The sequence below is a fragment of the Herbaspirillum sp. C7C2 genome, from assembly GCF_022627865.1.
In the GTDB taxonomy this organism is placed as follows: Bacteria; Pseudomonadota; Gammaproteobacteria; order Burkholderiales; family Burkholderiaceae_D; genus Herbaspirillum; species Herbaspirillum frisingense.
In genome coordinates this window covers 113,920-228,784 of sequence record NZ_JABXGI010000004.1, presented here as the reverse complement: position 1 = coordinate 228,784, position 114,865 = coordinate 113,920, and the positions used below count along the sequence as shown (strand labels likewise).

Below are 114,865 nucleotides of genomic sequence, written 5' to 3'. Positions count from 1 at the left end.
GCGAGCGCGGTAGCGCGCCGCATCTGGCCAATGTCGAACAGGTCAGGCAAGCCTTCGAAGGGCTGGCCGGCCGCATTCCCGGCCTGCGCCATCTGGAGGTCGGCACCGACGTCAGTGGCGTCGATTACGCCTGTGACGTGGTGCTGGTCACGGAATTCGACAGCGCCGAGGCCTTGCGCGCCTATGCCGATCATCCCGCCCACCTGGCCGTGCGCCAGCAACTAGGCAGCCTGCGCATCGCGCGGCACCAGGTGGATTATCCGGTGCGCTGAAAAGCGACCAAAAGCCGGGCTGAAAGGCTGCGCAAAAGTGGCAGACGCGCCACGCCCATCGATCAGCGCAGCAGCAGGTGACCGATGGCGGCGCGTTCTTCCATCAGTTCATCGACGGCCCCCTGCAGGCGTTCACGTGCGAACGCGTCGATCGCCAGGCCGGTGATACGTTCAATGCGACCTTCTTCGCAGCGCACTGGCACGCCAAAGAAAATCCCTTCCGGAATATCGTAGTCGCCATTGGAGGGCAGGCTCATTGATACCCACCGGCCGTGGCTGCCGCAGACCCAGTCACGCATGTGGTCCACCGCCGCACTGGCGGCTGATGCCGCTGATGATTTGCCGCGGGCTTCAATCACCGCACTGCCACGTTGTGCCACGCGGGGAATGAAGACTTCCCGATTCCATTGCTCATCCTGGATACGCAGGGGCACCGGCTCGCCTCCGACCAGCGCGAAGCGATAGTCGGCATACATGGTGGGTGAGTGATTGCCCCACACCATCACCTGCTCCAGGCTATCCACCGGTTCGCCCAGGCGCGTGGCCAGCATGGCGCGAGCCCGATTGTGGTCCAGTCGCATCATCGCGCTGAAGCAGGCGGGGGCGAGGTCGGGGGCGGCACTCATGGCGATGAGGGCATTGGTATTGGCCGGGTTGCCGACCACCAGCACCTTGACCGAGCGGCTGGCAACGGCATTGAGTGCGCGCCCCTGCTGGGCGAAGATGTTGGCGTTGGCTGCCAGCAGGTCGCGCCGTTCCATGCCCTTCTGGCGCGGCTGTGCGCCGACCAGGATGGCGTGATCGACCTGATCGAAGGCGCGCTCTGCGTCATCCGTGCAGACGATACCCCGCAGCAGCGGGAAGGCGCAGTCCTGCAATTCCATTTCCACGCCGCGCAGTGCCGGCTGCGCCGCAGGGACATCCAGCAAGCGCAGGCTGACCGGCTGGTCTGGCCCCAGCATGTCGCCGTTGGCGATGCGAAAGACCAGTGAATAACCGATTTGACCGGCGGCGCCGGTGATGGCGATGTGCTTGATTGGCTTCATGATGGACTCATAGTTGATGAATGGGAGGCCCGGTGCAGCAGAAATCGAATCTGAAGCTTCGACCTCCACCGCCCGTCTTGCCTGGACTGTTCTCGCAGACCGTGAATCCACTTTACGCACGTCTGATGAAGCTGTAAAACAACTTAATCTGTTTTGATCAACCTACAAAAAAGGTAGATATTTGCCTCGGTATTGCTGTCTCCCGACCGCTTAGACCATGCCGCCATTGGCGCGGATGGTCTGGCCGTTGATCCAGCCGCCGGCCGGGCTGACCAGGAAGGCCACCACCTCGGCGATATCGTCCGGCTGCGCCAGGCGTTCCAGCGGCGGCAGCTTGGCCAGGTGTTCGATCTGGGCCTCGGTCTTGTCCTTGAGGAAGAGATCGGTGGCGGTCGGTCCCGGCGCCACGGCATTGACGGTGATGCCGCGTCCGCGCAGTTCCTTGGCGAAGATGTTGGTCATGGCCTCCACCGCCGCCTTGGTGCCGGCATAGACCGAATACCCGGGCAACGCCAGGGCTTTCACGCTGCTGGAAAAGTTGACGATGCGGCCGCCGTCGCGCAGCCGTTTGGCGGCGATGCGCATGGTGTTGAAGCTTCCTTTGAGGTTGATGGCGATCAAGCGGTCGAAGAGCTCGTCATCGGTATCGGCCAGCATGGTCAGGCCGGGCTGGATGATGCCGGCGTTATTGACCAGGAAGTCGACGCCACCGAAAAGCGTGCAAGCCTGATCAACCATGGCGGCCACCTGTGCCGGGACGGCGACATCGGCCTGGACGGCGGCAGCCCGTCCGCCGGCGGCTTCGATCCCGGCCACGACCGCGTCTGCGTCGGCCTTGCGACCGGCATAGTTGATGATGACGGCGATGCCGTCGGCCGCCAGGCGCCTGGCGATGGCCGCCCCGATGCCGCGTGATGCGCCGGTGACGATGGCGACCTTGTTGCTGGAACGGGAGCCGGAAGCGGTATTGGCGATACTGGTCATGGTTTTTCTCCTGAATGGAAAGTCATTGGGACGGAACGGCATGGAAGAATCATCTCACCGGTATCGCTTCTGCTGTAGTCGTATAATCGACATATCGCTTATCCACTTATTGCATAGCCATGTTCGATGATCTGCTCCTGTTGCGCAGCTTCGTTGCCATCGTCGAATGCGGCAGCATCTCCGCGGCTGCACGGTCGCTGCAGATGGCCCAGCCGACCCTGAGCCGGCAGTTGAGCGCGTTGGAACAGCAGTGCGGCGCCGAGCTGCTCAGGCGCGATACCCATCGCATGAGCCTGACCGAGACCGGCCAGCGCTTCCTGCACGATGCCCGCGCCATCATCGAACTGGCCGACGCAGCCCAGCAACGACTGAGGCTGGAACAGGGCGGACTGCAGGGCAACATCCGGGTGTTTTCCACCATCGACTTCGGGCAGACCGTGGTGAGTCGTCTCATCAGCAGTTTCATCCACGCCCACCCCGGCGTGACGATGGAACTGGCCTATTCGAACCGTCCGCTGCACATGATCGAGGAGGGCTGCGACGTTGGCATCATCGCTGGCGAGCTGACCGACGACCGGGTGGTGGCGCGCTCCCTGGGACAGATCCGCCGTCATGTGGTGGCGTCGCCCGGGCTGGTGGCGGCACACCGCCGCTGCCGTCGTCCGGAAGACCTGCAGGAATGGCCGTGGGTGATCCTCTCGTCCGCTACCTTTGGCGGTACGCGCGAGGTAACGCTGTATCGGGACGGGGAAGAAAGTCGCCTGCAGGTACGCCCGCTGCTGCAATCCGAAGGCGTGACCAGCCTGCGCGAAGCAGCGCGCATGGACCTCGGCGTGGCGGCGTTGCCGACCTGGCTGGTCGAGGAGGATCTGGTCTCCGGCCGGCTGGTGCGACTGCTGCCGAAGTGGGAAGCCAGCACGCTGCCGGCGCATGTGGTCTATCCGGCGCGGCGCAACCTGCCGCTGCGGGCCAGGACCTTCGTGGACTTTGCGCTGGAGTACATGTCCACGGTCCTGACCTCGCACAGGCGCTGAAAAGCCGCGCTGAAGGATTGCACGGAAGAGCTGCGTCCGCTCTGCCTCAGGAGTGCAGGGCCTCGCTCCAGAGATCCACCGGACCCAGGCGATCAGCACTTTGCGTGGCCAGCATCCAGCCTGGATATTCCGGCGCTGCCGCTTTCCTCCCGCATCCGAGCGGGCGTTTCTGTGACGACATATTGCTGAGTTAGAATCGTTCGCCAAGACGTTATCAATACGTTGCTGAAAAAATTCACTTGGGGGGAAGAATGAGTTACTTCGAAAACCTGCCGCGTCGCAAATTTTTGCAGGCCGGGGCGGCATTGCTGTATGCGGGCAGTGTTCCTTCGGCGCTGCTCGCCGCGCCCGCGCTACATTCCCCCAGAAACCTGCGAGCCCTGCGCAGCAGCATGCACGGCCGTCTGATCTTCCCGGGTGAAATGGGCTATGCAATGGCCGCTGCACCCAACAATGCCCGCTATGCCGACATCCTGCCACGCGCCGTGGCGATGTGCGCCGACGCGCATGATGTCCAGCTCTGCCTGCGCTGGGCGGCCGACCATCGCGAGCCGTTTGCGATCCGCTCGGGCGGCCACAACTACGCTGGATTCTCCACCACCCGGGGCTTGCTGATCGACGTCAAGGCGATGAACAAGGTGTGGTACGACCTCGACAAGAACCGTGGCTACATCCAGGCCGGTGCCTGCAATCAGGATATGGCCGACGCTTTCAGCGGTACCAATTTCGCAATCCCCTCAGGCCGTTGCCCGACCGTGGGTGCCAGCGGCCTGGTGCTGGGCGGCGGCTGGGGTTTTTCCGCGACCCACGCGGGCCTGACCTGCGACAGCCTGGTGCAGACCGACCTGGTGCTGGCCAGCGGCAAGCAGGTCTCCGCCGATGCCGGCGGTGATTACAGCGACCTGTTCTGGGCGCTGCGCGGCGGGGGTGGCGGCAACTTTGGCGTCAACACCGCATTCAGCTTCGAATTGCATGAGGTCAAGGATGATGTGACCATCTTCAACATCGTGTGGCCGGGCGAGAAGCAGGTCGAATTGCTGCTTGCCCTGCAAGCGATCCAGAACGAGCACGCGCAGCATATCTCCACCCGCACCAAGGCCTATCCCAGCGCGCCAGGTGCGTATCCGAAGCGCGACCAGCTGCTGGTGACCACCTTGGGCCAGTTCTTCGGTCCGCGCGAAAAGGCGCTGGAAGTGCTGGCACCGGCGCTCAGTATGGTCAAACCGATCAAGCAGGACATCCGCCAGATGAGCTACTGGCAAGCACGCGACTACCTCATCACCGATGATCCGAATGGCATGTACGATCTGCGTTCGAGCTACGTCGCCGACAAGCTGCCGCCGGAAGCGCTGGAAACCATGCTGCGCTGGATGATGAAATGGCCCGGCGGCTCGCTGCTGCCGCAGAACATGGGCATCCTGTTCGCCATCGGCGGCAAGGTCAGGGAGGTGGCGGCGGACGCCACCGCGTATGTGCACCGCAATGCCAATTACATCTTCGAGATGGAGAGTGCCTGGGCGCCGATCGATCATCCTGACACGGTGCGCCGGCAACAGGCATGGCTGGCCGCTTACTTCGAGGACATGCAGTGCTATATGCTGCCGCAGTCCTACGTGAATTTCCCCAGCCGGAACCTGCCCCACTGGGCCAAGGCCTATTACGGCGGCAATCTGACACGACTGATGCGGGTGAAGAGAAAGTACGATCCCGAGAAGCTGTTCACGTTCGAGCAAAGCATACCGTCAGCTTGAAGAGGGAATCGCCTGGACCTGATCCACCCCGGGTCCGATCGAGGCCCAGGCATGCTATCTGTGAAGCATTCGTGCAGGTTCAACCCAGGTTACCGGCGAAGCGTCGTGCGTAGTCTTCACGTTTAAAGGCCTCGATCACGAAATCGATGAAGAATCGCGTCTTGGCCGGGAGCAGGTGGCGGCTCGCATAGTAGAGAGAGATTGCGCCCGCATCGGCCCACCAGCGCGGCAAAACCCGCACCAGCTCCGCCGACTCCAGTCCTGCCAGGATATCAGGAACGGCCACCATGGCCATACCCAAGCCCAACTGCACCTCGCTCTTGCATCAACCATAACCGGACCAGCCGGGCCGCCGCGTTGCTGGTGCAGCGCTGCGGCCACTTCGGACAGGGAGGCAGCTTGCACTTTGGTCAAGACCCTCGGCAAAGCGCGATTGCTGTCGCCCTGCTTGTTCAGGTTAAATCTGGCAGGCGCACGCCATTGCCTTTGTCTGTCACGACCTCGACAAGTAGATTCCGAATCCAGCGATGGCCAGCGTGTCCGTGGCTGCGCTCGTGCCAAATCAAGCTGACGTCGAACTGCTCCGAGAGCCAAGGGATATCGATCAAGACGAGCCGGTCCGCCTGGCCTCGTAGTTGCCGCCTCGGCACAAGGGCGACAAGATCGCTAGACGAAACGATCTCGGGGACGAAGAGGAAGGACGCTGCCGACATAACGACTTGGCGGCGCTGCCCAAGCGCTGCCAGTGCCTCGTCGATCGGCGTTGTGAAGGCGCCGCCCGATGGTGACACGATTACATGTTCCAGTTTCGCGAACTCTCCGGGCGTAAGTCCGGGCCTGAGACTTGGATGATCTCGTCGACCGATGAGGACGTAGGTCTCCGTGTATAGGTGGCAGGTTCGCAGATGCACGTGACTGGGATCAGGCGTGGTGAGAGCCAGGTCGATCTCGCCGCGACTTAGCTGTTGCTCCATCGACGCAGGATCCCAATGGCGAACGGCCAGGCGCACCCCCGGCGCGCGCTGCCTCAACGTCACAGCGAGCGGTATCAGGACCGCAGCCTGCACATAGTCCGTGCAAGCCACCGTGACTGTCAGCTTGCCCCGTGCCGGCGAGAAGTCTTTATGGGAATGGAGGGTAATTCGCAGTTGATCGAGCGCTTCTCGCAGCGGGCCGATTAGGTCGAGCGCCTTGGCCGTAGGCGTCATCCCGCGGTGGGCCGGGACAAGCAAGGGATCGTCGAACACATCCCGAAGGCGGCTCAACTGTGCGCTCACTGCTGGCTGACTAAGGTGAAGTCGCGCGGCCGCCTTTGTCACATTCCGCTCTGCCAGGAGAGCTTCAAGAGTCAGCAACAAATTGAGATCGATGCGTCCGGTATCCATGTGGTGGATTGTAGAGTAAAAAATAATCGATTTCACATATACCATGGCCAGAGGCCATCATGCGGTCATTGCAAACCACTTGGAGAACCGCACCATGACCAAGAAAGTCCTCATCGTCTACGCCCACCCTGAGCCGGCCTCGCTGACGCGGCAACTGGTCGATGTCTCGATTGAAGCCCTTACCGCCCAAGGGCATGAAGTCATTCAGTCGGACCTCTATGGCATGCGCTGGAAGGCTGTCTTCGATGCAGAGGATTTTCCGAGCAGGGTTAATCCTGATCGCCTCTCGTACATTATGGAATCAGGTCATGCCTATGCAACTGGGCAGCAGACGGCGGATGTCGCCGCAGAGCAGGTGAAGCTGCTGGCGGCCGATGCGGTGATCATGCAGTTCCCCCTCTGGTGGTATGGCTTGCCCGCCATCCTGAAAGGCTGGATCGATCGTGTCTACGCCTTCGGCTTTGCCTACGGGTACAAGAATGGCACCAACGAATATCGCTTTGGGGACGGCATCCTGAAGGGCAAGCGGGCGCTGGTTAACGTTTTGGCAGGCGGCCCGGCTGCGGACTATGGTCCGCGCGGCATCAACGGCCCGATTGATCAGCTGCTCTTTCCGCTCACCCACGGCGCGCTTTTCTATCCAGGCATGGACGTGCTCCCCGTCCATCCGGTGTACGGCGCCGCCCATGTCGGCAAAGCGGAAGAGATCGAACTCATCCGGGCGGCGTGGCGTAGTCGCGTCGAACGCCTGTTCGACGACGCGCCGATTCCGTTTCGCTCGCAGAACGGAGGCAGCTTTCCCGATCGCCACACCATGGCCGACCATGTTTCGCCAGGCCAAACCGGCATCGCCGCGCACATTGCCGACCTGACCGACGCATAAGGACATGGTAATGGATATGGCCCTCATCGGGCTTGGGCAAATGGGCTCGGGTATGGCCGCCAGGCTGGCCTGGAACAATCGCGACAAGGATGTCTTTCCGGACATCCCTGGCGAGGCCGAATGGATCCCGCTGCCGGCGCACCCAAAGAACACGGATGTCAACGAACTCGCTTGGACGACAATAAACAAAAAACCCGCTATCTCCTAGGAGATAAGCGGGTTTTCCGGATGTCCTTGGATTTCAAAGGACTGATGTTTGGTGGAGCCGGCGGGAATCGAACCCGCGTCCAGAAGCACTCTACAGACAGTTCTACATGCGTAGTGCAGTCAATTGGTTTTGATCCTGGCGACGCGGACGCACACGCTTCGACAGGACGAGTTACCTTGGATTTAATGACGTATCAAGTAACCCGATACGCCACGATTCCCTGTAAATGACTCTACCGCTGTTGCCAGCACACCCCAGGGAAGAAGTGCTGTAGAGCTAGAAGTTTCTTAGGTTTCTAGGTGCGATTTACGCTGCGAGAGCGTAAGATTCGTCGTTTGCATTTAAGCAGTTCCGGATGGATTAACGAGGTAACCAGTCCTCGGCATGCCCTGTTCCGCTTTGCAACCCCTGTCGAAACCAAGTCGGCCCCGTGAGTGTTGAAGCTTCGCAAATCCAGCTGGGCGCTTGAACCTGCGTATTACGCTTGCCTCCCGCTAGAGAGGCGCCCGCTTTTCGGCGGGAGGTAAATTATAACCTACTCCTTGTTGTATGGGCGTGGCCGCGCTTTTCAAGGTCCGGCGTCCACTCCGTTCATCCATTCATCCATCCGTTCATTCATCCAGTCACTGGATCGTCAGTTCCACCCGCGCCTTGGGCTCCTTGGCTGGAATACCGGTGCCGTCCAGCCTGGGGGCGATCAGGAAGATACGCGCCGGGTCGATCACACTTTGCTCCTGCAGGTAATTGCGCACCTGGTCGGCACGACGCTGGGCCAGATTGCGCAGATCATCCTGGGTGACCTCGGTATGTTCCAGGATCATCTTTTCCATCTCTTCCGGCGGTAAGGACTTGGACAACCCGATCATGTTGCGCGGCTTGTCGAACTTGCTGTCCTTGTAGACGCGCTCCAGATACTTGCCGCGCTCGGCCGGGCTGATGCGCACCGGGCCGGAGGGCTGGCCTTCGCGGGCGATCAGGTCGGCGCGTTTCAGGCCGCGCATCTTGCGTTCCAGGGCTTCCTGGCGCAGGCCCTGGTCATCGACCTGAGGATCGACGCGGCCGGTGATGTCGAGCTTGATGCCGGGGCGTTCGTGCAGGACATAGCCCAGCGCATCGAGCTTCTTGCGGACCTCGTCGGTGACCTCGGAAGAGCCCGGCGCGAACTCGATATAGCGTAGTTCGCCGATGTGCTCGTCGGCACGGAACATCGATCCGATGAGGGCAAAGGGCGAGGTAACGGCCTTGACGATCAGGTTCACGAAGACCCGTACGATGATGCCGCCGACCGAGAACTCAGGGTCGGAGAGCGAGCCTGAGATCGGCAGGTTGAGATTGATATTGCCGTCACGGTCCTTGAGCAGCGATACCGCCAGCATGACCGGCAGCTTGGTGGCGTCGGGGCTGTCCACGCGTTCGCCGAAGGTCAGCTGTTCGATGCGCAGGTCGTTCTGGGCGACCAGCTTGTCGTTCTCGATCTTGTATTGCACGTCCATGGACAGCTTGCCCTTGGTGATCGGATAGCCGGCGTACTTGGCGGAGTACGGCGTCAGGCGCGGCAGTTGCACGCCGTTGGCGCTGGCCTTGAGATCCAGGTACATGGGCTTGAACAAGGGATTGAGCGAGCCGGAAATCTGCAGCGGGGCATCGTTGTCGATCTTGCCGCTGATGTTGACGGGAGCGGGCTGCGGTTTCTCCGAGGAGATCTGGCCGATGGTGCCGGCCAGGCCGGTCATGTTGGCGGTGTAGTTGGGTTTGACGAAGTTGTCGGTGTAGTTGATGTTGCCGCCTTCCAGGACCACCTGACCGATGCGTACGATGGGGGCATCAGCGGAGGCGGCCGGCGTGGTCACCGGGGCGGTGGAGGTGGTCTTGCGGGAGCTGCCGATGTTGCCGGGCGTGGCGTCCTTGCTGTCCTTCTTGCTGTCGTCGGTGATCGAGCCCTGTTCCTGGGCGTCGGCCACGACGATGTCTTGCAGGTTCAGGCGGCCCTTGTCGGAAAGGATGGCGCGGGCGTAGAAGTTGGACAGGGTGATCTTCTCCAGCGCCACTTGCGTGCGTGCACCCAGTCTGGCCTGGATGCCACTCACGGCCAGGGTGCGCCAGCGCAGGAAGTCGGTGGAGGTGACCTTGTCCTGCATGCGCAGGTTGGTGACGGCAGCCTCGCCCTTGTAGTCCAGCGCGAGCTTTTGGCTCTCCAGCGGCGGCGTGACGGCCAGCTTGCCCTTGGCGCTGACCAGGCCGCTACTGAAGGTCACGTTGAGGACATTGGTGAAGTAGTGCTGGAAGGGCGTGATGGGCAGGTCCTTGACGTCCAGGTCGAGGTCCAGCTGCTTCAGGTGGGACGCAGCCTGGCCGCTCAGTTCGGCACTGCCGGCTTTGTCGAAGCGTGCCTGCAGCTTGAAGGGGATGGGCTGGTCCAGCGTGTCACTGAGATTTTTCGCCTGCAATGACAGGGACTGCAGGCTGATCGGCTGGGCCCCCTTGCCGGGCGGCGTCAGGCGCAGGTCGGCCAGGTCCACGCTGGTGTCGTCGAGCTTGATGTGCCCATCGCGCAGTTGCAGGGTGGAGTTACCGGAGAGCTTGCCGGCGATGTCGGTGACGGGGCTGCGCGCCAGGTAATTGCGGTAGGCGGCAAGGTCGATGCGTTCCAGCTTGAGCTTGCCACTGACCTGTGCCTTGAGCGGCTGGACCTGACCGTCGAAGGCCAGCGTGCCGTGACCGTTTTCCGTCACCGACAGGTTCAGTTGGGCGGGCTTGGCATCGACGGCGGTCGACAGGCCGGTGGCATTGATCTCCAGTTTGGAGAGCTTGATGTCCTGCGCCGGGCTGGCGTTGGCCTGGTCACGCCAGTGGATGTCGCCGCCGCTTACTTTCAGTTGTTGCAGGACGATGGGGGCCGCTGGTGCGGGTGTCGCTGGTGCAGCCGGAGTCGCCGGAGTCGCCGGTGCCGGCGTGCTGGCCTGCGCTGGCGTGGCGCCCGGTTTGGCCGGCGCCTTGCTGTTGCTGGTACCGCTGCCGAGGGCGCGCAACCAGTTGATTTCGCCGCGGGCATTCATGTCGACCCAGACTTGCGGCTGTTCCAGGCTGACCTGGCTGATCTCGCCGCTGGCGGCCAGCAGGTCGAATTGTCCGAGCTGCACGGCCAGTGACTTGGCCTTGAGCAGCGGGGCCTTGGCCTTGTCCTGCAAGGAAATGTCATCGATCCGGATATCACCGGCCAGGGTCACGGTGGGCTTGTCTTCCTTGCGACTGAAGCCCAGGTCCAGCCTGGTGGTGAGCTTGGCGCTCTGCACGGCCAGGGGCAGTTCGGCGGGGACGAAGGGCAGGTAGCTGACCAGGTCCAGCTGGTCGATGTCGATGGCGAATGCCGATTCCTGCGACGAGGTGAAGGGTTTGCTGCGACCCTTCAGGTGCAGCGGCGTGCCGTTGATGGTGGCGGCAAGTTGCGGCTGCACGAAACTGTCGATGTTGCCGGGCAGGTTGGAGATGAAGGGCAGACCGAGTTGTAGGGCGGCGATGTCGATGTTTTTGCCGCTGACCTTGTCTTCGAAGTGGATTGCGCCATCCTGCAATTGCACGTTGGCAAGCGAGAAGCGGGCCTGGCCTTCGCTCTTGGGCTGTGCAGCCAGACGGTCGAGGATGTCGGAGAAGTTGTAGTGGCCGCTGCCGTTGGCGTCCAGGCGGATGACATGCAGTTGCGGAGTGGTCAGCTTGATCTCATCAAGTACCGGTGCCATGCGTAGCAGTGAGGCCGAGGAGGCGTCCACCAGCAATGATTGGGCGCTGAAGAAGGCACTCTTACCGTCGGCTTCGAAGAGCGTGATATCGGAGGCCCGCAGCGCCAGCCGGAAGGGATTGAAGCTGATCTCGCCGATAGAGAGCTTGCGGCCGATCTGGGCCTGGGTCTGATCGACGGCGATCTTGCGCACCAGCGCCGGCAGGGCGGCCCAGCTGAGGGCGGCCAGCACCAGCAGGACGACCAGGATCCAGCCCAGCCATCTGAGGGGGCGGCGCAGACGCTGCCATGCGGGGTGCTGGGTGAAAGAGGCGGTGCCCGGCTTGGTCATTGCGGTTTTCCCTTGTCGGTGCCGGCCCGTCGGCTGCATTGGCTGCAATGGCTGCAATCCTTGCAAGGGAGGCCGGTTCTGATTGTGATGTGTCGGCGGTGAGCCTGTCTGCCGTCATTCTAATGCGAGGCGTCGTCACTGTGACACGTGAGGCTGGCGCAGGCTAGGAGGGGAAAGCGGCGCCAAAGTTTCCGCTGGGCGCCGCTGGGAAATCAGGAGAGGAGGGTGAGGATCTGCAGTGGGGCGTGCAGCAGGACGTCGGCATCCCATCCGGTGGGCTCGCTGTGACCGCAGTAGCCCCAGGCCGCAGCGATGGTGGGCATGCTGGCGGCACGGCCGGCCTGGATGTCGCGCAGGTCGTCGCCGACGTACCAGCAATCCTCGGGCGCCAGTTGCAGGCGCCGTGCGGCTTCCAGCAGCGGTGCGGGGTGGGGCTTGGGGTGCGGGGTGGTATCGCCGGAGACGATGCAGGCAGCGTGGCCCAGGCCGATCTGCGGGGCTAGCACGTCGGTGAAGCGCGCAGCCTTGTTGGTGACGATGCCCCAGGCGATCTGGCGCGATTCCAGCTGTGCCAGCAGTTCGGGGATGCCGTCAAACAGGCGGCTGTGCTGGCTCATGTTGGCTTCGTAGCGATCCAGGAAGCGCACGCGCAGCGCTTCATATTCGTCGTGCTCGGGATGGATGCCGAGCGCTGCCCCGATCAGGCCGCGTGCACCGGCCGAGGCGACCGGGCGAAGCTGCTCATAGGGCGCATCGTCCAGGCCGCGCTCCTGGCGCAGGAAATTGGCGGCCGCCGCAAGGTCGGGCGCGGTATCGGCGAGGGTGCCGTCAAGGTCGAACAGGATTGCGCGCGGGGGGCGTAATGGCATGGGGTCTTGTCTGTGATGGCGGTGGAGAGGAGCGGCCGCAGCAGGGCGCTGCGGCGCGATGGCGGATCAGGCCAGCTTGGTACAGGCGACCAGGTAGTTGACGCTGGTGTCTTCGTTGAGGGAGTAGATCTTGGTCAACGGGTTGTAGCCCATGCCCTTGAAGGCGTCGATCTGCAGGTCGGCCTCGCGGGTGTAGCGGGCCAGTTCGGCCGGGGTGATGAACTTGGCGTAATCGTGCGTGCCCTTGGGGAGCAGGCGCAGGACGTATTCGGCGCCGATGATGGCCATCAGGTAGGACTTCATGTTGCGGTTGAGCGTGGAGAAGAACAGCTTGCCGCCCGGCTTGGCCAGGGTGGCGGCGGCGCGCACGATGGCGGCCGGATCGGGTACGTGTTCCAGCATTTCCATGCAGGTCACCACGTCGTACCGGCCGGCTTCGCGTGCGGCCATGTCTTCGGCGGCGATTTTCTCGTAGCGCACCTGTACGCCTGATTCCATGCTGTGCAGGTCGGCCACTTTCAAGGCCTTGTCGGAGAGGTCGATGCCGGTGACGTCGGCGCCCTTGATGGCCATGGATTCGGCCAGGATGCCGCCACCACAGCCGATGTCGATGACTTTCTTGCCGGCCAGCGGAGCGCGGGCATTGATCCACTCCAGGCGCAGCGGGTTGATTTCGTGCAGGGGACGGAATTCGGAACCCGGGTCCCACCAGCGATGGGCCAGTTCACTGAATTTCTGGATCTCTTGGGGATCGGCGTTCATGGTCGCGTTGGTCGCATTGGTCGTGTTCATGGGCCTAATGATAGCCCAAACGGACAGTCCCGGTTGGCGGCGGCAGATCAAGTGATGCGGCAAAAAGGGGCTGACGCGCAAATGCCGCAGCAATAAAAAAACCCCGCCGAAGCGGGGTTCATTGAGCCTTGTAGCGTCAATCGATTACTTGCGGGTACCCACAACTTCGATTTCCACACGACGGTTCTTGGCGCGGCCAGCAGCGGTCTTGTTGTCAGCGACCGGTTGCGACTTGCCCTTACCTTCGGTGTAGACGCGGTTGGCTTCAACGCCCTTCGAAACCAGGTAGGCCTTGACGGACTCAGCGCGGCGAACCGACAGCTTCTGGTTGTAGGCGACGGAGCCGATCGAGTCGGTGTGGCCGACGGCGATGATGACTTCCAGGTTGATGGCCTTCAGGTTACCAACCAGTTCGTCCAGCTTGGCCTTGCCAGCCGGCTTCAGGGTTGCCTTGTCGAAGTCGAAGAATGCGTCAGCAGCGTAGGTGACCTTTTCCGAGGTCGGAGCAGCGACAGGAGCCGGAGCCGGAGCAGGAGCAGCAGCGGCAACCGGAGCCGGTGCCGGCGGTTCTTCGCACGGACCGTTCACGTAAGCGGTTTGCCAGCACAGACCGTAACCGCTGCGGGTCACGACGTCACGGCCATCTTGCAGGTACAGGCTGCCGGGACGAACCTTGATGTCCTTGGTTTCCTGAGCGGTGGCAGACAGTGCGATGGCTGCGGACGCAGCAGCGAAGACGAGTTTTGCTAATTTGTTCATGTTTCTCCTCTCGGGTGAGATATCCGCAGATAAACTGCGCTACAAGATTACGACATCAAAAAATGAATAATATCATGTGTTCAGGTCGTCACAGGCCCTTGTTCCATGGGGCTAGTAATGAACTTAGCCGCCATTCTGCCACACGGATTGCCCTTGAGCGATGCTTGCCAATTGGTCCAGACAACGTTTTTGGGACTGTGTTGTTTCTTCGCAACGGGATATTTTTGAGCCATTTTTGTTCCATCTGAGCCTGAAAAACCCCGATTTTTTCTAGAAAATCCTTATTTTTCATACAGTTCGCGCATTTTCGTCTCGGCAAGTAGTTGTCATTTTCTCCGAGGCATTGTCGGCGGCGATGTGGATCATTTTTCGGAGCCGGGGCACGGGAATGATCCCGAGAAAGTTTTTGGCGCTTGTTATTTTGGCATCAGGTAGGCCAGCGCAAGGAAAACAATGCCTTCTGGTAATGCTTCCGTATCCATCTCCCCAATCTGGTGCGTCAACGGCCTGGCTGCCGGATGCCGCCACTAATATATATAGCGAGTGCGACCACAAGGCCAGCCGCTCTCGCAGGCTGGGAGCGGCTGTGCGGCGGGCATCTGAAATTTGCGTCACTTCCCTGGCGGGCGGTGAAGCGCGCCGTTGGAGGCGTTTTGAGGGCGGTTGAAGGGCTTTTGACCCTCCTGGCGTGCTAGAATCCACTGTTCTGATCAGTCCAAGGGCCACGCCCGCCCGGCAGGATTTTCTGGCCGGGAAACATCTTTCGACTCTCCAATGGATCAATTCGCTAAAGAAACCATCCCCATTTCCCTCGAAGAAGAGATGCGCAAGAGTTACCTCGATTACGCCATGAGCGTGATCGTGGGTCGGGCACTGCCGGACGTGCGCGATGGCTTGAAGCCGGTGCACCGCCGCGTGCTGTACGCGATGCACGAGATGAACAACGTCTGGAACCGTCCCTTCGTGAAGTGCGCGCGCGTGGTCGGTGAAGTGATGGGCAAGTATCACCCGCACGGTGACGCTTCCATCTATGACACCCTGGTGCGTATGGCCCAGGACTTCTCGCTGCGCTATACCCTGGTCGACGGCCAGGGCAACTTCGGTTCCATCGACGGCGACGGCGCTGCGGCGATGCGTTACACCGAGTGCCGCCTGGACAAGATCTCCAACGAATTGCTGGCCGACATCGAGAAGGAAACCGTCGATTTCGTGCCCAACTACGACGGCAAGGAAAAGGAACCTTCGGTCCTGCCGACCCGTATCCCCAACCTGCTGGTCAACGGCTCCTCCGGCATCGCCGTGGGCATGGCCACCAACATCCCGCCGCACAACATCACCGAGGTGATCAACGGCGCGCTGCATCTGCTGGCCAACGAGCATTGCACCATCGATGAACTGATCGAACTGGTGCCGGCACCGGACTTCCCGACCGGCGGCATCATCTATGGCGTCTCCGGCGTGCGTGACGGTTATCGTACCGGTCGCGGCCGTGTGGTCATGCGCGCAAAGACCCACTTCGAAGAGTATGGCCGCGAAGGTCGTATCGCCATCATCGTCGATGAGCTGCCCTACCAGGTCAACAAGAAGGCCTTGCTGGAACGTATCGCCGAGCTGGTGCGCGACAAGAAGCTCGAAGGCATTTCCGACCTGCGCGACGAGTCCGACAAGTCGGGCATGCGCGTGGTCATTGAATTGAAGCGCGGCGAAGTGCCCGAGGTGGTCCTGAACAACCTCTACAAGCAGACCCAGCTGCAGGACACCTTCGGCATGAACATGGTGGCGCTGGTCGATGGTCAGCCCCGCCTGCTGAACCTGAAGCAGTTGCTGGAATGCTTCCTGTCGCACCGTCGTGAAGTGGTCACCCGCCGCACCGTGTTCGAACTGCGCAAGGCGCGCGAACGTGGCCACGTGCTGGAAGGTCTGGCCGTGGCACTGGCCAACATCGACGACTTCATCGCCATCATCCGTGCCGCACCGACGCCGCCGATCGCCAAGGCCGAGCTGATGACGCGTGCCTGGGATTCGTCCATGGTGCGCGAGATGCTGGCCCGCGCCGGCGAAGCCAACGAAGGCGGTATCGAAGCCTTCCGTCCGGAAAGCCTGCCGTCCCACTACGGCATCCAGTCCGATGGCCTGTACAAGCTCTCCGACGAGCAGGCCCAGGAAATCCTGCAGATGCGTCTGCAACGCCTGACCGGCCTGGAGCAGGACAAGATCGTCAACGAATACAAGGACGTCATGGCGCAGATCGCCGACCTGCTGGACATCCTGTCCAAGCCGGCCCGCGTGACCGCCATCATCACCGACGAGCTCAACGCCGCCCGCAACGACTACGGCATCGGCGCCAAGGACGAGCGTCGCTCCACCATCGAGCACAATGCCACCGACCTGGCCACCGAAGACCTGATCACGCCGCAGGACATGGTGGTCACGCTTTCGCACACCGGCTACATGAAGTCGCAGCCGGTCTCCGAATACCGTGCGCAAAAGCGCGGCGGTCGCGGCAAGCAGGCCATGGCGACCAAGGATGACGACTGGATCGACCAGCTCTTCATCGCCAACACGCATGACTACATCCTGTGCTTCTCCAACCGTGGCCGCCTGTACTGGCTGAAGGTCTGGGAAGTGCCGCAGGGCTCGCGCAACTCGCGCGGCAAGCCCATCGTCAACATGTTCCCGCTGCAGGATGGCGAGAAGATCACCGTGATCCTGCCGGTGTCGGGCGCCAACCGCAGCTTCCCGGATGACCGCTACGTCTTCATGGCCACCAGCCTGGGCACGGTCAAGAAGACCCCGCTGTCGGACTTCTCCAACCCGCGCAAGGCCGGCATCATCGCCGTGGACCTCGATGAAGGCGACTTCCTGATCGGTGCCGCGCTGACCGATGGCGCCCATGATGTGATGCTGTTCTCGGATGCCGGCAAGGCCGTGCGCTTCGATGAAAACGATGTCCGTCCGATGGGCCGTACCGCCCGTGGCGTGCGCGGCATGAACCTGGAAGAAACGCAGCAGGTCATCGCCCTGCTGGTGGCAGAGAACGAGCAGCAGTCGGTGCTCACCGCCACCGAGAACGGCTTCGGCAAGCGTACCCCGATCACCGAGTACACCCGCCATGGCCGTGGCACCAAGGGCATGATCGCGATCCAGACCAGCGAGCGTAACGGCAAGGTAGTGGCTGCGACCCTGGTCGATTCCAGCGACGAGATCATGCTGATCACCACCGGTGGCGTGCTGATTCGCACCCGCGTCTCGGAGATCCGCGAGATGGGTCGTGCCACCCAGGGCGTGACCCTGATCGCGGTGGAGGACGGCACCAAGCTGTCCGGCCTGCAACGCGTGGTCGAGTCCGATGTGGAAGACGTGATTGACGGCGAGAACGCCGAGGGTGCCGGCAGCGAAGCTCCTGCCGCTGGCGAGTAAAGCAAGTCCCGGGCGGCTGGCGACATGCCGGCCGCCTTTTTTGATGGCGAACGCAGAAATGGTCTATAACTTTTCCGCCGGACCGGCGGTATTGCCCAAGGAAGTGCTGCAACAGGCGGCCGACGAGATGCTGGACTGGCATGGCAGCGGCATGTCGGTCATGGAGATGAGCCATCGCGGCAAGGAGTACATGTCCATCATCGAAGCCGCGCTGGCCGACGTGCGCGCGCTGATGAACATCCCCGCCAACTACAAGGTGCTGTTCCTGCAGGGCGGGGCGATTGCAGAAAACGCCATCATCCCCATGAACCTGGCGGCCCTGCGTTCACCGGCCGGCAAGCATGAAGTGGGCGTGGCCGACTACATCAACACCGGTTCCTGGTCGGCCAAGTCGATCAAGGAGGCAGGGCGCTATTGCACAGTGAACGTGGCGGCTTCCTCGGCCGACCGCAAGTTCGCCAGCATTCCGGCACGCAGCGAATGGAAGCTCTCGCGCAATGCCGCCTACGTCCACATCTGCAGCAACGAGACCATCGACGGCGTCGAATACCAATACACTCCTGAGGTTGCAGCCGATACCGATGGCGCGCCGTTGGTGGCCGACATGTCCTCGCACATCCTTTCGCGCGAGGTCGATGTCTCGAAATACGGCGTCATCTATGGTGGTGCCCAGAAGAACATCGGCCCGGCCGGCGTGACCATCGTCATCGTCCGCGAAGACCTGCTGGGTCACGCGCTGCCGTTCTGCCCCTCGGCCTTCGACTGGAAGATCGTGGCCGACAACGACTCCATGTACAACACTCCGCCGACCTACGCGATCTACATCGCCGGCCTGGTGTTCCAGTGGATCAAGCGCCAGGGTGGCGTGGCCGCGCTGGAAGCGCGCAACATCGCCAAGGCCGGGCTGCTCTACGGTTACCTGGATAGCACCGATTTCTACAGCAACCGTATCGCAGCCGATTGCCGTTCCCGCATGAACGTGCCGTTCTTCCTGCGCGACGAGTCGCTCAATGACACTTTCCTGGCCGGCGCCAAAGAGCGCGGCCTGCTGCAGCTGAAAGGCCACAAGTCGGTCGGCGGCATGCGTGCATCGATCTATAACGCGATGCCGATCGAGGGCGTACAGGCCCTGGTCGATTATCTGAAAGACTTCGAAAAGCAGCACGGCTGAGCCGCACCTGACCGGGCATCCAGCCCGAGCGGTGCCGGCCTTCGGTCGTGCGCCATGCCAATGCCATGCCAAGAGCGCCGCAGGCCGGTCTTCGCGCCGGAATGCGGCTGCAGACACTGAAAGAGCAAGATGAGTGACGACAAGTTGCTGCCCCTGCGCCAGAAGATCGATGCCATCGATGCGCAAATCCTCGACCTGCTGAACCAGCGCGCCCGCGTCGCGCAGGAAGTGGGCCACGTCAAGGCCGAGACCAATGCCCCCGTGTTTCGCCCCGAGCGCGAAGCCCAGGTGCTGCGCCGCGCCGCCGACCGCAATCCCGGTCCCTTGCTGGGGACCGATATCCAGACCATCTTCCGCGAAGTGATGTCGGCCTGCCGCGCGCTGGAAAAGCGCGTGGTCGTCGCCTATCTCGGCCCCGAGGGCACCTTCAGCGAACAGGCGGTGTACCAGCAGTTCGGCCACGCCATCGAAGGCCTGCCCTGCGTGTCCATCGATGAAGTGTTCCGCGACGCCGAAGCCGGCACCGCCGATTTCGGCGTGGTGCCCATCGAGAATTCTTCCGAAGGCGTCATCAACCGCACTCTCGATCTGTTGCTGCAGACCACCCTGACCATCAGCGGCGAAGTCTCCATCCCGGTGCATCACAGCCTCATGACCGCCGACGGCAAGATGGATGGCATCACCCGCATTTGTGCACACTCGCAGGCTCTGGCCCAGTGCAATGCGTGGCTGAATATGAACTATCCTTCCATCGAACGCCAGGCGGTGGCCTCCAACGCCGAGGCGGCGCGCATGGCAGGTGAAGACAAGAGCGTGGCGGCCATCGCCGGCGAGATCGCTGGCCAGAAGTACAACCTGCAGACCGTCAATGCCCACATCCAGGACGACCCGCACAACCGCACCCGCTTCGCCATCATCGGTCGTCTGCGCACGGCGCCCTCCGGTCGCGACCAGACCTCCATCGTGCTGTCGGTGCCCAACAAGGCGGGGGCGGTCTACAACCTGCTGGCGCCACTGGCGCGTCATGGCGTGTCGATGACGCGCTTCGAGTCGCGGCCGGCCCGCATGGGCGCGTGGGAATACTATTTCTACGTCGACCTGGAAGGTCACGAGCAGGACGAGAAGGTCGCCCAGGCGCTGGAGGAACTGCGCCAGAATGCCGCCTTCTTCAAGCTGCTGGGTTCCTATCCGCTGGGCCTGTAAGTGCCGGCTGTCCTGACACCTTTACCGTCCGAGTCCACCGTGTTCAAGAAAGTCGTCATCTTCGGCGTGGGCCTCATCGGCGGCTCGTTTGCCCTGGCGCTGCGCCGTGCCGGCCAGGCCGCCCACATCGTCGGCGTCGGTCGCTCCCCGGCCAGCCTGGAGCGCGCCTGCGAACTGGGTCTCATCGATAGCGTTGCCACCGACCCGGCGGCTGCAGTCGATGGGGCCGACCTGATCCTGCTGGCCGCCCCGGTGGCCCAGACCGAAGCCATCCTGGCCTCCATCGCGCCCTACCTGGCACCGCGGGCCATCGTTACCGACGCTGGCAGCACCAAGGGCGACGTGGTCGCCGCAGCCCGCAAGGCGCTGGGTGCGCGCATCAGCCAGTTCGTCCCCGCCCATCCGATCGCCGGGCGTGAGCAGCATGGTCCGGAAGCCGCCCTGGCCGACCTCTACGAAGGCAAGAAGGTGGTCATCACCGCCTTGCCCGAGAACGCCGCGCAGGACGTGGAAACGGTCGCCGCCGCCTGGCGCGCCTGTGGTGCCGTCATTCACCGTCTTTCGCCGCAGGAGCATGATGCGGTGTTCGCCTCGGTCAGCCATCTGCCGCATGTGCTGGCATTTGCGCTGGTGGACGATATCGCCGCCAAGCCGCATGCGGACACGCTGTTCCAGTATGCGGCCAGTGGTTTTCGCGATTTCACCCGCATCGCCGCTTCTTCGCCCGAGATGTGGCGCGACATCACACTTGCCAACCGCGATGCCCTGTTGACCGAAGTCGATGCCTATCTGGTGCAATTGCAGTCCATCCGCGAGATGATCGCCAATAGCGATGGCCCCGCGCTGGAACGGGTCTATGCCAGTGCCCGCGATGCGCGCCAGCAATGGGCCGCCGCCATCGAGGCTGCCGAACGCAAGAACGGCTGAGCCAGCCTGGCCGGCAGAATAATGAAACTTTGCGTGCCGCTGCGGCGGCCCGATTCATCCACCGAAAACGAATCACGATGAAACAGCCTTCCTACCCCCGTCATATCGACCTGGCTCCAGTGCACCACGTGCAAGGCACGGTCAAGCTGCCCGGCTCCAAGAGCATCTCCAACCGCATCCTGCTGCTGGCGGCGCTGTCCGGCGGCACCACCCGCATCTTCGACCTGCTGGCCTCCGACGATACCCTGGTCATGCTGATGGCCTTGCAGACCCTGGGCGTGAAGTGGGAGCAGATCGAAGGCACCCAGGATTACATCGTGCATGGCGTCAACGGCGTGCTGCCGGTGCACCAGGCCGATCTCTTCATGGGCAATGCCGGCACCGCCATCCGCCCGCTCACCGCCGCGCTGGCCGTGCTGGGTGGCGACTACACGCTGCACGGCGTGCCGCGCATGCATGAGCGCCCCATCGGCGACCTGGTCGATGCCCTCAATGCGGTCGGCATGCGCATCGACTACACCGGCAACCCGGGTTATCCACCGCTGCACATCCGTCGTGGCCAGCTGAGCTCCTCGCGCATGAAGGTGCGTGGCAATGTGTCCAGCCAGTTCCTGACCGCCTTGCTGATGGCGGCGCCCTTGATGGCGCGCGAAGAGGCGATGCAGATCGACGTGGTCGGCGAGCTCATTTCCAAGCCCTATATCGAGATCACGCTGAACCTGATGCGCCGCTTCGGCGTCGAGGTCGAGCGTGATGGCTGGCAACAGTTCATCATCCAGCCCGGCCAGCACTACCGCAGCCCGGGCAGCATCCACGTGGAGGGCGATGCGTCCTCGGCCTCCTACTTCCTGGCGGCCGGCGCCATCACCGGCGGCCCGATTCGGGTCGAAGGGGTGGGTCGCGACAGCATCCAGGGCGATGTGCGCTTCGTCGAGGCGCTGCAGCAGATGGGGGCCACCATCACCATGGGTGAGAACTGGATCGAGGCCTCGTCCAATGGCCCCTTGAAGGCCATCGAAGCCGATTTCAACCATATTCCCGACGCCGCCATGACCATCGCCGTGGCCGCGCTCTATGCCGACGGCCCCAGCACCTTGCGCAATATCGCCAGCTGGCGTGTCAAGGAAACCGACCGCCTGGCTGCCATGGCCACTGAGCTGCGCAAGCTCGGCGCCGAGGTGGAGGAGGGCGCCGACTACCTGAAGGTGACGCCGCCGGCCGAGATCGGCAGCGCCGCCATTGACACCTATGACGACCATCGCATGGCCATGTGTTTCTCCCTGGCATCGCTGGATGGTGCATTGCGGCGTGGCAACCGGGTGCGCATCAATGACCCCAAATGCGTGGCCAAGACCTTCCCGGATTACTTCGACGTCTTCAAAAAGATTGCCGAGCAAACCTTGATCTGATAAACCCTGTAGTAACGAGAAATTGCACTAAATTATTCACTGATAAAGGGTTCAGGCCATGGAAAAAGCAAAGATACCGGTCATCGCCATTGATGGTCCCACCGCCTCGGGCAAGGGCACCGTGGCCCAGAAGGTGGCCCAGCAACTGGGTTTCCATTACCTGGATTCGGGCGCGCTGTACCGCCTGACGGCGCTGTCCGTGCTGCGGCGCGGCATCGCCCTGGACGACGAGCATGCGCTGGCCAAGGCGGCCGAGCACCTGCACTGCCATTTCGATGGTGCCCACATCTTCCTGGCCAATGAAGACGTGACCCAGGCCATCCGTGCCGAAGAGGTTGGCAATACCGCTTCCCGCATCGCCGCCCTGATCACCGTGCGCCAGGCCTTGTACGGCCTGCAGTTGTCATTCAGGAAATCCCCCGGCCTGGTGGCCGATGGTCGCGACATGGGTACCGTCATCTTCCCCAACGCCCGTCTGAAGGTGTTTTTGACCGCCAGTGTGGAAGCGCGCGCCACAAGACGCTATAAGCAATTGATTGACAAGGGTTTTTCTGCTAATATCGAAGACCTCTCCAGAGATTTGAAGGAACGTGACGAACGCGACATGAGTCGCTCGTCGGCCCCCTTGAAGCCTGCGGAGGGCGCATATCACCTGGATACATCCGACATGACCGCTGACGAAGCGGTGCAGCAGGTACTCAGCTGGTACGCTGCCCTGGGGCATTGAAAGCGCCTGAATCTGCTTGAAAAAGCGCCTTTCGCTGCCATCATGGGCAAGTCCTTGTTGTACCCGTAGTGCCATTGGTGCCCGGCAGATGCAAAGTCTGACGGGTGTTGATAAACCTAACCCAGTATCCATGCCGTCGGCGGCAACGCAGGCGGCAGTGCAAGTCGGGACGATTGCATCGTACGGATACCGGCCAATCTTTCTTACTTTCTTTTATGTCTACCACTACCGTTATCGCTGCAGGTGTTGATACCTCCAGCGAATTTGCTGCTCTGTTTGAAGAATCGCTGTCGCGTCAGGACATGCGTTCGGGTGAAGTCATCTCGGCAGAAGTCGTGCGCCTGGATCACAACTTCGTGATCGTCAACGCCGGCCTGAAGTCGGAAGCATTCATCCCTGTTGAAGAATTCAAGAACGACAACGGCGAAGTCGAAGTCAACGTCGGCGACTTCATCTCCGTTGCGATCGAATCGCTGGAAAACGGCTTCGGCGACACCATCCTGTCGCGCGACAAGGCCAAGCGTCTGGCATCGTGGCTCTCGCTGGAAAAGGCGATGGAGTCCGGCGAGATCGTCACCGGTACCGTCAATGGCAAGGTCAAGGGCGGCCTGACCGTTCTGACCAACGGCATCCGTGCCTTCCTGCCGGGTTCGCTGGTCGACACCCGTCCGGTCAAGGACACCACCCCGTTCGAAGGCAAGACCCTGGAATTCAAGGTCATCAAGCTGGATCGCAAGCGCAACAACGTCGTTCTGTCGCGCCGTGCCGTGATCGAAGCCTCCATGGGCGAAGAGCGCGCCAAGCTGATGGAAACCCTGAAGGAAGGCACCGTCGTCACCGGTATCGTCAAGAACATCACCGACTACGGTGCGTTCGTTGACCTGGGTGGCATCGACGGCCTGCTGCACATCACCGACCTGGCATGGCGTCGCGTGCGTCACCCGTCGGAAGTGCTGTCGGTTGGCCAAGAGATCACCGCCAAGGTCCTCAAGTACGATCAAGAGAAGAACCGCGTCTCCCTGGGCGTGAAGCAACTGGGCGACGATCCGTGGACCGGTCTGTCGCGTCGCTACCCGCAAGGCACCCGCCTGTTCGGCAAGGTCACCAACCTGACCGACTACGGTGCATTCGTGGAAGTCGAACAAGGCATCGAAGGCCTGGTGCACGTCTCCGAAATGGACTGGACCAACAAGAACGTGGCCCCGAACAAGGTTGTCCAGCTGGGCGACGAAGTCGAAGTCATGGTTCTGGAAATCGACGAAGAGCGTCGTCGTATCTCCCTGGGCATGAAGCAGTGCAAGCCGAATCCATGGGACGACTTCGCCATGAGCCACAAGAAGGGCGACAAGGTCAAGGGTTCCATCAAGTCGATCACCGACTTCGGCGTGTTCATCGGCCTGCCGGGCAACATCGACGGTCTGGTGCACCTGTCCGACCTGTCCTGGACCGAAGCTGGCGAAGAAGCCGTGCGCAAGTTCAAGAAGGGCGACGAGCTGGAAGCCGTTGTTCTGGCCATCGACGTGGAACGCGAGCGCGTCTCCCTGGGCGTGAAGCAACTGGAAGGCGACCCGTTCAACAACTTCGCCGCCCTGAACGACAAGGGTGCGTTGGTGACCGGTACCGTCAAGTCGGTTGAGCCCAAGGGTGCTGTGATCCAGCTGAACGACGAAGTCGAAGGCTACCTGCGTGCATCCGAAATCTCCCGCGACCGCGTGGAAGATGCCGGTACCCACCTGAAGGTTGGCGATTCCGTCGAAGCCCTGGTCATCAACATCGACCGCAAGGCGCGCAGCATCCAGCTGTCGATCAAGGCCAAGGACAACGCCGAGACCCAGGAAGCCATGCAGAAGATGTCGGCTGACTCCAACGCTGCTTCGGGCACCACCAGCCTGGGCGCGCTGCTGAAGGCCAAGCTCGACAACAAGAACTGATCTTCCGGTCACGATGACGAAGTCGGAGCTGATCGCCCGTCTGGCTGAGCGTTATCCGCAACTTGTCGCCAAGGATGCGGATTACGCGGTCAAGACCATCCTCGATGCCATGGTCGACGCACTCGCGACCGGCCAGCGTATCGAGATCCGTGGTTTTGGCAGCTTCGCGCTCAACCGCCGTCCGCCGCGTATCGGCCGCAATCCCAAGTCTGGCGACAAGGTGATGGTTCCCGAAAAACGGGTGCCGCACTTCAAGCCCGGCAAGGAATTGCGCGAACGCGTCGATGCGATGGTCGGCCAGCCAATCCGCGAGGATTGAACCGGCTTGGCCTGTGACCAGGCAGTTCTTGTCGCCAGCTTCATTGATGGCGATGTCAGGCTGCAGTAATCGTTGACGCCTTGCACCTGCCCAGCGCACGCTGAGCGGGTGTAAAGGCAGATCAACAAAATGAACGGCATCTTTGGATGCCGTTTTTTTTCACGTACAATCCGCATTTGACCTGGATTGACCTGGAAAGCGAGCGAAACAGGCCCGATTTTTCCGGCCAGCGCAATAATTGCGATCCGGCACGCCCCGCCGCGAGGTGCGCAGGCGGCCTTCCGGGCAGCACACTGACCCGCCAGAAAGGATTACGCCATGAAAATACTCTCCCGATTGATCGCGGCCATCCTGTTCGTGTTCTTCTTTTTCTTCGCCCTGCGCAACACCCAGGAAGTAACCATGCACTTCTTCCTCGGCTATGAGCGCAGCGACCCGCTGGTGCTGGTCCTGCTGGCCTTCTTCGTGATCGGCGCGGTCCTGGGCGTGCTGGCCATGGTGCCGCTGGTCTTGCGCCATCGCCGTGAAGCCTCGCGCTACAAGAAGACCCTGGCCCAGATCCAGAAGGCCCAGGAAGACCTGGTCCAGGCACAGGCCCAGCCGCCACAGCCAGACAGCGTGATAACAGCGCAGCACATCCTCTAATTGCTCCTCTCTCTTTATGGAATTTGAATTTTGGTGGTTGCTCGGCATCCCGGTCTTCTTCGGACTCGGATGGATTGCCGCGCGGGTTGACATCAACCAGTTGCTGTCCGAATCGCGTACCCTGCCACGCGGCTATTTCAAGGGCCTCAACTTCCTGCTCAACGAGCAACCCGACAAGGCCATCGACGCCTTCATCGAAATCGTCAAGCTGGACCCGGAAACGGTAGAACTGCACTTTGCCCTGGGCAACCTGTTCCGCCGCCGCGGCGAGACCGAACGCGCCATCCGCGTGCACCAGAACCTGCTGGCGCGCCCGGACCTGCCGGCCGAGCACCACGGACATGCCCTGTATGAACTGGGCCAGGATTATCTGAAGGCTGGCCTGCTGGACCGCGCCGAGGAAACCTTCAACAAGCTCATCGACACCCCCTACAGCGCCCAGGCCGGTCGCGCCCTGCTGGAAATCTACCAGCGCGAGAAGGAGTGGACCCGCGCCATCGCCGCGGCCGAGATCCTGCAGGCCACCGGCGCCGGTGGCCGCCAGCGCGAGATCGCCCAGTTCTATTGCGAACTGGCTGCCGACGAACTGGTGCGCACCAATACCGATGCCGCCATGTCCCTGCTGGACAAGGCCCTGGCCGCTGACCGCAAGAGCGTACGCGCCACCATGCTGATGGGCGACGCGCTGCGCGCCCGTGGCGACATCGAGGGCGCGCTGGAAACCTGGCGACGTGTGGAGCACCAGAGCGTGCCGCATACTGCCCTGGTGGCGCAGCGCCTGATGGATGGCTATATCGCCGTGGGCCGCCCGCAGGAGGGTATCAACCTGCTGCGCGCCTACCTGGCCGAAGCGCCGTCGATCGACTTGCTGGAAGTGGTCTTCAAGGCCGTCCTCGACGCCGATGGCATCGACGCCGCCAACGTCCTGGTCAGCGACGAACTGCGTCGTACGCCCACGCTGCTGGGCCTGGACAAGTTCCTGGAAGCCCGCATGATGAGTGCGCCCCAGACCGTGCGTCCCGAGCTGGCGGTAGTCAAGACCCTGGTGCATGGCTATACCCAGAAGCTGGCACGCTACCAGTGCAGCCACTGCGGTTTCAAGGCCCGCCAGTTCTATTGGCAATGCCCGGGCTGCAGCCAGTGGGAGACCTATCCGCCGCGCCGCACCGAAGAACTGAACGTGATGAACTGAACGTGATGAATCAAGGCCGCATGGCCGTACCTGACACTCTGGATCTACCATGAAAATCACCATCATCGGCACCGGCTACGTTGGCCTGGTGACCGGCGCCTGCCTGGCCGAACTCGGCAACGATGTGTTCTGCCTGGACCTCGACCAGCGCAAGGTCGACATTCTCAACAACGGCGGCATCCCCATCCACGAACCCGGCCTGGAAGAAGTGGTGGCGCGCAACCGTGCTGCCGGCCGCCTGCAGTTTTCCACCGACGTGGCCGCCAGCGTGGCCCACGGGGATATCCAGTTCATCGCGGTGGGTACTCCGCCCGACGAAGACGGCTCGGCCGACCTGCAATACGTGCTGGCCGCCGCCCGCAACATCGGCCGTCACATGGAAGGCTTCAAGGTGGTGGTCGACAAGTCTACCGTGCCGGTGGGTACGGCTGACCGCGTCAAGGCCGCCATCGCCGAGGAACTGGCACAGCGCGGCAAGACCGATGCCAGCTTCTCGGTGGTCTCCAATCCGGAATTCCTCAAGGAAGGCGCAGCGGTAGAAGACTTCATGCGCCCCGACCGCATCGTGATCGGTCACGATCAGAGCGCCGATGGCCAGCGCGCACAGAAGCTGATGAAGAAGCTCTACGCGCCCTTCAACCGCAACCATGAGCGTACCTACTGGATGGACGTGCGCTCGGCCGAATTCACCAAATACGCCGCCAACGCCATGCTGGCCACGCGCATTTCCTTCATGAACGAGCTGGCCAACCTGGCCGATCGGGTAGGCGCCGACATCGAGTCCGTGCGTCACGGCATCGGTTCCGACCCGCGTATCGGTCACAGCTTCCTGTATGCCGGCTGCGGCTATGGCGGCTCCTGCTTCCCCAAGGATGTGCAGGCGCTGGAGCGCACCGCCCGCGACTACGACCAGGAACTGCTGATCCTGCAGGCCGTCGAGCGTGTCAACGATCGCCAGAAGCACGTGCTGGGCAAGAAGATCGTCACCCGCTTCGGCGAAGACCTGGCTGGAAAGCACTTCGCGATCTGGGGGCTGGCCTTCAAGCCCAATACCGACGACATGCGCGAAGCGTCGTCGCGGGTGCTGATCGGCGAACTGGTACGACGCGGCGCCAGCGTGGCCGTCTACGATCCGGTGGCCATGAAGGAAGCCGGCCGCGTGCTGGAACTGGACTTTGCCGACGATACGCAGTTGCTGCAGAAGATCCGTTTCGCCGCGTCGCCCAATGACACCTTGCAAGGTGCCGACGCCCTGGCCATCGTCACCGAATGGAAGGCTTTCCGCAGTCCTGATTTCGAGCGCGTCAAGGCGGTACTGAAGACCCCGGTCATCTTCGATGGCCGCAACCTGTTCGATCCGCAGCTCATGGCCGACAGCGGCATCGAATACTACGGCATCGGCCGCACTCTTCAAGCGCGTGGACAATAACGTGAACAAGGACCTCTCTTCCGCCTGGGATTCCGCCCGCATCCTCATCGTGGGCGATGTCATGCTGGACCGCTACTGGTTCGGCGAAGTCAATCGCATCTCTCCCGAAGCCCCGGTTCCGGTGGTGCGCGTGGAACGCCGAGAGGAGCGCCTGGGTGGTGCCGCCAACGTGGCACGCAATACGGCCAGCCTGGGAGCCAGGACGGCGCTGCTGGGCGTCACCGGCGACGACGAGCCGGCGCGCGTGATGGAGAACATGCTGCGCGAAATGGGCATCGACAGCCACCTGAACCGCGACCCCAGCATCGCCACCATCGTCAAGCTGCGTGTGATCGGGCGCCAGCAGCAGCTGGTGCGCATCGACTTCGAAGAGGCGCCTACCGATACCGTATTGCGCGACAAGCTGACCCAGTTCAACTCGCTGGTGGCCGATTACGACGTCATCGTCTTTTCCGACTACGCCAAGGGCGGGCTGGTCAACGTCGCTGAGATGATCGCCACCGCGAAGAAGCTGGGCAAGCGCATCCTGGTCGACCCCAAGGGCGATGATTTCACGCGTTACGCCGGCGCCTCCATCCTCACGCCCAACAAGTCGGAGATGGTGCGCATCGTCGGCCAGTGGAAGAACGAGGAAGACCTCACCGCACGTGCCCAGAAACTGCGTACCGAACTGGGCCTCGAAGCCTTGCTGCTGACCCGTTCGGAAGAAGGCATGAGCCTGTACCGCGACGGCGAAGTTACTCACTTCCCCACCATGGCGCGTGAAGTGTTCGACGTATCTGGCGCAGGCGATACCGTCATCGGTACTCTCGCCGTGATGCTGGGCGCAGGTGCTTCGCTGGTGGATGCCGTCACCATGGCCAATCGTGCCGGAGGCATTGTGGTCGGCAAGCTCGGTACCGCCACCGTGACCCGCGAGGAATTGCTGGCAGGGTGATTTGAGAGCGGTTTTCTAGCTGGATTACTGTCAACAGGCTGCTGTGACTTTCGTTGAGGATGGGCAGCGCATTTCCGGATGCGCTGCCCTTTGTTTTTTCCCTCAATCCAGAAAGTCGAAAGGACGCATCATGTTGAAGAAAACCCTGTTGTTCGTACTGAGCTTTTTCGTCGCTACCGGTCTCGCCCTGGCCGAGGTGGACGTCAACAAGGCCGATCAGGCCGCCCTCGACGGCGTACGCGGAATCGGTCCCTCCATGTCCAGGCGCATCCTGGATGAACGCCAGAAGGGCGGTAGCTTCAAGGACTGGAGCGACCTGCAGGCCAGGGTCAAGGGCATCAAGGACAAGGCCGCCGCGAAGCTGTCTGCCAATGGCCTGACGGTGAACGGTCAGCCTAAGTCCGGAGCGCCCGGCGACGCGGCGGCCCGCTCGGGTAAGGCTGCCAAATCCCCGCGCGCTGAGAACAAGGGCAAGGAGCCCGCCGCCAAGGCTGACAAGATGGCTGAAGAGCCGGCGGCCGCCAAGAAGTGACGGCTAAAAGTTGCTGATCTGAGGAAAGCCTTCGTAGCAAGGGCATCCGCAGGGTGGCACGACAGCGTCGATGGATCTGGCGCCTGACGGCGGGCCGAGGTAGGGGAGGCCTGCTGTTCGATGTCAGGCAATGGGAAGCGGGCGAGAGCGATGTCCGCGCTTCTTGTGCATAACTAAATCTTGTTTCTCGAAAAATTTGGGGTTAAAGTGAGCCGCAGCCTGCCGTTAACCTGGGCAACCACGTCCATCTGCGTTGATGAATCATGATAATTGCCGAGCTCCCCGTCAATGAAGCTGCCCGCATCGACGCCCTGCATTCGCTGCGCATCCTCGATACGCCCAGGGAAGAGCGCTTCGACCGCCTGACCCGCCTGGCGCGGCGTCTGTTCGATGTGCCGATGGCGGTGGTGTCGCTGGTCGATGTCCATCGCCAATGGTTCAAGTCCTGCGTAGGACTGGGCGATGCCACCGAGACCTCGCGTGACGTTTCCTTCTGCGCCCATGCCATCCTGAGCGAAGACCTGACCATCGTTCCCGACGCCCGGCTCGATGCGCGTTTCGCCACCAATCCCCAGGTCACCGGCGAACCCTTCATCCGGTTCTACGCAGGATGTCCCATCAAGAGTGAAAGCGGCTTTACCCTGGGTACCTTGTGCCTGGTCGATACGGTCCCCCGCAATTTCGATGTCGATGAGCAATCCCTGCTCAAGGACCTGGCTGCCATGGTCGAACAGGAACTGGCTGCCGTGAAACTGGCCACCATCGACGACCTTACCGGGGTCTCGAACCGGCGCGGCTTCGAGGCGCTGGCCCGGCATGCCCTGGCCAACGCCCGGCGCATCGGCCATGCCGCCTGCGTGCTCAACTTCGACCTGAATCATTTCAAGCAGATAAACGACCGCTTCGGGCATTCCGAAGGCGATCAGGCCCTGACCGATTTCGCCGGCCTGCTCATGGCCAACCTGCGCGAATCCGATGTCATCGGGCGCCTGGGCGGTGATGAATTCGCGGTTTTCCTGACCAATACTTCCCTGGACGATTCGGTCGTCGTCCTGCAGCATCTGCAGCAGGCGGTGCAAGCCTTCAACCAGAGCGGCCAGCGCCAGTATCAACTGGACTACTGCGTCGGTGCGGTGCAGTACGATGCAGCGCGGCACCCTGACCTGGCTGCCCTGCAGCGCGACGCCGATGCAGCCATGTACGAGCGCAAGAAGGCGCGCCGCGCCGCGCCCTGATCCAGTCAGCGGGGGCTGGCGGCGGCAGTGCATGCAGGCAAAGGCGATACGGGCGGCGAAATAGCTTAAAATGCCCCCCTGAGCCAAAAAGCCGACTGCAGCCACCTCATGTCCTATCAAGTTCTCGCCCGTAAATATCGTCCCCGCAGCTTCGACACCCTGGTAGGCCAGGAACACGTCGTGCGCGCGTTGACGCACGCGCTGGAACAGCAGCGGCTGCACCACGCCTACCTGTTCACCGGTACCCGGGGTGTAGGCAAGACCACGCTCTCGCGCATCCTGGCCAAGTCACTCAATTGCGTCGGCCCGGATGGCAACGGCGGCATCACCGCGGCTCCCTGTGGCGTGTGCGAAGCCTGCGTGGCCATCGATGCCGGCCGCTTCGTCGACTACATCGAGATGGACGCCGCCTCCAACCGCGGTGTGGACGAGATGGCGCAGTTGCTGGAACAGGCCATCTACGCGCCGTCCAACGCCCGCTTCAAGGTCTACATGATCGATGAAGTGCACATGCTCACCAACCACGCCTTCAACGCCATGCTGAAGACGCTGGAAGAGCCGCCCGAGCACATCAAGTTCATCCTCGCCACCACAGATCCACAAAAGATTCCCGTGACCGTGCTGTCGCGCTGCCTGCAGTTCAACCTGAAGCAGATGCCGCCCGGCCACATCATCAGCCATCTCGACAATATCCTGAACCAGGAAGGCATCGCGTTCGATCCCCCCGCGCTGCGCCTGCTGGCGCAGGGGGCCTCGGGCTCCATGCGCGATGCGCTGTCGCTGACCGACCAGGCCATCGCCTATGCCGCCGGCCGGGTCACCCTGGAAGCCGTGCAGGGCATGCTGGGCGCGCTGGACCAGTCCTACCTGATCCGCGTCCTCGACGCCCTGGCCGTGCAGGATGGCGCCGCACTGCTGGGTGTGGCCGACGACATGGCGACCCGCAGCCTGTCCTACAATGCGGCACTGCAAGACCTGGGGACGCTGCTGCACCAGATCGCGCTGGCGCAGGCCGTACCGGCTGCACTGGCCGAGGACCTGCCCAACCGCGAAGATATCCTGCGCCTGGCGACCCAGTTCAGTCCCGAGCACGTGCAGCTGTTCTACCAGATTGCCGTGCACGGCCGCAATGAACTGGGCCTGGCCCCGGACGAATACGCCGGCTTCAGCATGACGCTCTTGCGCATGCTGGCTTTCCGCCCGGTCAGCGCCACTGGCTCCGGCCCGGTGCCCGGCGCTGCAGCACCGACTGCGGCCCGCCCGGCCGCACCGCGCCAAGCGGCCCCGTTGATGGCGCCGCAAGCGGCCGTGACCAGCGCCCCGGTCACCCGCGTGCAGGCCCCGGCAGCAGCGCCAGCGCCGACCGTGCCGACTGCACTGAATGCACCGGCCGCAGCAAGCGCATCCGCAGCACCTGCAGCACCGGCTATGCGTGCTGCATCGGGAGCCCCGGCAGCCCCTGCTTCAGCCCGCGAGGCGGCGCTGATGGCAGCCCGCGTCGGCAAGAACGGCAAGGCTCCCGCTGCTCGTCCGACACCCGCGCCGACACCGGCATCGGCGCCTGCAGAGGTCGCTGCGCAGGCGGCTTCCGCCCCGGCTGCTTCGGCTCCCCGTGCCGCCGCGCCGCTTGCGTCGGACGTGCCGGACATGCCCGAACCACCGCCCTTCGACGCCATTCCGCCCTGGGAAGAGGATGCACGCGGCGACACGATGCCGCCCGCTGGCTTCGCGGCTGAAAAAAAAACTGAGCCCGCTGTCGCCGTCGCACCGGCCGCGCCCGTCGCACCCCAGCGTCCGGCCGCCACACCCGCACAGCAACAGGAAACCGCCCGCATCGCCGCTGAACTGGGCTGGGACGGCCATTGGCCCAGCCTGGCCGCCAGCCTGGCACTGCGCGGTGTGGCCCATCAGATGGCGTTCCAGAGCGAACTGGTGCGCTGCGAAGCGCTCAATGGCGGCAATGTCTGCTTCCACCTGCGCATCCCCCTCGATACCCTGCGTTCCTCGGGCAGCGTGGAAAAACTGGTGGCCGCCCTGTCAGAACGCTTCGGCAAGGAAATCCGCGTGGAAACCGAACTCGGCGCCGTCGCCGACACGGCCAACGCGGTGGCCGAAGCCGAACGCGCCGAGCGCCAGCGCAAGGCTGAACAGAAGATGACCAGCGACCCCTTCGTGATGACCATGATGCGCGAATTTGGCGCCACCATCGTGCCGGGGTCGATCCAGGCGTTGTGAAGCAGGAACGGAAGGACCGACCGGATTGCCGGGCGCTTCCGCAAACGCGATAGAATCCCGTGAAATTGAAACAAGGAGCATGAGCATGATGAAAGGTCAACTCGCAGGTCTGATGAAGCAAGCACAGGCCATGCAGGACAACATGAAGAAGGCCCAGGAACAACTGGCCAACATCGAGGTGGAAGGCCAGTCCGGCGCCGGCCTGGTGAAGGTCGTGATGACCTGCAAGAACGATGTCAAGCGTGTCTCCATCGATCCGTCGCTGCTGGCTGACGACAAGGACATGCTGGAAGACCTGGTCGCTGCCGCCTTCAACGACGCCGTGCGCAAGGCTGAAGCCACCGCCCAGGAAAAGATGTCCGGCGTCACTGCCGGCATGCCGATGCCCCCGGGCTTCAAGATGCCGTTCTGAGGTCGGTGCGGCCCGCGCATGCATGCCGGGCCGCCACGATCGCTGCGGTAAAGCAAGACATCCATGATGTTGACGGAATGCACGATTGTTTAGGGGATGCACCATGTTCATCGTCTCGATCACGTACACCAAGCCGGCAGGCGACATCGACTCCCTGCTGACCGCGCACAAGAAATTCCTGAACCAGCAATATGCCGACGGCGTGTTCCTGATGTCGGGCCGCAAGGTCCCGCGCACCGGCGGCATCATCATTGCCGATTGCGCCGATCGTGCCGAGATCGAAGCCATCATGGAGTCTGATCCCTTCTTCATCGGGGGCGTGGCCGAATACGAGATCATCGAATTCGTGCCTTCGATGACCGCCGAGGCGCTGGAAGCCTTCCGCTATTCCGTAGACCGCAATTGAAAACGCCCTCCAGTCTCACCGTCCTCACCGAATCGCTGCGCCGGCTTCCCGGCATCGGGCCCAAGACCGCGCAGCGCATGGCCTACCACCTGCTGCAGCATGATCGCGACGCCGCTGCCGAACTCAGCAAGTCGCTGGCGCAGGCGCTCGATACCATCCGTCATTGCGCGTTGTGCAACACCTTCACCGAGCAGGTCATCTGCGAGACCTGCCAGGACAGCCAGCGCGACCATACCCAGCTCTGCGTGGTGGAGTCGCCCTCCGACCAGGTCATGATCGAGCAGACGCTGACCTTCAAGGGCCTGTATTTCGTCCTCATGGGGCGCCTCTCGCCGCTGGACGGCATCGGCCCGCGTGACATCCATCTCGAAAAGCTGATCACCCGCGCCACCGATGGCGTGGTCACCGAAGTGGTGCTGGCCACCAACTTCACCAACGAAGGCGAAGCCACCGCCCACTACATCAGCGAAACCCTCAAGGCCCGTGGCCTCAAGGTCAGCCGCCTGGCACGGGGTGTCCCGGTCGGCGGCGAGCTGGAATACGTCGATGCCGGCACCATCGCCCGCGCCATGCTGGACCGCCGCACGACGTGAGGCCGGGCAGGTTTTCAGATGAAAAACTTGCAGGCATGAGGTCGACGATGAAGGTCAAAATGCGCGACATCCAGTCCATGCTGCAATAGAATGACGACTGCCAGCCGCCCGCTACCCCCGGGAGGCTGCCGCAGGCGACAGCGCAGCAACACTGCGCACCGGACTGCACACCAACCCACGCATTTCAGGACACTGGCCACTACCCGACAAGAGCCAGGTCCGGCATCACGATCAGGAGGAGATCACCGGATCGGCCGCGCCGCAGCGCGTCAGCCATCCGGTGCAAGTACGATGAGCACTGGCACATCCAAGCCCGGCCCGCTGGCCGGCATCAAGGTACTGGAACTCGGTACGCTGATTGCAGGCCCGTTCTGCTCGCGCATGCTGGCCGAATTCGGCGCCGATGTGATCAAGGTCGAAGCCCCCGGCAACGGCGACCCGCTGCGCCAATGGCGCGTGCTCAAGGATGGCACCTCGCTGTGGTGGTCGGTCCAGGCCCGCAACAAGAAGAGCATCACCCTCAACATGAAGGACGAGCGGGCCCAGGAAATCGCCCGCAAGCTCGCCCTGGAGGCCGACGTCATCATCGAGAACTACCGTCCCGGCGTGCTGGAGAAGTGGAAGCTCGGCTATGAAGACCTCAGGCAGATCAACCCTGCCACCATCATGGTGCGCCTGTCCGGCTACGGCCAGACCGGCCCCTTGCGCGACCTGCCGGGCTTCGGCGCCATCGGCGAATCGATGGGCGGTATCCGCTACGTTTCCGGCCACCCGGATCGTCCACCGGTGCGCATCGGCATTTCCATCGGCGACTCCATCGCCGCCCTGCACGGCGTCATCGGCGCCATGATGGCGCTGCGCCACCGCGACGTCACAGGCGGCCGCTGGAACGGCAAGCAGGGTGACGACTGCGTCGCCGGCCAGGGTCAGATGGTGGATGTGGCCTTGTACGAGGCCGTCTTCAACATGATGGAATCGATGGTCCCCGAGTTCGACTTTGCCGGCGTGGTGCGCGAGCGCACCGGTGGCGCGCTGCCCGGCATCGTGCCCTCCAACACCTACACCACGGGCGACGGCATGAACATCGTCATCGCCGGCAATGGCGACGCCATCTTCAAGCGCCTGATGACTGCCATCGGTCGCGACGACATGGCCAGCGACCCCGGTCTGGCACGCAACGACGGACGTGTCCCGCGTACCGCCGAGATCGACGCGGCCATCCAGCAGTGGTGCAGCACGCAGACCATCGACAATGCCCTGACCACGCTGCAGGAGGCCGACGTCCCGGTCGGCAAGATCTACTCGGTCAAGGACATGATGAGCGACGCCCAGTTCCTGGCGCGTGACATGTTCGAGCAGCACCAGTTTGCCGACGGCACGCCGGTCAAGCTGCCCGGCATCACGCCCAAGATGTCCGAGACACCCGGCCAGACCAAGTGGCTCGGTCCCGAGCTGGGCGCCCACAGCGATGAAATCCTGCAATCGCTGGGGTATGATGAGGCCCACATCAAGATGCTGCGCGACCACGGCGTGGTCTGAGCGGCACGCAACGGTAGCGCAATCTGCACGGGATTGCGGACCAACACTGCACTGGCTGCAGACAATAAAGCAGCAAAAACGCAGCAAAAACGCAGCACCCCCATCCACACACGGAGGAGACATAATGAAATTGAGCTGGAAGCAATTGCTGATCGCCGCGGGCCTGTTCCTGGCCGGCTACTTTTCCTTCAACGGCAGTGCCGGTGCGCAGGCACTGGAGAAGCCCAAGGTGTCCATCGCCGTCGGTGGCAAGAACCTGTTCTATTACCTCCCGCTGACGGTGGCCGAACAGCTCGGTTATTTCAAGGATGAAGGCCTGCAGGTCGAGATTTCCGACTTCGCCGGCGGTGCCAAGGCCTTGCAGGCGATGGTGGGCGGCAGCGCCGACGTGGTCTCGGGCGCCTACGAGCACACCATCAACATGCAGGCCAAGGGCCAGGCCATCGTCGCCTTCGTGCTGCAAGGCCGTGCGCCGCAGATCGTGCTGGCCGCCAACAACAAGACCATGCCCAACTACAAGAGCGTGGCCGACCTCAAGGGCAAGAAGATCGGCGTGACCGCACCCGGTTCATCCACCAGCATCATGGCCAGCTATGTGCTGGCCAAGGCCGGCCTGAAGCCCACCGACGTCTCCTTCATCGGCGTGGGTGCCTCGGCCGGTGCGATCTCGGCCATCCGCTCCGGCCAGATCGATGCCATCGCCAACCTGGACCCGGTGATCTCCATGCTGGAACAGCACAACGAGATCAAGACCATCGCCGACACCCGCACCCTGAAGGACACCAACGACGTCTTCGGTGGCCCGATGCCGGCCGCCACCCTGTACGCCCCGGCGGCCTTCGTCCAGAAGTATCCCAACACCACGCAAGCCCTGACCAACGCCATGGTGCGCGCGCTGAAGTGGATCCAGAAGGCTGGCCCCTCGGACATCATCAAGGCCGTGCCGGAGAGCTACCTGCTGGGCGACCGTTCGCTCTACATCGATGCCTTCATGAAGGTGCGCCAGGCCATTTCGCCGGATGGCTACTTCCCGCCAGGTGGTCCGGATACCGCCCTGCGTACGCTGAAGGCCTTCGAGCCCTCGCTGGCCGACAAGCAGATCGACCTCTCCAAGACCTTCACCAATTCCTTCGTGCAGAAGGCCAACGCCAAGTACAAGTAAGAAGCAAGGCTCCCACCCGATGCGAATGCACAGCAAATGCCCGGCAACGGGCATTTGCGCATCTGAACGGGGCGCTTGCCTGTGTCTCATCCAGCGCGGCCGTGCCGGCCCGTAATGCAGTGAAGTCCTGAATCCCTGAAGCCCAGACGCCATGACGCCAGCCCTCCAGTTCGACAACATCACCTGCACCTTCGTCTCCAAGGACGATCGTTCCCAGCGCTACACCGCCGTGGCCAATACCGACCTGTCCATCGCACCGGGCGAATTCGTCTCCGTGGTCGGCCCCACCGGCTGTGGCAAGTCCACCCTGCTCAACGTCGGTGCCGGCCTGCTGCAACCCTCCTCGGGCAGCGTCAAGGTATTCGGCGAAGAGCTCACCGGCATCAATCGCCGCGCCGGCTATATGTTCCAGGCCGAGGCGCTGATGCCCTGGCGCAGCGCGCTGCAGAACGTGATCGCCGGCCTGCAGTATCGCGGCCAGGACGAGAAGGCGGCTGCCGAACTGGGCGAACAATGGCTGGCCCGCGTGGGTCTGCAAGGCTTCGGCGACCGTTACCCGCACCAGCTCTCCGGCGGCATGCGCAAGCGTGTGGCCCTGGCGCAGACCCTGATCCTGGACCCCGACATCATCCTCATGGATGAACCCTTCTCGGCCCTCGATATCCAGACCCGCCAGCTGATGGAAAACGAGGTGCTGGACCTGTGGAACGCCAAGAAGAAGGCCGTGCTCTTCATCACCCACGACCTCGACGAAGCCATCGCCATGTCCGATCGCGTGATCGTGCTGGCCGCGGGCCCTGGCACCCACCCCATCGGCGAATTCAGGATCGACCTGCCGCGCCCGCGCGATGTGGCCGAAATCCGCATGCATCCCCGCTTCGTCGAACTGCACCAGCAGATCTGGGACGTGCTGCGCGACGAAGTCCTCAAGGGATATCAACAACAGAAGCGCGCAGCGTAAGCCGTACCGGAAAAGATCAGGGAAGAGAATCAGCACCATGTGGAAATTACTGAAACCGAATCACAAGAACATCCGTTTCTGGCAACTGATGGTATTGGCCATCGTCCTGCTGGTGTGGCATGTGGCCACCCGCAATCCGCAGACCGCCTTCTTCTTCGGTGAACCGCTGAAGGTGGCCCAGCGCATCTGGGAGTGGTTCACGGTGGGCAGCGGCTCGCTGGAAGTGGGCATAGGCGATACCACCTTCTTCACACTCACTTTCCCCGCCGAGATCTATTCACACCTGCTCATCACGCTGACCGAGACCGTGCTGGCCTTCGTCATCGGCACCGTCTTCGGCCTGGGCATCGGCCTGTGGCTGGCGCTGTCGCCGACCGCCTCGGCCATTCTCGATCCCTACGTGAAGGCCGCCAATTCCATGCCCCGCGTGATCCTGGCCCCGATCTTCGCCATGTGGTTCGGCCTGGGCATCTGGTCCAAGGTGGCCCTGGCGGTCACGCTGGTGTTCTTCATTGTCTTCTTCAACGTCTACCAGGGCGTCAAGGAAGTCAGCCCGGTGGTGTTGGCCAATGCCCGCATGCTGGGCGCCAACGCGCGCCAGCTGCTGCGTACGGTCTACCTGCCCTCGGCCACCTCGTGGGTGTTCTCCAGCCTGCACACCTCCATCGGTCTGGCCTTCGTCGGCGCGGTGGTGGGTGAGTACCTGGGCTCGGCGCGCGGCGTCGGTTACCTGATCCTGCAAGCCGAAGGGACCTTCGACATCAACACCGTCTTTGCCGGCATCGTCGTGCTGACCGTCTTCGCGCTGGTGCTGGACCTGGCCGTGGGCGTGATCGAGAAGCGGCTCATGAAGTGGCAGCCCAAGAGCGGAGAGACTGAAAAGCTCTGAATGCTTGGCCGGGAGGACACAGCGGATTGAAAAAACAACAAGTAAAGCAACCGGAACATCGATAGGGTCGTGTCAGACCGGAACCGGATATCGGAGAGGCGCCAGTGGCAACACCGGCGCCTTTTTGTTGCTCGCCGTCCTGGAGTTCATCCGTATCGGGAAATGCCCTAGATCCCCCAACCCCGCCTTTGTCTATAGTGAGTCACTACATGGATTGATTCACTCCGGATCGGTCGATGTCCAACAATCACATCCCGAGGGGGAACAATGAGTGTGTTCAAGAATATGAAAATCGGCACCAAGTTATCGCTGGGGTTTGCCGTCCTGCTGGTACTGACGGTGATCCTGGCTGCCGTTGCACTGGTCAGCATCCAGTCACTGACGACCTCCATCAAGGCCGCAGATGCCGTCCAGGACCGGCGCCTGGTGCCGCTCTATCTGGCGCGCGAGGCGCTGGACCAGACCGGCCTTGCGGCGCGCAATGCCTATGTATTCCGTAGCGACGCCGATGCTGCCAAGGAACTGGCCATCGTCGATGAACAGAAGAATATCTATCTCAAGGCACTGGCCGAACTCGAACCGGAAATGGCCGGCAACAAGAGTTTCGACAAGGTACGGACCGGGCTGCTGCAGATGGCCGAGGAACTCAAGCGTCCACGCATCTATCGCGAAAGCGGGAAGAACGAGGAATTCCGCGACTTCCTGGTCAATGAATGCAGCCCCCTGCGGCGCCAGATCGTGCAGGACATCAACAAGGTCATTGCGGAAGTGGACGCCGAAAACGACCGCGCGCATCACTCCACGCTGGAAATGGCGACCCACGGTTCCATGGTGGTCGCCGCGCTCACCTTGCTGGTGACGTTCATCTCGATCATCGTGGCCGTACTGATCACCCGCAGCCTGCTCAAGCAACTTGGCGGTGAACCCGCCTATGCTGCCGACATCGCCCAGCAGATCGCTGCCGGTGACCTGACCTCTGAAGTGGTGACGCGGCCCGGCGATAACGCCAGTCTGCTGCTGGCCATCAAGAAGATGCGAGACAGTCTGGTCGCCATTGTCGGCAAGGTGCGTGAAGGCACCCAGACCATCGAACAGGCTTCCTCCGAGATTGCCACCGGTAACCTGGACCTGTCTTCCCGCACGGAGCAACAGGCCGGTGCCCTGGAGCAGACCGCCTCCGCCATGGAAGAACTGATGTCCACCGTAAAACAGAACGCCGACAACGCCAGGCAGGCAAGCCAGCTTGCGGTATCGGCCTCTGAAGTGGCCAGACAGGGCGGCGTCGCCGTGGGCCAGGTGGTGAGTACCATGGAAGGCATCAATGCCTCCTCACGCAAGATCGTCGACATCATCAGCGTCATTGACGGTATCGCGTTCCAGACCAATATCCTGGCCTTGAACGCGGCAGTGGAAGCTGCCCGGGCCGGTGAACAGGGCCGCGGCTTCGCAGTCGTGGCGTCGGAGGTGCGCAACCTGGCGCAACGCAGCGCCACCGCTGCCAAGGAAATCACCGAACTCATCAATGACTCGGTGGGGCAGATCGGCCAGGGCAGCAACCTGGTCCAGCAGGCTGGCGCGACGATGGAAAACGTGGTCAACAGCGTGAAGCGGGTGACCGATGTGGTCGCCGAGATCTCGCACGCCAGTCAGGAGCAGAGTCACGGCATCACCCAGGTCAACCTGGCCATCACCCACATGGATGAGGCCACGCAGCAGAACTCGGCGCTGGTCGAGGAGGCCGCTGCCGCCGCCAATTCGATGATGGAGCAGGCGGCCACCCTGGCCAGCCTGGTCTCGACCTTCCGGCTTGATGCCCGCCAGCGTGCGTAGCGCCAACGCCACGGTACTGACGGTGGGCCAGCGTACAATGACGGCTTGAACAGCGCGCCGCCCGTGGCCCATGAGGGTTATCCGGCAGGACGGCATGCAAATCGGGGAGTGGGGGCAAGGGCGATGAGCCAGCAGAATGACTTGATCGAATTCGGTTCGGAAAACGCCTATCGGCTGCTGGTGCAGCGGATCAAGGACTACGCCATCTACATGCTGCGTCCGGATGGTGTGGTCGCCAGCTGGAATGCCGGCGCCCAGCGCTTCAAGGGCTATACCGCCGACGAAATCATCGGCCAGCATTATTCGGTCTTCTATGAAGAGCCTGATCGTCTCGCTGGCCTGCCCGCCACCAACCTGGCCCTGGCCCTGCGCGAGGGCAAGTTCGAGGACGAGGGCTGGCGCGTGCGCAAGGATGGTTCACGTTTCTGGGCGCACGTGGTGATCGATCCGATCTACCAGGAAAATGGACGCCTGCTGGGGTTCGCCAAGATCACCCGCGACCGCACCGAGCAACTGGAAACCAACGAAAAAATCCTCTTCATGGCCCGGCACGATGCCATGACCGGCCTGCCCAACCGTGTCCATTTCCTGGAACGCCTGGACGAAGCCATGTCCACCCTGCATGCCGGCCAGCAACAAGTGGCCGTGGTCAGCATCGACCTGGATGGCTTCAAGGAAATCAACGATGCCTTCGGTCATGGCGTGGGCGACCAGCTGCTCTCCGAACTGGGGAAGCGTCTCAAGAACACCGTGGGCGAGGGCGAGACCGTGGCGCGCTTCGGCGGTGACGAATTCGTCGCCTTCAAGGTATTCCGTCAGCAGCGCCATCTGGCGGACTTCATCAGCCGTCTGCAGCGCGCCCTGACCACCATGCTGCACCTGGCGCAGACCGACATCGTCCCCGGCGCCAGCCTGGGGGTGGCGATGTTTCCCGGCGACGCGGGTGACCGCGGACAATTGCTCAACAATGCCGATCTCGCCATGTATCGCGCCAAGAAGAGCATGGACGAAAAGATCTGCTTCTACGAAGCCAGCATGGACGAGGCTTCGCGCGCCCGTCGTGCCATGGCACGCGATATCTGGACTGCACTGGAACGCGGGGAGTTCTTCCTGAACTACCAGATACAGCGCGCCGTCAGCTGCGACGAGATCACCGGCTATGAGGTTCTCCTGCGCTGGCAACATCCGGTACAGGGACTGATCCCGCCGGCCGTATTCATCCCGGTGGCCGAAGAGTGCGGCGCCATCGGCGCCATCGGCGACTGGGTGCTGGAGCACGCCTGTCGCGAGGCGGCGCAATGGAATCTGCAGCCGCGCATCGCCGTCAACCTGTCGGCCCTGCAATTGTCCAATGCCGGCCTGGTGGAAAAGGTACGCTCGGTGCTGGCCGCCACCGGCCTGCCAGCGCAGCGGCTGGAACTGGAAGTCACCGAAACCGCCATCATCGCCGACCGCGAACGCGCCCTCTACCTGCTGCAGCAGCTCAAGGCCATGGGCGTGACCATTGCCATGGACGATTTCGGCAGCGGCTATTCCTCGCTGGAGACCCTGCGTTCCTTCCCCTTCGACAAGATCAAGCTGGACCGCAGCTTCATCAGCGAGCTGGAAACCAGCCAGCAGGCCAAGGCCTTTGTGCGTGCCATCCTGGCACTGGGCCACAGCCTGAATGTGGCGGTGCTGGCCGAAGGTGTAGAAACCGAAGCCCAGCGCGCCATCCTTGAGCAGGAGGGCTGCCAGGAAGGGCAGGGCTATCTGTTCGGCCGACCGGCGCTGCTGAGCGCCCTGGGTGAGCTGGCGCAGGCGGTGCCGCCCCATGAGGTGCCACGTCGCGCCTGATCGGGAATTGGAAATGCCCCGGCGGCCGACGCGCCGGACCGATTTCGCGTACGCTGCCGGTTGTCATTGTCCAGCGAGTTTCCCATGAGCCAGAGTCTGAGCCTGCCCGAGGACGGGGCGCCCACCGTCATCGCTACCGTCACTGCTACCGTCGCTCCCCATGCCGACCCCTTGTCGGCGCTGGCGCAGTGGCTGCTCTCCCATCGCAAGGTATTGGTACTGACCGGCGCCGGTATCAGCACTGCATCCGGCATTCCCGATTATCGCGATGACGCAGGCGTGCGACGTGGCCGCCTACCCATCCAGGGCAGCGAATTCCGCCAGTCCGAAGCCGCCCGCAAGCGCTACTGGGCTCGCAGCATGCTCGGCTGGCCACGCCTGGCCCAGGCCCTGCCCAATGCGGCCCACCAGGCACTGGCGCAGTTGCAGGCAGCCGGCCACCTGGGCGCAATCCTGACCCAGAACGTCGATGGCCTGCATCAGCAGGCCGGCAGCCGCGATGTGCTGGAACTGCACGGCAGCATTCATGCGGTGCGCTGTCTGGCCTGTGGCACTCCCTATGGTCGTGCCGGGATCCAGGCGCAGCTGGAACGCAGCAACCCCGCCTTTGCCCAGCTGCAGGCAGAAGTCCTGCCCGATGGCGATGCCCAGCTGGAGCCCGATGCCGACGACGCCGCCTTCCACGTTCCCGCCTGTACTGCCTGTGGCGGCATGCTGCAACCGGACGTGGTGTTCTTCGGCGATGGCGTGCCGGCTGCGCGCAGCGCCCAGGCCGAAGCACTCGCCCGTGACTGCGATGCCATGCTGGTGGTGGGTTCTTCGCTGATGGTGTTGTCGGGTTTTCGCTTTGCGCGCATGGCGGCCGCCGCAGGCAAGCCGGTGGCGGCCATCAATCGCGGTCGTACCCGTGCCGACGAACTGCTGGCCTTCAAGCTGCAGGAGGATGCCGAGTCGGTGTTGCCGCGTCTGGCGGCACGACTGCTGTCACAGCCGCTTTCCTGATCGACCACAGTACGATGGCCGCTGCCATCAGCGCCAGCAGCGCGGCCGCAGCAAAGGCATGCGCAAAGCCCTGGGCATAGGCATTTCGCGCCAAGGCCAGCACCGCCGCCTGCCGTTCGCCATAGCCCTGCGCTGCCTGCACCATGTCGCCGGCCATCGCCCGCGCCACGAACTGGGCCGCGTGTCCGGGCGCCTCTTGCATGCCCGCCATCCCCGTCAGCATGCGGCCACGCGCTGCCTCGGCCAGTACTGCACCCAGGCCCGCAAAGCCGGCCAGCACACCCGTGAAGCGCGAGGTGGTACTGATGCCGGAGGCCATGCCCGCGCGTTCTCGCGGCACATTGCCCATGATGGCCTTTTGCGTCTCGCCATTGAGCAGGCCACCGCCGCTTCCCAGCACTGCCATGCCGAGGATCACCAGCATCTGCGATCCCGATCCGGCCGCCCACATCATCAGCAGGTTGCCCAGCGCCGTCACGCCCAGTCCCAGCGCCAGCACCCGCGCCGAGGACAGGTAATGACCCAGTCGTCGCCCCAGCTGCGGCAACAGCAGCATCGCCAGTGCGAAGGGCAGCATGCCCAGGCCGGTCTGCAGCGTGTTCAGGCCGCGTGCATTTTGCAGGAACAGCGGCAGCAGCGACGCCATCACCTGGGCCGAGGCCGCATAGGCGAACATGGCCGCCACTGCCGCCACGAAACCGGCATGACGGAACAGCGACAGCTCCAGCATCGGATGCGCGCAGCGGCGCTCCCAGGCGATGAAGAGCAGGAATAAAAATGCGCCACCCAGACCACGGGCGACGCAAACAACGCTGGTCCACCCCTGTTCCGGACCCGTGATCAGGGCCCAGGTCAGGAGGAAGACCGCGCTGGAGAAAGACAGGATGCCCAGCGGATCCAGCGGACGCGGCAGCGGATTGCGTGACTCCGGTACCTGCCGTCCTACCGCCATGCCCAGCAACAGGCAGACCGGCAGGTTGATCCCGAACGCCCAGCGCCAGCCCAGCAGGGTATTGATGACGGCGCCGATCAGCGGCGCCAGCACCATGGTCAGGCCCATGATGACGCCCCACACCGCCCAGGCGCGTGCGCGCTCGCTCTCGTCATGGAAGGCATGGCCGATCACCGCCAGCGAAGGCGCCAGCAAAAAGGCTGCACCCACCCCCTGCAGCGCGCGGGCCGCATACAGGGCCTGTGCCGTGGGAGCCAAGGCACAAAGCAGCGAGGCCAGCGCGAACAGCGCCAGCCCGCCCCGCAGCACGCGCTTGCGGCCATAGCGGTCCGCCAGGGCACCGGCCGGCAGCAGCAGCGCGGCAAAGCACAGCACATAGCTGCTGACCACCCATTCCACCTCGCTGAAGGACGCCTGCAGCTCACGCGCCACCGTGGGCAGGATGATCCCGACCACGTTGGTGTCCAGTACCGTCATGGCACATCCCAGCGAACCGGTCAGCAGGATGCGGCCAGCGGTGGAGGAGAAGGGCGAACGCATGGCGGCGCGGGCGAGAGGGGCTTACTTCAACGCCGCCACGCCGGCCTTGGCGATGTCTTCATCATGCTGCGGGGTGTCGGCCGACACGCCGATGGCCCCCACCACCTGACCGTCGGCCACCAACGGCAGGCCGCCGCGCATCAGGACAAAGCCGCGTGCCGTGGCGGCCGCCGGGCGGTTGCCGTTGATCGCATCTTCCAGCGCGCCGCTGGGACGGCGAAACAGTGCTGCAGTACGCGCCTTGCCCGGCGCGATCTCGACTCCGGCCGGTACGGCCGCGTTGTCCATGCGCACCAGCGCCACGGGCAGACCGGCGGCATCCACCACCGAGATCACGCAGGGCCAGTTTTCCGCCTGCGCCTTGGCCTGGGCAGCCTGCAGCACCTGTTGTGCAGCGGCCAGCGTCAGCACCGGCTGGGTCGGCAGGGTGGCGGCAGCCGCTACATTGGCAGCCAACAGGCTGGAGAGGGCCAGGGCGAGAAGTCGGGTCTTGATGATCATGGAATTCCTTTTCTGAAATGCGAGAGGGGAGAGGGTTCATTGAACCAGTCTCTATAATTCACTTCAATAATCATCAACCGCGACTTAATTAGTTTTAAACTAATTCAAGACATCGCCGCCATCCCTCATGCCGGAGCAAGCCCGTGGACCTACGACACCTGCGTTACTTCCTGACCGTCGCCGAAGAACTGCACTTCGCCCGTGCTGCCGAACTGCTGGGCATTGCGCCACCCACGCTGTCGGTGCAGATCCAGGAGCTGGAACGCCAACTGCAGGTCCAGTTGTTCGCCCGCACCAAGCGCTCCGTATCGCTGACCTCGGCCGGTCGTGATTTCGTCGAGCAGGCACGCGCGGTACTGGCACGCTTCGACCAGGCCATCGACGTAGGTCGCCGTGCCGGGCGCGGCGAGCTGGGCCGGGTCGAAATCGGCTATGTGGGATCGGCGGTATTCGGCGGCATCCTGCAGCAGCAGATCAGCGCCTTCCGCCGTCAGTGGCCACAAGCCACGGTACATGCCCGCGAGTGGCCGATGGCGCAACTTTCCGACGCGCTGGAGGAGGGCAAGGTCGACATCGCCTTCCTGCGCATGCCGGTGCCGCTGGGCGGCACCCTGCAGTCGCAAGTCCTGTTGCGCGACCGCTTCTGTCTGGCCCTGCCCGCTGATCATGCACTGGCAAGCCCGGACGCTGCCGTGCGTTCACGGGCCCTGGCCGGAGAATCCTTCATCCTGCCCGAGCAGGAGCTGGGCAGTCGCGAGGTCTGGCGCCGCGGCGGTTTCGAGCCGCGCAGCATGAGTCGTCCAGGTGGACTGCTGGCGGTGCTGGCCGAGGTATCGGTGGGCGCGGGCGTGGCGGTGGTGCCGGGGGTATTGACCTCGGTGGTGCAACTGCCCAATGTCTGCTATCGGCCGCTGGCGGGCAGCGCTATCGTTTCCGAGGTGGCAGCCGTATTCCGTCGTCACGAACGCGCGCCGGCGGTGCGCAACATGATCGCGGCGATCCGCACCAGCAAGCCGCTGCAGGTTCACGGGCCCTTGAACACATCTCGCAACTGATGACGACATGAGTTCCGGCCAGGACACTGGCTTTGTATATTCTTATCCGTTTTCCTTCGTTCATTCGGACCGGTTCGCGGCCACATAATCCTTGGTCGGTTTCACCTCCCAAGGAAATCATCCGCATACGCCACCCGCCACATTTCCACGCCAATGTGATGCAAGTTGGCGGCGGGTATTTCCGCGATCCACTGAAGGAAGTCCATCATGCTCAAGCAACTTGCCGGCCTGCTGCTCATCGGCGCTGCCGTGATTGCCGGCGCCCACGCCGCGCCCCCTGCCACGCCCGAACGCGAACTGAAGATCGGCTTCGTCCCCGGCCCCTACATCGACGAATTCAAGCTGGGCGTGCAACCCGAGCTGCAGAAGAAGGGCTACAAGATCCGCTACTATGAGTTTTCCACAGGACTGGAAGCCAACAGCGCCGTCTTCAAGGGCGACATCGATGCCAACGTGATGCAGCACTCGGTATTTCTGGCTTCCTACAATGAGCGCAACAAGACCGACCTGGTGGGCATCGTGCAGGTGCCTACGCCCCCCATGGGCCTGTATTCGCGCAAGCACAAGGACCTGAACAACCTGAAGAAGGGCTTCACCGTCGCCGTACCCAACGACCCGGTCAATCTGCAGCGCGCCCTGTGGATACTGCAAAGGCTGGGCTGGATCCGCATCCGCGAGAACAAGCCGGTCGACGTCACCGAACTGGACGTGGTGGAAAACAAGGTCGGCCTGAAACTGGTGCTGCTGGAGAATGCCCAGGGTCCACGCGCGCTGGATGACGCCGATTTCGCCGCCGTCCAGGGCAACTTCGCCATCTTCGCCAAGCTCAAGCTGTCCGAGGCCTTCATCCTGGAAGACATGAAGCCGCCCTACATCAACGTGGTGGCCGTCAGGAAGACCCGCCAGGACGAGACCTATGCCCGCGATATCGTCCAGGCCTACCGTTCCGACTATTTCCAGAAGGCCATCCGCAGCGACCGCTTCTATGACGGTTTCACCCTGCCGGATTATTTCAGCAGCAAGGACCAGGACGACAAAAACCTCAAATTGGGCAAGAACTGATCGGCGCATTGTCCCGCCGTTGCCACCCGGCTGCCATCAAACAAAAGGCTCGCTCCCGGTCGTTCCAGGGCGAGCCTTTGCTCTATTGTGCTTGATCCGGAGGCTCAGGCCGCCCTGGCCTGGCCACCGGTGCTGGCAGGATGTACGAGTCCGAAATGGGAACGCAGGGTCTTGCCCTCGTAGTCGCGACGGAACAGTCCGCGTTGTTGCAGCAGCGGCACCACGCCATCGACGAAGTGCTGCAGGCCATCCGGCAGGGCATCGGGCATCAGGTTGAAACCGTCGGCGGCGCCGGCCTTGAACCACCGTTCGATGTCATCGGCAATCTGCTCGGGCGTGCCGACCAGTACCCGGTGACCGCCGCCACCGCACAGGGCACGGATGACATCGCGCACCGTGTGTGGCCGCCCCTTCACCAGCGACAGCGTGGCATGGAAGAAGGTGTGGTTGCCATTGCCGCCACCGGGCAGGGCCAGCTTGTCCGGCAGTGGCCGATCCAGGTCCAGGCTGTCCACTGGCACCCCGAGGATGCCGGCCAGGCGCTTCAGGCTATAGCTCCAGGGAATGTTGTCGATCAGTTCGTCGCGTCGGCGCAGGGCCTCGGCTTCGGTGGCCCCGATGATGGTGGCCAGCCCCGGCAGGATCTTGACCGCATGGGGGCCGCGTCCGAGCTGTGCGGCGCGGGTATTGATGGCGCGGCTGTAGGCCAGCGATTCTTCCACGGTATGGGCCGCCGAGAAGACCGCCTCCGCGTGACGTGCGGCCAGCTCCTGGCCATCCCCCGATCCGCCGGCCTGTACCAGTACCGGCTGGCCTTGCGGCGTGCGCGGCAGGTTCAGCGGGCCGTGCACCTGGAAGTGGCTGCCGCGATGGGCGATGGGATGCACCCGGCTGTCATCGATGAAACGACCGCTGAGCTTGTCGGCCACCAGCGCCTCGTCTTCCCAGCTGTTCCATAGCGACTTCACGACCTGGGTGAATTCATCTGCACGCGCATAACGCGCTGCATGGTCAGGAACCTTCTCCAGCCCGAAATTGCGGGCCGATGCGACATCGGCGGTGGTGACGATGTTCCAGCCGGCGCGGCCGCCGCTGACATGGTCCAGTGTCGCGAAGCGGCGTGCGATGTTGTACGGCTCGTTATAGCTGGTGGAGGCCGTACCGATGACGCCGATATGGGTGGTCGCGGCCGCCACCGTGGCCAGCAGCACCGTAGGCTCCAGCGCCGTGATGGGACGAAAGTCGATCTGCTCGATGATGGCCGCGTTATCGGCCAGGAACACCGCATCGAATTTGGCCGCCTCGGCGATGCGCGCCACCTTGACGTAATGCGCGGCATCGATGAAGGCCAGCGGATCGGCGTGCGGCAGGCGCCACGCCGACGGGATGAAGCCGGAATGCAGGATATTGACGTTCAGATGCAATTGCCTTGGGGGCTGGCTCATGGGGGCTCCGGGGAGGGGAACGACTCGTGACACGTGCACAGGCTCAGGCCATACGCAAGTAAGACCGACCGGTCGCGCTCCATGGAGGCATTCCTGATGATGGGAAACCCGACGATTCTGTGCCGGCCACCCCGGCGGCAGCCACGAATATATCCGCATAAACATATGCGCGCGGGACGGCTACAATGCCCGGGAGCGAGGGGGAGGGACCCCGACGCCAGATCAATAACAAGCGTGCGTGACGTCAATGAGCCTTCTTTTTATCGTATTGCTGATCGTGCTGGCCTGCCTGGTGCTGGGGCTGGCGGCCTGGGGTGGGTTTGCGCTCTGGTACCAGTGCCCTGGACCGCGCTGGGCGCGTCTGCTGGTGATGGCGACATGGAGTCTGCCAGCGCTGGTCACCCTGGCAAGCCTGGGAGCATGGGCCGGGCCAGGTGGCGCATCGCCCTGGGGGCCGCTGGCCTTCGTGCTGGCGCTGGTGGTGTTGCTGTGCTGGTGGCGCGGCATCCGTGCTTCCCATGATCGGGTCTGGGCCGACGATGTGGCCTGCATGCTGGTCTCGCAGGTCACGGGTGATCGCGTCAGACTGGACAATGTACGCAACTTCGAATGGCGCAGCGAGACCGATTACGATGTGCGCTGGGAGTCGCGTGACTACGATCTGTCGCAACTGGTCTCGGGCGACCTGCTGCTGTCCTACTGGATGGGGCCGGCGATTGCGCACACCCTGGTTTCCTTCGGGTTTGCCGATGGCCGGCGCCTGGTGTTTTCGCTGGAGATCCGGCGCGAACGCGGCGAATCCTTCTCGGCCCTGGGCGGCTTCTTCCGCAAGTTCGAGACCGTGATCGTCGCCGCCGACGAGCGCGACATCGTCCGTACCCGCACCAACGCCCGTGGCGAGGACGTCTACCTGTATCGCCTGCAACTGCGCCCCGACCAGTTGCGCAAGGTCTTCCTCGGATACCTGGAACGCGCCGCGCAGGTGCGCGCCACACCGCGCTTCTACAACACCCTCACCAGCAACTGCACCACCATCGTCTTCGAGTTGGCGCGCCGTCTTTCTCCCACCTTGCCGCTGGACTATCGCCTGCTGCTCTCCGGTTATTTCGCCCGGTACGTGTACGACCACGGGGTAATGACGCCCGGCTACCGCTTCGAGCAACTGCGCGAGGCCGGCCGGATCACCGGACGGGCTTTGCAAAGCGGCCCGGGGGACGACTACAGCAAGCTGATCCGGCGTGGCGTGCCGGGGGTGGGCGAAGACGAGCTCCGCTGAAGCTGCGCGACGAAGTCCAAATCCGTTTACCAACTATCCAAGCATAAAATCATTCGTATTCGCTCACCGCGAAGCTGATTAGCATTTCCTTCCTGCGCCACTCTGGTTGCGCATCCTGAAACGTCAGAGAAGGAAATCCCCATGTCCGAAGCGGTGAATCATTTCCCCCTGCCGGCAGCTGCCGAGTCCTCCCCCGTGCGCCGATCGAGGCGACTGCGTCCCTTGCAAGAACTCGGCAACCGCAGTCTGTTCCTGCTCTCCTGGGCCGCACCGCTGCTCCTGCTGCTGCTCTGGGAAGCCTTCGCCCGTGCCGGTGTGCTCTCGCCGCAAGTGCTGCCGGCGCCCAGCAAGGTATTGCAGACCGCCTGGAACCTGATCGGTCAGGGCCGCCTGCTCTCCGACCTCGGCGCCAGTCTTCTGCGGGCTGCCGCCGGCTTCGTCATCGGCGGTAGCCTCGGCTTCGTGCTGGGCACCCTGGTCGGCTTCTCGCGGCTGGCTGAAGCCCTGTTCGACCGTAGCGTGCAGATGGTGCGCGCCGTCCCCTTCCTGGCGGCGTTACCGCTGGTGATCGTGTGGTTCGGTGTGGGCGAGGGCGGCAAGGTGTTCCTGGTGTCGCTGGGCGTGCTGTTCCCGATCTATATCAATACCGTGCTGGGCATCCGCCAGGTCGATCCCAAGCTGCTCGAACTGGGCCGCGTGACCGGGCTCTCCAACTGGACCCTGATCCGTCGCATCGTGCTGCCCGGTGCCTTGCCCTCGATCCTGGCCGGGGTGCGCTATGCGCTGGCAGTGGCCTGGCTGGCATTGGTGATTGCCGAAACCATTGCCGCCAATACCGGCATCGGCTCACTTGCCATGGATGCGCGTGAATTCCTGCAGACCGACGTGATCGTGCTGACCATCGTCATCTATGCCGGCATCGGTGTGGTCTCGGATGCCATCGCCCGCCTGCTGGAGCGCCGGTTGCTGGCCTGGCATCCCAACTACGCCGCCAAGGGGAAATGATGAGCACCACCACCCAACCCATGCATCCGGCCGGCATCGATGAGATTGCCGTGCAGGTCGCCGGTCTCAAGCGCCGCTATGGCCAGCGCACCGTCATCCAGGGCTTGAACCTGCGCATCCATCGCGGTGAGTTCGTGGCCCTGCTGGGTGAGAGCGGTTGCGGCAAGACCACCCTGCTGCGCGCCCTGGCGGGGCTGGACGCCATCGATGGTGGCCGCATCGACGGTCCGGCGCAACCGGCCGTGGTGTTCCAGGAACCGCGCCTGATCCCGTGGGACCCCTTGTGGCGCAACGTTTCCCTGGGGCTCGATGACAAGAGCGGCAAGCCGCTCGCACAGGCGGCGCTGGAAGAAGTCGGCCTGGGTGGCCGCAGTGAGGATTGGCCCCGCAATCTCTCCGGCGGCCAGGCCCAGCGCGTGGCGCTGGCACGCGCCCTGGTGCGCGAGCCTCGTCTGCTGCTGCTGGATGAACCCTTTGCCGCCCTGGACGCCCTGACCCGCATCCGCATGCATGCCCTGGTGCGCCAACTGTTGGCGCGCCATCGACCCGGCGTGCTGCTGGTCACGCACGATGTCGATGAAGCCATCGTCCTGGCTGACCGCATCCTGGTCATGCGCGATGGTGCCATTGCCAGCGATCACCGCGTCGCGCCGGAAGCCGCCCACCATCGCGCCCACCCGGCGGCCGAAGCCCTGCGCACGCAATTGCTGGCCGAGCTGGGCGTGGCGGCTGCCGATGCGCTGCATTAATAGCGATCTAATGCCGATCTGATTTCCCTTCACCATCACTGAATGCTCATGACCCAAGACGCCAAGTCCGCCCATCACCATCATCGCCATCGTCGTCTTCTGTTGCAGGCGGCCGCAGGCGCCGCCGCCCTGGGTGCCGTCGGTGCTCCCACCGTGGCGCTGGCCGCCGGTTCCTCTCGCAATACCGATACCGTGCGCCTGGCCTGGGGCAAGGGCGGTCTGCCCGGTATCGCCCGCACCCGTGGCGAATTCGAAAAGACCCTGGCCCGCGATGGCATCAAGGTGCAATGGGTGGGGCCTTTCCCCAATCACGCGCCTTCGCTGCAGGCGGTCACCGGCGGTAGCGCCGACTTTGGTTTCGGCGGCAGCACCACGCCCGCGCTGGCGGCCATGATCGCCGGCTCGCCGCTGGTATTCACCCAGTTTGCCGTGGTCGAGCCACGCAGCACCGCCATCATCGCCAAGGATGGTTCGGGCATCACCAAGGTCAGCGATCTGGTCGGCAAGACCGTGGCGGTAAACCGCTCGGGCCTGGGCGAGTTCCTGCTGGTGGCGGCGCTGGAAAAGCATGGCATCGCCCGCGACAAGGTGCAGTTCGTCTATCTCAATCCGCCGGATGCCGGTCCGGCCTTTTCCCAGGGCAAGGTCGATGCCTGGTCGATGTGGAGCCCGGGCGTGGACATTGCGCGGGTCGAATACAAGGCGCATGACGTCTTCTTCGAAGGCCGCGATCTGGATTTCCTGATCGACTTCAACTCCTACGTCACCCATCGCAAGTTCGCGCAGCAAAACGCCGACATCGTGCGCGCCGTCAATGCCGCCTATCGCGCCGAGGGCGAGTGGATCAGCATGAATCCGCGCGAGGCCGAGATCCTGGTGCAGAAGGATGCCGGTTATTCGGACGCGGTACGCGATTCGCTCATCAAGCTGGCGCGGCGCTGGGAATTCCATGGCGCCGATGACGCGAAGTTCATCGCCACCTTCCAGGGAGCGGCCGATTGGTTGGCCGCACGCAAGATCCTGCCGCAGAAAGTGCAGGTGAGCGATTACATCGTCAAGGTCTGATTCATTTCAAGGAGAGAAGCATGAGCGTCAACTTCATCGGCATGGTCACCACCAACAAGAATTCGGAGATTCATGCTCCGGTGGGGCCCGCCATCGATATCGATTACCTGCAGCGTTTCGCGCGTGCCCACGAAGAGGCAGGTTTCGACCGGGTGCTGGTGCCGTATCACTCCAACGGGCCGGACGCCATCCTGACCATTGCCCAGGTGGCTGCCGCCACGCGACACATCAAGCTGATGCTGGCACACCGGCCCGGGTTCGTGGCGCCCACGCTGGCGGCCCGCCAGTTGGCCACGCTGGACCAGTTCAGCGGTGGGCGGCTGGGGGTGCACATCATCTCCGGCGGTTCCGACGTCGAGCAGCGACGTGACGGTGACTTCCTCGACCACGACCGGCGTTATGCCCGTACCGATGAGTACCTGGAAGTCCTGCGCAAGGTGTGGACTGCCGGCGAGCCCTTCGATCATCACGGCGAGTTCTATCGCGTCGAGCAAGCCTTTTCCGAGGTCAAGCCGGTGCAGCAGCCGCATATCCCGATCTTCTTCGGTGGCGCCTCCGAGGCCGCCATTCCGGTGGCAGGACGGCATGCCGACATCTATGCCTTGTGGGGCGAGTCACTGGACCAGGTGCGCGAGCTGACCGGGCGTGTGCGAACCGAAGCGGCTCGGCATGGGAGGGAGATCAGTTTCTCGGTTTCCTTCCGTCCCATCCTGGCGGCCACCGAAGACGCTGCCTGGGAGCGTGCCGAACGTATCCTGTCCGAGACACGCCGCCTGCGCTCCGGCAATGGCAGCCGTCATCCGGCCCAGACCGGGCCCCAGGAAAGCGTGGGCGCACGCCGCCTGCTGGCCGCCGCAGAAAAGGGGGATCGGGTCGATCGTCGCCTGTGGACCGCCATCGCCCGCGAAACTGGTGCCCGCTACAACTCCACGGCCCTGGTCGGTACGCCCGGGCAGGTGGCCGAGGCGCTGCTGGATTACTACGACCTGGGCGTAACGACCTTCCTGATCCGCGGCTTCGATCCGTTGGAAGATGCCCTCGACTACGGTCGCGAACTGATCCCGCGCACCCGCGAACTGGTGGCAGAACGCGTGCGCCAGAAACTGGAGAAACAGCAAAAGCAGCAAAAGCAGGCCGCCTGATTGTTCCGGCCGCAACGTGACAGTGGCTCCGCATTGCGGAGCCACTGTTTTTTTGCGGAGATGAAATGCCTGTCGTCAGGCCGACTGCAAAGCCTGTTCCAGATCGGCCAGCAGGTCATCGATATGCTCGATGCCGATGGACAGGCGCACCGTATCCACGGTTACGCCGGCCTTGTCCAGTTCCGCCGGCGACAGCTGGCGGTGTGTGGTGGACGCCGGATGCGTGGCCAGCGACTTGGCGTCGCCGATGTTGACCAGCCGCGTGAAGAGCTGCAGCGCATCCTGGAAGCGTGCGCCACCTTCGCGACCGTTGGCCACGCCAAAGGTCAGCACGCCCGAAGCGCGACCCTTGAAGTATTTCTGCGCCAGTTGATGATCGGGATGGCCTTCCAGCCCGGCATAGTTGACCCAGCGCACCTTGGGATGGCGTTTCAGGTATTGCGCCACGGCCAGGGTGTTGGCGGTGATGCGGTCCAGGCGCAGGGCCAGGGTCTCGATGCCTTGCAGGATCTGGAAGGCATTGAACGGCGACAGCGCCGCTCCGGTATTGCGCAGCGGCACCACGCGTGCGCGACCGATGTAGGCGGCCTCGCCCAGTGCTTCGGTATAGACCACGCCGTGATAGCTGACATCGGGCTCGTTGAGTCGCTTGAAGCGTTCCTTGTGCTGTGCCCAGGGGAACTTGCCGGAATCCACGATGGCACCGCCCAGCGTGGTGCCGTGGCCGCCCAGGTATTTGGTCAGGGAGTGCACCACGATGTCGGCGCCGTGTTCGAAGGGACGCAGCAGGTAGGGCGTGGCCACCGTGTTATCCACGATCAGCGGGACGCCATGTCGATGCGCGATGGCGGCCACGGCCGCGATGTCGGTGATGTTGCCCAGCGGATTGCCGATGGATTCGATGAAGATGGCCTTGGTACGGTCGTCGATCAGGGGTTCGAAGGAAGCCGGCTGGCGTGGATCGGCAAAGCGCGTGGTGATGCCGAACTGCGGCAGGGTATGGGCGAACAGGTTGTAGGTGCCGCCGTAGAGCGTGGAGGCCGAGACGATGTTGTCGCCCGCCTCGGCGATGGTCTGGATCGCATAGGTCACAGCCGCCTGGCCGGAGGCCAGTGCCAGCGCGGCGATGCCGCCTTCCAGGGCCGCCAGGCGCTTTTCCAGCACGTCCTGGGTGGGGTTCATGATGCGCGAGTAGATATTGCCCTGGACCTTCAGGTCGAACAGGTCGGCGCCATGCTGGGTATCATCGAAGGCGAATGCCACCGTCTGGTAGATCGGCACGGCCACGGCGCGCGTGGTCGGATCAGGGTCGTAGCCACCGTGTACGGACACGGTCTCGAATTTCCATTGTGGGTTGTCTGCCATGTTGTCTCTCTCTTATCGTTGAACGGGGATGCCGGAAGGGATACCACACCGAGACCCTAGCGCGACGGCGGGCGGGGCGCCAAGAAATGATTCGTCATATGCATATGCGGCGACGGATGATGCCGGTCGCAACAGCGTGCGATCTTGGTCATCATGCCGTTTCGCATTCCCATCGCGCATGCGTAAGATCAAATTAGTCGTTTGAACAGGTTTTGCTGCACTGCTTCAATGGCTTTACCAACAGCCATTCTTGAATCAGGAGCCAGTATGGAAACGACTACTTCCCACCTGCCCGCCGACATGAGTCACGCTGATGCCAGGCGCGGCGTGCGGGCACGCCTGAGCTATCTCGCCAGTCATGCCCGTGACCCGGTCAGCTATGCCTGTACGCCGCCCCCTGGCGTTCCCTGGGAGAGCGCCGACTACACCGTGCACGACACCTTCATCGCTGATGTCGGCGCCTGGCGCGATCTGGATATCGATATCAACGGGTTCGAATTGCGTGACGCCCCCACGGCCTTGCGCAATCCGGGCGATGCCGACGAGATCGAGGCGATCTGTTATGCCGAGGCGGTGGAGCTGGCATTGGAGGTGACCGGTGGCACCCATGCCTATGTCTTCGATCACCTGGTGCGCGAGCGCGACCCTGCACGCGCGACGCTGGATTTCGGGCGCGCCGCCCGTGGTGCCACGCCGGCAGCCAACGGTCGCATCCACAACGATTACACCGAGGTATCGGGGCGCAGGCGCCTGTCCATGGTCTTGCATGATTCGGACCTGATTCCCTTTGCCCGGCACTTTTCCATCATCAACATCTGGCGCAGCCTGCGCGGCGTGATCGAGGACACGCCGTTGGCCGTGGTCGATGCGCGCAGCGTGGCACGCGAGGATCTGGTGCGGGGCGAAGTACGCTATCCGCATCGCACGGGCGAAATCTATCTGATGCGCCACAACCCCGCGCATCGCTGGTGCTATTTCCCGCAGATGGATCGTCACCAGGCCCTGGTGTTCAAGCAGTTCGATTCGCGCACCAGCGGGGTGGCACGCTTCACCCCGCATACCGCTTTCGACCTGCCCGACATCCGGCCCGGGGCTCCCTTGCGTCAGAGCCTGGAAATCCGCTGTCTGGTGGTGCATGCATGAGCGTGTCAACTCCCGTGATCGAATACTGGTTCGACTTCGGCAGCAACTACAGTTACCTGAGCACGCTGCGCATCGAGCAGGCGGCGCAACTGGCCGGCGTATCCGTGCAGTGGCGGCCCTTCCTGCTGGGGCCGGTGTTTCGCGAACTGGGATGGAGCACGTCTCCCTTCGTGTTGCAGAAGGAGAAGGGCGAGTACACCTGGCAGGACATGGCCCGCCAGTGTCGCAAGTATGGTCTGCCGTGGCGGCGTCCCAGCCTCTTTCCGCGACCGGCCGTGCTGCCCACGCTGGTTGCCCTGGCGGGGTCCGAGACGCACTGGGTGGGTGGCTTTTGCCGTCTGATGATGCATCTGAACTTCGCCGAGGACCGCGACATCGACAGCGCCGGGACGGTCGCTGAAGTGTTGACGGCGATGGACCTGCCCGTGGCGTCCCTCCTGGAGGGGGCGCAGTCCGCAGACAATCGCGCCCGCCTGCGCGAGCAGACCGTGCTGGCCCGTGCGCGAGGCATCTTCGGCGCGCCTACCTTCTTCGTCGGCAAGGAGATGTTCTGGGGCAACGACCGGCTGGACGACGCATTGGCCGCCTGCAGGGAACCAGCCAGCTTCAGCCCGTGAGGCTGGTCCCGGCCTCGTTGCGTATCCAGGCGGCGACCTGCTGTACTTCGCGGCGGGCTGCAGGGGTGGCCTGGATCATCCAGTAGGCGTAGCCATCCTCGTCCTGCGCCCGTGCTTCGCCCAGCAGCACCAGCTGGCCGCTGGCCAGTTGCGGTCCGATCAGTTCGATGCGGCCCAGCGCCACGCCCTGTCCGGCCAGTGCCGCCTGGATCACCATGTCGTACTGGTTGAAGCGCAGCATGCGGTGCTTCTTCTTCCATTCGCCATGGTCCAGCCAATCCTTCCAGCGCAGGCGCGGGTTGGCTTGTTCGAATTCGATCAGGGTGGTATCGGCCGGCAGCTTGCCTTGCTTGAGCAGCAGGGGGTGCGCCACCGGTGCCACCGATTCCCCGAACAGGCGGATCGCTTCCGGCGGCGTCTGGGCGCGCGTGGTGTAGCGCAGGGCCAGATCGATGCCTTCGTGGCGCAGGTCGATCACGCTGTCACTGGCCGCCACCCGTACGTCTATCCCCGGCACCTGCTGCTGCAGTCGCGACAGGCGCGGCAACAGCCATAGCCCGGTCATGCCGATGCTGGCGGTGATGGTCACCGGACGGCTTGCCTGGGCGGCGCGCAGTTCGCCGATACTGTCCTGCAGTTGCAGCAGCATCGCATCACAGCTGCGGAACAGCCGCTCACCGGCGGTCGTGAAGGAGATTGCGCGGTGGTGGCGGTGCAGCAGGGCGGTTCCCATGAATTCTTCCAGCAGATGGACCTGACGGCTCACCGCCGACTGGGTCAGGAACAGGTCTTGTGCCGCCAGCGTGAAGCTCATGCGGCGGCCCACGGCGACAAAGCCACGGATCAGGTCCAGCGGCGGCAGCTTGGCGAGAGGGAGTGTCATGGCGGTCGGCAAGGGGAGCAGGTCGGATACGCTATTGAAGCATAGTCGTGCATCCTCGTGGGCATCCGGTGTCCATCATTTCGCATTCCATTTTGGAATGGGTAGTCGTGCCGAAGTCATTTGAATGCGCTCTCTTTTCAGAGTCAAATTGCATCATTCATCTATCCAGGATCGCCTCTTGCCATGAGCCATGCTTCTGTGAGCCACAAACGTCTCTGGGCCGTGCTGGCCGGTGCCGCCATCATGAGCATGGCGCTCGGATCGCGCCAGACCTTCGGCCTGTTCATCAGTCCCTTGTCCTACGATCATGGCCTGCCGGTGACCCTGGTCGCCTTCGCCATCGCCTTGCACAACCTGGTATGGGGTGCGGCGCAGCCGCTGGCCGGGGCCATGACCGATCGTCATGGCCCAGCGCCCGTGGTGGCATTCGGCGCGGTTTGCTATGCCATCGGCCTGGCGTTGACGGCACTCGCCCCCAACGGCGCCTTGCTGGTCTTGGGCATGGGGGTCTTCATCGGCGTGGGTATCAGTTGCACCAGCTTCGGCGTGGTGCTACCGGCGGTGGGACGCAGCGTACCGCCGGAACGGCGCAGCAGCGCCATGGGGCTGGTCAGTGCCGGTGGCTCACTGGGCCAGGTACTGATGTTGCCGCTGGTGCAGGCTTTGCGCGCTGCCTCGGGGATCAGTCTGGCGCTGCTGGTGCTGGCCGCGCTGGTCCTGATGGTGGCGCCGCTGGGGCTGGTGTTGCGCTCCCCAGCGATCCGTACGCCGGTCATGCCGCGCCAGGAGGGCGGTTTGCGGCGGGTGATGGTGCAGTCACTGCGGCACCGTGGCTTCCAGTTGCTGACCCTGGGATTCTTCGCCTGTGGATTCCAGCTGGCCTTCATCGCCACCCACCTGCCGGGCTATCTGGAGCTGTGCCACATGCCCACCGGCCTGGCGGCGACGGCGCTGGCGCTGATCGGCCTGTTCAACATGGCCGGCAGCTGGACCTGCGGCTGGCTGGGCGGTCGCTATCGTCCGCAGCAGGTGCTGGGCTGGCTGTACCTGGTGCGTAGCACCGCGATCGGATTGTTCTTCATCGCCCCCAAGAGCAGTCTGTCGGTGACCCTGTTTGCCGCAGTCATGGGGCTGACCTGGTTGGGCACGGTCCCGCTGACCACGGCGCTGGTGGCACGCCTGTTCGGTCCGACCCACATGGGCAGCTTGTTCGGCGTGTGCTTCCTGAGCCACCAGATCGGTTCCTTCCTCGGCGCCTGGCTGGGGGGCTGGATGCTGGAACTGAGTGGATCGTATTCCTTGCTGTGGATGGCCACCTTCGTGGTGGGAATCGTCGCGGCGCTGCTGCATTTTCCCATCGATGATGGCCAGCCCGGGCGACTGAAGGCCGCTTAGGACCGAGACCTTCACTGCACCTTTACGATGACATAGGCGGTCGAGAACACTCTTCCCGGTGTGACGGTCTGCCCCGGCAGTTTCTGCAGCGTCGCCGTCAGGCGCTTGTTGATCGTAAATTGTTCGACGGCTGCAGCGGGCGACGACGGGCTGGGAGGACATCGTTCCTCGGTTGCCCTCAGCCGATACCAGCCGGCATTGCGGCCGGACGGGAAGGACTGCGACAGCCACTGGCCGGTCACCGATGAACTCAGGAACTGCATCTCCTGTTGATTGTCTGCATCGCTCAGGCCTATCCCCACTCCCTTGGCCAGCGACGGGTCGGTGCCGTAGTTGTCCGAAAGCAGATAGCGTACCCCCTGACTCTGATTCACGTAGCCCAGCAAACGGGCAGCCGCCAGCGCCCCCGGTGAAACCTGGAGGCCGAAGGCGGTCTGGTTGTCATCCGTGCCGGCGGCGAAAGGCGGCTTGCTACCGATGCCCTCGTCGCAGCGGAATGAGAGCGTGAATTCCACCTGGCGCGTCTGCCCCAGATTGAGCTCGGTTTCCGAGATCGGCGGGAACACCACTTCCGGTGTCACATTCTGGACCACGCAAGAGGGCAGCACGCTCAGTGTTGCGCCCATGCGCATGCCGAATGCAATGCCATTGGCCGCGCCAAAGAACAGGTAGCGATAGGCATGGTCTTCACCATCGTCATCCATGTCGCCGCTGGCACGGTTATAGCCGGGACCGCGCAGCATCAGGTAGCCATTGGGCTGGGTGCACTCATACGCGACGGCGGCCCAGCGCGTGTTGTCCGGTGCGCCACTGCACCAGTTGCTGGTTCCGGTGCCCGGTGTCAGGTCCGATACCCTCGCCACCTCGGCCTTGATTGGACTGAGGTGACGGGCGCGGATCAGGATCTTCCTGGTGGCCTGATCGACATCATAGGTATCGAGCTTGCTGGACTGGTAATAGCGGGAAAGGATCTTGCCCGAGCGCAGATGCGTGAGGCGGATCGCAACCCCGGGAAACCATGTGCGATAGAAACCATGGAGGCCATCCTTGATACCTATTTCGGCATAGCCACCGACCCTGTCATCACCGTTGGTGGAAAAGACTTCATAGATCTGGTCGGCATCGGCCAGGTCGCAGGTCCAGAGCAGGGTATCGCCGTTGATGCCGGCCGCTTCAGCGGCGCTGGCCACCGCGCTGCCCAGTATGCTGCCTGGTGGCTGGATCGCCGTACTGGCCAGATTGATACGGCCGAACCAGAACTGGGCAGAGCCGCCGTCACTGAGCGGCGCGAACGGATAGGCGGCGCGGTTGTTGCGCTTGCAGATTGCTTCTGCCGTCGGTGCCAGTAGCAGCCACAGGGAAAGCGTCATCAGCAAAAGCTGCATCGTGCGCGCGCGATGGGGATAGTGAGGAAAGAGGGACATGGGCGATCGGGTGGGGAATGGGGAAAGGGAAAGGGTGGGAAGGAGACCCCAACCATCATCGCTCCCCGCGCTGCGTCGGTGAATGGGCCTGACCCGCAATGCGCATGGGCCGATGCCTAGCGCAGCATATGGGATTTCGCCCATGCCGCAATCAGACTTCGCCAGCCCGTCGATGGGCGTGCGCCGATCCTCTGGATGCCCGCTCTTGCCTAAGATGCGATCGGTGCAGGGCGCTTCGGTCGGCGTCTGCATTTTCTTTCGGTCGGCCGAATCCTTTTGGGGGTAAACATGAAAAAGTATCTTGCAATCCTGATGTTGGTCTCGCCATCCCTGGTGCTGGCGGCCGGCAATACCATCAGCTTCCGTGGCCAGGTCAGCAAGCAGACCTGCCAGGTGATGGTCGATGGCGCCACCAATCCGGTGGTGCTGCTGCCCACGGTGGCTGCCGGCGACCTGGTGGCCGCTGGCAGCGCCGCCGGTGAGACCCCCTTCGTGGTCAGCGTGAGCGGTTGTACGGCATCGGCTTCGGATTCACTGAAGATCAAGACCCAGTTCCTGGCCAGTTCCGCCACCGGTGGTAACAACATCCCCAACCTCGGCAGTGCCAAGAACGTGGCACTGCAATTGCGTGCCGGCATGGGCGGAGAAGCCATCAAGCTGGTCGGCGGAAGTGCCGTCTCGGTTGATGGCCTGGAGATCGCCACGGGCGCCACCAGTGCGTCGCATACCTTCTCCGTGCGCTACATCTCAGAGGCTGGCTCGGCGGGAGCCGGTTCGGTCATCGGATCGGTGCAGTACGCGCTGGACTACCTCTGACCTGCGGGCCGGGCCGCCCTTCGGGGCGGCTGCCTTGCAGCGTCGCCGCTTGTTGATCATCTCCTTCGCTACCTTCAGGCCCGGTGCAGATTCAATCCACGCGTCTCGCAGATTGAATGTGAACCGGCGCCAGCTTTGTCGCTTCACCTTCGCCGCCGCTGGATCGCCGCCGCGGTGCCTTTTCCGTTTTGAACATGAAAAAAGCAAGCTTGCTCGCAGGGCTCATCATGGTGTTGGTATTCATCGCAAGCGCCCAGGCCAGCGTGACCATGCTTGGTACGCGCATCATCTATCCGGCCGATGCCAGCGAACAGGCGCTGCGTTTCAGTAATCCGGACGATCACCCCAATCTGGTCCAGGTGTGGCTCGACGATGGTCGCAGCGGCGATGCCCATGCCTTGTCCTCGCCGTTCCTGGTGATTCCGCCGGTGTTTCGGGTAGAGCCGCATGGGGGGCAGATGGTGCGATTGTCGTATGTGGGTGCAGCGTTGCCACAGGATCGGGAGTCCCTGTTCTTCCTCAATTTTCTCCAGGTGCCGGCCCTGAAGGCTGATTCCGTCGGGGAAAACCAGCTGGTGCTCACCGTACGCAGCCGCATGAAACTGTTCTACCGACCGACGGCACTGGCCAGCGAGGCCGATGCTGCGCGGGCGCCGGATGGCCTGGCATTTTCCATCGATAGTACGGGCAGTGCTGCCACCGTCGTTGTCGATAATTCCAGTGCCTACCACGTCGTGGTGCAGCAGGCGACGCTGCTGCAGGGAGAGCAGCAACAAGCGCTGGCGCGGGCCACGGTGATCAGTCCGTTCCAGCAGTTGCGCTGGCCGCTGACACGTGTGCCGGTGGAACGCACGGACCTGCGCATGCAACTGCGCATCGTCAATGATTTCGGGGCGGAAGTCGTGCGCGACTACCCACTGCACTGACGAGACCGGTAGTGAAACCATGCAGATCAATGCTACGGGCGGGAGCCGGCTGGACAGCGCTGTCGTTGGGCGCCAGTCTGTTGGTCATGGCCCCGCCGGTGGCCGGGCAACCGGAGCAGAGCTATCGCTTCCTGGAGGCGCTGGAGATGGCCTCGCCTGTCAACAAGGGTAGCCTGTCGCGCTTCAACCGGGTCGGTAATGTGGAGCCCGGCACCTACAGCGTGGATGTGTTCGTCAATGGCAGTTTCAGTCACCGGCGGTCGCTGCGTTTCGACTTGTTCGAAGGGCAGGGCGTCGCAGCCTGCTTCAAGGCGCAGGATGCTGCCATGTTGAACCTGCGTCCAGATCTGCTGGCGCAACTGGGGCAGCGCGAGTGTGCGCGCATCGAAGAACTTGCGCCAGGCGCAAACGCGGTGTTCGATCTGGCCAATCTGCGCCTGAACCTCACCTTGCCACAGGCACAGCTCAAGCATGTGGCGCGGGGCTATGTCGACCCCGAACACTACGACGCCGGCGAAAGTATCGGCTTCGTCAACTACAGCATCAGCCAGTACTACGTTCGCACGGCACAGGTCAGCCATAGCGCGACCTACGGCTTTACCGACAGCGGCGTCAATCTCGGTCTTTGGCGCCTGCGCCAGCAGGGCAGCCTGGGCTATGACAACCATGCCGGGCTGGCCTGGAATCCGGTACGCACCTACGCCAGGCGCGCCTTGCCAGGCTGGACCAGCGAACTGACGGTGGGCCAGAGCTTCACTTCCGGAAAGCTGCTCTCTGGTCTGGCCTACCAGGGGCTGGAACTCAGTTCGGATGACCGCATGCTGCCTGACTCGCAACGCGGCTACGCGCCGGTCATTCGCGGCAGTGCCCGCAGCAATGCCCAGGTCATCGTCAGCCAGAAGGGGCGCGAGATCTATCGCACCACGGTGGCACCAGGCAGCTTTGTCATTGACGATCTGTATCCGACCAGTTACAACGGCGACCTCGACGTCACCGTGATCGAGGCTGACGGCACGCGTTCCGGCTTCAGCGTGCCATTTTCCGCACTGCCGGAATCGATGCGCCCGGGTCGCTCGCGCTACAGCCTGACCGCCGGGCGCACGCGTGATACCGACACGCCGGCGCTGTTCATGGACGCGCTTTATCAACGTGGTCTGAGCAATGCCTTGACCGGCAACGTCGGGATGCGACTGGCCCGGGCTTACCGGTCGGTGCTGATCGGAACTACCTTGGCAGGGCCGGCAGGGTCGGTCGGACTGGCGCTGAATCATTCTCACGCAGATACCGGGCGTGGGGCCCGCGCTGGCTGGATGCTGGGCTTGTCGTATTCGCACGCCTTCGAGGCCACCGGCACCAATTTTTCCATTGCCAGCTATCGCTATTCGACGGCCGGCTACCGTGAGCTGGCCGATGTGCTCAGCGAACGCCATGCCGGGCGCGGCAACCAGTGGGCGCTGGCCAATTCCAGCAGCTATCAGCAGCATTCGCGGTTCGACGTCTCGCTCAGTCAGCAACTGGGCAGCGTGGGGTCACTCTACCTCTCCGGGCTGACCCAGACCTTCTATCACAACCGCAGCCGCATCACCCAGTTGCAGTTCGGTTATTCAACCATGTGGAGCAATGGCATGAGCATCAATCTGGCATTCCAGCGGCAGCAGGTCAGTGCCGCCTCCAGCGTACAGTCGGGCCTGGACCCTCGCCTGCCGCAAGCGGGTCGACCAGGTGCCTCGGTCATGCTGTCGCTTTCCATTCCATTGGGGCAAGCCGGCGGTGATCGACCGGTCCTGAGCAGCTCGGTGGTCAAGGCGGCTGGACAGGATCTGTACCAGTCGCAGCTCTCCGCCATGGTGCCGGGCGAGCGCCACATCAGCTACAGCCTGGGTGCCAGCCACGCACCGGGCGGAGGACAGGACAGCCTCAATGGCAATGTCGGCATGCGCCTGCCGAAGGTCAACCTCAATCTCAACCTGGCGCGTGGCCATGACTACTGGCAGGCTGCGGCCAATGCCCGTGGCGCGCTGGCCTTGCATGGTGGCGGCATCACCTTTGGCCCCTATCTGGGAGATACCTTTGCGCTGGTCGAAGCCAAGGGGGCCGAGGGAGCCCGGCTCTTCAACGGTCAAGGTGCGGTGATCGACAGCAACGGCTTTGCGCTGCTGCCGTCCTTGTCACCCTACCAGCGCAATGTCGTGGAACTGGCGGACGCCGGGATGAGCAGCAAGAGCGAGATCCTTGAGAGCCAGCGCACCGTGATCCCCTACGCCGGCGCCACCCTGAAGCTGAACTTCCGGACCCGCTCCGGCCATGCCTTGTTGATCCGGCTGCGGCGGGACGATGGTCAGCCCCTGCCCATGGGGGCCGATGTGCTGGACCCGCAGGGCGAGCTGGTGGGCATGGTGGGGCAGGGTAGCCAGGCCTATATGCGCATCGCCCCGTTGCGCGGCAACCTGCTGGTACGCTGGGGGGATGGCCAGCAGGAGCGCTGCGCGGTCCGTTACGACTTGCACGGCCAGGATCTCAAGGCCGCCCTCCTGCGCCTGGATGCCGCTTGCATCGCCGCGCCCCGGCGCGAAGCCTTCCTCCCCGCCGACGCCGGCCCGCCCGCGGCAAGTGGAGCTACGCAATGAGGCAGTGGTCCATGTGGCGCTGTGCCTTCCTGTGGCTGAGCCTGACAATATGCAGCACCGGAGAGGCCGGGATCATGCCGGAACGCACGCGTCTGATCTTCAGCCAGGGCGTTGGCGAGATCAGCCTGCGCCTGGCCAATACCAACGATTACCCGGTGATGCTGCAGAGCTGGGTCGATCAGGGGGAAGGCAGCCAGGCGCCGGACACGGTGCTGTCTTCGATGTTCGTCATGCCGGCGGTGCAACGACTGCAGCCGCACGCCGTCAGCCAGGTGCGGGTGTTGTACACCGGTGATCCCCTGCCGGCCGGGCGCGAGTCGGTGTTCTGGCTCAATCTCTATGAGATAGCGCTGTTGTCGGCCAAGGCCCCGCAGCAGGATGCATCACGGTTACTGCTGGGGATCAACACGCAGATCAAGCTGTTTTACCGCCCACCTGGCCTGCCTGCCCCCGGTCCGCAGTGGCACCGCGCACTGCACTTCCATCTGGAACGCGACTCCGGGGAAGAAGGCGCATGGATGCTGGTATGCCGCAACGACAGCCCCTACTTCGTCTCCTTCGCCGCCTTGCAGCTTGGCGATGGCGCACATGGGTTCTCCGCACGTCTGGCGCCCGACCAGATGGTCCCACCCTATGGCCAGCAGCGCTATGTGTTGCAGCAGGATGGAAATGCCCGGACCGGGATGCCCGCCGCCTGGCAAGCACCGTACCTGCGGTACCAGACCATCAATGACGACGGCCGTCTCAGCGAACACGAAGTTGCGCTGACACCGCCCTCCCACCCCTGAACGGAGTACTTATGCTTGGCCTCACTTACCACAGCACCAGGAGTGACAGGATGCCCGCGATGACGCGCGCGCAGCTGTTGCAGGCGCTGCGTCGACGGCAGTTCCTGCCCTTCCTGCAAGCCATCGTCGGTACCGATGGCCAATGGCAGGGTGCCGAGATCCTGATGCGATGGCAGCATCCGCAAGCCGGGATGCTGCCGCCGGGCAGTTTTCTGCAGAGGCTGGAGGAGGAGGGACTGTTGGCGGCGGCCACGCGGCAGATGCTCAGACAGCTCAGCATCGGCTGGAAGCGGGCGCAGGTGCGTCTGTTGCAGCCCTTCTTTCTCTCCTTCAACGCATGTGGCCAGCAATTGCACGACGATACCCTGGTGGCGCAATGTCAGGCCCTGTTGCAAGACTTGCAGGAGGGGCAGCTACGCTTGATGATCGAGATGCCCGAACGCGGCGGCGATCTCGGGCCGGTGCATTGCCGTCGCCTGTTCGCCCAGTGCGAGCATGCCGATATCGCCATAGCGCTCGATGATTTCGGCGTCGGTGACGCTCGCCTGCACCAACTGGCCTGCGGCCGCATCAGTTGCCTCAAGCTCGACCGTTCATTTGTTGCTGCCATGCACGGAAATTCCATGTACAGTCGCCTGATCGAAAAGATCGTGGCACTGGCCGCGGTATTCGGTGCCTCCGTCACCGCCGAAGGTGTCGAGACCCTGACGCAGTGGCAGGGCCTGCACCGCATCGGGGTGAGACGCTTCCAGGGATATTACTTTGCCAGGCCGATGGCGCTGCCGGATTTTTTTGCCAGGTTGAATCACGTCAGGAGGCCGGTAAGCGGTCACGCCACACAAGCATCGACGATGAAGCCAGTTTCGGAAAGGGGGTGTTGCCGTGACGACTAGAGGGGTAACGATACGGGTCGGCATTGCCGATGATTTTCCGGTGGTTCTGCGCGGGATAGAGGCGATCCTGGCGCCCTGCACGGACATCGCACTGCACTTTTCCGCCGAGAGCATCGCCCAGCTCATGGCGGCGCTGGCGCAGACACCGGTCGATGTACTGCTATGCGACTATGCTTTCGACGACGACCCGCACGCCGACGGCCTGGACCTGCTCAAGCGGCTGCGTCGTCACCATCCGGCAATGAAGGTGATCTTCCTCAGCGCCCACGCCCAGCCGCAGATCATCTCCAGCGCCCTGGAGCTGGGCGCCGCCGGATTCATCGGCAAGAATCGCTGTGATTTCGTCAACCTGCCACAGGCCATCTACAGCGTGCAGGGAGGCCAGGTCTACCTGCCGCAGTCCCTGTCGTCGGCCCTGCTGGGCAGCCTGTTCAGCGTCAACCCGCGTCAAAGCGGCCTGGGCCAGCTGTCCGAGCGCGAGCTGGTGGTGGCGCGCATGATCTGCCAGGGCATGTCCATCACCGCAATCGCCGAACGACTTCACCGCAGCCCCAAGACCATCAGCAACCAGAAGGTGGCGGCGATGAAGAAGCTGGGAGTGAGCAATGACGTCGAACTGAGTCGCGTCTTCCAGAGCCTGGGCGACTGATCCAGCGCGCCACCGGACCCATGCCACGCCAGCTCCTCGCCCTTTCCGAGCGCTACTATCGGCGCCTGCTCTACAGCTGTGCCTGCCTGTTGTCGGCGGCCATCGTCTGCGCCATCCTGTTCCTTGGATACAGCGCCTTTTCCCAGTTTCGTGAACGCCAGATCGGCACCTTCACCAGCAAGCGCGAGCAGATCAAGTCCGAGGTTGACCGGCTGACAGCGCGTGTGGTCCAGTTCGCCGAAATGTACGCACGCCTGCAACATCTTTACAAGAGGGAATTGCTGACGCTGGAGGGTTATACCGGCAACGTCGGTGGCGGGCAGATCACCCGCAGTCCGGAAAACTTGACGGTGGTACCGTTCTCGCTCCTGGTCCGCAGCGATACGGCCGCCGACCGCCTGCGCTTGGCCAGCCTGCTGCTCCTCTTGCGTCAGGCGTCGGCCCTGCCGATGTTCAATCCTGCCGAGCCAGGGGTGACGCTGGACGGTTTCATTTATACGGCCGATGCCGGTTTCCTGGCGGTCTCGCCACCGCTGGAGGGGGCTGAGCTCGCTCTGGTGAGGCAACAGGGTATCGCGCGCTTCATCAGCGCCCTGGGGGCACCGGTCAACGCGGCCTTCGCCGCCGAACGAGAGCGTGCCGCCCGCGCCCAGGGCAGCACCGGACAGCGTGTGCTATGGATGAGTCCGGCCTTGAGCGCGCCGCTGGTGCGTAATGCGGTGACCAGGCTGGCCGTGCGTATCCAGCTGGACAAGGGCGATGAGGCCACGGCCGTCTTCTCGGTCCCGGCTAGCCAGTTCCGCCAGTTCTTCATGAAGAACGAAGATACCCCTGGACTGTTCGTCTTCGAAGGACAGGGTAGCGTCCAGTTGTTGAGCCAGCCGGACAGCCAGGTCGATCCGGGCCTGATGCAGCACATCCAGGAGCATGTGCGACGCGAGATGGATCCGCATGATCACGTCGGCCATTTCCATGACGATGGCAGCTTCTTCATCGCCCAGACCATCGAGGGGCCGGATTGGGTGGTGGTCTATACCTTTACCTGGCGTGACGTGCTGGCCGGCCTTCAGGGCAACTTCATCACCGGCGCTTTCTGGGGGCTGTTCTCCTTGCTTTTCGTGTGGGCAGCCACCTTGTACTTTGATCGTTGCGTGATCGGCCCGCTACAGAAGAAAGCGCTGGCGATGGTGGAAAGTCGCCAGTTCAGCCAGACCATCATTGACACCCTGCCGGTGGGTATCGCCGTCTATGCGCCGGGCTCCGGCGAGGTGGTGCTGCGTAATGCAGTGGCGGCACAGATGCTGGAGCAATCTGCACTGCCCAGCGCCGGCTTCTACGCCCAGATCCTCACGGCGGTGCGGGTGGGTGACGATCTGCGCCAGGCCATGATCGAAGCCGAGCTGCCTTTGCGCGACGGCGGCGTGAGCCACCTGGGGGCAGTGTGGTCGCGCACCCGCTTTTCTGGTCAGGATGTGCTACTGCTGGGCATGATCGACCTCAACATGCAGAAGGCGCATGAAGCCCTGATGCGCGACGCCAGGAGCATGGCGGACCGTGCCAACCAGGCCAAGTCCATGTTCCTGGCCCAGGTCAGCCACGAAATCCGCACCCCCTTGCACGGGGCCATCGGTCACCTGGAGTTGCTGACGCGTGAAGACCTGTCGGCGCCGCAGCGCCAGCGCATCGAGCTGATCCGGCATGCCTTCGACATGCTCATGAGCCTGGTCAATGACATTCTCGACATCACCAAGATCGAGTCGCAGAGCATCACGCTGGCTTCCGAGCAGTTGCAGGTCAACGAGCTGCTCGAAGAATGCGCCCAGCTGTTCGCGCCGCTGGCGCTGGACAAGGGACTGCAGTTCCGCTGTCTGCCGGATGTCGCGCTGGAACGTCCGCTGCGCGGCGATCCACGTCGGCTGATGCAGATCCTGCAGAACCTGGTTGGCAATGCGGTCAAGTTCACCAGCACCGGCAGCATCACGTTGTCCACGCGCCTGCTGCGCGTTGCCGAGGGGGTGAGCGTGGTGCGTTTCGAGGTGGCCGATACCGGCATCGGTGTTTCGTCCGGGGCGCGCCAGCGCATCTTCAAGTCCCTGCAACAGGCCGACGACAGCATCAGCCAGCGCTTCGGTGGCACCGGACTGGGCCTGTCGCTGTGCCGGCGCCTGGCCGAGTTGATGGGCGGCGATATCACCCTCACCAGCGAGCCGGGGAAGGGTAGCGTGTTCGGCGCCGAGATTGTGCTGCAGACCTTGCCGCAGGCGGATTTGCAGCATGCCGCCCCGCTGCGTGGACGACAGGTGGCGTTGCATGCCGGTGAGGCGAGCACCGCAGCCATGCTGCGCGCCTACCTCAAACATTGGGGTGCCGAGCCGGTCGAGCCGGAGTCGGCGGGCCTGACCACCATTCACCTGGTGGCGCCGGACAGCGTAGAAGCCTTCGTGGCTGCGCCTGTGAGTGTATCGAAGACGGCCGTGCTGATCCGCGCCGATGTGGTTCGCCACAGCAGCAGCGTGACGCACTGGCGCCAGGTCAGTGCCTTCGACCGCCATGCCTGGCGGATGGCCCTGAGCCAGCAGGATGGAATGATCGTACCGCCATGGCGAGGCCGGCCGCAGGCCGTGCAGCTGCCCGTCGCACCGGACATGCTGGACGTGCTGGTGGTGGAGGATGACTACGTGAATCTGACCCTGATCCAGCAACAGCTGCAGGCGTTGGGCTGTCAGCGCCTGCGGTTGGCACGCGATGGCCTGGACGCCCTGGCGCAATGGCAGGCGCAGCGCGCCGACCTGCTCATCACCGATCTGGACATGCCTGGGCTGGACGGCGTCGCGCTGGCCCGACGCGTGCGTCAGGAACATGCGCAGGCATGCATCATCGCCACTACCGCCGCCGGCCCGGACAGCCTGGCGCACTTGCCCAGCGGACTGTTCGATGCCCTGCTCTACAAACCAGGGTCGCTGCAGCAGATGCAGGAACTGCTATCCCGTTTCGGCCGCCCCGCAGCGCCGGTGCAGGACCAGGGTGACCCGCTGCAAAAGGTACTGCTGGAAGCCTTCCGGCACAGTTGGCCGCAGGAGCGGGACAAGTTGCAGCAGGTCCTGCAGTGCGGCGATGGCGAACGCGCCGCACGCATCCTGCATCGCCTGCAGGGTGGTCTGCTGGCCATGGGCCGTGAGCATCTGGCTGAACGCAGCCAGATGCTACAGACGGCATTGGCCGACGGCGAGCCGGATGCAATGCAGGCCATCCTGCAATGGATCGCCGTGGTCGACGCCGAGATCTGAGGGATCAAGCTCAGAAGGTATGACGTACACCCGTCATCACGCCGAACTGGTTCATGCCGACCCCGACCGTCCCGCCCACGTCCAGCGGGATCGCGGCGCTGCCGCCGTTCTTCATGTATCCCACCGAGCTATACAGCGCAGTGCGCTTGGAGAGGTTGTAGGTCAGGCGCGCCACCGACAGTGTGGAGTTGTTGGACGTGCCCTTGATCTTGAGCCGTGCCACCTGCGCATCCAGCACCAGCGCGACCGACAGCGGCGTGGAGAAGCCCAGGTAGTACAGGTCCGAATCGGTATTGGCGGTGGCCGCACGGGTCTTGCGGTCGATCACGCCGCCGCCGATCTTGCTCTGGCCCAGCATCACGTAGCCATTCAATGTGACGCGCTGATCGTGATTGTTGCTGCTGGTGAGGCCATTGGCGGCACCGGTGTTGCCGTACAGGATGTCGTAGGAGCTGGAGATGCCGTAGCTGCTGCCGTCATAGGCCAGCATACCGGTGATCTGGCGACAGGCCTTGGCATTGCCGGCCACTTCACCGGCACAGTTGGTGGCGCTGGCACCGCCGGCGCTGGAGGTATCGCGGCCGAAGCTGTAGGTGGCGCCGACGGTCAGACCGTTGAAGCTGCCCAGGTAGCCGATGGCATTGTCGCTGCGGGCGTTGGGGATGTACGAATCGATGCTGCTGATGGAAAAGATGTTGGGACCCATCACATCCGACTTGGCCGTGACCAGGTAGGTCATGTTGACCTGCCGACCCAGCATCAGGCTACCCCAGCCATTCTTCAGGCCGACGTAGGACTGCCGGCCGAACAGGCGATTGCCCTGGCCCATGGCACCGGTATCGACGGCGAAGCCGGACTCCAGCACGAACATGGCCTGCAGTCCGCCACCGAGGTCTTCGCTACCCTTGAAGCCTAGGCGTGACGGGAACGAGGCCGTCAGCGACGGCATCTTCAGGACCGAGTTGCCGGCAGCGTTGGCGTGGGTGGTATAGACCACGCCGGTATCGATGATGCCGTAGATGCTGACCTGGCTTTGCGCCAGCGCCTGCTGTGCACAAGTCATTGCCGTGAGCGCCATGGCGCCTGCGACCAGTTTTTTCATGCTCTTCCCCATGTTGATTGAATTGAGTGGACCGGATGTGGAGGTGGCAAGCGTGCAGACCGACCTGCCGTGACGCCGTGCGCGTGGACGCGCGACCTCATCGCTTGCTGCGGCGATCATAGGGAATCGGAACGATGAAAAATATCCGGCGCTTGCATCTTGCGGGCGCGCGACTATCCACTTTTTACGTGGGTTGGCGGCGCGCTGCATCAGGGTGCGAGATGTGGAAGGACATGATGTTTCGTGGTGCAGGGACGAAAAAAATGGCACCGTGACGATGCCATTTTTTCCTTCCCTGCAGACAGTCGCGTGATCGCAGGCTAACGCATCCCACCCCGCGTCTGCTTGGGCAGTTCACCAAACCGCTCCCGATAGTACGCAGAGAAACGTCCGAGGTGACCAAAGCCGAATTCGAAGGCGGTGTCGGTGATGTTGGCGCCGGGATGGGTCAACAGGCGTTCGCGTACCGCGTCCAGGCGGATGTTGCGCAGCAGGTCCATGGGCGCCACGCCATATTGCTGGTGACACAGCGCATTGAGCGCGCGTACGCTCACGCCGGCGGCACTGGCCAGATCGGCCAGGGCCAGCGGGGCGCACAGGCGGGTGCGGATGTAACGCTCCAGCATGTCCAGCCGCTGCAGCTTGCCGGCGCCTACCAGGCTGTCGCCGGATTCGCTGGCCGCGAGCTGCGCGCTGCCGGGAACACCCAGTACCGGCTGCACCGTGCTGGTCAGCTGAGAGAGCAGGAATTGCGCGGCACTGCGTTCGAAATGGCGAATCCACTCGCCATGCCCCTCGCTCTGCCCGGGCAGGGCCAGCACGCGCAGCAGCGACTGGATCAGCAGGTCCCAGTGCGGCGCGGCCTGCTGCGGCAGCAGGAACAGCGAGGGCATATTGGCCGGTCCGGGCTGGCCCAGTGCGCTCAGTTCCTCGAATAGCGCCAGGGGCACCTTCAGGATCAGTTGCTCGGAACCCGCCTGCCACCACAGGCGCAGATTCCGTTTTGGTGCGATCAGCGCGGTCTTGCCCTGCGGGATGCACACTTTCTGGCCGTCCGATTCGATCTCGGCCGTGCCGGAGAGCGTCATGTGGACCAGGGCGAAGCCATTGAACAGGCGTGGCCGCACGATGACTTCGGCGCCGTACTTCAGCATGAAGATCTGCAACTGCTGGATGGCGGCCTTGAAGAGCACGGTGTCGACGTCGTCACCCTTCCAGAACAGATCGTGTTCCGACAGTTCGTTGGCGACCTGGGCGTGGCAGTCGACCTTGCGGGTGGACTGGAACACGCGGCGACGATACAGCGGCTCCAGACTGAGCGCATGGACAGTGTTGAGCATGTTAACCTCTTAACGGTCCCGCCCGCGCAGTGCCGGTTGCGGGGGAGACGTTGGTACCGGGTGGTGATGCAGCGCGGGCGCGCCGGCCGATGGCCGGAAGTGCGCCGCACCTTCATGGATTGCAGGACCGGGAGGCGCGCTGTCTGCTTTCCCTTCAGTCAGCGAGGCTCGCGGTCAATGCAATGAGGTTGCAAGTTTCATGCCCGCCAGGAAGGCGGGCAGGGGCAAAGATGGGGCAGGGCGGTGTGGTTCATGTCGGTCTCCTCTACGGTCTTCTGGTCGGGCCTGCGCTGGCGTGGGCGCTGGCCTCGCTGTGGTGGTGCGCACGGCACGCGTGGAAGGCGTCGTGTGCTCGGCTCTGCGGCCGCTGGCCTTGGATTCTATGCCCAGGGCGGGAGAACGTACAATATCAAATCAGCATCATGGTATGCCCCGGAGGTATAGTGGAACTTCGCCATCTCAAGTATTTCAACGCCGTCGCCAGCACCCTCAGCTTCAGCCGTGCGGCCGAATTGCTGCACATCGCCCAGCCGCCCCTGAGCCGGCAGATCCGCCAGCTGGAAGATCTGCTGGGGGCCGAACTGATCGACCGTGCCTCGCGACCCATCGCCCTGACCATGGCCGGCAAGTTCTTCTACGAGCAGACCCTGCAGGTATTGGCGCGACTGGAGCAGATCGAGGAAGGCACCCGTCTCATCGCCAAGGGACAGCAGCACTGGTTCAACATCGGCTTCGTGCCGTCGGCGCTGTATGGTCTGCTGCCGGAAATGATCAAGCGTTTCCGGACCGAACTGCCGGATATCGAGATCGGCTTTTCCGAGATCGTCACCATGGAACAGATCGAGGCACTCAAGTCCGGCCGCATCGATGTCGGCTTCGGCCGCCTGCCCATCACCGATCCCGACATCGTCTGCGAGACCATCGTGGAAGAGCCGCTGGTGGCGGTGTTTCCGCTGGGTCACGCGCTGCTGGCGCGCAACAAGGTGACGCTGGCGCAACTGGCCGAGGAGCGCTTCATCCTCTATCCGGCGCGTCCGCGTCCCAGCTATGCGGACCAGGTGCTGGAAATCTTTTCCAGTCGCGGTCTGCGGCCCACCATCGTCAAGGAAGCCAACGAAATGCAGACCGCCATCGGCCTGGTCGCGGCCGGGGTCGGCGTGACCCTGGTGCCGCGTTCGGTGCAGGGGCTGCACCGGTCGGACGTGGTCTATCGGCCCTTGTCCAACAAGGGTGTGCATTCGCCGGTGATCATGAATTTCCGGGCCAACGACCGCTCCGTGCTGCTGGAGAAATTGCGCGCCACGGCATCAGGCATCGCGCGCATGCATGCAGAGGAATATCCCTGAGCTTGGCCGGAAAGACAACGGGCCATGCGCAAGGCATGGCCCGTTCCATCATGACGCGCTGCCTGCTCAGGCAGCCAGGCGCGGACGGTTGATGTCGGCCTTGGGCAGATCGCCCTGTTCCGGCAGCAGGCTGAAGTTGAACTCGATGGCATAGAAGGGCGCATCGACTTCGTGCTTGCGCAGTTCGGCCGGGTCGGTCACATGCGTCATCTCCGGCACCAGGCCCTCGCGGGTGGCGAAGGCGAAGTCATCCCACAGGTACGGATCGCCGGCGATGTTGATCTGCGTGGTCAGCTTGCGGTAGCCCGGCACGGTGACGAAGAAGTGGATGTGCGCAGGACGGCTGCCGTGGCGCCCCAGCTTGTTGAGCAGGCGGTCGGTGGCGCCGCCCGGAGGCACGCTGTAGCCGACCGGTACGCGGCTGCGGAAGCGATAACGGCCCTGCTCGTCGGTGCGGATGGAGCAGCGCAGGTTGAACGGGGTCTGGTCCGGATCGAAGAAGGAATAACGGCCCAGGTGGTTGGCGTGCCAGACTTCCACCAGTGCATTGGCCAGCGGCTTGCCGTGCTCGTCGCAGACCTGGCCTTGCATGAAGAGGGTGTCGCCCGGTTGCTCGTCCTTGTCCATGCGCGCAAAGCCCTTCTGTTCGGGCGCGCCCGAGACGTACAGCGGACCTTCGATGGTGCGCGGGGTGCCGCCCTGTACGCCACGACGCGCTTCGGCTTCGTCCATGCGCAGGTCGAGGAAGTGCTCGAAACCCAGGCCGGCGGCGATCAGGCCATATTCGCCGGACTTGCCGGCCGAGGTCAGATAATCCACGGCAGCCCAAAATTCTTCCGGCTGCACATCCAGGTCTTCAATCGTATAAAACATGTCGCGCACGATGCGGTTGACGATGGTCTTGACACGCTGGTTCCCTTCCGCGAGCTCGGTGCTCTCGATTTTCTGCAATACCGCGTCGATGGCTTTCTTGTCCACGTTGTCTCTCCTGTCTCTGGTTGGATGTGGTTGGCTTGCTCTGGCGTCGCTGGCCGGTGAATGTCAGGTCAGCGAGACCAGCGGGGTCTTGCGGTCGCGGCGCAGTGCGTTGACGCGATCCTGGTCGAGTTCGATGCCCAGGCCGGGGCCGGTGGGCAATTCGAGGGCGAAGTCGCGATAGCGCAGCGGCGTGGCGAGGATTTCTTCGGTCAGCAGCAGCGGGCCGAACAGTTCGGTGCCCCAGGCCAGAGCACTGAAGGTGGCGAACAGCTGGGCCGAGGCCATGGTGCCGATGGCACCTTCCAGCATGGTGCCGCCATACAGATCGACCTGTGCCGCGCCGGCGATGGCGGCGACCTGCTGGGCGCCGGCCAGGCCGCCGGACTGGTTGATCTTCACGGCAAACACGTCGGCCGCGCCCACGCGTGCCAGCTGGTAGGCGTCCTGCGGTCCGTGCAGGCTTTCATCGGCCATGATGGCGATGCGGTTCTTCTGGCGCAGGCGGCGCAGTCCATCGTGGTTGCTGGCGGCAATGGGCTGCTCCACCAGATCGACGCCGGCATCGGCCAGCAACTGCATGCCCAGCATGGCATCGGTCTCGGTCCAGGCCTGGTTGACGTCCACCCGCACGCTGCCGCGCTCGCCGATGGCGCGCTTGATCGCCGCCACGTGGGCGCAATCCTGCTGCACGGTGCGGGCGCCGATCTTGAGCTTGAAGATGTTGTGACGGCGCTGGGCCAGCATCTTCTCGGCTTCCTCGATGTCGCGGGTGGTGTCGCCGCTGGCCAGGGTCCAGGCGATGGGCAGGCTGTCGCGTACGCGGCCGCCGAAGAGGGTGGACAAGGACACGCCCAGGCGGCGCGCCAGCGCATCGCACAGCGCGGTCTCGATGGCGCACTTGGCGAAGCGGTTGCCCTGCACGTGCTCGTCCAGCAGGTGCATGCGTGCGGCGACCTGGTTGGCATCGGCGCCGAGCAGCAGTGGCGTCATGTAGGTCTCGATGTTGACCTTGATGCTTTCCGGGCTTTCTTCGCCATAGGCCAGTCCACCGATGGTGGTGGCTTCGCCCCAGCCGGCGACGCCGTCGTTGCCGGTGATGCGCACCAGGACCAGGGTCTGGCGATGCATGGTGGTCATCGACAGGCGATGCGGGCGGATGGTGGGAACGTCCAGCAGCAGGACCTCGACGGTCTCGATGGAGGTGGCGGGCAAGGATGAGCTCAAGATGAAATCCGGGTAAGTGGTGATGAGTGCTGGCAAGCGATGACTTGCCGCATCATAGGAAAAAAGCGCGCCGGGTGTCCAAGACCGTTTCGGGCATGCTGCATACCTTTTGGGTATAACGTCCTTGCCGTGCAAAAAACGGATAAGCCAGGCCGGAAAGATTGCAAATGGTGGATATCCGGGCCGGCAGGCACTACCTAAGATGCGTCCTATACCGGGCCAGACCTGGTGTCTAACGATGAGGACACGCCGCATGAACACATCCACCCAGCCTGATCAGCAAGGCTATGCACCGCTGGTGCAGTTTCCCCGCGCCGACGGCGCCCGTACCCCCTACAAGGTATTCAGCTCCAAGGAGGTCTACGACCTGGAGCAGGAGCGCATCTATCGCGGCGAGACCTGGAGCTTCCTGGCCCTGGAGGCGGAGATTCCCAACAATGGCGACTTCAAGAGCACGTTCGTCGGCGATACCCCGGTGGTGGTGACCCGTACCGAAGACGGCAGCCTGGCCGCCTGGGTCAACAAGTGTTCGCACCGGGGCGCCGTGGTCTGCCGCACCCCGCGTGGCAATGCCAGTTCCCACAGCTGTGCTTATCACCAGTGGAGCTTCGATTCGCGTGGCAACCTGCTGGGCGTGCCGTTCCGCCGCGGCCAGAAGGGTGCGGCCGGCATGGCCAAGGACTTCGATCCCAAGTGCCATGGCCTGCGCCAGTTGCGCGTGGACAGCTACAAGGGCCTGGTCTTCGCCACCTTCAGCCAGACCGTGGAATCGCTGCCGGACTACATCGGCGCCGAGATGCGCCCCTGGATCGACCGCATCTTCCACAAGCCCATCGTCTACCTGGGCTGCACCCGCCAGTATTCCAAGTCCAACTGGAAGCTCTACCTGGAAAACGTCAAGGACCCGTACCACGCCAGTCTGTTACACCTGTTCCACACCACCTTCAATATCTTCCGCGTGGGCATGAAGGCGCGCTCGCTGGCTGACAAGCATCATGGCCTGCACAGCATCATCACCGCCACCAAGAACGAGGTGGAGACCGCCGATGCCTACAAGCAACAGGAGATCCGTTCCTTCGACGAGGGTTTCTCGCTGCAGGACCCGTCGGTGTTGGGCCAGATCAAGGAATACGAGGAGCTGACCACCAACCACATCCAGCCCATCTTCCCGCAGCTGGTGGTGCAACAGATCCACAACACCCTGGTGGCGCGCCAGTTGCTGCCCAAGGGGCCCAACAACTTCGAGCTGATCTTCCACTTCTTCGGTTACGAGGACGACACCCCGGAACTGCGCGCCCTGCGCATCAAGCAGGCCAACCTGGTGGGGCCGGCCGGCTACATCTCGATGGAAGACACCGAGGCTACCGAACTGGTGCAGCGTGGCACCGCGCGTGACCCGGATCACTGCTCGGTGATCGACATGGCGCGCGACAACCCGGACCAGGAAGACACCCTGATCACCGAAAGCCTGATCCGCAAGTTCTGGATGGGCTACCAGAAACTGATGGGCTTCCCGTCCATCGAAAAGGCATGAACGAGGCACAGCAGATGGAAAACATGGAACAGATGACATTGTGGTTCGCCCTGCACCAATTGCAGGAGCGTTACGTCCACGCCCTCGACAACGACCGCCTGGAAGAGTGGCCCGAATTCTTCACCGATGACTGCCTCTACGAGATCATCCCGCGTGAAAACGCCGATGCCGGCCTGCCCATCGGCATCATCTACTGCGACAGCAAGAAGATGCTGCATGACCGCGTGCTCTCGCTGCGCCATGCCAACATCTACGAGGCGCACACCTATCGTCACATGACGTCCGGACTGGTGTTCACCCAGAACGCCGACGGTTCGGTCGATGCGCAGTCCAGCTATGTGGTGGTGCAGACCTTGCAGAACGGTGAGTCCTTCGTCTACCAGGCTGGTCGCTATGAAGACCGCGTGGTCAAGACCGACGCCGGCTGGCGCTACGCCCGTCGCCGCGTGATCTACGACACGCTGCGCGTGGCGACGCTGTTGGCCACTCCCATCTGAGGTCGGTATGAGCGAGTGGTTCGATGTCGGCCATGCCGATGATTTCGCCGAAGGTGAGGTCGCTGCGGCCAGGGCGGGTAGCCAGGCAGTGGCGATGTTCCGCCTGGGTGAAGAGATTTTTGCGCTCAAGGACTTGTGCACCCACGGCAATGCCAAGCTCTCCGATGGCTATGTCGAGGATGGTTGCGTCGAATGTCCGCTGCACCAGGGCCTGTTCGATATCCGCAGCGGTGCACCGCGCTGTGCGCCGGTGACCGAGGCCGTACGCAGCTTCCCGGTACGGGTGGTGGCGGGGCGGGTCGAGGTCGGCGTCGGCGTCGGCGATGCCGCGCAGACCGGAGTAGACGCGGCAGCTGCTCAGGACGCCGCACCGCAGCTGGTACAGGCCAGCGTGGAGAGTATGGAGCGCGCTGCGCCGGACGTGGCGATCCTGCGCCTGCGTTGCGCCGCGCCCCTGTCCTGGCGTGCCGGACAATACATCGACCTGCTGCTGGAAGACGGCCAGCGCCGCAGCTATTCCATGGCCACCCATGCCGGTGCCGGCAGCGACCTGCTGGAGCTGCATGTGCGTCACCTGCCCGGTGGCGTGTTCACCGATCGTGTCTTCGGCGGCATGCAGCCGGGCCAGGCGCTCACGCTGGAAGGGCCGACCGGCAGCTTCTATCTGCGTGAAGGCGCGCAGCCGGTGATCCTGCTGGCCAGTGGCACAGGATTTGCTCCGGTCAAGGCGCTGGTGGAAGAGGCGATCGCCGTCGGCAATACCCGGCCCATGCGCTTGTACTGGGGGGGCCGTCGCACCGCTGATCTCTACCTCGATGCGCTGTGCCGCGACTGGGCGACGACGCTGCCCTGGTTCGAGTATGTGCCGGTGCTGTCGGAGGCGGATTCCGCTTCCGGCTGGCAGGGGCGCACCGGCTTCGTCCACCAGGCCGTGATGCAGGATGTTCCTGCGATGCAGCAATATCAGGTCTATGCCTGTGGCGCACCGGTCGTGGTAGAGTCAGCGCGGCGCGATTTCACGGCCGCCTGCGGCCTGCCTGAGACAGCCTTTTTCGCGGACTCCTTCCTTTCGAAGGCCGACCTGCGGACATAGGACGGCAGGCCGGCGCATGCGTTGAACCAGGCTTTCATCGACGCAGGGCGTACCGTCTACACCGCATTGCAACATCACGACGATTTCAAACCATCAAGAACCTAGAGGGGAATCCAGGCATGAACCGACTGACTAAAGTGGCAGGTGCAGTAATGATGGCAATGGCAGCAGGCGCGAGCCTGTCGGCCCAGGCGGCCGACGTGGTGAAGGTCGGCTTCCTGACCACCCTGAGCGGCCCGGCCAGCGCGCCCGGCGTGGACGAGCGCGAAGGCTTCATGCTGGCCCTGAAGACCCTGGGCAACAAGCTCGGCGGCGTGCGCGCCGAAGTCATCGTGGTGGATGACCAGTTCAGCCCGGATGCCGCCAAGCAGGGCGCGGACCGCCTGATCAAGCGCGAGAAGGTCGACATCCTGAGCGGCTTCGTCTATTCCAACATCCTGCTGGCGGTGGCGCCGGCTGCCTTTGCCAGCAAGACCGTGGTGGTCAGCGCCAATGCCGGACCTGCCCAGCTGGCCGGTGCCGGCTGTAATCCCTATTTCTTCAGCGCCAGCTACCAGAACGATGCGACCCACGAAGCCGCCGGCAAGCTGATGGCCGACAAGGGCTATCAGCGCGTGGCCATCATCGCCCCCAACTACCCGGCGGGCAAGGATGCCTCGGCCGGCTTCAAGCGCTTCCTGAAGAAGGAACCGGCGGTGGAGCTGTTCCCCAAGCTGGGCCAGCTTGATTTCGCCACCGAGATCGCGCAGCTGCGCGCAGCCAACATCGACGCGGTGTACTTCTTCCTGCCGGGCGGCATGGGCGTGAACTTCGTCAAGCAATATGCCGCTGCCGGCATGGACCCCAAGATCGTGCGCGTGATGCCGGCCTATGACGCCGACCAGCAGATGCTGTCCAACGGCGACCTGATCGCCGGCGTGGCCAATACCGGCCAGTGGTCGGCCGACCTGCCCAATGAGCAGAACCGCGCCTTCGTTGCCGCCTACGTCAAGGAATACGGTCGCCAGCCCTCGATGTATGCCTCCCAGGCCTATGACGCGGCCATGCTCATCGACAGCGCCGTCAAGGCCGTCGGCGGCAAGGTGGACAACCGTGAGGCCCTGATCGCCGCCATGAAGGCTGCCAATTTCAAGTCGGTGCGCGGTGGCTTCAAGTTCGCGGCCAACCACTTCCCGATCCAGAACCAGTATGCGCGGGTGGTGACCAAGGGCGCCGACGGCAAGTACGTCAACAACATGACGCAGACGCTGTTGACCGACCACGTCGACGCCTACGTCAGCGAATGCAAGATGCAATAAGGGCGGACGATCTTGGGTAATCTGATCTTCGAGCAGGTGCTCAACAGCCTGCAGTTCGGCGTCATGCTGTTCCTGATCGCATCAGGATTGACGCTGATCTTCGGTGTGATGAACTTCGTGAACCTGGCGCACGGCAGCTTCTTCATGATCGGCGCCTATGTGGCGGCGGTGGTGGCCGGCGCCAGCGGATCGTTCTGGCTGGGCCTGCTGGTGGCCCTGCCGGTCACCGCTGCGCTGGGCTTCCTGCTGGAGTGGCTGGTGTTTCGCCGGCTCTACAAGAAGGACCACATGGTGCACGTGCTGGCCACCTTCGCCTTCATCCTGATCTTCAACGATGGCGTGCGCATGATCTGGGGGCCGCAACCGCTGCCGCTGAACATGCCGGCCGCCTTCGCCGGACCGGTCAATCTGCTGGGCCTGCCTTACTCCAGCTATCGCCTGCTGGTGATGGCGGTGGGTGTGGCGGTGGCCATCGGCCTGTACTTCCTGATCAACCGTACCCGCATCGGCATGTGGGTGCGCGCCGGAGCCAACAACCTGGAGATGGTCACGGCCATGGGCATCAACATCCGCCTGCTGTTCCGGCTGGTGTTCAGCTTCGGCCTGTTGCTGGCGGCACTGGCCGGCATCATGCTGGGACCGCTGGTGGCGGTGCAGGCCGGCATGGGTGACGATGTGCTGATCCTGGCCTTCGTGGTGGTGGTCATCGGCGGCATCGGCTCGGTGCCGGGCGCGGCCATCGGCGCGCTCATCGTGGGCGTGGTCGATACCCTGGGGCGCGGCCTGCTGCCGTCCCTGTTCGCGCTGTTCCTGAGCGCCGACGCCGCCGCTTCGGTGGGTCCGGCGCTGGGCTCGATGATGATCTACCTGGTGATGATCGCGGTGCTGTTCTGGCGCCCCAGCGGTCTGTTCCCGGCACGTACCTGAGGAGTCTCATGCAACGTCTGTTCGTTCCCCTGCTGCTGGTTCTGGCAGTGCTGCTGCCGATACTGGCGCAGGCCACCGGGATGGAGTACTACATCGGCGTGGTCACACGCATCCTGATCTTTTCGATGGTGGCGGCCAGCCTGAACTTCATCCTCGGCTATGGCGGCATGGTCAGCTTCGGCCATGCGGTGTTCTTCGGCCTGGGTGCCTACGTGACCGCCATCGCCAGTTTCCATGGCGTCACCAGCGCCTGGCTGATCTGGTTGCTGGCGGCGTTGGTGACGGCGCTGGTCGGCCTGGGCATCGGTGCCATCGCGCTGCGTACACGGGCGGTCTATTTCATCATGATCACCATGGCGCTGGCGCAACTGTTCTACTACTTCTTCGTCGGCCTGCGCTTCTACGGCGGCGATGACGGCCTGCAGGTCAATGCCCGTCCGGTGCTGGGCCTGGGTCTGGATATCAGTGGCGACAATGGTTTCTACTGGGTGGTGCTGGCCTGGCTGGCGCTGTCCTACCTGTTGCTGGGGCGCCTGCTGGCCTCGCGCTTCGGCCTGGCCCTCAATGCAATCCGCCAGAACGAGCGGCGCGCCCAGGCCATCGGCTACCCGGCCATGCGCTACAAGCTGGCCGCCTTCGTGATTGCGGCCGTCATCGCCGGCATCGCCGGCAGCCTGATCGGCATGAGCAACCTGTTCGCCAGCCCCAAGCTCTTGCACTGGTCGCAGTCCGGCATCCTGCTGGTGATGGTGGCCCTGGGCGGGGTGGGATATTTCTACGGCGGCCTGCTGGGGGCGGCGGCCTTCCTGCTGCTGGAAGAAGTGCTGTCCACCCATTTCGAATACTGGCAGATCTATGTCGGCCTGATCCTGTTGCTGGTGGTGATGGTGGCGCCGCGAGGCGTGAGTTCGCTGGCCACCATCGGCAAGACCTTGAAGCAGGGAGAGCAACATGGCGCATGAGCACGCCGCCGCATCGGGCGCGCAGGCGCTGTCGGTCCGGGGCCTGAAGAAGAACTATGGCGGACTGGCCGCCACCCGCGATGTCCATCTGGAGATCGCGGCCGGCCAGGTGCACGCCATCATCGGCCCCAACGGTGCCGGCAAGACCACGCTGCTGTCGCTGCTCTCGGGCGCGCTGGCGGCCGATGCCGGCGAGATCTACCTGTTCGGCCAGGCCATGCACGGTCATGCCGAGCAAGCCAGGGTGGCGGCCGGGCTGGTGCGCTCCTTCCAGATCACCAGCGTCTTCGATGAACTGAGCGTGCTGGAAAACCTGCAGGTGGCCGTACAGCGCGGCCAGCATCGCAGCTATGGCTTCTTCCACGCCAGCGCCAGCGACCGCCTGGCGCGGGAAGCCGCGCTGGAGGTGGCACGCCGGGTCGGGCTGGAGAAGGTGGCGCACCAGTTGTCGTCGCAGTTGTCGCACGCGGCGCGACGGCGCCTGGATGTCGGCCTGGCCATTGCCTGCCGACCGCGCGTGCTGTTGATGGATGAGCCCATGGCCGGTATGGGCCATGAGGAATCGGGCGACATGATCGCTTTGATCCAGTCGCTCAAGCAGGAACTCACCGTGGTGCTGGTCGAGCATGACATGGACGCCGTCTTCGCCCTGGCCGACCGCATCACCGTGCTGGTACAGGGCGCGGTGCTGGCCACTGGCAGCGTGGACGAGATTCGCGCCAATGCCGAGGTCAAGCTGGCTTACCTGGGCGAGGAGGAAACACAATGAGTGCATTGCTGGAGGTGGAAGGTCTCACTGGCGGCTATGGGGCCAGCCAGGTGCTGTTCGGGATCGACCTGCGTGTCAACGAGGGCGAAGTGGTCACCCTGCTGGGCCGCAATGGCATGGGCAAGACCACCACGCTGCGCACCATCCTGGGCCTGAACCGGCCTACCGGCGGCCAGGTGCGTTTCCGTGGCGAAGCCATCCATGCCGCCAGCGCCGACGCCATTGCGCGACGCGGGATCGCCATCGTTCCCGAGGGCCGGCAGATCTTCAAGAACCTGAGCGTGGAAGAAAACCTGTCCGCCTTCGCCGCCCGTCGCAACGGACGCGACAATCCGTGGACGCTGGAGAAGATCTATCAGCAGTTCCCGCGCCTGAAGGAGCGCCGCGGCAACGGTGGCGGCCAGCTCTCGGGCGGCGAGCAGCAGATGCTGGCCATTGGTCGCGCGCTGATGACCAATCCGCATCTGCTGATCCTGGATGAAGCCACCGAAGGCCTGGCGCCGCTGGTGCGCGAGGAAATCTGGTCCTGCCTGAAAGCCCTGCGCGAATACGGACTGACCATCATCGTCATCGACAAGTACATCAAGCGCCTGATCGGCTTTGCCGACCAGCACACCATCCTGGAAAAGGGCAAGGTGGTCTGGCAGGGCGATTCTGCGCAACTGTCGGTGCAGACCGAACTGTGGGACCAGTATCTGAGCGTTTAAGCGCTTTGAATGGTCTTGCGAACTGCCTTAAGGAAAAGATAATGCCCGCGCCCCAATCGTTGACTACCACCCGCCGCGTCCTCTGCCCTGAAGCCGACTGCGAAGCAGGTTACAACCTCAAGGCGGCCTTCCCGGACTTTCCGCAGGTCCTGCAGCAATGGCAGCAGGCCACCGCCGCCATTGCCGGCACGCTGCTGAGCGAGGCCGATATCGCCTATGGCAGCGGGCCGCTGCAGCGTTTCGATTTCTACCGCGCCGATGGTGGCGCGCGTCCCTTGCTGGTGTTCATCCACGGTGGCTATTGGCAGGGTGGCGACAAGCAGGACATCGGCTTCATCGCTGCGCCCTATGTGCAGGCCGGCATCAGCGTGGCGGTGATCAACTATTCGCTGGCCCCGCAGGCGCGCATCGAGGACATGGTGGACGAGGTGCATGCCTGCCTGGCGTCGATCAGGGGCATGGCGCACAAGCTGCAGATCGATCCGGCGCGCATCTCGCTGATGGGGCATTCGGCCGGCGGGCATCTGGCGGCCTTAGTGGCGGCGCAACTGGCGGCACAGGTCGGCGCACAAGCGGTGCAGGCGGTGTTTGCGATCAGTGGCGTATTCGATCTGGTACCGCTGATCCCCACTTCGCTGAACCGCGCCCTGACGCTGGATGTCGCCCGTGCCGACGCATTGAGCCCGGTGCTGCAGGCTGGCCCGGCCAGTACCCGCGTGCACACCATCATCGGTGAGCAGGAGACGGTGCAATTCCATCTGCAGGCGGCGGTGATGGCCAACTGCTGGTCGCAGGTGGTGGCCCATCACGTGGTACCGCAGACCCATCACTACACGGTGCTGTTCCCGCTGGCCGATGCGGCCAGTCCGGTGTGCCAGGCGGTGATCAGGGAAATGCTCGGCTGAGGCCGACGGCTCCCCGTCACTGACTGCGACCCACCGCTCGTCACGCTACCAACCACCGCCCAGGGCCCGATACAGGCCCACGCTGGCGCGCGCCGAGTCTGCCTCGGCCACGATCAGCTGGTCCTGTGCGGCCAGCAGCTGGCGCGTCTGTTCCAGCACTTCCACGCGACTCTCGGCACCATGGTCGAAGGCCTCGGTGACCGCTCTCAAGGCTTCCTCGCTGGCCGCCTTCTGCTGTTGCAGGGCCAGGCGCCGCTGGTCGACTTCGCTCTCGTTGACCAGCGCGTTTTCCACATCCTCGGTGGCTTTCAGCATGGCCTGGCGGAAGCGCGACAGGTCTTCCGCATGGGCGCCTTTGGCCGCCGCCACTTCCGCATCCACCCGACCGAAATCGAACAGGCGCCAGCGCAGGCCCGCTACCGCCATGGGCTGCAGGGTGCGCTCGGAGAGTTCGAAGCGCGACAGGCTCTCGAAACCCAGCAAGCCCGATAAGGATAGCTTGGGGTAGTACTCCGACATGGCCACGCCGATACGGGCGTTCGACGCCGCCAGCCGGCGCTCGGCGGCTATCACATCGGGACGCCGGCGCAGCAGTTGGGCCGGTGCCGGCAGGGCCTCCAGGGAGGGGGCGGCGGCCATGGTCGGCGCATCGCTGGTCCACTGGGTCGCCAGGCTGCCGGGTGCCGCCCCCATCAGGACATCGAGCCGATTGCGCTGGACCTCGATCTCGGCGCGTACCGGTGTGACCGCGGCGCGCGCGCCGGCCAGCCGGGCCTGCGCCTGGGCCAGTTCGCGACGATTGGAAAACCCGTCCTGCAGCCGCAGCGCCACCAGTTCACTCAACTGGCGCTCGGCGGCGATCTGCTGTTCCAGCACCTGGAGCCGCGCTTGCGCCCCACGCAGCCGGAAATAGGCATCGGCCGCTTCGGCGGCCAGCGATATCCGCACACCCAGGCCATCGGCGGCGGCGGCCTCGGCGCTGGCGAGATCGGCTTCGCGCTGGCGATGCAGGCCACCGAAGAGATCGATTTCCCAACTGGCGCCGAGGCCCAGGTCGTATTGCGTGTGGTTGCGCTCGTAACCTGGGAAGTTGCTGGCGATCTGGCCCAGCGGACTGCGCAGCGACTGCCGCTGCTGCTGCACCTGCAGGTTGGCGCTGGCTCTGGGCAGCAGGTCGGCTTCGGCCAGTTGTGCCACCGCACGGGCCTGCTCGACGCGGGACAGGGCGGCCTGCAGATCCAGATTCTGGGCCAGCACGCGATCGATGATGCGATCCAGCACCGGGTCGTGGAAACCGGACCACCACTGGCGCAGCGCCTCGCGGGCGGCTTGTGGATCGGCCTGCGCCGCCGCACCGGCATGGGCATAGCGGGCCGGCAGCACCGCGCCCGGGGCATCGCCACTGGCGTAATCGGGGCCGACGGCGCAGGCGCTCAGCGTGGTGGCGACCAGGAGAGCGAGCAGGCTCAGGGGGAGGGAGCGGGGGCGGGGGCGGGATTGCATGCGCTTGCCTTTCGTGGGGTTCGATGAGTTACTTGCAAATTGATAGTTGCCAGTGTAAAGTCACTTTCATTGTGAAAGCAACTGGTTTGTTGCCGATGTGGTGATCCCGCTCCCGTCTTTCGCCTGTTGCTGATGTGTCACTCCCCATTTTCTTTTTCCATCCACCGATCCTTGTAAGGAGTTGTTCCATGGCCCATCCCCTCTCACCCGACAGCAATCCACCGGCTGTGCGCAAACGGATGACGGGCAAGGCCCATCTGGGGCTGGCGGTGGGCGGCGTAGCCGCGTTGGCGCTGGCCTTCTATGGCTGGCACTGGTGGCAGCATGGGCGTTACCAGCAAGACACGGACGATGCCTATGTCGGCGGCGACATCACCGTCATCAGTGCCAAGGTGCCGGGCTACATCGCTACCGTGGCGGTGAGCGACAACCAGGTGGTGCATGCCGGCGACCTGCTGGCCAGGCTGGATGACCGCGACTACCGCGCCGCGCTGGCCCGCGCCGATGGCGCCGTGGCCGCCCGCAAGGCCGAACTCGCCAACCTGGAGGCCACCCGTGCCGTGCAGGCGGCGCTGATCGCGCAGGCCAAGGCTACGGTGGACGCCAGCCAGGCCGAGATCGTGCGCAGCCAGGACGATGACCGCCGCTTCGAGCGGCTGGTGGACAAGGCGGCGGTGTCGGTGCAGGCGGCCCAGAAGGCTGCGGCCGATTACCGCCAGGCGGCGGCCAACGGTCAAAAGGCCCAGGCCGGACTGGCCGTGGCCACGCGCCAGCTGGCCGTGATCGATACCCAGCAGCAGCAGGCCGCAGCCGGCCTGGCCCAGGCCATGGCCGAGCGTGAAGCAGCCAGCCTCAACCTGGGCTATACCGAATTGCGTGCGCCCATCGACGGCGTGGTCGGCAACCGCCGCGCCCGTGCCGGCGCCTATGCGGCCACGGCCAGCCAGCTGATGGTGATCGTGCCGGCCCACGGCCTGTGGGTCGACGCCAATTTCAAGGAAAGCCAACTGGCCGGCATCCAGCCCGGTGACCCCGCGACCATTGAGGCCGATGCCGTGCCGGGCCGGGTCTTCCATGGTCGGGTGGCCAGCGTGGCGCCGGCCACCGGCGCCCAGTTCAGCGTGCTGCCGCCGGAAAACGCCACCGGCAACTTCACCAAGATCGTGCAGCGGGTACCGGTGCGCATCGTCCTCGACCAGGCCGATGCGGCGCTGGATGCGCTGCGCCCCGGCCTGTCAGTGGTGGCCCGGGTCGATCACCGGAGCCAGGGATCATGAGTGCTAGCGCGGCAGCGGCAGGGCAGCTGATCCAGCCGTCGCAGATGACGACTTCCGCCAAGGTCTTCGCCTTTGGCGTGATGTGCATCGGCATGTTCGTGGCACTGCTGGATATCCAGATCGTCTCGGCCTCGCTGCGCGACATCGGCGGCGGCCTGTCGGCCGGCAATGATGAAACCACCTGGGTACAGACCAGCTACCTGATCGCCGAGATCATCGTCATCCCGCTCTCCGGCTGGCTCACGCGCACCATGTCCACGCGCTGGCTGTTCGCCTTCTCGGCCGCCGGCTTCACCCTGACCAGCCTGCTGTGCGGGCTGGCCTGGAACATCCAGAGCATGATCGTGTTCCGCGCCATGCAGGGTTTCCTGGGCGGGTCGATGATCCCCACCGTCTTCACCACCGCCTTCGCCTTCTTCGACAACAAGCAGCGCGTCATCGCCGCCTCCACCATCGGTGCCATCGCCTCGCTGGCGCCCACGCTGGGCCCCACCGTGGGCGGCTGGATCACCGATCACTACAGCTGGCACTGGCTGTTCTTCATCAACCTGCTGCCGGGCATCTTCATCACCCTGACCGTGCCGCGCCTGGTGCGCATCGACCTGCCGGACTGGTCGCTGCTGCGGCGGGCCGACTATCCGGGGATCATCCTGATGTCGCTGTTCCTCGGCTGTCTCGAATACACCCTGGAAGAAGGCCCGCGCTGGGACTGGATGGGCGACCCGGTCATCGCCACCACCGCCTGGCTGGCGGGCATTGCCGGTGTGCTCTTCGTCTGGCGCAGCCTGACGGCCGCCGAACCGGTGGTGGACCTGCGGGCGCTGAAGGATCGCAATTTCGCGCTGGGCTGTTTCTTTTCCTTCGTCACCGGCATCGGCATCTTCGCCACGATCTACCTGACCCCGCTGTTCCTGGGACGGGTGCGCGGTTTCAGTGCCTTGCAGATCGGGCTGGCGGTGTTTTCCACCGGCGTGTTCCAGATCATGTCCATCCCGCTGTATGCCTGGCTGACCAAACGCATGGACCTGCGCTGGATCATGATGCTCGGGCTGGGTCTGTTTGCGCTGTCGATGTGGCAGTTCGTGCCGATCACGCATGAGTGGGGTTGGGCGCAACTGCTGCTGCCGCAGGCACTGCGCGGCGTGGCCCAGCAACTGGCGGTGCCGCCTACAGTGACGCTGACTCTGGGCGGCCTGGCGCCGGCACGGCTGAAGTTCGCCTCGGGCTTGTTCAACCTGATGCGCAACCTGGGCGGCGCCATTGGCATTGCGCTATGCGCCACCATTCTCAACGACCGTACCAACCTGCACTTCATGCGCCTGGCCGAGCATCTCAACGGCGCCAGCGAATCCATGCTGCAGTGGCAGGGGGCAGTGGGCGATGCCCTGAGCACGCAACTGGGCGACGCGCTGGCAGGGCAGGCCGCCGCCTTGCGCCAGTTGTGGCAACTGACCTATCGCGAGGCGCAGACGATGACCTTCTCGGACGCCTTCCTGGCCGTGATGGTGTGCTTCATCATCGCCACCCTGATGGTGCCGCTGATGCGCAAGGTGGTACCGCCCAAGGCGCCCTCGGCAGATGCGCATTGAGGGCAGGGCGGCCCGGCGTGTCACAATGCGGCACAATGCGGGTCGCACGCAGGAATGCCCTGCTGCGGCCACCCTGAGAACTTGAAAACCTGAGTACAGCTGGAGAACCCCACATGCAGCGCAAGCGCTTTGATGACATGCAATGCCCGATCGCCCGTTCGCTGGACCGCGTGGGTGAGTGGTGGAGCATCCTGATCCTGCGCGATGCCTTCTATGGTCTGTCGCGCTTCGATGAATTCCAGAAGCACCTGGAGATCGCCCCCAACATCCTGACCCGCCGCCTGGCCGGACTGGTGGAACAGGGCTTGCTGGAGAAAGTGCAGTATTCCGAACGCCCGCCGCGCTACGAATATCACCTGACCCCGCGTGGACGCGATTTCCGCCCGGTGCTGCTGGCCCTGCTGCAATGGGGCAATACCCATTTCGCCCCGGAAGGTGCGGCCGTGATCCTGACCGACGTCGAGACCGGCAAGCAGGCCATCCCCATGATGGTGGATGCCAACACCGGCAAGCCCATCACCCCCAAGACCCACATCATCGCCGAAGGCCCGGCGGCCAGCGACAAGGTCAAGCGCAGCATTGCCGAGCTGCTGGAACGACGCGCCGCCGCTGCTTCCTGAGCGGCGCATCGTGGGGGGCGGCCAGACCGGCTAGGCTGCCTGGCGGCTGCCGGCAGGATCGGCCAGCCGGGCGAACTCGGCCAACAGCGCGATGAGCACCATGACCGCCGCGCCCAGGAACATCAGGCGATGCTGGCCATGCACCAGGTTGAAGAGCGCCGAGAAACCATAGGCCGCCAGCGCCATCAGGGCTGCCGAAAACACCGTGGCGCGACTCCATACCAGATTCTGCTGCACCGGATGGTGCGGCAACAGCTCATGCACCCGGGCCACTGCCAGCGGCACCATGCCCGGCGCAAACATCCCGATCACTAGCGTGTACATGCCCAGCAGCAGATGATTGTCGCTCTGGTACACACCCACCAGCATCGCCACCTGCACCACGCTGAACAGGGCCATGCCATTCTGCGCACCAGCCTTGTCGGCCACCCAGCCATACAGCGGCGGACCGACGATAGCGCCGACACCGTACAGCACCCAGAACAGCGCCCCATATTCGGTCCCCATGCCCAGCCCGCGTGAGATGTAATCCACCAGGAACACCATCGGTGCCACCGCCGAAGCCGCCATCAGCGCGTATTGCCCGAACAGCAGCTTGATGCGCCAATTGGCCGTGGTCACGTGTCGTGGCGCCGGGTGCGCTGTAGCAGCTGCACTCTTGTGGCCCTGTACCGGCGGCCAGGCAAACCAGCTCGCCGCGCTCAGCACGGCCGACAGCACTGCCAGCCCGATCCAGGTGACGCGCAGCCCCATGCCCAGCAGCAGCGGAATGAGCGTACCGGTCGCGGCGATGCCCAGCCCCAGCCCGAGGAAGATCGCACCGCTGGCGCGCCCCCGGCTGGCCGGCGGCACGTGCGGCAGGATGGTCCCGGCCACCAGCACCATCACCACCCCGCCGGCCACACCCGAGAGCAGGCGCCAGGCGAAGTACCAGGCCAGCGACAAGGGGAAGGCACAGGCCAGGAAGGTCAGCGTGATGAGCAGCATCATCAGCCGCAGCGCGCGCTGGTTGCCGATCCGCCCGCCGATGGGGCGGGCGATGAGCGCGCCGATCAGATAGCCGGCCAGATTGGCGGCACCCAGGTAGATCACGCTGGAGGTGGAAAACCAGTGCTGATGGATCAGCTCGGGAATGAGCGGCGTAAAGCCGAACCTGGCCAGCCCGATGCTGACCAGGCTGGCGGACAGCCCGGCGAAGATATAGTGCCAGACCTCGGCGCGGGTAGCGGAGGGCGCGTGGGTGGCATGTGTGGCATGTGTGGCGTGGGTGGCGTCACCCACAGGGTTTTGTGAATGCATGATGGCCTGCCTGTTCAAGTAGATTCAACGTGGATTGCAAGTTGACCGATGGGCACCGTGGTCGGGTGCGATGTTTGACATTAGCGTCAATATTGACACTCTAGTCAAAATTGACATGAGCGTCAAGAATGGGTTTAATGTGTGCATCGTATCGACAACAACAGGAGACCGGGATGGCAGGCGTAAGGCAGTTTGACGAGGACGAGGTATTCGAGGAAGCGCTGGCCGTGTTCTGGCAGAAGGGCTACGCCGCCACCACCATGCAGGACCTGGCGGCGGCCACCGGCGTGCAGCGCGGCTCCCTATACAACGCCTATGGCGACAAGGAAACCTTGTTCCTGCACGTCTTCGGACGTTACCGCGACAGTTACCTGGCGCAGTTGCGTCAGGCGCTGGCGCAGGAAGACCCGCGCCTGGCCCTGCGCCAGTTTCTGCATTACATCTTCCGCTCGATGCGCACCGGCAAGCCCTCGCGGGGCTGCCTGAGCACCAAGACGGCCCTGAGCGAGGAAGGCAAGGAAGAACAGATCCGCGCCGTGATCCGGGGTTTGCTGGATGACATGGAAGCGGTGCTGCTGGAGCGCTTCGACCTGCCCGACACCCGTAGCCAGTTGAGCATGACCCCGCGCGAAGCGGCCCGCATGGTGGTCTGCATGACACGGGGACTGGTGGTGCTGGAGCGCGTCTATCAGGACGAGAAACGGCTTAAGGAAATGGCGGAGATATTGATTGGGACGCTGCTGCCCGAAGAGGGCAGCAGGAAATAAAGGCTTCGGACAGAAGCTGGAAACTCAGGCCTTGCCGCTGGAGAGCATGCGCTCCACATACCGCGCAATCAGGTCAATCTCCAGATTGACCTTGCTCCCCGCCTTCAGATGCTTGAGGGTGGTCACTTCCACCGTGTGCGGGATCAGGTTGATCGAGAAACGGCAGGCATCGGCCAGGTCCTCGACCCGGTTCACCGTCAGCGACACGCCGTTGACCACGATCGATCCCTTGTAGGCCAGGTACTTGCCCAGCGCCTTGGGGGCATCGACGATCAGTTCGCGGGACTCGCCCACCGGTTCGAAGGAGTGCACCTGGCCCAGGCCGTCGACATGGCCGGAAACCAGGTGGCCGCCCAGGCGCTCGGCCAGGGTCAGGGCCTTTTCCAGGTTGACTTCGCCAGGGGCGTCCAGGCCGGCGGTCAGGCGCAGGCTTTCGCGGGAGACATCCACGGTGAAGCCGGTGGCGGTCTTTTCGACCACGGTCATGCAGGCGCCGTTGAGGGCGATGGAATCACCCAGGCCGACGTCGCTCATGGGCAGCGCGCCAGCATCGATGGTGAGGCGCACACCGGCATCGGGGCCGGTGGCCAGGGGGGTGACGGAAGTGATGGTGCCGACGGCGGCGACGATACCTGTGAACATGGTGCGGTCCTGATGCAGAAAAAGTGGGAAGTCGATTATTCGAAACGTGCAAGGATACGCAAATCCGGCCCGACCTGCTTGACCTCATGGAAGCGGATGCCGATCTTGCCCGACAGGTCTTCCAGCGGTGGCAGCTCGAACATGTTGCGGCCTTCGCCGATCAGCGCGGGGGCCAGGTAGACCAGCAATTCATCCACGCAGCCTGCGCGGATCAGGGCGCCGTTGAGCTTGGCGCCGGCTTCCACGTGCAGTTCGTTGATCTGGCGCTGGCCCAGTTCGCGCAGCAGGCCGTCGAGGTCGACCTTGCCTTCGGCATTGGCCAGCAGGATCACTTCGGCGCCTTCGGCTTCCAGCGCGGCGCGCTTTTCGCGGTCGTCGGTGGCGGTGAAGACCCAGGTGTTGCCGCCCTGGATCACGCGTGCCTCGGGCGAGACGATCAGCTTGCTGTCCACCACGATGCGGCGCGGCTGGCGCGGGGTGTCGATGGCGCGCACGTTCAGTTGCGCATCGTCCTTCTGGATGGTGCCGATGCCGGCCATGATGGCGCAGGCGCGGGCGCGCCAGATGTGGCCGTCGTCGCGCGCGGCCTGGCTGGTGATCCACTGGCTCACGCCATTGTGCAGGGCGGTCTTGCCGTCCAGGCTGGCAGCGCTCTTCATGCGGACCCAGGGGCGGCCGGTGCGCATGCGGTGCAGGAAACCGATGTTGATGTCGCGGGCATCCTCTTCCAGCATGCCGCAGGCCACCTCGATGCCGGCCGCCTGCAGGCGCGCCAGGCCCTGCCCGGCCACCAGCGGGTTGGGGTCGGCGATGGCGGCCACCACGCGGCCCACGCCGGCACGGATCAGGGCGTCGGCGCAGGGTGGGGTGCGGCCGAAGTGGCTGCAGGGTTCCAGGGTGACGTAGACGGTCGCACCGCGTATATCGGCCCCGCGTGTGGCAGCATCGGCCATGGCCTGGATTTCGGCGTGATTGCCGCCAGGCGGCTGGGTGAAGCCGGCGCCGATGACGCGGCGGTCCTTGACGATGACGCAACCCACACGGGGGTTGGGGGTGGTGTCGAGCATGCCGAAGCCGGCCTGGATCAGGGCCAGGGCCATGGCTTGCTGGTCATTCTCGATGTCGAACTGGTAGAGCGGGTCTTCTGTAGGCGTCATGGCTTGGGCAAACGGAGGAGGCCGCCGTGCGGCGGGCCGGATGCCCGTCAATATACACGGCTTTGTGCAGCCGTCCTTGCGCCGGCGCAGGCCTCACTCATTGCCGGCCTTGCTGCATTGGGCATCGCGCCCCGGGGTGCAGACGCGTACTCTTCCCAGGAAATTGATCACCACCACCCGCTCCTGCCCGTCATGGCTGAAATACCAGCTGCCCCGCGTCACCGGCTGGCCACCAGGCTGGTAGGCCACCAGTTCGCCGCCCGTGGTGTAGGCCACCGAGATGGTGCTGGCCAGGGCCTGCCGGCGCGAAACGACGTGCTCGCCGACCATGATTTCCCAGCCGCTGTGCCAGTCGTCGCCGGCGACCGGTCGCATCTCGGCGCGGCGACCGTGGCGCAAGGCTTCGGAGCGGGTCAGCTGGACGCTGTGGAAGAACTCGTTGGCGGCCGTCACCAGTTGCTGTTCATTGGACAGGTTCTGCAGCGCCGGTACCCCGGCTGCCAACACCAGCCCGGCAATCAGCAGGACCACCATCAGTTCGATGAGCGTGAACCCTCGGTGACGCCCATGTGGATGCGCGGGTCTCACCAGCAATCCTTGCCATCGGCGCGGCGACCGCCCCGGCTGTCCAGATAGAGGGCGCCGCACTCGGTATCGTGATAGTTGCGATTGACGCCTTCCGCGCCCGGGCTGGCCTTGAGCAGCACGCAGGTGGACAGCGTTTCGCCGTCGCAGGCACGGGCCGAGAGGGCATAGGCGCTGCTCTCGGGCGTGGCGCCGGAATACCACTTGAAACCGCCCGTGCCGCTACCCGCCGTGAAGCCCTGGTAACGGTGCTGGTGGGAAAAGTGGCGCTCCTCTTGCAGCAGCAACTGCAGCAGGGCGGCACGCCCTTCGGAGCGGCCTGCCTTCTGGATGATGTGGCGATAGCCGTTCCAGCCCATGCCGCCCAGTATCACCACGATGGCGAGCACGATCATGATTTCCAGCAGGGTGAAGCCGTACGACGGCGTTTTGAGGTGGCGAGTCCGAAGTTTCATGTCATTCATGTGAAGGTAGATAAAGGGTGCGCCAGGCCAGCCAGCGGCAGCCCGAGGCTGCAGATGCTGCAGATGCTGCAGATGCTGCAGATGCCTCGCCATCCGACAGGCGCACCACGGCCTGCAGCGCGACCATGGCACCGTTGCGGCCGTAACCCGCGGCGCTGAGGCGATAGACCGGCGCCGGTGCCGTTGCCGGCATCCCCGGGGCAGGGCTGCCGGCGGTCCCGGGCAAGCGTTCGATCAGATAGCGAGGGGAGGTGCTGCCCTGGCTGTTGGGCAAGCGGCGTCCGGTGAACTGGCCATAGGCCGCCGCCGTGGCACGGGCGCCCACCAGTTGTGCCGGCAGCCAGCCACTGCGTTCGGGGCGGCCCAGGCACAGCCCCAGCCCGTCTGCATCGGTGCGGCACTCCAGCGGGGATGCGAACGTGGCGGGATCGATGCGCCGGACCCGGGCGATGTCGTCGCAGGCGTCTTCCAGCGTGGCCTCTGCCGCCAGCCGCGCCTGGGCGTGATCGCGGTGATTGCGGGCGGCGCGTTCGTCCAGCAACAGCAGCGAGGTGGTAGCCGCACCCAGCAGCAGGAGCAGGCTCAGCAGCATGAGCGCGATCATCAGCGTGGCGCCGCGCTGGTGGTGGTGTGGATGCCGGGTCTGCAGGCGCATCAGGGGCCAGTGGATATTCATCGCATTGCTCCGGTGCTCAGGTTGCGCAGCATCACGGTGGTGCGGAAGACGGTTCGTCGCCGTTGCTCGCCGTCCTCTTCGGTGACGCGCCAGCCCGGGTCGGTATGGCGACCGGGCGGGAACAGGTCGAAGCTGCGCGCCGGCGCATCATCGGCCGCCGGTCGGCGCTGGGTGCCACGCACCAGCAGGGCGATGCGGACCAGCATGACCCGTTGCCAGCCATCGGCGGGCATGGCCGAGGCATCCAGCCAGCGGTCCGGTGCGCCGTCGTCATCGCTGTCGATGGCGTAGCGCAGTTGCATGGCCTCCACGCCGCGAGCGATGGCGTCGGAGGTCCAGTTGCCGTTCTTGCCCTGGTAGCGACAGCGCAATTCCGCCTCACCACCGGTGCCGGGCGCGATGTAGTAGATGACCCAACTGCGGGCCGCTTCCTGCAGCGGTCCGACCGGGGCCTCGGCGCCACTGCAGTTGACCACCTCGCTGCGGCTGCCATGCGGCGCACCGAAGAAGCCCAGCATCAGCAGGTCGCTATGGTTGACGCCGTCACCGCTACTTCTGCCGAACCTGCCGGTGGCCGGGTCCAGCAGCTCGGCCTGGCGGCTGTCGTCCAGTCCGCGCAGTCCTGGGCCGGTGGGCATGGCGTCGTCGGCGAGGTTTTCCCAGGGCAGGTGGCCGGCCTGTTGCAGGGCCTGCTGCAGGTGTTCCAGCGCCAGCCGGCCGGTTTCCTGCACGCGTCCGTGGTCGTCGATGTCCTGGTAGACGCTGCGTGCCTGCTGCAACATCACACCGGCTGCCAGCACCACCAGCAGGCCCACGGCCAGGGAGATCATCAGTTCGATCAGGGTCAGGCCATCTTGCCGATGACGCTGCTGGCGAACCTGCCTGGTCATCATGGTCAGCGCCCCAGCACCAGCGTCAGCAAGGGGGCGCGTAACGGTGTGGGTGTGGCAGTGGCCGCCACCGCGCTGCGGCGCCAGCCCAGCTTGAGTACCACAGGCGCTGTGGCGGCCTCTTCACAGGACCATTGGTCCTGCGGCGTCGGGTGGGCATCGCGGCAGACCGTGGCCCGGGCTTCCGGGAGTTCGCGCGTCAGCCGCGCGGCCCAGTCGGCGATGGCGGCGTTGGCGAAGGCGGCAGGGGAACAGGGGGCGAGGTCGCAATCAGCGCGGGCTGGCGGGGCCCGGCCGGCGGTGAAGGAAAACAGGTAAGGATCGGTCGCGCCCGGGGTGGACGATGTGAAGGAAGTAGGCAGGGTGGCCGCCCGCAGTTCGGCCAACTCCTGCGCCAGCAGCGTGGCGGCGGCGTGCTGGGCGCTCTCGGCGCTGCTGCGCAGGGCATGCATTTGCAGCATCACCAGGGCCAGCGCGCCGGTGCCGATGACCAGCATGGCCACCAGCACTTCCATCATCGAGAAACCTGCGCAACGGGTTTGCATGCGGCCATCCGAAAAGAAAGCCGCGAGTGTAGGGAAAACGCCCGGGTGCTTCCACCGGGAAGCGTTTTCAGTGGCCCGCTATCGAAAACTTCAGAAGGATGAGCCGGGTTGCGTCAGGAATTGCGCTTCCTCGGCGGTGGAATCCCGCCCGAGGATGCGGTTGCGATGCGGGAAGCGGCCGAAGCGCTCGATCACCGCAAGATGGCGTCGCGCATAGTCGGCATAGCCGTCGAAGGCCGCCTTGTCCTCGCCGCTGGCGGATTTGGCCAGGGCCGACATCAGTTGCACTACGTATTGCTGGTCATCCAGGTCTTCCGCATGTTCCAGCGGCAGGTAGAGAAATACCCGTGCCAGCGGCGGCAATTCCTGGTCCAGCCCCATGGCCAGCGCCAGATGGCTGCACTGGCGTGCCAGTTCATCGAAGGCGAAGGCCTGTGGGGTGTCGCGGTAGATATTCCTCGGCATCTGGTCCAGCAGCAGGATCAGCGCCAGCATGGAATGCGCATCCTCGGTCCAGTCATCCAGCGCATTGGCTGCAGCCTGCTGCACCAACGTCTCGAAGCGGCTGCGGCACTGGGCGTCGATGTCCGGGGTCTTGCTCCACCAGAGTTTCTTCTGGCGTTCGGCCACCTGATGTGCCGGCATGGCCTCCCAGCCTTCGCCGAACCAGAAGTCCAGCACTTCCCCGACCTGCGTGGCGCTCTTCATTCGGCGATCACGGTGATCTGCACATCGCCCAGGCTGACTTTCTGGCCGACCGTGATCTTGCAGGTCTTGCGGCTTTCGGGCTTGCCATCGACACGCACGTGGCCTTCGGCCACCAGTTGCTTGCCGGCACCGCCGCTGTCGCACAGGCCGCAGAGTTTGAGCAGCTGGTTCAGTTCGACATGGGGATGGCCCTGCAGCGGAAAGGTGATCTTTTGCATATGCTTTCTTTCGGGAGTGCAGCCCCGGGCGGAGCGGACGTGCGGCCAGGGGCGTAGAACAGGGGCATGAAACAGGGAGCGGTAAGGTACGCCGCTCAGGGCGTTTTGTCCAGACCGTGTTCCACAGCATACACCGCAATCTGTACCCGGCTGGAAAGCTTCAGTTTCTTGAGGATGTTCTGGACATGGATCTTCACCGTGCTCTCGGCTACGTCCAGGGTGCGGGCGATTTCCTTGTTGCTCTCGCCACGGGCCACGCAGGCCATGGTCTCGCGTTCGCGGGCGGTCAGCCTGTCGCGGGCGGCCGTCACCGGGGCCGGTGTCTGGTGGGCGGCGCGGAACTGCATCACCAGCTTGGCCGTCATCGCCTCCGAAATTACCGGTTCGCCGGCTGCGGCGCGCTTGATGGCCTGCACCAGATACTCGGCCTCGATGTTCTTGAGCAGATAGCCGGCGGCGCCATTGTGCAGGGCGGTACTGAGATCGTCGGCTTCTTCCGAGACGGAGAGCATCAGCACAGCCGTGTCGGGCAGGTCTTCCACGATCAGCTGCATCGCTTCCAGACCCGACAGGCCGGGCATGTTCAGGTCCATCAGCACCACATCGGGCTGCAGCTGGCGCGCGCGCTTGACGCCGTCCAGACCATCGACGGCTTCGCCGACGACCTCGAATTCGGGATGGCGTTGCAGCAGCAGGCGTACGCCGCTGCGAAACAGGGTGTGATCATCGACGAGCAGGATGCGGATGGGCGTGGGCATGGTGGGGCGGTTCCTTGCAAAGATTCTGGGATGGCTTCAGGCCACGAGACGTTCCTGGCGCATCAGACGGATGGTGACGCAGGTACCTTCATCGGGCCGGCTGTCGATCTGCAGTTGCGCGCCGAGGCGGTCGGCGCGTTCCTGCATGATGCGCAGACCCACATGGTCGGCGCCCTTGGCGCTGGCCTTGTCGAGCTGGAAGCCGTGACCGTCGTCGCGCACCGTCAGGCAGAAGTCGCGGCCGTTGGTGACGGCGATGTCCACCCGGTTGGCGTGGGCATGCTTGCGGATATTGGACAGCGCCTCCTGCAGGATGAACAGCACCTGCAACTGCTGTTCCGGCGCCAGCGGCGGACCGTCGCCGCTGATGGTGATGGCGCCTTGCAGGCCGGTCTGGCGCTGCAGCTTGTCGAGCGACTTGCGCATTTCCGAGTCGAGGCTGCTGTCCTGCAGGCGGCTGCGGAAATTGAGCAGCAGTTCGCGCACGTCTTCATAGTTTTCCTGCACGCCGGTGCGCAGCATGGGTGCGATCTCGCGGATTTCGGCCAGGTTCTCGCGCGCCAGCGAATCCTCCAGCATCTGCACCTGCAGGTTGAGGAAGTTCAGTCCCTGGGCAATGCTGTCATGCAGTCCCTGGGCCATCAGGTTGCGTTCGTGGGCGATGGCGAATTCCTTTTCGCGGGCGATCAGGCGCTGGTTCTCGATGGCCGCGCCGAGGTGGCGGCCCAGGGTTTCCAGGAGGCGGCGCTCGTCGCCGTCGATGCTGCGCTCCTGCAGGAAATGCAGGGAGAAACTGCCGATGGCCTGTTCCCGCACCAGGATCTGGAAGATGCCCAGCGACAGCGCGCCTTCTTCCTGGCAGCGGTAGCGCCGCTGTGCATCGAGCTCGCGGAAATCGCGTACCAGGATCACCCCCTGCCGGGTAGCTGCGCCGCACAGGCAGTCATCGACCTTGATGCAACGTTCCTCATCGATGATCTTGTCCGAGATGCCGTCCTGCACCGTGAGATAGAGATTGCCGCGCTCGTCGAGGATGCGCACCGTGCCGCCATCGGCCTGCATGCGCTGCATGATGCGTTTGAGGAAACCATCGCACAGGGCTTCGATGGTATGCGCTCCCGAGAGGAAGCCGGTGATCTCGTAGAGCGTGCCGACTTCTTCGTTCTGCTCGCGCAGGCGGGCGGTCTTTTCGGCCACGCGCTCTGCCAGCGTGCGGTACACGCCTTGCACATGGTCGGCCATCTGGTTGAAGGCCTGGGCCAGCTGGCCGAACTCGTCTTCACTCTCCACCGCCAGCCGCACGTCCAGGTCGTTTTGCGACATGCGCGCAATGCCCGCCTGCATGCGCCGCACCGGGCCGACGATCCACAGGTAGAGCAGATACAGCACCGCGATACTCGCCGCCAGCGCCAGGAAGATCAGCGCCGTCTGGCACAGCCGCAGCCAGGTGGTCTTGCCGGTGAGGTCTGCTTCCACATAGGCCACCAGCAGGTTGATGTCGCCCACGAAGTCGGGCAGCTCCTGCAGATAGCGATCCAGCGCCTGCTGGCGCAGTACCGGGTCGTCCGCTTCCAGCACGGTGCGGGCATGGACCTGCATGCGCTGCTGCCATTGATCTTGCACGTGCAGCAGTTGTTCGTGAATGGGACCGGTGGCCGGCACGAAGCTGGGTTCACCCGCCTGCCCGGTCTGCACCAGCGCCAGTATCTGGCTGAAGCGTTCGATGTGATGCTGGATGTCGGAACGCTCGTGGCCGGTTTCCATCGCCAGGCCCAGTTCGTAGGAGCGCATGCGCAGGCTGCCGGCCTCGTTGATGACGGTGCCGCCGCCCTCCAGTTGCCAGGACAGCAGCAGGGTATAGCCGATGGCCGTCATCGTCAGGCCCAGACCGACCAGGGTCATCAGCAGGATGCGGAAGGTCAGGCGCTTGTGGGGCGGCAGCGGGTTGGGGAGCAGGGCCAGGGTGGGAGCGGGCATGATGGAAGGTTCCAGGGCTAGCCAGGGAAGCGGCAGTCTAGGCCGTCGGCCGGACTAAAACACCGGGTCCAGGTCAATCTTTGTGCAGATCGTGCAGATCGTGCAGGATTTGCCGGTCCTGGCGCCCTAGCCGCCGGTCTGCGACATGAAGCGGATGATTCTGTGCGGTGCCTGACTGAATTCATGGCGTTCCGGCTTGAGTTCGATGGCCAGGCGGATCGCCTCCTCCAGCCCGCCATCATCGATGCCGGCGCGCAGCAGCGGACGCAGTTCCAGGCGCGCCTCCTGTCCCAGGCAGAGGTAGAGCGTGCCGTCCACCGAGAGCCGCACGCGGTTGCAGGTGGCGCAGAAGTGCTGGCTCATGGGTGTGATGAAACCTAGCGTGCAGCGACCATCGGCGCTGCCCCAGTAGCGCGCCGGGCCACCGCCCAGCTCGGTGGCCAAGGGCTGCAGGTCGAAGCGGGCCACCAGCGCATCGCGCAGCGGACCAAGCGCGACGACACCGCTGTTGCGACCGGTCTCGCCCATGGGCATGGCTTCGATCAGGCGCAGGATGAAACCCTGCGCGAAACAGAACTCCGCCATGCGTGGCACCTCGTGTTCATTGACGCCGCGCAGCACCACCATGTTGACCTTGATGGGCGCAAATCCGGCATCCCTGGCGGCGGCCAGTCCCGCCATGACGCTCTGCAGGCTGTCGCGTCCGGTGATCTGCGCCGCGCAGGCGCGATCCAGGCTATCCAGGCTGACGTTGATGCGCTGCACGCCGGCCGCCCGCAGCGTCCTTGCGTGCTTGTGCATCTGCGTGGCGTTGGTGGACAGCGACAGTTCCTCCACCCCCGGCAGGGCCGACAATTGCGCGGCCAGCGTGGGCAGCTTGCGCCGCATCAGCGGTTCGCCGCCGGTGAGTCGTATGCGCCCCACGCCGAGCCGGGCGAAGGCGGCGATCACGCGCGTGATCTCGTCGAAGTCGAGCCAGTTGGCTGGCTCCTCGAAACCGGAAAAGCCCTTGGGCATGCAATAGCTGCAACGCAGGTCGCAGCGGTCGGTGACCGACAGCCGCAGGTAGTCGATGCGCCGCCCTAAGCGGTCCAGCAGGGCCGGGCGGCTGGAAGGTGGGACGGACGAGGGGACGGGCGAGGACATGCAGGCTCCTTATTGCAGCAGCGGCGATGTCATGCCGGGAAGTTGCACGCCAGTGATGCGTGCAGCGCCCACCAGTTGCTGCAGGTAGTGACGCAGGGCCTGGTCATGGGCGGCGCGTTGCAGGGCCTGGGCGATGTTTTCGCGCACTGCCTCGAAGGGCAGGCGTGTGCCGTCCAGCTTGCGGCCCACCTGGACGATGTGCAGGCCGAAGCGGGTCTCCACCAGACGCGGGATGATGCCCTGTGGTGTGGCGGCGAAGACGGCCCGTTCGAATTCCGGCACGCAGGCGCCCCGGGCGATCTGCCCCAGGCTGCCGCCCTGTGCGCCGGAGGGGCAGTTCGAGAGCGCGGCGGCCTGCGTGGCGAAGTCCTCCGGTTGCGCCAGCAAGTGCTCCAGCACCGATTCTGCACGTAGGCGCAGGGCTGCCAGATCGACCTCAGGGGTGACCTGGAACAGGATATGGTTCACTTCCGCCAGCGCCCCGATGATGAAACGTTCAGGCGTGGCCTGGTACTGGCGTCGGCATTCTTCTTCGCCGGCCTGCGGGACGCTGACCTGGCGCTGCAGCAGGAGCTCGATACGCGCATCGTCGTCCTCACCCTGCAGCTGCAGGCGCTGCGCTTCCTCCAGCAGCAGCCGGCGCAGCACCAGGGTGGTCATGGCCGACTGCAGGTCCTGGTCATCGGCATCGCGGGCGGCCAGTTCCTCGACCATCTCGGCGTCGCCCAGTTCGTATTCATTGACGGTGACAGGCATCCTGGTTCTCCTCGCTCAACGCGGCCGCACCAGTTGCCAGGCCCGGCTCAGGTAGGTGATGGAGGCAAAGCCGCTCCACACATGCACCAGCCGCGTGAAGGGGAAGATCACGAACAGGGTCAGCCCCATGAACAGGTGCGCCTTGAACAGCAGCGGCGCGCCTTCGATGAAGCCGGCGGCGTCGCCCCGGAAGGTGACGATGTGCTGCGCCCAGGTCATCAGCAACACCATCATGTGGCCGTCGCGGTGCTGGGCCGACTCGGCGATGGTGGACAGGCCCAGGCACAGCGTGACCAGCAGCCACAGCAGCAGGAGCTTGTCTGAGGGGCGGGTGACGGCGGCGATGCGCGCGTCCGTCAGGCGGCGATGGATCAGGATCGCCAGCCCCAGCAGGCAGAGCGTGCCGAACACGCCGCCGGCCGCCATGGCGACCAGTTGCTTGAAAGCGTGGCTCACGCCCACGGCATCCCATACCGCCACCGGTGTGAGCAAGCCCACCAGATGGCCGAAGAACAGTCCCAGCACGCCGACGTGGAACAGGATATTGCCCAGTCGCAGGTGACCGGCATGCAGCAGTTGCGAGGAGTCACTCTTCCAGGTGTACTGCTCGCGCTCGAAGCGCAGCAGGCTCCCCAGCAGGAACACTGCCAGGGCGATGTAGGGGTAGATGCCGTAGAGGAATTGATGCAGGTAGCTCATGCTGGTCTCCCGGGAGCGGATTGGGTGGCGGACGGTACGGCGGAGCGGGCATGCTGCCGGGGATGGAAATGCAACGGCTGCACGCCGCCCGGCCCGGGTTTGAGCAGGGGTTCCACGCCGTCGGCACCGGGACCGAAGACTTCCATGGCCTCGTCCATGTCGCGCACCGGTGGATCGTCCTGTTCGCGTGGCACGACCTCGGTGAGCCGGGTCAGCAACAGCAAGGGCGCGGCGTAGGGGCTGTCCCGGCGCTGCAGGCGCTGGCCGATGGCGGCCAGCACATGGATCGCCTCGCCCAGCAGCAGGGCGGCCCTGTCCTGCGACAGCAGGCTCAGGAATTCCAGGAACAGCGGCACATAGTCCGGCAACTCGCTGGTGGCCGGCTCCAGGCCCTGGCTGCGGTATTCCTCCAGCAGATCGACCATGGCCTGGCCGCGGTCGCGGCTTTCGCCGTGGATGTGTTCGAACAGGTGCAGCGACAGCGCGGCACTGCGGTCGAAGGTATCGACGTAGTTTTCCTGCAGGGTGAGCAGCGGGACGGATTGCAGGTGGTGCAGCAACGGTTGCAGCGCCGGCAAGGCCTCCGCTAGCGCCGCCTCGCCCTGCAGGGCCTGTTCGATCTCGGGCAGTGCTGCGATCAGTTCGGGCTGGGGATAACTCATCAGCGCCGAGACGACGCGGTAGATCGTGCCGCTGCCGGCCGCGTGATTGACGTGGGAAGTCATGACAGGGGCTCCATTCATTCGGTGACGGGGGACTTCTTGCGCGACTTGGGCATGTCCACGAAGATCACGCTGCCTTGCGGCTTCTTGCCGAACAGGCTGCCGCCGGAGACGCCGCCGGAACAACCGTTGCCGAAGCTGAAGCCGCAACTGCCCTTGTCGTTGAAGCTGTCTTCCACCATTTCCTTGTGCGAGGACGGCACCACGAAACGGTCTTCGTAGTTGGCGATGGCCAGGGTCTGGTACATGTCCTCGACCTCGTCGGCCTGCAGGCCGACCTGCTGCAACAGCGCTTCTTCCTGCCGGCCGTGCACCGTCTGGGCGCGCTTGTAGGCACGCATGGCCAAGAGGCGTTGCAGGGCGTTGAGGATGGGCGCTTCCTGGCCGGCGGTCAGCAGGTTGGCGAGATAGCGCAGCGGGATGCGCAGCGATTTGACGTCGGGGATGATGCCGTCCATCCCCATGTGGCCGGCTTCGGCCGCCTTCTGGATCGGCGACAGCGGCGGGATGTACCAGACCATGGGCAGGGTGCGGTATTCCGGATGCAGGGGGAAGGCGATCTTCCATTGCATGGCCATCTTGTACACCGGCGAGCGGCGTGCCGATTCCAGCCAGCTCTCGGCGATGCCCTGGCGGCGCGCCTCGGCGATCACGGCCGGGTCGTGCGGGTCGAGGAAGCAGTCCAGCTGGGCCTGGTAGAGCGCCTGCTCGTCGGCCACCGAGGCTGCCGCCTCGATGCGGTCGGCGTCATACAGCAGCACGCCCAGGTAGCGGATGCGCCCGACGCAGGTTTCCGAGCACACGGTGGGCTGGCCGGCCTCGATGCGGGGATAGCAGAAGGTGCATTTCTCGGCCTTGCCGGAGCTCCAGTTGTAGTAGATCTTCTTGTACGGACAACCGGAGATGCACATGCGCCAGCCACGGCACTTGTCCTGGTCCACGAGCACGATGCCGTCATCCTCGCGCTTGTAGATCGAGCCCGAGGGGCAGGACGCCACGCAGGCCGGGTTCAGGCAGTGTTCGCACAGGCGCGGCAGATACATCATGAAGGTCGATTCGAAGCTGCTGTGCATCTCTTTCTGCACGCCCTCGAACAGCGCATCCTGGCTACGGGCGCTGAACTCGCCGCCGAGATCGTCTTCCCAGTTCGGCCCCCAGGTGATCTTGTCCATCTTCTTGCCGGTCAGCACCGAGATCGGCCGTGCCGTGGGCGGGGTCTGCATCAGGGGCGCCTTCTGCAGGTGTTCGTAATCGTAGGTGAAGGGCTCGTAGTAGTCGTCGATGGCCGGCAGGTTGGGATTGGCGAACAGGTTGGCCAGGATGCGCAGGCGGCCGCCCTGGCGCGGTTCCAGCTGGCCGGCGGCGGTGCGGGTCCAGCCGCCTTGCCACTTCTGCTGGTTCTCCCATTGCTTCGGATAGCCGATGCCGGGCTTGGTCTCGACATTGTTGAACCAGGCGTATTCCACGCCGTCGCGGCTGGTCCAGACGTTCTTGCAGGTCACCGAGCAGGTGTGGCAGCCGATGCACTTGTCCAGGTTGAGCACCATGCCCACTTGTGCGCGAATTCTCATGATGCCGTCCTTTCTTGCAGGCTGCCGTCGAGCCAGTCGACCTTGTTCATCTTGCGCAGGATGATGAACTCGTCGCGATTGCTGCCGACGGTGCCGTAGTAGTTGAAGCCATAGGCCAGTTGCGCATAGCCGCCGATCATGTGGGTTGGCTTCAGCACCGCCCGCGTGACCGAGTTGTGGATGCCGCCGCGCTTGCCGCTCAACTGCGCGCCGGGGGTGTTCACGATCTTTTCCTGGGCGTGGTACATCAGGCAGATGCCGCCCGGGATGCGCTGGCTCACCACCACGCGCGCGGTCAGGGTGCCGTTGCTGTTGAAGACTTCGACCCAGTCGTTGTCCACCAGTCCTGCGGACTTGGCGTCGTCTTCCGAAATCCAGACATGCGGCCCGCCGCGACTCAAGGTGAGCATGCGCAGGTTGTCTGAGTAGGTGGAGTGGATGCCCCACTTCTGGTGCGGCGTGAGGAAGTTGAGCACGATCTCCTTCTCGCCATTGGGGTGCCGCCCGAGCATGGGCGCTACCGTCTTGGTATCGACCGCCGGTTTGTAGACGCACAGGCCTTCACCGAAATCCAGCATCCAGCGGTGGTCCTGGTAGAACTGCTGGCGGCCGCTCAGGGTGCGCCAGGGAATGAGTTCATGCACATTGGTATAGCCGGCGTTATAGCTGACCTCTTCTGACTCGAGGCCCGACCAGGTCGGCGCCGAGATGATCTTGCGCGGCTGCGCCTGGACGTCGCGGAAACGGATCTTGTCATGCTCGCGGCCCCGCGCCAGGTGGGTATGGTCGCGCCCGGTGATCTTGCCCAGTGCTTCCCAGGCCTTGACCGAGACATGGCCGTTGGTTTCGGGAGCGAAGCTGAGGATCATCTCGCAGGCATCGATGGCGCTGTCCAGCCGTGGGCGGCCCTGGCTGACGCCGGGCTCGGTGACGCGCCTGTTCAGTGCGCCCAGTTCGCCCACCTCATGTTCGGTGTTCCAGTTGATGCCCTTGCCGCCGTTGCCCAGCTTGTCCAGCAGCGGGCCGACCGAGGTGAACTTCTTGTAGATGTCGCGGTAGTTGCGTTCCACCACCATGAAACTGGGGGCGGTCTTGCCGGGGATGAGGTCGCATTCGCCCTTCTTCCAGTCCTTCGGTTCGAAGGGCTGGCCCAGTTCGGCCGGGGTGTCGTGCATCAGCGGCTGCAGCACGATGTCGCTGCGGGTGCCGAGGTATTCGCCACCGATCTGGCTGAACTTGCTGGCGATGCCCTTGTAGATTTCCCAGTCGGTCTTGCTCTCCCACAGCGGTTGCACCGCTTCCGACAGCGGATGGATGAAGGGATGCATGTCCGAGGTGTTGAGGTCATCCTTCTCGTACCAGGTGGCGGTGGGCAGCACGATGTCGGCATACAGGCAGGTGGTGCTCATGCGGAAGTCCAGCGTCACCAGCAGGTCCAGCTTGCCCTCGGCAGCCTCTTCCCGGTACTTGACCTCGGTCGGGCGGATGGCCTGCCCGGCGTCGTCGAACAGCGCGTGCTGGGTCCCCAGCAGGTATTTCAGGAAATACTCGTGGCCCTTGCCGGAACTGCCCAGGATGTTGGAGCGCCAGACGAACATGTTGCGCGGGAAGTTCTTCGGGTTGTCGGGGTCGTCGCAGCTCATGTTGACGGTGCCGGACTTCAGGGCTGCCTTCAGGTAGTCCTGCGGGGTCTGGCCCAGTGCCTGGGCGGCGTCGCACACGTCCAGCGGATTGGTTTCCAGCTGCGGGGCCGAGGGCAGCCAGCCCATGCGTTCGGAGCGTGCGTTCATGTCGATCATGCTCATGCCGGCCAGCTTGTCCTTGTCGGCGGTGGGGGCGACGATCTCGTCCAGGCCCAGCTTTTCGTGACGCCACTGGCTGGTGTGGGCGTAGAAGAAGCTGGTGCCGTTCATCTGCCGGGGCGGGCGCACCCAGTCGGTGGCGAAGGCCAGCGGCGCCCAGCCGAACTGCGGGCGCAGCTTTTCCTGTCCCACGTAGTGCGCCCAGCCACCGCCGGACTTGCCCACGCAACCGCACATCATCAGCAGGTTGATGATGCCGCGATAGATCATGTCGTTGTGGTACCAGTGATTGAGCGCGGCGCCGACGATGACCATGCTCTTGCCCTCGGTGTCGTGGGCGTTCTGCGCGAACTCGCGTGCCACCTGGATCACCAGCTCGCGCTTGACGCCGGTGTGCTTCTCCTGCCACGCCGGCGTGTAGGGAATGTCGTCGTCATAGGACTGCGCAATCTGGCCGCCCAGACCCTGGTCCACGCCATAGTTGGCCATCATCAGGTCGTGCACGGTGGCCACCAGTGCGGTGCTGCCGTTGGCCAGGCGCACGTGGCGTACCGGCACGCGGCGCGTCTGCAATTGCTCGGCATCGTCCCCGCCGAAGTAGTTGAAGGCGACCGCGACCACCTCGTCGTGCTGGTCCACCAGCGAGAGCAGCGGATCGATCTCGCGACCGGAATGACCGTCCCGGCTTTCCAGGTTCCAGCGGCCCAGCTTGGCGCCGTCGTTGACCTGGCCTTCGCCCCAGCGGTAGCCGATGGAACCGTTGGGCGCGACGATCTGGCCGGTGGTGGCATCGATGGCCAGGGTCTTCCAGTCGGCGTTGTTGGCTTCTTCCAGCTGGCCGGGCATCTGCGAGGCGCGCAGCAGGTGCTCCGGCAGGTAGCGGCCCTCGCGTTCCACCAGTCGTACCAGCATGGGCAGGTCGGTGTATTGCCGGACGTAGTGGCGGAAGTAGGGCGAGGGGCGCTGCAGGTGGAATTCCTTGAGGATCACATGGCCCATGGCCATGGCCAGCGCGGCATCGGTGCCCTGGCGCGGGGCCAGCCAGATGTCGCCGAACTTGACCATCTCGCCGAAGTCCGAGGACACCGCCACGGTCTTGGTTCCCTTGTAGCGCACCTCGGTGTAGAAGTGGGCGTCGGGGGTGCGGGTCTGCGGCACGTTGGAGCCCCATACCATCAGGTAGGTAGAGTTGTACCAGTCGGCCGATTCCGGCACGTCGGTCTGCTCGCCCCAGATCTGCGGGCTGGCGGGCGGCAGGTCGCAGTACCAGTCGTAGAAGGACAGGGCCACGCCGCCGATGAGGCTCAGGTAACGGGCGCCGGCCGCGTACGACACCATCGACATGGCCGGGATGGGCGAGAAGCCGATCACCCGGTCCGGGCCGTACTGCTTGATGGTGTAGGCATTGGCGGCGGCGATGATTTCGTTGGCAGTATCCCAGTCGGCCCGCACGAAGCCACCCTGGCCGCGCACCGACTTGTAGCTTTTTGCACGGGCGGGGTCGCTGGTGATGGCGGCCCAGGCCTCGACCGGGCCCAGCGTGCGGCGCGCCTCCTGCCACAGTTGCATGAGACGGCCGCGGATCATCGGGTACTTCACCCGCTGGGCGGAGTAGACGTACCAGCTATAGGAGGCGCCACGCGGGCAGCCGCGCGGCTCGTGGTTGGGCAGGTCGGGACGGGTGCGGGGGTAGTCGGTCTGCTGGGTTTCCCAGGTGATCAGGCCATTCTTGACGTAGACCTTCCAGGAGCAGGACCCGGTGCAGTTGACCCCGTGTGTGGAGCGCACCACCTTGTCGTGCTGCCAGCGGCTGCGGTAGGCGTTTTCCCATTGGCGGTCTTCGTCGACTACGGCGCCATGGCCATCGGCGAAGGTGGACTTCACCCGCGACATGAACTTCAATCGGTCCAGAAAATGACTCATCGTGAATCCTCGGTTGCGTGGGTGAGTACCCCACCTGCGTTTTCGATATGGGCAGTCTTGATGGTTGGAAAGTGTAGGCAGGCGCCCCGTCCCTGCCTATTCACCGGCTTGGTCAGGGCAGCCATCCAGGTGGTGGAGGCGGGCTAGTTCGAAAGAACTAGGGCCATTTCAACAGGGCATGGGCGCGCCCTTGCGGGCGTAGTACCACCAGGTGATGAGCATGCAGCTGGCATAGAAGCCGACGAAGACGAACATCGCCATGTCCGGCGCGCCGGTCATCCTGATCGACGTGCCGAAGCTCTGCGGGATGAAGAAGCCGCCATAGGCGCCGATGGCGCCGGAGAAACCCAGTACGGCCGCCGATTCCTTGCCCGCATCCAGGCGGGCCTGCTGTTGCGCTGCCTCGCCTTGTCCCGCGGCAGCGCGCTCGCGATCGGTCTGGAAGATGATGGGAATCATGCAGAAGGTCGAGCCATTGCCCAGTCCGGTGAGGATGAACATGCCGATGAAGGAGGCCAGGAACAGCGTGAACTGGTGCGTATGCAGGGCCGGCAGGATGCCCAGCAGGATGGTCAGCCCCATGGCCAGGAACACCCACAGCGTGACGCGCGCGCCGCCGATGCGGTCCGAGATCATGCCGCCCAGCGGCCGCGCCAGGGCACCGGCCAGCGGGCCGAGGAAGGCGAAGCGGGCGACTTCCACCTCCGGGAACTGGGCCTTGATCAACATTGCAAATGCCGCCGAAAAACCGATGAAGGAGCCGAAGGTGCCGACATACAGCCAGCACATCAGCCAGTTGTGCTTGCGCTTGAAGATCACCGCCTGGTCGGCCAGCGACGCCTGGGCAGAGGCGATGTCGTTCATGCCGAACCAGGCTGCCAGGGTGGCGGCGACGATGAAGGGGACCCAGATGAAGCCGGCATTGGCCAGCCAGTAGCTGCTGTCCAGGCCGCTCTTGGGATCATGGAAGAGCACTCCCTGGCCGGCGATGGAGGTGGCGAACACGGCCGAGGAAATCACCAGCGGCGTAACCAGCTGCACCACCGAGACGCCCAGGTTGCCGATACCGGCATTCATGCCGGTGGCGTAGCCTTTGCGCGCCTTGGGGAAGAAGAAGCTGATGTTGGCCATGCTGGAACTGAAATTGCCGCCGCCCAGCCCGCACAGCAAGGCCAGGCCCAGCAGGGTGGAGTAGCTGGTGCCGGGGTCGCGCAGGGCCAGGCCCATGCCGATGGCGGGGATCAGCAGGCTGGCGGTGGAAATGGCGGTCCAGCGGCGCCCGCCGAACACCGGCACCAGGAAGGAATAGAAGATGCGCAGCGTGGCGCCCGAGAGGGCGGGCAAGGCCGTCAGGAAGAACAACTGGTCCTTGCTGAAGTGAAAGCCGGCCTTGTCTAGGTTGGCGGCCACTACACTCCACAGCATCCAGACTGCGAAGGCCAGCATCAGGCAGGGGATGGAGATCCAGAGATTGCGGTTGGCGACCTGCTCGCCTTGCTTGCGCCAGAAGTCCGGGTTTTCCGGCTCCCAGCGCGTGAGTACGTGGTTCATGAGGTGTCCTTGAAATGGGAAGGGATCAGTCGGCCGCCAGGGCCTTGCGTGGCGCTTGCAGGCCTTCGCGGCGGAACTGGAAGTGCATCCACACCAGCGAGATGCAGACCGTGCCGTAGAGCAGCATGAAGCAGGAGCTGCGTACGCCCGTGAGGTCCAGCACCACGCCGAACAGGATCGGCAGGATGAAGCCGCCCAGCCCGCCGGCCAGGCCGACGATGCCGGAGACCGCGCCGATGTTGCCGCTGTAGTCGTCGGAGATGAACTTGAAGACCGAGGCCTTGCCCACCGCCATGGCCACGCCGACCACCATCAGCAGCGCCGTGAAGAGCACCGGGTTCAGGCCGATGTGGAAGGTCCTTGTGCCGCCCACGGTCTGGATGGCGAAATCGGTCTGTGGATAAGACAGCAGGAAGAAGGCCACCCAGCACACCCACATCACCCACCAGGTGACCTGGTAGGCACCGTACTTGTCGGAGAGCCAGCCGCCCACGGCGCGCAGCACGCCGCCCGGCAGCGAGAAGCAGGCCGCCAGCAGGGCGGCGGTCTTGATGTCGAATCCGTATTCGGTGACGTAGTACTTGACCATCCACAGGCTCAGGCCGACATAGCCGCCGAAGACCACCGAGTAGTACTGGCAATAGCGCCAGACCCTGGGGTCCTTGAGCATGCGCACCTGGTCCATGAAGCCGGTGTCGGACTTGACCTGGTGCGCCGGGTCGGTCGACGAGCCCAGCCAGAACAGCAGGGCTGCGGCCAGCATCAGGGCGGCATAGACCTTGGGCACCAGCATCCAGCCACCGGCGGCGATGAGCACCGGCGCCACGAACTTGTTGACCGCCGCGCCCGAGTTGCCGGCGCCGAACACGCCCATGGCCAGGCCCTGGCGTTCCTTCTTGAACCAGCGCGCCACATAGGGCGTGCCGACCGAGAAGGAACCGCCGGCCAGGCCCACGAACAGGCCCAGTACCAGGAAGTGCCAGAAGGCGGTGGCGTAGGAAATCAGCCAGATCGGAACCACCGTGCACAGCATCAGGATGAAGAACACGCTGCGCCCGCCGTAGCGGTCGGTCCAGATGCCCAGCGGCACCCGGATCAGGGAGCCGGTCAGCACCGGCGTGGCGGTGAGCAGGCCGAATTCGGTTTCGTTCAGGTGCAGGGCATTCTTGATGGGGATGCCGATGACCCCGAACATCATCCAGATGGTGAAGCAGACGGTGAACGCGAGCGTGCTGGAACCCAGCACGCCATAGGCCTTGCGCTGGTCGGACATGGAGCCTCCTGCGGATGTTGATCGATGGGTCCAGCTTAGCGATCGGTGCAGGCCGGCAACATCGGTCCGACGGAGAGGCGGGGGAAGGGAGAAGAGGGAGGCAGTAAGGGCAGGCTGCCCACCGGAAGAACTAGTTCTTCCGGTGGAGCAGGTCAGGCCGGGTCAGTTTGCTGACAGGGTCTGCTCGGCTTTGTCCAGCCAGGTGGCGAGGCTGTCGGTGAGGTCCTTCTGACTGAAGGAACAGCTTTCCTCGGTGAAGAGGCTGCCGGCTTCGAGGCGGCCCAGCAGGTCTTCGGCAACCTGCTGGTAGCGGGGTGGCAGGGCTTGCATCACGTCGTCGCGGGCGCGCCAGGTGGCGCACAGGGTGGCGATGCTGGCGCGTTGCTCGCACAGGGCGGTGAGGGCCTCGCGCATGGGGGCCAGTTGCTGGGCGGCGGGGTGGCTCATGGTGGGCTCCCGGTCAGGCGCGGGCGGCGATGACGAACAGGGCGATCACGCTCAGGTAGCCGACCGCCCAGACCGCCGAGCGGGCCGAGGGTTTGTCGTTCAGGTAGAACAGGGTATAGAGCAGGCGGGCGGCGATGAAGACCACGCTGGCGATGTCGATCTGGCCCTGGGCGGCACCGGCCTGCTGCGCCACCAGCACGGCGGCGGCGAAGAAGGGGAAGGCCTCGAAGTGGTTGCGATGGGCGTAGTCGGCGCGGCGGCGCACACCGGTCTGCTGGTCCAGCCAGGCACGCGGTTCGGCGTTGTCGAAGTCCTTGCGACCGCGCTTGGCCACCGCGATGGTGAACACCGGCATCAGGCCGGCGATCAGGATGCACCAGTTGGACAGGGTCATGGGTTCAGTCTCCTCGTTGTGTTGTCGTGTTCGATGTTGCGTTCGATGTTGCGTTCGATGTCGGGTATGGCGCGCCTAATGTGCGTCCAGGATGGGTTCACAGCTCCTTGGCCGCGAAGGTATTGCAGGCGCTGACCTTGCCTTCGTTGATGCCGCGCTTGAACCAGGTCACGCGCTGGGCCGAACTGCCGTGGGTGAAGGAGTCCGGCACCACCACGCCGCGCGCCTGACGCTGCAGGGCGTCGTCGCCGATGGCGGAGGCGGCGTGCAGGGCGTCTTCGATATCGCCTTCTTCCAGGATGTGGCGCGCCTGGTTGGCGTGGAAGGCCCAGACCCCGGCGAAGCAGTCGGCCTGCAGTTCCAGTCGCACCGACATGGCATTGGCCTGCTTTTCGCTGGCATTGCGGCGGGCCGCATCGACCTTGTCGGAGATGCCCATCAGGTGTTGCACGTGGTGGCCGACTTCATGGGCGATCACATAGGCCTGGGCGAAGTTGCCGGAGACCTTGAAACGCTGCTTCATCAGTTCATAGAAGGACAGGTCGATGTAGACCTTCTGGTCGCCCGGGCAATAGAAGGGACCGGTGGCGGTCTGGCCGGTGCCGCAGGCGGTCGGCGTGCTGCCGG

General features: G+C 64.0%; 104 protein-coding genes and 1 other RNA gene (2 of these 105 running past the window's edge). 61 read left to right on the top strand and 44 right to left on the bottom strand.

What is annotated here, in order from left to right:
• Window positions 1–272 carry the 3' portion of a Dabb family protein gene (locus HWE04_RS09090; protein WP_039874383.1) on the top strand. It extends 37 nt beyond the left edge of the window, so 272 of the gene's 309 nt are visible here — the last part of the coding sequence; the start codon falls outside the window, past its left edge; the stop codon is at window positions 270–272.
• 62 nt (window positions 273–334) lie between these two features.
• Here HWE04_RS09090 and HWE04_RS09085 read toward each other — a convergent pair whose 3' ends face one another.
• Window positions 335–1,321, bottom strand: coding sequence for a malate dehydrogenase (locus tag HWE04_RS09085; protein ID WP_039874428.1), 987 nt, complete (start codon window positions 1,319–1,321; stop codon window positions 335–337).
• Between the two features lie 207 nt (window positions 1,322–1,528).
• Window positions 1,529–2,302, bottom strand: coding sequence for an SDR family oxidoreductase (locus HWE04_RS09080; RefSeq protein ID WP_077235486.1), 774 nt, complete (start codon window positions 2,300–2,302; stop codon window positions 1,529–1,531).
• A gap of 119 nt (window positions 2,303–2,421) precedes the next feature.
• On the opposite strand from HWE04_RS09080, the gene HWE04_RS09075 reads away from it, so the two are divergent.
• Window positions 2,422–3,336 (top strand): LysR family transcriptional regulator, encoded by a 915-nt coding sequence (locus HWE04_RS09075; RefSeq protein ID WP_241812187.1) that lies wholly within the window; start codon window positions 2,422–2,424, stop codon window positions 3,334–3,336.
• Window positions 3,337–3,587: 251 nt separating this feature from the next.
• Entirely contained in the window at window positions 3,588–5,087 is a 1,500-nt protein-coding gene (locus HWE04_RS09070) for an FAD-binding oxidoreductase (RefSeq protein ID WP_241812186.1), read from the top strand.
• 79 nt (window positions 5,088–5,166) lie between these two features.
• Here the strand turns inward: HWE04_RS09070 and HWE04_RS09065 are convergent, their stop codons facing one another.
• Entirely contained in the window at window positions 5,167–5,382 is a 216-nt protein-coding gene (locus tag HWE04_RS09065; RefSeq protein WP_241812185.1) for a transcriptional regulator, read from the bottom strand.
• Window positions 5,383–5,539: 157 nt separating this feature from the next.
• Window positions 5,540–6,517, bottom strand: coding sequence for a LysR family transcriptional regulator (locus tag HWE04_RS09060; RefSeq protein WP_241812184.1), 978 nt, complete (start codon window positions 6,515–6,517; stop codon window positions 5,540–5,542).
• A 49-nt stretch (window positions 6,518–6,566) separates the two neighbouring features.
• Here HWE04_RS09060 and HWE04_RS09055 point away from each other — a divergent pair, with 49 nt between their 5' ends.
• Window positions 6,567–7,355, top strand: a complete 789-nt coding sequence (locus HWE04_RS09055; RefSeq protein WP_241812183.1) for an NAD(P)H-dependent oxidoreductase — start codon at window positions 6,567–6,569, stop codon at window positions 7,353–7,355.
• 10 nt (window positions 7,356–7,365) lie between these two features.
• The gene (locus HWE04_RS09050) at window positions 7,366–7,563 is read left to right on the top strand and encodes a hypothetical protein (protein WP_241812182.1); all 198 of its coding nucleotides are present in this window, start codon (window positions 7,366–7,368) and stop codon (window positions 7,561–7,563) included.
• Window positions 7,564–7,612: 49 nt separating this feature from the next.
• Here HWE04_RS09050 and ssrA read toward each other — a convergent pair.
• The 5 genes from ssrA to ompA all read right to left on the bottom strand — a co-directional run bounded on the left by ssrA (window position 7,613) and on the right by ompA (window position 14,050).
• Window positions 7,613–7,993, bottom strand: a transfer-messenger RNA (tmRNA) gene (gene ssrA, locus HWE04_RS09045).
• A 193-nt stretch (window positions 7,994–8,186) separates the two neighbouring features.
• A complete protein-coding gene (locus HWE04_RS09040) occupies window positions 8,187–11,630 on the bottom strand; it encodes a DUF748 domain-containing protein (protein WP_241812181.1) in 3,444 nt (1,147 codons plus the stop codon).
• 212 nt (window positions 11,631–11,842) lie between these two features.
• Window positions 11,843–12,499 (bottom strand): HAD family hydrolase, encoded by a 657-nt coding sequence (locus tag HWE04_RS09035; protein ID WP_241812180.1) that lies wholly within the window; start codon window positions 12,497–12,499, stop codon window positions 11,843–11,845.
• Between the two features lie 66 nt (window positions 12,500–12,565).
• Complete coding sequence (gene ubiG, locus HWE04_RS09030) at window positions 12,566–13,291, bottom strand: bifunctional 2-polyprenyl-6-hydroxyphenol methylase/3-demethylubiquinol 3-O-methyltransferase UbiG (protein ID WP_241812179.1); 726 nt, start codon at window positions 13,289–13,291, stop codon at window positions 12,566–12,568.
• A 144-nt stretch (window positions 13,292–13,435) separates the two neighbouring features.
• The gene (gene ompA, locus HWE04_RS09025; protein WP_006462111.1) at window positions 13,436–14,050 is read right to left on the bottom strand and encodes an outer membrane protein OmpA; all 615 of its coding nucleotides are present in this window, start codon (window positions 14,048–14,050) and stop codon (window positions 13,436–13,438) included.
• 774 nt (window positions 14,051–14,824) lie between these two features.
• On the opposite strand from ompA, the gene gyrA reads away from it, so the two are divergent.
• From gyrA to HWE04_RS08900, 25 genes are all read left to right on the top strand, one after another.
• Entirely contained in the window at window positions 14,825–17,470 is a 2,646-nt protein-coding gene (gene gyrA, locus HWE04_RS09020) for a DNA gyrase subunit A (protein ID WP_241812178.1), read from the top strand.
• 58 nt (window positions 17,471–17,528) lie between these two features.
• Complete coding sequence (serC, locus tag HWE04_RS09015; RefSeq protein WP_241812243.1) at window positions 17,529–18,641, top strand: 3-phosphoserine/phosphohydroxythreonine transaminase; 1,113 nt, start codon at window positions 17,529–17,531, stop codon at window positions 18,639–18,641.
• Between the two features lie 129 nt (window positions 18,642–18,770).
• Window positions 18,771–19,844 (top strand): prephenate dehydratase, encoded by a 1,074-nt coding sequence (pheA, locus tag HWE04_RS09010; protein WP_006462114.1) that lies wholly within the window; start codon window positions 18,771–18,773, stop codon window positions 19,842–19,844.
• A 39-nt stretch (window positions 19,845–19,883) separates the two neighbouring features.
• Window positions 19,884–20,771, top strand: coding sequence for a prephenate dehydrogenase (locus HWE04_RS09005; RefSeq protein ID WP_241812177.1), 888 nt, complete (start codon window positions 19,884–19,886; stop codon window positions 20,769–20,771).
• A 77-nt stretch (window positions 20,772–20,848) separates the two neighbouring features.
• Window positions 20,849–22,180 (top strand): 3-phosphoshikimate 1-carboxyvinyltransferase, encoded by a 1,332-nt coding sequence (aroA, locus tag HWE04_RS09000; RefSeq protein ID WP_241812176.1) that lies wholly within the window; start codon window positions 20,849–20,851, stop codon window positions 22,178–22,180.
• 58 nt (window positions 22,181–22,238) lie between these two features.
• The gene (cmk, locus tag HWE04_RS08995) at window positions 22,239–22,907 is read left to right on the top strand and encodes a (d)CMP kinase (protein WP_006462117.1); all 669 of its coding nucleotides are present in this window, start codon (window positions 22,239–22,241) and stop codon (window positions 22,905–22,907) included.
• Window positions 22,908–23,122: 215 nt separating this feature from the next.
• The gene (gene rpsA, locus HWE04_RS08990) at window positions 23,123–24,838 is read left to right on the top strand and encodes a 30S ribosomal protein S1 (protein WP_077235498.1); all 1,716 of its coding nucleotides are present in this window, start codon (window positions 23,123–23,125) and stop codon (window positions 24,836–24,838) included.
• Window positions 24,839–24,851: 13 nt separating this feature from the next.
• Window positions 24,852–25,157 carry an integration host factor subunit beta gene (locus HWE04_RS08985; protein ID WP_006462119.1) on the top strand — a complete coding sequence of 102 codons (306 nt, stop codon included), beginning with the start codon at window positions 24,852–24,854 and terminating at the stop codon, window positions 25,155–25,157.
• A 318-nt stretch (window positions 25,158–25,475) separates the two neighbouring features.
• Window positions 25,476–25,802, top strand: coding sequence for a LapA family protein (locus tag HWE04_RS08980; RefSeq protein WP_241812175.1), 327 nt, complete (start codon window positions 25,476–25,478; stop codon window positions 25,800–25,802).
• A gap of 16 nt (window positions 25,803–25,818) precedes the next feature.
• Window positions 25,819–26,994, top strand: a complete 1,176-nt coding sequence (gene lapB / locus HWE04_RS08975; RefSeq protein WP_039874394.1) for a lipopolysaccharide assembly protein LapB — start codon at window positions 25,819–25,821, stop codon at window positions 26,992–26,994.
• Window positions 26,995–27,043: 49 nt separating this feature from the next.
• A complete protein-coding gene (locus HWE04_RS08970; RefSeq protein ID WP_102662253.1) occupies window positions 27,044–28,423 on the top strand; it encodes a UDP-glucose dehydrogenase family protein in 1,380 nt (459 codons plus the stop codon).
• A gap of 1 nt (window position 28,424) precedes the next feature.
• Window positions 28,425–29,360: a D-glycero-beta-D-manno-heptose-7-phosphate kinase gene (gene rfaE1, locus HWE04_RS08965; RefSeq protein WP_342222434.1), complete on the top strand. Its 936-nt coding sequence runs from the start codon at window positions 28,425–28,427 to the stop codon at window positions 29,358–29,360.
• A 130-nt stretch (window positions 29,361–29,490) separates the two neighbouring features.
• Complete coding sequence (locus tag HWE04_RS08960) at window positions 29,491–29,892, top strand: ComEA family DNA-binding protein (protein WP_241812174.1); 402 nt, start codon at window positions 29,491–29,493, stop codon at window positions 29,890–29,892.
• Between the two features lie 263 nt (window positions 29,893–30,155).
• Entirely contained in the window at window positions 30,156–31,127 is a 972-nt protein-coding gene (locus tag HWE04_RS08955; RefSeq protein WP_241812173.1) for a GGDEF domain-containing protein, read from the top strand.
• Between the two features lie 108 nt (window positions 31,128–31,235).
• On the top strand, window positions 31,236–33,362 hold the full coding sequence (locus HWE04_RS08950; RefSeq protein WP_241812172.1) for a DNA polymerase III subunit gamma/tau: 2,127 nt from the start codon (window positions 31,236–31,238) through the stop codon (window positions 33,360–33,362).
• 85 nt (window positions 33,363–33,447) lie between these two features.
• Complete coding sequence (locus tag HWE04_RS08945) at window positions 33,448–33,774, top strand: YbaB/EbfC family nucleoid-associated protein (protein WP_006465014.1); 327 nt, start codon at window positions 33,448–33,450, stop codon at window positions 33,772–33,774.
• A 103-nt stretch (window positions 33,775–33,877) separates the two neighbouring features.
• Window positions 33,878–34,180, top strand: a complete 303-nt coding sequence (locus HWE04_RS08940; RefSeq protein WP_006465015.1) for a YciI family protein — start codon at window positions 33,878–33,880, stop codon at window positions 34,178–34,180.
• Window positions 34,177–34,773 (top strand): recombination mediator RecR, encoded by a 597-nt coding sequence (gene recR, locus HWE04_RS08935; protein ID WP_006465016.1) that lies wholly within the window; start codon window positions 34,177–34,179, stop codon window positions 34,771–34,773. The genes HWE04_RS08940 and recR overlap by 4 nt, the downstream gene beginning before the upstream one ends.
• A 291-nt stretch (window positions 34,774–35,064) precedes the next feature.
• Window positions 35,065–36,312: a CaiB/BaiF CoA transferase family protein gene (locus tag HWE04_RS08930; RefSeq protein WP_241812171.1), complete on the top strand. Its 1,248-nt coding sequence runs from the start codon at window positions 35,065–35,067 to the stop codon at window positions 36,310–36,312.
• Window positions 36,313–36,436: 124 nt separating this feature from the next.
• Window positions 36,437–37,474 carry an ABC transporter substrate-binding protein gene (locus HWE04_RS08925; protein WP_006465019.1) on the top strand — a complete coding sequence of 346 codons (1,038 nt, stop codon included), beginning with the start codon at window positions 36,437–36,439 and terminating at the stop codon, window positions 37,472–37,474.
• Between the two features lie 151 nt (window positions 37,475–37,625).
• Entirely contained in the window at window positions 37,626–38,435 is an 810-nt protein-coding gene (locus tag HWE04_RS08920) for an ABC transporter ATP-binding protein (RefSeq protein WP_006465020.1), read from the top strand.
• A 37-nt stretch (window positions 38,436–38,472) separates the two neighbouring features.
• Window positions 38,473–39,324, top strand: coding sequence for an ABC transporter permease (locus tag HWE04_RS08915; RefSeq protein ID WP_102662259.1), 852 nt, complete (start codon window positions 38,473–38,475; stop codon window positions 39,322–39,324).
• A 267-nt stretch (window positions 39,325–39,591) separates the two neighbouring features.
• Entirely contained in the window at window positions 39,592–41,154 is a 1,563-nt protein-coding gene (locus tag HWE04_RS08910; RefSeq protein WP_241812170.1) for a methyl-accepting chemotaxis protein, read from the top strand.
• Between the two features lie 123 nt (window positions 41,155–41,277).
• On the top strand, window positions 41,278–42,990 hold the full coding sequence (locus tag HWE04_RS08905; protein WP_241812169.1) for a putative bifunctional diguanylate cyclase/phosphodiesterase: 1,713 nt from the start codon (window positions 41,278–41,280) through the stop codon (window positions 42,988–42,990).
• Window positions 42,991–43,074: 84 nt separating this feature from the next.
• Complete coding sequence (locus tag HWE04_RS08900; protein WP_241812168.1) at window positions 43,075–43,992, top strand: NAD-dependent protein deacetylase; 918 nt, start codon at window positions 43,075–43,077, stop codon at window positions 43,990–43,992.
• Here HWE04_RS08900 and HWE04_RS08895 read toward each other — a convergent pair.
• Window positions 43,919–45,484, bottom strand: a complete 1,566-nt coding sequence (locus tag HWE04_RS08895; protein WP_241812167.1) for an MFS transporter — start codon at window positions 45,482–45,484, stop codon at window positions 43,919–43,921. The two genes, HWE04_RS08900 and HWE04_RS08895, sit on opposite strands and share 74 nt — an antisense overlap.
• A gap of 21 nt (window positions 45,485–45,505) precedes the next feature.
• On the bottom strand, window positions 45,506–45,985 hold the full coding sequence (locus HWE04_RS08890; RefSeq protein WP_006465026.1) for a GlcG/HbpS family heme-binding protein: 480 nt from the start codon (window positions 45,983–45,985) through the stop codon (window positions 45,506–45,508).
• 143 nt (window positions 45,986–46,128) lie between these two features.
• On the opposite strand from HWE04_RS08890, the gene HWE04_RS08885 reads away from it, so the two are divergent.
• Both HWE04_RS08885 and HWE04_RS08880 read left to right on the top strand, forming a co-directional pair.
• Window positions 46,129–47,040 carry a LysR substrate-binding domain-containing protein gene (locus HWE04_RS08885; protein ID WP_241812166.1) on the top strand — a complete coding sequence of 304 codons (912 nt, stop codon included), beginning with the start codon at window positions 46,129–46,131 and terminating at the stop codon, window positions 47,038–47,040.
• Window positions 47,041–47,247: 207 nt separating this feature from the next.
• Entirely contained in the window at window positions 47,248–48,102 is an 855-nt protein-coding gene (locus HWE04_RS08880) for a MetQ/NlpA family ABC transporter substrate-binding protein (protein ID WP_241812165.1), read from the top strand.
• A 104-nt stretch (window positions 48,103–48,206) separates the two neighbouring features.
• Here HWE04_RS08880 and HWE04_RS08875 read toward each other — a convergent pair whose 3' ends face one another.
• Window positions 48,207–49,547, bottom strand: a complete 1,341-nt coding sequence (locus HWE04_RS08875) for an LLM class flavin-dependent oxidoreductase (protein ID WP_241812164.1) — start codon at window positions 49,545–49,547, stop codon at window positions 48,207–48,209.
• Between the two features lie 247 nt (window positions 49,548–49,794).
• On the opposite strand from HWE04_RS08875, the gene HWE04_RS08870 reads away from it, so the two are divergent.
• The 5 genes from HWE04_RS08870 to HWE04_RS08850 all read left to right on the top strand — a co-directional run bounded on the left by HWE04_RS08870 (window position 49,795) and on the right by HWE04_RS08850 (window position 54,784).
• Window positions 49,795–50,823 carry an Lnb N-terminal periplasmic domain-containing protein gene (locus tag HWE04_RS08870; protein ID WP_241812163.1) on the top strand — a complete coding sequence of 343 codons (1,029 nt, stop codon included), beginning with the start codon at window positions 49,795–49,797 and terminating at the stop codon, window positions 50,821–50,823.
• 141 nt (window positions 50,824–50,964) lie between these two features.
• Window positions 50,965–51,828 carry an ABC transporter permease subunit gene (locus tag HWE04_RS08865; RefSeq protein WP_241812162.1) on the top strand — a complete coding sequence of 288 codons (864 nt, stop codon included), beginning with the start codon at window positions 50,965–50,967 and terminating at the stop codon, window positions 51,826–51,828.
• A complete protein-coding gene (locus tag HWE04_RS08860; protein WP_182992823.1) occupies window positions 51,828–52,577 on the top strand; it encodes an ABC transporter ATP-binding protein in 750 nt (249 codons plus the stop codon). Before HWE04_RS08865 ends, HWE04_RS08860 begins: the two co-directional genes overlap by 1 nt.
• Before the next feature lie 48 nt (window positions 52,578–52,625).
• Complete coding sequence (locus HWE04_RS08855) at window positions 52,626–53,642, top strand: NrtA/SsuA/CpmA family ABC transporter substrate-binding protein (protein WP_241812161.1); 1,017 nt, start codon at window positions 52,626–52,628, stop codon at window positions 53,640–53,642.
• 20 nt (window positions 53,643–53,662) lie between these two features.
• Window positions 53,663–54,784: an LLM class flavin-dependent oxidoreductase gene (locus HWE04_RS08850; RefSeq protein WP_241812160.1), complete on the top strand. Its 1,122-nt coding sequence runs from the start codon at window positions 53,663–53,665 to the stop codon at window positions 54,782–54,784.
• 75 nt (window positions 54,785–54,859) lie between these two features.
• Here the strand turns inward: HWE04_RS08850 and HWE04_RS08845 are convergent, their stop codons facing one another.
• A complete protein-coding gene (locus HWE04_RS08845; protein WP_241812159.1) occupies window positions 54,860–56,149 on the bottom strand; it encodes an O-acetylhomoserine aminocarboxypropyltransferase/cysteine synthase family protein in 1,290 nt (429 codons plus the stop codon).
• 267 nt (window positions 56,150–56,416) lie between these two features.
• Between HWE04_RS08845 and HWE04_RS08840 the strand changes: the two genes are divergently transcribed.
• The gene (locus HWE04_RS08840) at window positions 56,417–57,292 is read left to right on the top strand and encodes a CmcJ/NvfI family oxidoreductase (protein WP_241812158.1); all 876 of its coding nucleotides are present in this window, start codon (window positions 56,417–56,419) and stop codon (window positions 57,290–57,292) included.
• Entirely contained in the window at window positions 57,289–57,909 is a 621-nt protein-coding gene (locus tag HWE04_RS08835; protein ID WP_241812157.1) for a 2-hydroxychromene-2-carboxylate isomerase, read from the top strand. Before HWE04_RS08840 ends, HWE04_RS08835 begins: the two co-directional genes overlap by 4 nt.
• Here HWE04_RS08835 and HWE04_RS08830 read toward each other — a convergent pair.
• A complete protein-coding gene (locus HWE04_RS08830) occupies window positions 57,899–58,792 on the bottom strand; it encodes a LysR substrate-binding domain-containing protein (RefSeq protein WP_077235522.1) in 894 nt (297 codons plus the stop codon). The two genes, HWE04_RS08835 and HWE04_RS08830, sit on opposite strands and share 11 nt — an antisense overlap.
• A 183-nt stretch (window positions 58,793–58,975) precedes the next feature.
• Between HWE04_RS08830 and HWE04_RS08825 the strand changes: the two genes are divergently transcribed.
• Window positions 58,976–60,187 (top strand): MFS transporter, encoded by a 1,212-nt coding sequence (locus HWE04_RS08825; protein ID WP_241812156.1) that lies wholly within the window; start codon window positions 58,976–58,978, stop codon window positions 60,185–60,187.
• A gap of 11 nt (window positions 60,188–60,198) precedes the next feature.
• Here the strand turns inward: HWE04_RS08825 and HWE04_RS08820 are convergent, their stop codons facing one another.
• On the bottom strand, window positions 60,199–61,863 hold the full coding sequence (locus HWE04_RS08820) for a fimbrial protein (protein ID WP_241812155.1): 1,665 nt from the start codon (window positions 61,861–61,863) through the stop codon (window positions 60,199–60,201).
• Window positions 61,864–61,899: 36 nt separating this feature from the next.
• On the opposite strand from HWE04_RS08820, the gene HWE04_RS08815 reads away from it, so the two are divergent.
• Window positions 61,900–62,427 carry a fimbrial protein gene (locus HWE04_RS08815; protein WP_039876786.1) on the top strand — a complete coding sequence of 176 codons (528 nt, stop codon included), beginning with the start codon at window positions 61,900–61,902 and terminating at the stop codon, window positions 62,425–62,427.
• Window positions 62,428–62,518: 91 nt separating this feature from the next.
• Here the strand turns inward: HWE04_RS08815 and HWE04_RS08810 are convergent, their stop codons facing one another.
• Window positions 62,519–62,671, bottom strand: a complete 153-nt coding sequence (locus HWE04_RS08810; RefSeq protein WP_241812154.1) for a hypothetical protein — start codon at window positions 62,669–62,671, stop codon at window positions 62,519–62,521.
• Here HWE04_RS08810 and HWE04_RS08805 point away from each other — a divergent pair.
• The 6 genes from HWE04_RS08805 to HWE04_RS08780 all read left to right on the top strand — a co-directional run bounded on the left by HWE04_RS08805 (window position 62,655) and on the right by HWE04_RS08780 (window position 71,597).
• Window positions 62,655–63,353 (top strand): fimbrial biogenesis chaperone, encoded by a 699-nt coding sequence (locus HWE04_RS08805; protein WP_241812153.1) that lies wholly within the window; start codon window positions 62,655–62,657, stop codon window positions 63,351–63,353. The genes HWE04_RS08810 and HWE04_RS08805 overlap by 17 nt on opposite strands.
• 29 nt (window positions 63,354–63,382) lie before the next feature.
• Window positions 63,383–65,980, top strand: coding sequence for a fimbria/pilus outer membrane usher protein (locus HWE04_RS08800; RefSeq protein WP_241812152.1), 2,598 nt, complete (start codon window positions 63,383–63,385; stop codon window positions 65,978–65,980).
• Between the two features lie 74 nt (window positions 65,981–66,054).
• Complete coding sequence (locus tag HWE04_RS08795) at window positions 66,055–66,768, top strand: fimbrial biogenesis chaperone (protein WP_241812151.1); 714 nt, start codon at window positions 66,055–66,057, stop codon at window positions 66,766–66,768.
• Between the two features lie 11 nt (window positions 66,769–66,779).
• A complete protein-coding gene (locus tag HWE04_RS08790; protein ID WP_241812150.1) occupies window positions 66,780–67,661 on the top strand; it encodes an EAL domain-containing protein in 882 nt (293 codons plus the stop codon).
• The gene (locus HWE04_RS08785) at window positions 67,651–68,310 is read left to right on the top strand and encodes a response regulator transcription factor (protein ID WP_342222433.1); all 660 of its coding nucleotides are present in this window, start codon (window positions 67,651–67,653) and stop codon (window positions 68,308–68,310) included. The genes HWE04_RS08790 and HWE04_RS08785 overlap by 11 nt, the downstream gene beginning before the upstream one ends.
• A 20-nt stretch (window positions 68,311–68,330) precedes the next feature.
• A complete protein-coding gene (locus tag HWE04_RS08780) occupies window positions 68,331–71,597 on the top strand; it encodes a hybrid sensor histidine kinase/response regulator (protein WP_241812149.1) in 3,267 nt (1,088 codons plus the stop codon).
• 10 nt (window positions 71,598–71,607) lie between these two features.
• Here the strand turns inward: HWE04_RS08780 and HWE04_RS08775 are convergent, their stop codons facing one another.
• Together HWE04_RS08775 and HWE04_RS08770 are read right to left on the bottom strand one after the other, a co-directional pair.
• Window positions 71,608–72,699 carry a porin gene (locus HWE04_RS08775; protein WP_006465053.1) on the bottom strand — a complete coding sequence of 364 codons (1,092 nt, stop codon included), beginning with the start codon at window positions 72,697–72,699 and terminating at the stop codon, window positions 71,608–71,610.
• 320 nt (window positions 72,700–73,019) lie between these two features.
• Window positions 73,020–74,039 carry an AraC family transcriptional regulator gene (locus HWE04_RS08770; protein ID WP_006464256.1) on the bottom strand — a complete coding sequence of 340 codons (1,020 nt, stop codon included), beginning with the start codon at window positions 74,037–74,039 and terminating at the stop codon, window positions 73,020–73,022.
• A 443-nt stretch (window positions 74,040–74,482) separates the two neighbouring features.
• On the opposite strand from HWE04_RS08770, the gene HWE04_RS08765 reads away from it, so the two are divergent.
• On the top strand, window positions 74,483–75,385 hold the full coding sequence (locus HWE04_RS08765) for a LysR family transcriptional regulator (RefSeq protein WP_182992815.1): 903 nt from the start codon (window positions 74,483–74,485) through the stop codon (window positions 75,383–75,385).
• Window positions 75,386–75,451: 66 nt separating this feature from the next.
• Here HWE04_RS08765 and catA read toward each other — a convergent pair whose 3' ends face one another.
• Both catA and HWE04_RS08755 read right to left on the bottom strand, forming a co-directional pair.
• Window positions 75,452–76,363, bottom strand: coding sequence for a catechol 1,2-dioxygenase (gene catA / locus HWE04_RS08760; RefSeq protein WP_006464258.1), 912 nt, complete (start codon window positions 76,361–76,363; stop codon window positions 75,452–75,454).
• A gap of 63 nt (window positions 76,364–76,426) precedes the next feature.
• Window positions 76,427–77,587: a muconate/chloromuconate family cycloisomerase gene (locus HWE04_RS08755; RefSeq protein WP_274620084.1), complete on the bottom strand. Its 1,161-nt coding sequence runs from the start codon at window positions 77,585–77,587 to the stop codon at window positions 76,427–76,429.
• 253 nt (window positions 77,588–77,840) lie between these two features.
• Here HWE04_RS08755 and andAc point away from each other — a divergent pair, with 253 nt between their 5' ends.
• From andAc to HWE04_RS08710, 9 genes are all read left to right on the top strand, one after another.
• The gene (andAc, locus tag HWE04_RS08750) at window positions 77,841–79,121 is read left to right on the top strand and encodes an anthranilate 1,2-dioxygenase large subunit AndAc (RefSeq protein WP_006464260.1); all 1,281 of its coding nucleotides are present in this window, start codon (window positions 77,841–77,843) and stop codon (window positions 79,119–79,121) included.
• Window positions 79,118–79,618 carry an anthranilate 1,2-dioxygenase small subunit AndAd gene (gene andAd, locus HWE04_RS08745; RefSeq protein ID WP_006464261.1) on the top strand — a complete coding sequence of 167 codons (501 nt, stop codon included), beginning with the start codon at window positions 79,118–79,120 and terminating at the stop codon, window positions 79,616–79,618. Before andAc ends, andAd begins: the two co-directional genes overlap by 4 nt.
• Window positions 79,619–79,625: 7 nt before the next feature.
• Complete coding sequence (gene andAb / locus HWE04_RS08740; protein WP_241812148.1) at window positions 79,626–80,711, top strand: anthranilate 1,2-dioxygenase ferredoxin subunit AndAb; 1,086 nt, start codon at window positions 79,626–79,628, stop codon at window positions 80,709–80,711.
• Between the two features lie 119 nt (window positions 80,712–80,830).
• Window positions 80,831–82,009 carry an ABC transporter substrate-binding protein gene (locus HWE04_RS08735; protein ID WP_241812147.1) on the top strand — a complete coding sequence of 393 codons (1,179 nt, stop codon included), beginning with the start codon at window positions 80,831–80,833 and terminating at the stop codon, window positions 82,007–82,009.
• Between the two features lie 12 nt (window positions 82,010–82,021).
• Complete coding sequence (locus tag HWE04_RS08730) at window positions 82,022–82,936, top strand: branched-chain amino acid ABC transporter permease (RefSeq protein WP_006464264.1); 915 nt, start codon at window positions 82,022–82,024, stop codon at window positions 82,934–82,936.
• A gap of 8 nt (window positions 82,937–82,944) precedes the next feature.
• Window positions 82,945–83,898 carry a branched-chain amino acid ABC transporter permease gene (locus HWE04_RS08725; protein ID WP_006464265.1) on the top strand — a complete coding sequence of 318 codons (954 nt, stop codon included), beginning with the start codon at window positions 82,945–82,947 and terminating at the stop codon, window positions 83,896–83,898.
• Window positions 83,888–84,667, top strand: a complete 780-nt coding sequence (locus HWE04_RS08720; protein WP_180666716.1) for an ABC transporter ATP-binding protein — start codon at window positions 83,888–83,890, stop codon at window positions 84,665–84,667. The genes HWE04_RS08725 and HWE04_RS08720 overlap by 11 nt, the downstream gene beginning before the upstream one ends.
• Window positions 84,664–85,374 carry an ABC transporter ATP-binding protein gene (locus HWE04_RS08715; RefSeq protein ID WP_077235538.1) on the top strand — a complete coding sequence of 237 codons (711 nt, stop codon included), beginning with the start codon at window positions 84,664–84,666 and terminating at the stop codon, window positions 85,372–85,374. The genes HWE04_RS08720 and HWE04_RS08715 overlap by 4 nt, the downstream gene beginning before the upstream one ends.
• A 41-nt stretch (window positions 85,375–85,415) precedes the next feature.
• The gene (locus HWE04_RS08710) at window positions 85,416–86,279 is read left to right on the top strand and encodes an alpha/beta hydrolase (RefSeq protein WP_241812146.1); all 864 of its coding nucleotides are present in this window, start codon (window positions 85,416–85,418) and stop codon (window positions 86,277–86,279) included.
• Window positions 86,280–86,324: 45 nt separating this feature from the next.
• Here the strand turns inward: HWE04_RS08710 and HWE04_RS08705 are convergent, their stop codons facing one another.
• Window positions 86,325–87,782 carry an efflux transporter outer membrane subunit gene (locus HWE04_RS08705; protein ID WP_241812145.1) on the bottom strand — a complete coding sequence of 486 codons (1,458 nt, stop codon included), beginning with the start codon at window positions 87,780–87,782 and terminating at the stop codon, window positions 86,325–86,327.
• A gap of 188 nt (window positions 87,783–87,970) precedes the next feature.
• Between HWE04_RS08705 and HWE04_RS08700 the strand changes: the two genes are divergently transcribed.
• From HWE04_RS08700 to HWE04_RS08690, 3 genes are all read left to right on the top strand, one after another.
• Window positions 87,971–89,059: an HlyD family secretion protein gene (locus HWE04_RS08700; protein ID WP_102662287.1), complete on the top strand. Its 1,089-nt coding sequence runs from the start codon at window positions 87,971–87,973 to the stop codon at window positions 89,057–89,059.
• Window positions 89,056–90,648 (top strand): DHA2 family efflux MFS transporter permease subunit, encoded by a 1,593-nt coding sequence (locus HWE04_RS08695; RefSeq protein ID WP_241812144.1) that lies wholly within the window; start codon window positions 89,056–89,058, stop codon window positions 90,646–90,648. The genes HWE04_RS08700 and HWE04_RS08695 overlap by 4 nt, the downstream gene beginning before the upstream one ends.
• A 113-nt stretch (window positions 90,649–90,761) precedes the next feature.
• On the top strand, window positions 90,762–91,268 hold the full coding sequence (locus HWE04_RS08690; RefSeq protein ID WP_006464272.1) for a winged helix-turn-helix transcriptional regulator: 507 nt from the start codon (window positions 90,762–90,764) through the stop codon (window positions 91,266–91,268).
• Window positions 91,269–91,298: 30 nt separating this feature from the next.
• Here HWE04_RS08690 and HWE04_RS08685 read toward each other — a convergent pair whose 3' ends face one another.
• Window positions 91,299–92,567 (bottom strand): YbfB/YjiJ family MFS transporter, encoded by a 1,269-nt coding sequence (locus HWE04_RS08685; RefSeq protein WP_241812143.1) that lies wholly within the window; start codon window positions 92,565–92,567, stop codon window positions 91,299–91,301.
• Between the two features lie 173 nt (window positions 92,568–92,740).
• Between HWE04_RS08685 and HWE04_RS08680 the strand changes: the two genes are divergently transcribed.
• Window positions 92,741–93,334 carry a TetR/AcrR family transcriptional regulator gene (locus tag HWE04_RS08680; RefSeq protein WP_241812142.1) on the top strand — a complete coding sequence of 198 codons (594 nt, stop codon included), beginning with the start codon at window positions 92,741–92,743 and terminating at the stop codon, window positions 93,332–93,334.
• A gap of 24 nt (window positions 93,335–93,358) precedes the next feature.
• Here HWE04_RS08680 and HWE04_RS08675 read toward each other — a convergent pair whose 3' ends face one another.
• The 22 genes from HWE04_RS08675 to ypfJ all read right to left on the bottom strand — a co-directional run.
• A complete protein-coding gene (locus HWE04_RS08675; RefSeq protein WP_241812141.1) occupies window positions 93,359–93,976 on the bottom strand; it encodes a riboflavin synthase in 618 nt (205 codons plus the stop codon).
• Window positions 93,977–94,011: 35 nt separating this feature from the next.
• Complete coding sequence (gene ribD / locus HWE04_RS08670; protein WP_077235545.1) at window positions 94,012–95,133, bottom strand: bifunctional diaminohydroxyphosphoribosylaminopyrimidine deaminase/5-amino-6-(5-phosphoribosylamino)uracil reductase RibD; 1,122 nt, start codon at window positions 95,131–95,133, stop codon at window positions 94,012–94,014.
• A gap of 93 nt (window positions 95,134–95,226) precedes the next feature.
• On the bottom strand, window positions 95,227–95,721 hold the full coding sequence (locus tag HWE04_RS08665) for a GspH/FimT family pseudopilin (protein ID WP_241812140.1): 495 nt from the start codon (window positions 95,719–95,721) through the stop codon (window positions 95,227–95,229).
• Window positions 95,718–96,173, bottom strand: a complete 456-nt coding sequence (locus tag HWE04_RS08660; RefSeq protein WP_241812139.1) for a type IV pilin protein — start codon at window positions 96,171–96,173, stop codon at window positions 95,718–95,720. The genes HWE04_RS08665 and HWE04_RS08660 overlap by 4 nt, the downstream gene beginning before the upstream one ends.
• Before the next feature lies 1 nt (window position 96,174).
• Window positions 96,175–96,858: a pilus assembly PilX family protein gene (locus tag HWE04_RS08655; RefSeq protein WP_241812138.1), complete on the bottom strand. Its 684-nt coding sequence runs from the start codon at window positions 96,856–96,858 to the stop codon at window positions 96,175–96,177.
• On the bottom strand, window positions 96,855–97,751 hold the full coding sequence (locus HWE04_RS08650) for a PilW family protein (RefSeq protein WP_241812137.1): 897 nt from the start codon (window positions 97,749–97,751) through the stop codon (window positions 96,855–96,857). Before HWE04_RS08650 ends, HWE04_RS08655 begins: the two co-directional genes overlap by 4 nt.
• A 2-nt stretch (window positions 97,752–97,753) precedes the next feature.
• Complete coding sequence (gene pilV / locus HWE04_RS08645; RefSeq protein WP_241812136.1) at window positions 97,754–98,293, bottom strand: type IV pilus modification protein PilV; 540 nt, start codon at window positions 98,291–98,293, stop codon at window positions 97,754–97,756.
• A 90-nt stretch (window positions 98,294–98,383) separates the two neighbouring features.
• Window positions 98,384–99,001: a DUF924 family protein gene (locus tag HWE04_RS08640; protein ID WP_241812135.1), complete on the bottom strand. Its 618-nt coding sequence runs from the start codon at window positions 98,999–99,001 to the stop codon at window positions 98,384–98,386.
• Window positions 98,998–99,219: an RNA-binding S4 domain-containing protein gene (locus HWE04_RS08635; RefSeq protein WP_006464284.1), complete on the bottom strand. Its 222-nt coding sequence runs from the start codon at window positions 99,217–99,219 to the stop codon at window positions 98,998–99,000. Before HWE04_RS08635 ends, HWE04_RS08640 begins: the two co-directional genes overlap by 4 nt.
• A gap of 95 nt (window positions 99,220–99,314) precedes the next feature.
• Window positions 99,315–99,977 carry a response regulator gene (locus tag HWE04_RS08630; RefSeq protein ID WP_006464285.1) on the bottom strand — a complete coding sequence of 221 codons (663 nt, stop codon included), beginning with the start codon at window positions 99,975–99,977 and terminating at the stop codon, window positions 99,315–99,317.
• A 36-nt stretch (window positions 99,978–100,013) separates the two neighbouring features.
• The gene (locus HWE04_RS08625; RefSeq protein ID WP_241812134.1) at window positions 100,014–101,954 is read right to left on the bottom strand and encodes a type IV pili methyl-accepting chemotaxis transducer N-terminal domain-containing protein; all 1,941 of its coding nucleotides are present in this window, start codon (window positions 101,952–101,954) and stop codon (window positions 100,014–100,016) included.
• A 126-nt stretch (window positions 101,955–102,080) separates the two neighbouring features.
• Window positions 102,081–103,100 (bottom strand): GTP 3',8-cyclase MoaA, encoded by a 1,020-nt coding sequence (moaA, locus tag HWE04_RS08620; protein WP_241812133.1) that lies wholly within the window; start codon window positions 103,098–103,100, stop codon window positions 102,081–102,083.
• A gap of 9 nt (window positions 103,101–103,109) precedes the next feature.
• Entirely contained in the window at window positions 103,110–103,856 is a 747-nt protein-coding gene (locus tag HWE04_RS08615) for a peptidylprolyl isomerase (RefSeq protein WP_241812132.1), read from the bottom strand.
• 15 nt (window positions 103,857–103,871) lie between these two features.
• Window positions 103,872–104,555 (bottom strand): respiratory nitrate reductase subunit gamma, encoded by a 684-nt coding sequence (gene narI / locus HWE04_RS08610; RefSeq protein ID WP_241812131.1) that lies wholly within the window; start codon window positions 104,553–104,555, stop codon window positions 103,872–103,874.
• On the bottom strand, window positions 104,552–105,280 hold the full coding sequence (gene narJ / locus HWE04_RS08605; protein ID WP_241812130.1) for a nitrate reductase molybdenum cofactor assembly chaperone: 729 nt from the start codon (window positions 105,278–105,280) through the stop codon (window positions 104,552–104,554). The genes narI and narJ overlap by 4 nt, the downstream gene beginning before the upstream one ends.
• Window positions 105,281–105,294: 14 nt before the next feature.
• On the bottom strand, window positions 105,295–106,848 hold the full coding sequence (gene narH, locus HWE04_RS08600; RefSeq protein WP_241812129.1) for a nitrate reductase subunit beta: 1,554 nt from the start codon (window positions 106,846–106,848) through the stop codon (window positions 105,295–105,297).
• Window positions 106,845–110,573, bottom strand: a complete 3,729-nt coding sequence (locus tag HWE04_RS08595) for a nitrate reductase subunit alpha (protein WP_241812128.1) — start codon at window positions 110,571–110,573, stop codon at window positions 106,845–106,847. The genes narH and HWE04_RS08595 overlap by 4 nt, the downstream gene beginning before the upstream one ends.
• A gap of 168 nt (window positions 110,574–110,741) precedes the next feature.
• Window positions 110,742–112,124, bottom strand: coding sequence for a NarK family nitrate/nitrite MFS transporter (locus tag HWE04_RS08590; RefSeq protein ID WP_241812127.1), 1,383 nt, complete (start codon window positions 112,122–112,124; stop codon window positions 110,742–110,744).
• Between the two features lie 25 nt (window positions 112,125–112,149).
• The gene (locus HWE04_RS08585; protein ID WP_102662306.1) at window positions 112,150–113,397 is read right to left on the bottom strand and encodes an MFS transporter; all 1,248 of its coding nucleotides are present in this window, start codon (window positions 113,395–113,397) and stop codon (window positions 112,150–112,152) included.
• Window positions 113,398–113,559: 162 nt separating this feature from the next.
• Window positions 113,560–113,844, bottom strand: coding sequence for a hypothetical protein (locus HWE04_RS08580; RefSeq protein ID WP_102662307.1), 285 nt, complete (start codon window positions 113,842–113,844; stop codon window positions 113,560–113,562).
• A gap of 13 nt (window positions 113,845–113,857) precedes the next feature.
• Window positions 113,858–114,238 carry an MAPEG family protein gene (locus HWE04_RS08575; protein ID WP_006464296.1) on the bottom strand — a complete coding sequence of 127 codons (381 nt, stop codon included), beginning with the start codon at window positions 114,236–114,238 and terminating at the stop codon, window positions 113,858–113,860.
• 97 nt (window positions 114,239–114,335) lie between these two features.
• Window positions 114,336–114,865: the 3' portion of a KPN_02809 family neutral zinc metallopeptidase gene (ypfJ, locus tag HWE04_RS08570; RefSeq protein WP_241812126.1), read on the bottom strand. 352 nt of this gene lie beyond the right edge of the window; only the last 530 of its 882 coding nucleotides appear in the window; its start codon lies beyond the right edge, outside the window — the gene reads right to left on this strand; the stop codon is at window positions 114,336–114,338.

Coding starts and splice junctions, on each gene's coding strand:
- cmk (WP_006462117.1), top strand. CDS start 22,239: ATGGAAAAAGCAAAGATACCGGTCATCGCCATTGATGGTCCCACCGCC.
- HWE04_RS08890 (WP_006465026.1), bottom strand. CDS start 45,985: ATGATCATCAAGACCCGACTTCTCGCCCTGGCCCTCTCCAGCCTGTTG.
- HWE04_RS08855 (WP_241812161.1), top strand. CDS start 52,626: ATGACCCAAGACGCCAAGTCCGCCCATCACCATCATCGCCATCGTCGT.
- HWE04_RS08690 (WP_006464272.1), top strand. CDS start 90,762: ATGCAGCGCAAGCGCTTTGATGACATGCAATGCCCGATCGCCCGTTCG.
- HWE04_RS08805 (WP_241812153.1), top strand. CDS start 62,655: ATGGTGTTGGTATTCATCGCAAGCGCCCAGGCCAGCGTGACCATGCTT.
- serC (WP_241812243.1), top strand. CDS start 17,529: ATGGTCTATAACTTTTCCGCCGGACCGGCGGTATTGCCCAAGGAAGTG.
- HWE04_RS08940 (WP_006465015.1), top strand. CDS start 33,878: ATGTTCATCGTCTCGATCACGTACACCAAGCCGGCAGGCGACATCGAC.
- HWE04_RS08660 (WP_241812139.1), bottom strand. CDS start 96,173: ATGAAACTTCGGACTCGCCACCTCAAAACGCCGTCGTACGGCTTCACC.
- HWE04_RS08830 (WP_077235522.1), bottom strand. CDS start 58,792: ATGACACTCCCTCTCGCCAAGCTGCCGCCGCTGGACCTGATCCGTGGC.
- HWE04_RS08875 (WP_241812164.1), bottom strand. CDS start 49,547: ATGAGCCAGCCCCCAAGGCAATTGCATCTGAACGTCAATATCCTGCAT.
- ribD (WP_077235545.1), bottom strand. CDS start 95,133: ATGACGCCTACAGAAGACCCGCTCTACCAGTTCGACATCGAGAATGAC.
- narH (WP_241812129.1), bottom strand. CDS start 106,848: ATGAGAATTCGCGCACAAGTGGGCATGGTGCTCAACCTGGACAAGTGC.
- andAb (WP_241812148.1), top strand. CDS start 79,626: ATGAGCGAGTGGTTCGATGTCGGCCATGCCGATGATTTCGCCGAAGGT.
- HWE04_RS08795 (WP_241812151.1), top strand. CDS start 66,055: ATGCCGGAACGCACGCGTCTGATCTTCAGCCAGGGCGTTGGCGAGATC.
- HWE04_RS08715 (WP_077235538.1), top strand. CDS start 84,664: ATGAGTGCATTGCTGGAGGTGGAAGGTCTCACTGGCGGCTATGGGGCC.
- narI (WP_241812131.1), bottom strand. CDS start 104,555: ATGAGCTACCTGCATCAATTCCTCTACGGCATCTACCCCTACATCGCC.
- HWE04_RS08725 (WP_006464265.1), top strand. CDS start 82,945: ATGCAACGTCTGTTCGTTCCCCTGCTGCTGGTTCTGGCAGTGCTGCTG.
- HWE04_RS08625 (WP_241812134.1), bottom strand. CDS start 101,954: ATGCCCGCTCCCACCCTGGCCCTGCTCCCCAACCCGCTGCCGCCCCAC.
- HWE04_RS08635 (WP_006464284.1), bottom strand. CDS start 99,219: ATGCAAAAGATCACCTTTCCGCTGCAGGGCCATCCCCATGTCGAACTG.
- HWE04_RS09080 (WP_077235486.1), bottom strand. CDS start 2,302: ATGACCAGTATCGCCAATACCGCTTCCGGCTCCCGTTCCAGCAACAAG.
- HWE04_RS08770 (WP_006464256.1), bottom strand. CDS start 74,039: ATGCTCAACACTGTCCATGCGCTCAGTCTGGAGCCGCTGTATCGTCGC.
- HWE04_RS08680 (WP_241812142.1), top strand. CDS start 92,741: ATGGCAGGCGTAAGGCAGTTTGACGAGGACGAGGTATTCGAGGAAGCG.
- HWE04_RS08925 (WP_006465019.1), top strand. CDS start 36,437: ATGAAATTGAGCTGGAAGCAATTGCTGATCGCCGCGGGCCTGTTCCTG.
- HWE04_RS08905 (WP_241812169.1), top strand. CDS start 41,278: ATGAGCCAGCAGAATGACTTGATCGAATTCGGTTCGGAAAACGCCTAT.
- HWE04_RS08790 (WP_241812150.1), top strand. CDS start 66,780: ATGCTTGGCCTCACTTACCACAGCACCAGGAGTGACAGGATGCCCGCG.
- HWE04_RS08835 (WP_241812157.1), top strand. CDS start 57,289: ATGAGCGTGTCAACTCCCGTGATCGAATACTGGTTCGACTTCGGCAGC.
- HWE04_RS08860 (WP_182992823.1), top strand. CDS start 51,828: ATGAGCACCACCACCCAACCCATGCATCCGGCCGGCATCGATGAGATT.
- HWE04_RS08930 (WP_241812171.1), top strand. CDS start 35,065: ATGAGCACTGGCACATCCAAGCCCGGCCCGCTGGCCGGCATCAAGGTA.
- HWE04_RS08960 (WP_241812174.1), top strand. CDS start 29,491: ATGTTGAAGAAAACCCTGTTGTTCGTACTGAGCTTTTTCGTCGCTACC.
- HWE04_RS08775 (WP_006465053.1), bottom strand. CDS start 72,699: ATGAAAAAACTGGTCGCAGGCGCCATGGCGCTCACGGCAATGACTTGT.
- HWE04_RS08980 (WP_241812175.1), top strand. CDS start 25,476: ATGAAAATACTCTCCCGATTGATCGCGGCCATCCTGTTCGTGTTCTTC.
- HWE04_RS08655 (WP_241812138.1), bottom strand. CDS start 96,858: ATGAATATCCACTGGCCCCTGATGCGCCTGCAGACCCGGCATCCACAC.
- HWE04_RS08825 (WP_241812156.1), top strand. CDS start 58,976: ATGAGCCATGCTTCTGTGAGCCACAAACGTCTCTGGGCCGTGCTGGCC.
- HWE04_RS09035 (WP_241812180.1), bottom strand. CDS start 12,499: ATGCCATTACGCCCCCCGCGCGCAATCCTGTTCGACCTTGACGGCACC.
- HWE04_RS08880 (WP_241812165.1), top strand. CDS start 47,248: ATGCTCAAGCAACTTGCCGGCCTGCTGCTCATCGGCGCTGCCGTGATT.
- andAd (WP_006464261.1), top strand. CDS start 79,118: ATGAACGAGGCACAGCAGATGGAAAACATGGAACAGATGACATTGTGG.
- HWE04_RS09050 (WP_241812182.1), top strand. CDS start 7,366: ATGGATATGGCCCTCATCGGGCTTGGGCAAATGGGCTCGGGTATGGCC.
- HWE04_RS08865 (WP_241812162.1), top strand. CDS start 50,965: ATGTCCGAAGCGGTGAATCATTTCCCCCTGCCGGCAGCTGCCGAGTCC.
- HWE04_RS08700 (WP_102662287.1), top strand. CDS start 87,971: ATGGCCCATCCCCTCTCACCCGACAGCAATCCACCGGCTGTGCGCAAA.
- HWE04_RS08810 (WP_241812154.1), bottom strand. CDS start 62,671: ATGAATACCAACACCATGATGAGCCCTGCGAGCAAGCTTGCTTTTTTC.
- HWE04_RS08585 (WP_102662306.1), bottom strand. CDS start 113,397: ATGTCCGACCAGCGCAAGGCCTATGGCGTGCTGGGTTCCAGCACGCTC.
- gyrA (WP_241812178.1), top strand. CDS start 14,825: ATGGATCAATTCGCTAAAGAAACCATCCCCATTTCCCTCGAAGAAGAG.
- HWE04_RS08910 (WP_241812170.1), top strand. CDS start 39,592: ATGAGTGTGTTCAAGAATATGAAAATCGGCACCAAGTTATCGCTGGGG.
- HWE04_RS08675 (WP_241812141.1), bottom strand. CDS start 93,976: ATGTTCACAGGTATCGTCGCCGCCGTCGGCACCATCACTTCCGTCACC.
- ubiG (WP_241812179.1), bottom strand. CDS start 13,291: ATGAACACGACCAATGCGACCAACGCGACCATGAACGCCGATCCCCAA.
- HWE04_RS08900 (WP_241812168.1), top strand. CDS start 43,075: ATGAGCCAGAGTCTGAGCCTGCCCGAGGACGGGGCGCCCACCGTCATC.
- HWE04_RS08615 (WP_241812132.1), bottom strand. CDS start 103,856: ATGCCTGTCACCGTCAATGAATACGAACTGGGCGACGCCGAGATGGTC.
- HWE04_RS08985 (WP_006462119.1), top strand. CDS start 24,852: ATGACGAAGTCGGAGCTGATCGCCCGTCTGGCTGAGCGTTATCCGCAA.
- HWE04_RS08695 (WP_241812144.1), top strand. CDS start 89,056: ATGAGTGCTAGCGCGGCAGCGGCAGGGCAGCTGATCCAGCCGTCGCAG.
- HWE04_RS09055 (WP_241812183.1), top strand. CDS start 6,567: ATGACCAAGAAAGTCCTCATCGTCTACGCCCACCCTGAGCCGGCCTCG.
- HWE04_RS08650 (WP_241812137.1), bottom strand. CDS start 97,751: ATGATGACCAGGCAGGTTCGCCAGCAGCGTCATCGGCAAGATGGCCTG.
- HWE04_RS08630 (WP_006464285.1), bottom strand. CDS start 99,977: ATGCCCACGCCCATCCGCATCCTGCTCGTCGATGATCACACCCTGTTT.
- HWE04_RS08720 (WP_180666716.1), top strand. CDS start 83,888: ATGGCGCATGAGCACGCCGCCGCATCGGGCGCGCAGGCGCTGTCGGTC.
- moaA (WP_241812133.1), bottom strand. CDS start 103,100: ATGTCCTCGCCCGTCCCCTCGTCCGTCCCACCTTCCAGCCGCCCGGCC.
- pilV (WP_241812136.1), bottom strand. CDS start 98,293: ATGCAAACCCGTTGCGCAGGTTTCTCGATGATGGAAGTGCTGGTGGCC.
- HWE04_RS09040 (WP_241812181.1), bottom strand. CDS start 11,630: ATGACCAAGCCGGGCACCGCCTCTTTCACCCAGCACCCCGCATGGCAG.
- HWE04_RS08580 (WP_102662307.1), bottom strand. CDS start 113,844: ATGAGCCACCCCGCCGCCCAGCAACTGGCCCCCATGCGCGAGGCCCTC.
- HWE04_RS09065 (WP_241812185.1), bottom strand. CDS start 5,382: ATGGCCATGGTGGCCGTTCCTGATATCCTGGCAGGACTGGAGTCGGCG.
- HWE04_RS08780 (WP_241812149.1), top strand. CDS start 68,331: ATGCCACGCCAGCTCCTCGCCCTTTCCGAGCGCTACTATCGGCGCCTG.
- HWE04_RS08820 (WP_241812155.1), bottom strand. CDS start 61,863: ATGCAGACGCCGACCGAAGCGCCCTGCACCGATCGCATCTTAGGCAAG.
- rpsA (WP_077235498.1), top strand. CDS start 23,123: ATGTCTACCACTACCGTTATCGCTGCAGGTGTTGATACCTCCAGCGAA.
- pheA (WP_006462114.1), top strand. CDS start 18,771: ATGAGTGACGACAAGTTGCTGCCCCTGCGCCAGAAGATCGATGCCATC.
- ompA (WP_006462111.1), bottom strand. CDS start 14,050: ATGAACAAATTAGCAAAACTCGTCTTCGCTGCTGCGTCCGCAGCCATC.
- HWE04_RS08705 (WP_241812145.1), bottom strand. CDS start 87,782: ATGCAATCCCGCCCCCGCCCCCGCTCCCTCCCCCTGAGCCTGCTCGCT.
- andAc (WP_006464260.1), top strand. CDS start 77,841: ATGAACACATCCACCCAGCCTGATCAGCAAGGCTATGCACCGCTGGTG.
- HWE04_RS08945 (WP_006465014.1), top strand. CDS start 33,448: ATGATGAAAGGTCAACTCGCAGGTCTGATGAAGCAAGCACAGGCCATG.
- HWE04_RS08815 (WP_039876786.1), top strand. CDS start 61,900: ATGAAAAAGTATCTTGCAATCCTGATGTTGGTCTCGCCATCCCTGGTG.
- HWE04_RS08895 (WP_241812167.1), bottom strand. CDS start 45,484: ATGCGTTCGCCCTTCTCCTCCACCGCTGGCCGCATCCTGCTGACCGGT.
- narJ (WP_241812130.1), bottom strand. CDS start 105,280: ATGACTTCCCACGTCAATCACGCGGCCGGCAGCGGCACGATCTACCGC.
- HWE04_RS08840 (WP_241812158.1), top strand. CDS start 56,417: ATGGAAACGACTACTTCCCACCTGCCCGCCGACATGAGTCACGCTGAT.
- HWE04_RS09060 (WP_241812184.1), bottom strand. CDS start 6,517: ATGGTATATGTGAAATCGATTATTTTTTACTCTACAATCCACCACATG.
- HWE04_RS08955 (WP_241812173.1), top strand. CDS start 30,156: ATGATAATTGCCGAGCTCCCCGTCAATGAAGCTGCCCGCATCGACGCC.
- HWE04_RS09075 (WP_241812187.1), top strand. CDS start 2,422: ATGTTCGATGATCTGCTCCTGTTGCGCAGCTTCGTTGCCATCGTCGAA.
- HWE04_RS08970 (WP_102662253.1), top strand. CDS start 27,044: ATGAAAATCACCATCATCGGCACCGGCTACGTTGGCCTGGTGACCGGC.
- HWE04_RS08595 (WP_241812128.1), bottom strand. CDS start 110,573: ATGAGTCATTTTCTGGACCGATTGAAGTTCATGTCGCGGGTGAAGTCC.
- HWE04_RS08590 (WP_241812127.1), bottom strand. CDS start 112,124: ATGAACCACGTACTCACGCGCTGGGAGCCGGAAAACCCGGACTTCTGG.
- HWE04_RS08735 (WP_241812147.1), top strand. CDS start 80,831: ATGAACCGACTGACTAAAGTGGCAGGTGCAGTAATGATGGCAATGGCA.
- HWE04_RS08950 (WP_241812172.1), top strand. CDS start 31,236: ATGTCCTATCAAGTTCTCGCCCGTAAATATCGTCCCCGCAGCTTCGAC.
- HWE04_RS09070 (WP_241812186.1), top strand. CDS start 3,588: ATGAGTTACTTCGAAAACCTGCCGCGTCGCAAATTTTTGCAGGCCGGG.
- HWE04_RS08800 (WP_241812152.1), top strand. CDS start 63,383: ATGCTACGGGCGGGAGCCGGCTGGACAGCGCTGTCGTTGGGCGCCAGT.
- HWE04_RS08575 (WP_006464296.1), bottom strand. CDS start 114,238: ATGACCCTGTCCAACTGGTGCATCCTGATCGCCGGCCTGATGCCGGTG.
- HWE04_RS08870 (WP_241812163.1), top strand. CDS start 49,795: ATGAGCCTTCTTTTTATCGTATTGCTGATCGTGCTGGCCTGCCTGGTG.
- HWE04_RS08710 (WP_241812146.1), top strand. CDS start 85,416: ATGCCCGCGCCCCAATCGTTGACTACCACCCGCCGCGTCCTCTGCCCT.
- HWE04_RS08850 (WP_241812160.1), top strand. CDS start 53,663: ATGAGCGTCAACTTCATCGGCATGGTCACCACCAACAAGAATTCGGAG.
- lapB (WP_039874394.1), top strand. CDS start 25,819: ATGGAATTTGAATTTTGGTGGTTGCTCGGCATCCCGGTCTTCTTCGGA.
- HWE04_RS08845 (WP_241812159.1), bottom strand. CDS start 56,149: ATGGCAGACAACCCACAATGGAAATTCGAGACCGTGTCCGTACACGGT.
- HWE04_RS08640 (WP_241812135.1), bottom strand. CDS start 99,001: ATGAAGAGCGCCACGCAGGTCGGGGAAGTGCTGGACTTCTGGTTCGGC.
- HWE04_RS08685 (WP_241812143.1), bottom strand. CDS start 92,567: ATGCATTCACAAAACCCTGTGGGTGACGCCACCCACGCCACACATGCC.
- HWE04_RS08920 (WP_006465020.1), top strand. CDS start 37,626: ATGACGCCAGCCCTCCAGTTCGACAACATCACCTGCACCTTCGTCTCC.
- HWE04_RS08915 (WP_102662259.1), top strand. CDS start 38,473: ATGTGGAAATTACTGAAACCGAATCACAAGAACATCCGTTTCTGGCAA.
- aroA (WP_241812176.1), top strand. CDS start 20,849: ATGAAACAGCCTTCCTACCCCCGTCATATCGACCTGGCTCCAGTGCAC.